General features: G+C 48.3%; 96 protein-coding genes and 2 tRNA genes (1 of these 98 running past the window's edge). 61 read left to right on the top strand and 37 right to left on the bottom strand.

Annotation, left to right across the window (positions count from 1 at the left end):
- The 14 genes from CRO74_RS28755 to CRO74_RS28695 form a co-directional block, all read right to left on the bottom strand.
- Positions 1 to 418 carry the 5' portion of an oxygenase MpaB family protein gene (locus CRO74_RS28755; protein ID WP_179830333.1) on the bottom strand. The gene continues 338 nt to the left of window position 1, outside the view, so only the first 418 of its 756 coding nucleotides appear in the window; the start codon lies at positions 416 to 418; its stop codon lies off the left edge, out of view.
- Complete coding sequence (locus tag CRO74_RS32275) at positions 402 to 536, bottom strand: hypothetical protein (protein WP_262508254.1); 135 nt, start codon at positions 534 to 536, stop codon at positions 402 to 404. Before CRO74_RS32275 ends, CRO74_RS28755 begins: the two co-directional genes overlap by 17 nt.
- Before the next feature lie 23 nt (positions 537 to 559).
- Positions 560 to 1285, bottom strand: coding sequence for an OmpA family protein (locus CRO74_RS28750; RefSeq protein ID WP_097131322.1), 726 nt, complete (start codon positions 1283 to 1285; stop codon positions 560 to 562).
- Between the two features lie 60 nt (positions 1286 to 1345).
- Entirely contained in the window at positions 1346 to 1903 is a 558-nt protein-coding gene (locus CRO74_RS28745) for a pyridoxamine 5'-phosphate oxidase family protein (RefSeq protein ID WP_097131320.1), read from the bottom strand.
- Between the two features lie 59 nt (positions 1904 to 1962).
- The gene (locus CRO74_RS28740; RefSeq protein WP_097131318.1) at positions 1963 to 3417 is read right to left on the bottom strand and encodes a phytoene desaturase family protein; all 1455 of its coding nucleotides are present in this window, start codon (positions 3415 to 3417) and stop codon (positions 1963 to 1965) included.
- The gene (soxC, locus tag CRO74_RS28735; RefSeq protein WP_097131317.1) at positions 3418 to 4665 is read right to left on the bottom strand and encodes a sulfite dehydrogenase; all 1248 of its coding nucleotides are present in this window, start codon (positions 4663 to 4665) and stop codon (positions 3418 to 3420) included.
- A 1-nt stretch (position 4666) separates the two neighbouring features.
- Complete coding sequence (locus tag CRO74_RS28730) at positions 4667 to 5269, bottom strand: c-type cytochrome (RefSeq protein ID WP_097131315.1); 603 nt, start codon at positions 5267 to 5269, stop codon at positions 4667 to 4669.
- A 347-nt stretch (positions 5270 to 5616) separates the two neighbouring features.
- Positions 5617 to 7329 (bottom strand): hypothetical protein, encoded by a 1713-nt coding sequence (locus CRO74_RS28725; protein ID WP_097131313.1) that lies wholly within the window; start codon positions 7327 to 7329, stop codon positions 5617 to 5619.
- A 7-nt stretch (positions 7330 to 7336) separates the two neighbouring features.
- Entirely contained in the window at positions 7337 to 8695 is a 1359-nt protein-coding gene (locus tag CRO74_RS28720; protein ID WP_097131311.1) for a hypothetical protein, read from the bottom strand.
- Between the two features lie 318 nt (positions 8696 to 9013).
- Complete coding sequence (locus CRO74_RS28715) at positions 9014 to 9901, bottom strand: cyanophycinase (protein ID WP_097131309.1); 888 nt, start codon at positions 9899 to 9901, stop codon at positions 9014 to 9016.
- 133 nt (positions 9902 to 10034) lie between these two features.
- Positions 10035 to 11378: a RagB/SusD family nutrient uptake outer membrane protein gene (locus tag CRO74_RS28710; protein WP_097131307.1), complete on the bottom strand. Its 1344-nt coding sequence runs from the start codon at positions 11376 to 11378 to the stop codon at positions 10035 to 10037.
- Positions 11379 to 11397: 19 nt separating this feature from the next.
- Entirely contained in the window at positions 11398 to 14397 is a 3000-nt protein-coding gene (locus CRO74_RS28705) for a SusC/RagA family TonB-linked outer membrane protein (protein ID WP_097131305.1), read from the bottom strand.
- A 142-nt stretch (positions 14398 to 14539) separates the two neighbouring features.
- Entirely contained in the window at positions 14540 to 14824 is a 285-nt protein-coding gene (locus CRO74_RS28700) for a hypothetical protein (RefSeq protein ID WP_097131303.1), read from the bottom strand.
- A gap of 515 nt (positions 14825 to 15339) precedes the next feature.
- Positions 15340 to 15933: a Crp/Fnr family transcriptional regulator gene (locus CRO74_RS28695; RefSeq protein ID WP_097131301.1), complete on the bottom strand. Its 594-nt coding sequence runs from the start codon at positions 15931 to 15933 to the stop codon at positions 15340 to 15342.
- Between the two features lie 120 nt (positions 15934 to 16053).
- Here CRO74_RS28695 and CRO74_RS28690 point away from each other — a divergent pair, with 120 nt between their 5' ends.
- Positions 16054 to 16470 (top strand): OsmC family peroxiredoxin, encoded by a 417-nt coding sequence (locus CRO74_RS28690; RefSeq protein WP_097131299.1) that lies wholly within the window; start codon positions 16054 to 16056, stop codon positions 16468 to 16470.
- A 157-nt stretch (positions 16471 to 16627) separates the two neighbouring features.
- Here CRO74_RS28690 and CRO74_RS28685 read toward each other — a convergent pair whose 3' ends face one another.
- Together CRO74_RS28685 and lepA are read right to left on the bottom strand one after the other, a co-directional pair.
- Positions 16628 to 17464 carry a hypothetical protein gene (locus tag CRO74_RS28685; protein ID WP_097131297.1) on the bottom strand — a complete coding sequence of 279 codons (837 nt, stop codon included), beginning with the start codon at positions 17462 to 17464 and terminating at the stop codon, positions 16628 to 16630.
- A gap of 99 nt (positions 17465 to 17563) precedes the next feature.
- Positions 17564 to 19351 carry a translation elongation factor 4 gene (gene lepA / locus CRO74_RS28680; protein WP_097131295.1) on the bottom strand — a complete coding sequence of 596 codons (1788 nt, stop codon included), beginning with the start codon at positions 19349 to 19351 and terminating at the stop codon, positions 17564 to 17566.
- Between the two features lie 489 nt (positions 19352 to 19840).
- Here lepA and CRO74_RS28675 point away from each other — a divergent pair, with 489 nt between their 5' ends.
- From CRO74_RS28675 to CRO74_RS28660, 4 genes are all read left to right on the top strand, one after another.
- Complete coding sequence (locus tag CRO74_RS28675) at positions 19841 to 20314, top strand: Lrp/AsnC ligand binding domain-containing protein (RefSeq protein ID WP_097131293.1); 474 nt, start codon at positions 19841 to 19843, stop codon at positions 20312 to 20314.
- 132 nt (positions 20315 to 20446) lie between these two features.
- On the top strand, positions 20447 to 20986 hold the full coding sequence (gene hslV / locus CRO74_RS28670) for an ATP-dependent protease subunit HslV (protein ID WP_097131291.1): 540 nt from the start codon (positions 20447 to 20449) through the stop codon (positions 20984 to 20986).
- 57 nt (positions 20987 to 21043) lie between these two features.
- Positions 21044 to 22516 (top strand): sensor histidine kinase, encoded by a 1473-nt coding sequence (locus CRO74_RS28665; RefSeq protein ID WP_245878013.1) that lies wholly within the window; start codon positions 21044 to 21046, stop codon positions 22514 to 22516.
- The gene (locus CRO74_RS28660) at positions 22473 to 22934 is read left to right on the top strand and encodes a response regulator (protein WP_097131289.1); all 462 of its coding nucleotides are present in this window, start codon (positions 22473 to 22475) and stop codon (positions 22932 to 22934) included. The genes CRO74_RS28665 and CRO74_RS28660 overlap by 44 nt, the downstream gene beginning before the upstream one ends.
- Positions 22935 to 22962: 28 nt before the next feature.
- Here the strand turns inward: CRO74_RS28660 and dacB are convergent, their stop codons facing one another.
- A complete protein-coding gene (gene dacB, locus CRO74_RS28655; RefSeq protein ID WP_097131287.1) occupies positions 22963 to 24507 on the bottom strand; it encodes a D-alanyl-D-alanine carboxypeptidase/D-alanyl-D-alanine endopeptidase in 1545 nt (514 codons plus the stop codon).
- Positions 24508 to 24641: 134 nt separating this feature from the next.
- Here dacB and CRO74_RS28650 point away from each other — a divergent pair, with 134 nt between their 5' ends.
- The 12 genes from CRO74_RS28650 to CRO74_RS28595 all read left to right on the top strand — a co-directional run bounded on the left by CRO74_RS28650 (position 24642) and on the right by CRO74_RS28595 (position 37572).
- Positions 24642 to 26072, top strand: a complete 1431-nt coding sequence (locus CRO74_RS28650) for an MBL fold metallo-hydrolase RNA specificity domain-containing protein (RefSeq protein WP_097131285.1) — start codon at positions 24642 to 24644, stop codon at positions 26070 to 26072.
- Positions 26073 to 26172: 100 nt separating this feature from the next.
- Positions 26173 to 27126, top strand: coding sequence for an acetyl-CoA carboxylase carboxyltransferase subunit alpha (locus CRO74_RS28645; RefSeq protein ID WP_097131283.1), 954 nt, complete (start codon positions 26173 to 26175; stop codon positions 27124 to 27126).
- Between the two features lie 234 nt (positions 27127 to 27360).
- A complete protein-coding gene (locus CRO74_RS28640; RefSeq protein WP_097131281.1) occupies positions 27361 to 27636 on the top strand; it encodes a hypothetical protein in 276 nt (91 codons plus the stop codon).
- Positions 27637 to 27641: 5 nt separating this feature from the next.
- Entirely contained in the window at positions 27642 to 28805 is a 1164-nt protein-coding gene (locus CRO74_RS28635; RefSeq protein WP_097131279.1) for a zinc metalloprotease, read from the top strand.
- A gap of 28 nt (positions 28806 to 28833) precedes the next feature.
- The gene (locus tag CRO74_RS28630; RefSeq protein ID WP_097131277.1) at positions 28834 to 29319 is read left to right on the top strand and encodes an RNA polymerase sigma factor; all 486 of its coding nucleotides are present in this window, start codon (positions 28834 to 28836) and stop codon (positions 29317 to 29319) included.
- A 3-nt stretch (positions 29320 to 29322) separates the two neighbouring features.
- Positions 29323 to 29967: a DUF8845 family protein gene (locus CRO74_RS28625; protein WP_097131275.1), complete on the top strand. Its 645-nt coding sequence runs from the start codon at positions 29323 to 29325 to the stop codon at positions 29965 to 29967.
- Positions 29968 to 30072: 105 nt separating this feature from the next.
- Positions 30073 to 30726 (top strand): HAD family hydrolase, encoded by a 654-nt coding sequence (locus tag CRO74_RS28620; RefSeq protein ID WP_097131272.1) that lies wholly within the window; start codon positions 30073 to 30075, stop codon positions 30724 to 30726.
- A 68-nt stretch (positions 30727 to 30794) separates the two neighbouring features.
- Positions 30795 to 31961, top strand: a complete 1167-nt coding sequence (locus CRO74_RS28615; protein ID WP_097131270.1) for a site-2 protease family protein — start codon at positions 30795 to 30797, stop codon at positions 31959 to 31961.
- A gap of 67 nt (positions 31962 to 32028) precedes the next feature.
- Positions 32029 to 32619 carry an RNA polymerase sigma factor gene (locus CRO74_RS28610; protein WP_097131268.1) on the top strand — a complete coding sequence of 197 codons (591 nt, stop codon included), beginning with the start codon at positions 32029 to 32031 and terminating at the stop codon, positions 32617 to 32619.
- A complete protein-coding gene (locus tag CRO74_RS28605) occupies positions 32616 to 33356 on the top strand; it encodes a hypothetical protein (protein WP_097131266.1) in 741 nt (246 codons plus the stop codon). Before CRO74_RS28610 ends, CRO74_RS28605 begins: the two co-directional genes overlap by 4 nt.
- A gap of 170 nt (positions 33357 to 33526) precedes the next feature.
- Entirely contained in the window at positions 33527 to 34768 is a 1242-nt protein-coding gene (locus CRO74_RS28600; protein ID WP_179830332.1) for a S8 family serine peptidase, read from the top strand.
- Between the two features lie 14 nt (positions 34769 to 34782).
- Positions 34783 to 37572, top strand: coding sequence for a CHAT domain-containing protein (locus tag CRO74_RS28595; RefSeq protein WP_097131262.1), 2790 nt, complete (start codon positions 34783 to 34785; stop codon positions 37570 to 37572).
- On the opposite strand, the gene CRO74_RS28590 is transcribed toward CRO74_RS28595, so the two are convergent.
- From CRO74_RS28590 to rpiB, 4 genes are all read right to left on the bottom strand, one after another.
- The gene (locus CRO74_RS28590) at positions 37538 to 38155 is read right to left on the bottom strand and encodes a 3'-5' exonuclease (protein ID WP_097131570.1); all 618 of its coding nucleotides are present in this window, start codon (positions 38153 to 38155) and stop codon (positions 37538 to 37540) included. The genes CRO74_RS28595 and CRO74_RS28590 overlap by 35 nt on opposite strands.
- A gap of 215 nt (positions 38156 to 38370) precedes the next feature.
- Positions 38371 to 40497, bottom strand: coding sequence for an FUSC family protein (locus CRO74_RS28585; protein ID WP_097131260.1), 2127 nt, complete (start codon positions 40495 to 40497; stop codon positions 38371 to 38373).
- 36 nt (positions 40498 to 40533) lie between these two features.
- Positions 40534 to 42300: an ABC transporter ATP-binding protein gene (locus CRO74_RS28580; RefSeq protein WP_097131259.1), complete on the bottom strand. Its 1767-nt coding sequence runs from the start codon at positions 42298 to 42300 to the stop codon at positions 40534 to 40536.
- A 165-nt stretch (positions 42301 to 42465) separates the two neighbouring features.
- Complete coding sequence (rpiB, locus tag CRO74_RS28575) at positions 42466 to 42897, bottom strand: ribose 5-phosphate isomerase B (protein WP_097131568.1); 432 nt, start codon at positions 42895 to 42897, stop codon at positions 42466 to 42468.
- Positions 42898 to 43024: 127 nt separating this feature from the next.
- On the opposite strand from rpiB, the gene zwf reads away from it, so the two are divergent.
- The 16 genes from zwf (at position 43025) to CRO74_RS28495 (ending at position 65439) form a co-directional block, all read left to right on the top strand.
- Complete coding sequence (zwf, locus tag CRO74_RS28570; RefSeq protein ID WP_097131257.1) at positions 43025 to 44524, top strand: glucose-6-phosphate dehydrogenase; 1500 nt, start codon at positions 43025 to 43027, stop codon at positions 44522 to 44524.
- Between the two features lie 9 nt (positions 44525 to 44533).
- Entirely contained in the window at positions 44534 to 44875 is a 342-nt protein-coding gene (locus CRO74_RS28565; RefSeq protein ID WP_097131255.1) for a cupin domain-containing protein, read from the top strand.
- Positions 44876 to 44923: 48 nt separating this feature from the next.
- On the top strand, positions 44924 to 45649 hold the full coding sequence (gene pgl, locus CRO74_RS28560; protein ID WP_097131253.1) for a 6-phosphogluconolactonase: 726 nt from the start codon (positions 44924 to 44926) through the stop codon (positions 45647 to 45649).
- 143 nt (positions 45650 to 45792) lie between these two features.
- Positions 45793 to 46029, top strand: coding sequence for a hypothetical protein (locus CRO74_RS28555; RefSeq protein ID WP_245878012.1), 237 nt, complete (start codon positions 45793 to 45795; stop codon positions 46027 to 46029).
- Between the two features lie 148 nt (positions 46030 to 46177).
- Positions 46178 to 47578, top strand: a complete 1401-nt coding sequence (gene fumC, locus CRO74_RS28550; protein WP_097131250.1) for a class II fumarate hydratase — start codon at positions 46178 to 46180, stop codon at positions 47576 to 47578.
- A complete protein-coding gene (locus CRO74_RS28545; protein WP_097131248.1) occupies positions 47539 to 48879 on the top strand; it encodes an ATP-binding protein in 1341 nt (446 codons plus the stop codon). Before fumC ends, CRO74_RS28545 begins: the two co-directional genes overlap by 40 nt.
- Complete coding sequence (locus CRO74_RS28540) at positions 48876 to 51638, top strand: ATP-binding protein (protein ID WP_097131246.1); 2763 nt, start codon at positions 48876 to 48878, stop codon at positions 51636 to 51638. The genes CRO74_RS28545 and CRO74_RS28540 overlap by 4 nt, the downstream gene beginning before the upstream one ends.
- Before the next feature lie 294 nt (positions 51639 to 51932).
- Positions 51933 to 52628 (top strand): RNA polymerase sigma-70 factor, encoded by a 696-nt coding sequence (locus CRO74_RS28535; protein WP_245878011.1) that lies wholly within the window; start codon positions 51933 to 51935, stop codon positions 52626 to 52628.
- Positions 52629 to 52685: 57 nt separating this feature from the next.
- On the top strand, positions 52686 to 53693 hold the full coding sequence (locus CRO74_RS28530) for a FecR family protein (RefSeq protein WP_097131244.1): 1008 nt from the start codon (positions 52686 to 52688) through the stop codon (positions 53691 to 53693).
- A gap of 23 nt (positions 53694 to 53716) precedes the next feature.
- Positions 53717 to 57313 (top strand): SusC/RagA family TonB-linked outer membrane protein, encoded by a 3597-nt coding sequence (locus tag CRO74_RS28525; protein ID WP_097131242.1) that lies wholly within the window; start codon positions 53717 to 53719, stop codon positions 57311 to 57313.
- Between the two features lie 13 nt (positions 57314 to 57326).
- A complete protein-coding gene (locus tag CRO74_RS28520; protein WP_097131240.1) occupies positions 57327 to 59078 on the top strand; it encodes a RagB/SusD family nutrient uptake outer membrane protein in 1752 nt (583 codons plus the stop codon).
- A 566-nt stretch (positions 59079 to 59644) separates the two neighbouring features.
- The gene (locus tag CRO74_RS28515; protein WP_097131238.1) at positions 59645 to 60070 is read left to right on the top strand and encodes a MarR family winged helix-turn-helix transcriptional regulator; all 426 of its coding nucleotides are present in this window, start codon (positions 59645 to 59647) and stop codon (positions 60068 to 60070) included.
- Position 60071: 1 nt separating this feature from the next.
- The gene (locus CRO74_RS28510) at positions 60072 to 61400 is read left to right on the top strand and encodes a TolC family protein (RefSeq protein ID WP_097131236.1); all 1329 of its coding nucleotides are present in this window, start codon (positions 60072 to 60074) and stop codon (positions 61398 to 61400) included.
- A gap of 31 nt (positions 61401 to 61431) precedes the next feature.
- Positions 61432 to 62541 (top strand): HlyD family secretion protein, encoded by a 1110-nt coding sequence (locus tag CRO74_RS28505; RefSeq protein WP_097131234.1) that lies wholly within the window; start codon positions 61432 to 61434, stop codon positions 62539 to 62541.
- Positions 62542 to 62671: 130 nt separating this feature from the next.
- Entirely contained in the window at positions 62672 to 64231 is a 1560-nt protein-coding gene (locus CRO74_RS28500) for a DHA2 family efflux MFS transporter permease subunit (protein ID WP_097131564.1), read from the top strand.
- Positions 64232 to 64371: 140 nt separating this feature from the next.
- Positions 64372 to 65439 carry a TolB family protein gene (locus CRO74_RS28495; protein ID WP_245878010.1) on the top strand — a complete coding sequence of 356 codons (1068 nt, stop codon included), beginning with the start codon at positions 64372 to 64374 and terminating at the stop codon, positions 65437 to 65439.
- Positions 65440 to 65448: 9 nt separating this feature from the next.
- Here CRO74_RS28495 and CRO74_RS28490 read toward each other — a convergent pair whose 3' ends face one another.
- Entirely contained in the window at positions 65449 to 66696 is a 1248-nt protein-coding gene (locus tag CRO74_RS28490) for a DUF819 family protein (protein ID WP_097131231.1), read from the bottom strand.
- Positions 66697 to 66768: 72 nt separating this feature from the next.
- On the bottom strand, positions 66769 to 68805 hold the full coding sequence (locus CRO74_RS28485) for a glycoside hydrolase family 3 protein (RefSeq protein ID WP_097131229.1): 2037 nt from the start codon (positions 68803 to 68805) through the stop codon (positions 66769 to 66771).
- A 389-nt stretch (positions 68806 to 69194) separates the two neighbouring features.
- On the opposite strand from CRO74_RS28485, the gene CRO74_RS28480 reads away from it, so the two are divergent.
- Positions 69195 to 70223 (top strand): LacI family DNA-binding transcriptional regulator, encoded by a 1029-nt coding sequence (locus CRO74_RS28480; RefSeq protein ID WP_097131227.1) that lies wholly within the window; start codon positions 69195 to 69197, stop codon positions 70221 to 70223.
- 13 nt (positions 70224 to 70236) lie between these two features.
- Here the strand turns inward: CRO74_RS28480 and CRO74_RS28475 are convergent, their stop codons facing one another.
- From CRO74_RS28475 to CRO74_RS28460, 4 genes are all read right to left on the bottom strand, one after another.
- Complete coding sequence (locus CRO74_RS28475) at positions 70237 to 71301, bottom strand: phosphatidylinositol-specific phospholipase C1-like protein (protein ID WP_097131225.1); 1065 nt, start codon at positions 71299 to 71301, stop codon at positions 70237 to 70239.
- A 103-nt stretch (positions 71302 to 71404) separates the two neighbouring features.
- Positions 71405 to 71710 carry a rhodanese-like domain-containing protein gene (locus CRO74_RS28470; protein ID WP_097131223.1) on the bottom strand — a complete coding sequence of 102 codons (306 nt, stop codon included), beginning with the start codon at positions 71708 to 71710 and terminating at the stop codon, positions 71405 to 71407.
- Positions 71711 to 71811: 101 nt separating this feature from the next.
- On the bottom strand, positions 71812 to 73509 hold the full coding sequence (gene ggt / locus CRO74_RS28465) for a gamma-glutamyltransferase (RefSeq protein ID WP_097131221.1): 1698 nt from the start codon (positions 73507 to 73509) through the stop codon (positions 71812 to 71814).
- Positions 73510 to 73698: 189 nt separating this feature from the next.
- Positions 73699 to 74280, bottom strand: coding sequence for a DUF4082 domain-containing protein (locus CRO74_RS28460; RefSeq protein ID WP_097131218.1), 582 nt, complete (start codon positions 74278 to 74280; stop codon positions 73699 to 73701).
- Positions 74281 to 74651: 371 nt separating this feature from the next.
- Here CRO74_RS28460 and CRO74_RS28455 point away from each other — a divergent pair, with 371 nt between their 5' ends.
- Positions 74652 to 75317 (top strand): hypothetical protein, encoded by a 666-nt coding sequence (locus CRO74_RS28455; RefSeq protein WP_218840246.1) that lies wholly within the window; start codon positions 74652 to 74654, stop codon positions 75315 to 75317.
- Positions 75318 to 75360: 43 nt separating this feature from the next.
- On the opposite strand, the gene CRO74_RS28450 is transcribed toward CRO74_RS28455, so the two are convergent.
- Both CRO74_RS28450 and CRO74_RS28445 read right to left on the bottom strand, forming a co-directional pair.
- On the bottom strand, positions 75361 to 79053 hold the full coding sequence (locus CRO74_RS28450) for a PA14 domain-containing protein (protein WP_245878009.1): 3693 nt from the start codon (positions 79051 to 79053) through the stop codon (positions 75361 to 75363).
- Between the two features lie 351 nt (positions 79054 to 79404).
- Positions 79405 to 80937 carry a malate:quinone oxidoreductase gene (locus CRO74_RS28445; protein WP_097131215.1) on the bottom strand — a complete coding sequence of 511 codons (1533 nt, stop codon included), beginning with the start codon at positions 80935 to 80937 and terminating at the stop codon, positions 79405 to 79407.
- A 267-nt stretch (positions 80938 to 81204) separates the two neighbouring features.
- Between CRO74_RS28445 and CRO74_RS28440 the strand changes: the two genes are divergently transcribed.
- Positions 81205 to 82149 carry a DUF2279 domain-containing protein gene (locus CRO74_RS28440; RefSeq protein ID WP_097131213.1) on the top strand — a complete coding sequence of 315 codons (945 nt, stop codon included), beginning with the start codon at positions 81205 to 81207 and terminating at the stop codon, positions 82147 to 82149.
- 89 nt (positions 82150 to 82238) lie between these two features.
- Here CRO74_RS28440 and CRO74_RS28435 read toward each other — a convergent pair whose 3' ends face one another.
- The gene (locus CRO74_RS28435) at positions 82239 to 82832 is read right to left on the bottom strand and encodes an outer membrane beta-barrel protein (RefSeq protein ID WP_097131559.1); all 594 of its coding nucleotides are present in this window, start codon (positions 82830 to 82832) and stop codon (positions 82239 to 82241) included.
- Positions 82833 to 83525: 693 nt separating this feature from the next.
- On the opposite strand from CRO74_RS28435, the gene CRO74_RS31755 reads away from it, so the two are divergent.
- Positions 83526 to 83702 carry a hypothetical protein gene (locus CRO74_RS31755; protein ID WP_179830330.1) on the top strand — a complete coding sequence of 59 codons (177 nt, stop codon included), beginning with the start codon at positions 83526 to 83528 and terminating at the stop codon, positions 83700 to 83702.
- A gap of 63 nt (positions 83703 to 83765) precedes the next feature.
- A complete protein-coding gene (locus CRO74_RS28430; RefSeq protein ID WP_097131211.1) occupies positions 83766 to 84173 on the top strand; it encodes a DUF4332 domain-containing protein in 408 nt (135 codons plus the stop codon).
- Between the two features lie 152 nt (positions 84174 to 84325).
- On the opposite strand, the gene cdaA is transcribed toward CRO74_RS28430, so the two are convergent.
- The 7 genes from cdaA to CRO74_RS28395 all read right to left on the bottom strand — a co-directional run bounded on the left by cdaA (position 84326) and on the right by CRO74_RS28395 (position 90623).
- Complete coding sequence (cdaA, locus tag CRO74_RS28425; protein ID WP_097131209.1) at positions 84326 to 85153, bottom strand: diadenylate cyclase CdaA; 828 nt, start codon at positions 85151 to 85153, stop codon at positions 84326 to 84328.
- A gap of 102 nt (positions 85154 to 85255) precedes the next feature.
- Complete coding sequence (locus CRO74_RS28420) at positions 85256 to 86218, bottom strand: ribonuclease Z (protein ID WP_097131557.1); 963 nt, start codon at positions 86216 to 86218, stop codon at positions 85256 to 85258.
- Entirely contained in the window at positions 86211 to 86627 is a 417-nt protein-coding gene (locus CRO74_RS28415; protein WP_097131207.1) for an STAS domain-containing protein, read from the bottom strand. Before CRO74_RS28415 ends, CRO74_RS28420 begins: the two co-directional genes overlap by 8 nt.
- Before the next feature lie 87 nt (positions 86628 to 86714).
- Positions 86715 to 87656, bottom strand: a complete 942-nt coding sequence (locus CRO74_RS28410; protein WP_097131205.1) for a phosphoribosylaminoimidazolesuccinocarboxamide synthase — start codon at positions 87654 to 87656, stop codon at positions 86715 to 86717.
- A 58-nt stretch (positions 87657 to 87714) separates the two neighbouring features.
- The gene (locus tag CRO74_RS28405) at positions 87715 to 88890 is read right to left on the bottom strand and encodes a thiolase family protein (protein ID WP_097131203.1); all 1176 of its coding nucleotides are present in this window, start codon (positions 88888 to 88890) and stop codon (positions 87715 to 87717) included.
- A 27-nt stretch (positions 88891 to 88917) separates the two neighbouring features.
- Positions 88918 to 89610 (bottom strand): tetratricopeptide repeat protein, encoded by a 693-nt coding sequence (locus CRO74_RS28400; protein ID WP_097131201.1) that lies wholly within the window; start codon positions 89608 to 89610, stop codon positions 88918 to 88920.
- A 50-nt stretch (positions 89611 to 89660) separates the two neighbouring features.
- Positions 89661 to 90623 (bottom strand): vWA domain-containing protein, encoded by a 963-nt coding sequence (locus tag CRO74_RS28395; RefSeq protein WP_097131199.1) that lies wholly within the window; start codon positions 90621 to 90623, stop codon positions 89661 to 89663.
- A 167-nt stretch (positions 90624 to 90790) separates the two neighbouring features.
- Between CRO74_RS28395 and CRO74_RS28390 the strand changes: the two genes are divergently transcribed.
- From CRO74_RS28390 to CRO74_RS28280, 23 genes are all read left to right on the top strand, one after another.
- A tRNA-Ser gene (locus CRO74_RS28390) sits at positions 90791 to 90877 on the top strand.
- Positions 90878 to 90898: 21 nt separating this feature from the next.
- Positions 90899 to 90972 (top strand) — tRNA-Pro (locus CRO74_RS28385).
- 1194 nt (positions 90973 to 92166) lie between these two features.
- Complete coding sequence (locus CRO74_RS28380; protein ID WP_097131197.1) at positions 92167 to 92979, top strand: response regulator transcription factor; 813 nt, start codon at positions 92167 to 92169, stop codon at positions 92977 to 92979.
- Positions 92980 to 93197: 218 nt separating this feature from the next.
- Positions 93198 to 94256 (top strand): hypothetical protein, encoded by a 1059-nt coding sequence (locus CRO74_RS28375; protein WP_097131195.1) that lies wholly within the window; start codon positions 93198 to 93200, stop codon positions 94254 to 94256.
- Between the two features lie 58 nt (positions 94257 to 94314).
- A complete protein-coding gene (locus tag CRO74_RS28370) occupies positions 94315 to 95022 on the top strand; it encodes a hypothetical protein (RefSeq protein WP_097131193.1) in 708 nt (235 codons plus the stop codon).
- A 189-nt stretch (positions 95023 to 95211) separates the two neighbouring features.
- The gene (locus tag CRO74_RS28365; RefSeq protein WP_097131191.1) at positions 95212 to 96048 is read left to right on the top strand and encodes a YjbH domain-containing protein; all 837 of its coding nucleotides are present in this window, start codon (positions 95212 to 95214) and stop codon (positions 96046 to 96048) included.
- Positions 96045 to 97193: a YjbH domain-containing protein gene (locus tag CRO74_RS28360; protein ID WP_245878008.1), complete on the top strand. Its 1149-nt coding sequence runs from the start codon at positions 96045 to 96047 to the stop codon at positions 97191 to 97193. The genes CRO74_RS28365 and CRO74_RS28360 overlap by 4 nt, the downstream gene beginning before the upstream one ends.
- A 16-nt stretch (positions 97194 to 97209) precedes the next feature.
- A complete protein-coding gene (locus tag CRO74_RS28355; RefSeq protein ID WP_097131189.1) occupies positions 97210 to 98019 on the top strand; it encodes a polysaccharide biosynthesis/export family protein in 810 nt (269 codons plus the stop codon).
- Positions 98020 to 98025: 6 nt separating this feature from the next.
- Positions 98026 to 100359 carry a GumC family protein gene (locus tag CRO74_RS28350; RefSeq protein ID WP_097131188.1) on the top strand — a complete coding sequence of 778 codons (2334 nt, stop codon included), beginning with the start codon at positions 98026 to 98028 and terminating at the stop codon, positions 100357 to 100359.
- 60 nt (positions 100360 to 100419) lie between these two features.
- Positions 100420 to 101085: a sugar transferase gene (locus tag CRO74_RS28345; protein WP_097131186.1), complete on the top strand. Its 666-nt coding sequence runs from the start codon at positions 100420 to 100422 to the stop codon at positions 101083 to 101085.
- A gap of 86 nt (positions 101086 to 101171) precedes the next feature.
- Positions 101172 to 102731 (top strand): MATE family efflux transporter, encoded by a 1560-nt coding sequence (locus tag CRO74_RS28340; RefSeq protein ID WP_097131184.1) that lies wholly within the window; start codon positions 101172 to 101174, stop codon positions 102729 to 102731.
- Positions 102732 to 102773: 42 nt separating this feature from the next.
- Positions 102774 to 104177, top strand: coding sequence for a Coenzyme F420 hydrogenase/dehydrogenase, beta subunit C-terminal domain (locus tag CRO74_RS28335; RefSeq protein ID WP_097131182.1), 1404 nt, complete (start codon positions 102774 to 102776; stop codon positions 104175 to 104177).
- Positions 104178 to 104195: 18 nt separating this feature from the next.
- Positions 104196 to 105344 (top strand): polysaccharide pyruvyl transferase family protein, encoded by a 1149-nt coding sequence (locus CRO74_RS28330; protein WP_097131180.1) that lies wholly within the window; start codon positions 104196 to 104198, stop codon positions 105342 to 105344.
- Positions 105341 to 106303, top strand: a complete 963-nt coding sequence (locus tag CRO74_RS28325; RefSeq protein WP_097131179.1) for a glycosyltransferase family 2 protein — start codon at positions 105341 to 105343, stop codon at positions 106301 to 106303. The genes CRO74_RS28330 and CRO74_RS28325 overlap by 4 nt, the downstream gene beginning before the upstream one ends.
- A gap of 49 nt (positions 106304 to 106352) precedes the next feature.
- Positions 106353 to 107402, top strand: coding sequence for a hypothetical protein (locus CRO74_RS28320; protein ID WP_218840245.1), 1050 nt, complete (start codon positions 106353 to 106355; stop codon positions 107400 to 107402).
- Positions 107365 to 108327, top strand: coding sequence for a hypothetical protein (locus tag CRO74_RS28315; protein WP_097131178.1), 963 nt, complete (start codon positions 107365 to 107367; stop codon positions 108325 to 108327). The genes CRO74_RS28320 and CRO74_RS28315 overlap by 38 nt, the downstream gene beginning before the upstream one ends.
- 12 nt (positions 108328 to 108339) lie before the next feature.
- Positions 108340 to 109035 carry a CatB-related O-acetyltransferase gene (locus tag CRO74_RS28310; protein WP_097131176.1) on the top strand — a complete coding sequence of 232 codons (696 nt, stop codon included), beginning with the start codon at positions 108340 to 108342 and terminating at the stop codon, positions 109033 to 109035.
- Between the two features lie 270 nt (positions 109036 to 109305).
- Positions 109306 to 110643 (top strand): hypothetical protein, encoded by a 1338-nt coding sequence (locus CRO74_RS28305; protein ID WP_097131174.1) that lies wholly within the window; start codon positions 109306 to 109308, stop codon positions 110641 to 110643.
- Between the two features lie 302 nt (positions 110644 to 110945).
- On the top strand, positions 110946 to 111554 hold the full coding sequence (locus tag CRO74_RS28300) for an acyltransferase (RefSeq protein WP_097131172.1): 609 nt from the start codon (positions 110946 to 110948) through the stop codon (positions 111552 to 111554).
- Between the two features lie 252 nt (positions 111555 to 111806).
- Positions 111807 to 112634 carry a glycosyltransferase family 2 protein gene (locus CRO74_RS28295; RefSeq protein WP_097131171.1) on the top strand — a complete coding sequence of 276 codons (828 nt, stop codon included), beginning with the start codon at positions 111807 to 111809 and terminating at the stop codon, positions 112632 to 112634.
- Positions 112622 to 113488, top strand: a complete 867-nt coding sequence (locus tag CRO74_RS28290; protein ID WP_097131169.1) for a hypothetical protein — start codon at positions 112622 to 112624, stop codon at positions 113486 to 113488. The genes CRO74_RS28295 and CRO74_RS28290 overlap by 13 nt, the downstream gene beginning before the upstream one ends.
- 47 nt (positions 113489 to 113535) lie before the next feature.
- Entirely contained in the window at positions 113536 to 114435 is a 900-nt protein-coding gene (locus tag CRO74_RS28285; protein WP_097131167.1) for a glycosyltransferase family protein, read from the top strand.
- Positions 114436 to 115343: glycosyltransferase (locus CRO74_RS28280; RefSeq protein WP_097131166.1), on the top strand; the 908-nt coding region annotated here is incomplete at its 3' end.

The following is a 115343-nucleotide window of genomic DNA, read 5'->3' as shown; positions in this document are numbered from 1 at the left end:
CCGCGCCCACCTCACGAAAGGTGCTGAACACTTCATCTTTTTCGGAATTCGTTAATGGGCGGTGCAGCGTTTCGAAGGCGCGCATGGAGTAGTCGATGAGCATGTACAGCACATCTCGATAAGCCCAGTCAGGGATCTGGTAGCCACGTTTCTGCTCAACCCCCCCGTGAATGGCACTCATGCGGGCAATGGCTTGACGGGCTTTATCCTCGGGCGCGAAGACAATCTCCTGGGCGTACCGAACGGTTGAGAATAAGCGAGCAATTGGGTCGGCGGGGAGCTTACCGGTAAAAAATAGCCAGTCTACCGCCCGATTCAGCGCGAACTCGGCCGCTGAACCGGCAAAAACCAGCAGGATCACATCGGCATCACCCCATATCTCGCGAACGATGGAGTCAGGTTTAACGAAATACGTCATTGGCATTTGTTGTGCTGGCGCGGGGTTGACCCCGTGCCTGTTCATAAGTCAGCATTCGCTGACGTGGTCCGGCCAGGCTTTCCAAGAGCCAGCGAATGCTGGCAGTATGTACAAGCACGAGGTCAACCCCGCGCCAGACGCCTACATGGCTAATACAACAAATTCAACGCGTCGGTTCTTTCGTTTATTTTCTTCTGTGTCGTTTGGCGCGGCAGGTTTGCTGCTCCCGTATCCGTTGTGTCGGAGTCGACTTTCGGAGATGCCGTTGGTGACGAGGTAATTGGTTATAATCTTGGCCCTGTTTTCAGAAAGGGCCTGATTGAGCCGTTTATCGCCCACGTTATCCGTATGCCCGGCAATTTCAATCACCAGTTTTGGTGTGGTCACCAGCGTTTTTATTAGCTTGTTCAGTTGGGGAAACGATTCGGGCCGGAGAACGTAGCTGCTTTGATCAAAGTAGACATTGTCGAGTCGGAAGGTCTGATTAATTTGCAAATCCCGAAACACACTATCGGCCTTTTCCTCTTTCTCCAGCCGGACTACATAGCCATACGTGGCGCAGGTATCGCAGGAAACGACCATTAGCTCTTCGGCTTCGTAATAACCGGGCGCACTGGCAATAACGTTCAGGGTATCGGTACGGGTTAAAATGAACTCAAATGGCTTGACAGGCGCGCTTTTGCCAATAAATTTCTTTTTAGCCTGCATGGCCTGTATCGTAAACTGCGCTGGTAATTCTGCCGATGTCTTATCATCAACCGCCGAAATACTGAACAGGGTTTTTTGTGTTTTAACGGGCAGTTTAACCTGTGCGAAAAGGGATGAAAACGAGAGCAGGCAAAAAAGAGGTAGTAGTACGGCGCGCATTATGGTACGATTTGTGAGTCACACCCTTGCCGTACTGCAAATAAAATGCCGGATATATGGCTACACCTGATGCAGACCTAAATTTGTTGGCAGTCCATCCAGACTGGTCAGGTTATTTTCCTGCACATACTCGACCAGGCCATCTTTCCCTTTTTTCCCGGCCCACTTGAAATGAACATCACGTTCGCCCACATAATCGAACAAAGGAACACCAAAACCGCAGGAGGTTTGGACGAGATTAATATCGGCAATGATCAGCTGACGGGTGCTGGGGTAAATCGTGAATTCGGGTGCATAGGTCTTCCACTCCTCGGTCTCGGGCAGTACAGTATGGCCCTTTCCGTACAGGCGGAGAATATTGGGTGTGCCTTCGAAAGAACAGAACATGAACGTAATCCGGCCGTTTTCCAGCGTGTGCGCCGAAGTTTCATTTCCGCTGCTGATCAGATCCATGTAACCTACCTTGTTGTCGCCCAGGACCCGGAAGCAGTCGAGCCCTTTGGGTGACAGGTTAATGTGACCGTCTGCACTCAGAGGGGCCGTACTTACGAAAAACAGGTGCTGTTCCTGGATGAAGTCTCTGTGTGCTGCTTTGATGGAATCGTGAAATTTGCCCATGTGTTGACAAGAAATAGTTGTCTGTTATACGTACAAAACTACCTATTTCTCAGACCATTTCAACTCGTTGCCAGCGTGATCGGCACGGGCAAGCCAAAGCCTTCCCGAAGGGCAACCCGAGCGGCATGGTAGCCGCACATGCCGTGTACGCCACCACCCGGCGGGGTTGATGACGAGCAGATAAACAGACCCGGTGCCGAGGTTTGGTAAGGCGAAAAGCTAATGACCGGACGCGTATACAACTGCATAATGTCGATAATCCCCCCGTTGATGTCGCCCCCGATGTAGTTCGGGTTGTAAGCTTCCATCTGTACCGTGTTCATCGTATGCCGAGCCAGAATCCGGTCGCGGAAGCCCGGTGCAAATCGCTCTACCTGCTGCTCAATAACGGTGGTTTGATCCACGGTCGAGCCGTTGGGGACGTGGCAATACGCCCAGGCGGTGTGCTTGCCTTCGGGGGCGCGGCTGGCGTCGAACAGACTTTGTTGCGCCAGCAGAATGTAAGGTTTGTCGGGGTGTTTTCCGTCGGAAGTTGCCTGTTCGGCATCGGCAATTTCCCCAAACGTGCCGCCTATATGCACCGTACCTGCCTGCCGACATTCGGGGGCCGTAAACGGAATGGGGCCGTCCAGCGCCCAGTCGATTTTGAAGACGCCCATGCCGTAGCGGTAGCGTTCCAACTGCGTGCGGTAAAGCGTAGAAAACCGCTCACCGGCAATGCTGAGCAGTTGTTTAGGCGTCACATCGAACAGGACCACCCGCGTTGAGGGAATGTCTTTAAGCGTAGTAACCCGCCGGTCGGTCTCGATTTGTCCGCCAATCGACCGGAAGTAGGACGCCAGCGCGTTGGCGATGGTTTGCGAGCCTCCTTTCGGAATAGGCCAGTTGTAGAGGTGCCCAGCGGTCATGAGCACCAGGGCAATCGCCGAGGTGGCTACGTTGCTCAACGGCTGTATCGAATGAGCGGCCATACCCCCAAATAGCCCCTGGGCTTCTTTGGTTTTGAATCGTTTGACCAGTTGCGTGATGGGCGGCAGCGCATTCAGTCCGAAACTGGCCATGTCGATGGGGTGCTTTGGGAAACGCAGTGGGCCAAGTATATCCGGGGCCATGCCGGGCCAGTGACGGACAATGGGCTCCAGCAGATTCCGGTAGGTCTGTTCATCGGCACCCAGCGATTGCGCCGTTTCCGTCAGTGATCGCCGGAGGGCAGCGGCCGTGCCATCGTCGAAGGGATGGGCAGCGGCAATGGGCGGTTCAATAAATTCCAGCCCGTGATCGGCGAGGGGGAGGGTTCTGAACAAAGGAGACCCAACGGCCAGCGGATGAATGGCGGAGCAAATGTCATGAACGAAACCCGGCTGGGTCAATTCGGCCGAGCGAAGGCCCCCGCCAATGGTGTCTTTGGCTTCCAGAACGAGCGTCGACAGCCCCGCCCGCTGCATGGTAATGGCGGCACTCAATCCGTTGGGGCCGGAGCCGATAATGACGGCATCATACTCTGTTTTAGCCATCTACGTGGTTTCGGGTTTAAATAAGACCGTTCCGTCGGACTTGATCTGCCAGGCGGTGATGGGGTTGAAATGATAACCCGATTCGTTCCCACGGGCATCGGTTAGTTGCTTTAACGTGGGCTGGCGATACCCGGTTTCGTCGGTTACGCGGCTCAGAATCTCCGTAGCCTCGCCGTGCCATTGCCACAAGTACCGGAAAGCCGTGTGGGCCTTGTCCAGCACGGGGTCCTGTAGGGTGGCGGGTGCCCAAGTCTTACCAGCATCGGTACTCACCTCGACCCGAACGACCTTGCCGCGCCCACTCCAGGCCAGCCCCCGAATCTCGATCCAGCCTTTCTCCACTGTCTTCGGGTAGGCCGGAAACGTAATAATCGAGCGAGCGTCAATATCGAAACTGAACTGCCGGAATTTTCCGTCTTTAATAGGCTCCGTGTATTTCGACGTTTCTTCGCGGGTCATGAAGGGCTGGTCGGATAACTCCAGTCGGCGGAGCCATTTGACGGATGTATTGCCCTCCCAACCCGGTAGAAACAGCCGGACGGGGTAACCCTGTTCGGGCCGGAGGGCTTCGCCATTTTGGGCGTAGGCAATGATGGCATCATCCCAACCTTTCCTGACCGGAATGCTGCGGGTCATGATGGCGGCATCGGAGCCCTCCGCCAGAAACCAGCTTGCCTTTGGCTGAACGCCAACTTCCCGAAACAGGGTCGAGAGTTTCACGCCCGTCCACTCGCTCTGGCTGGTCAGGCCGCAAACGTCCTGCGGTGTTAGTGTCTCTTTTCCCGTTCGAAAGTTGCCTGAACATTCCAGAAAGGCAATGCGCGAAACCGACGGAAACCGTTTTAGTTCGGCCACGGTGAAGGTCATGGGCTTGTCGACCATGCCGTGAATGAGTAGCGCATGTTTGGCGGGGTCGATGGCCGGAACACCGGCGTGGTGACGCTCGAAATGAAGATCGGAGGGGGTTATGATGCCGTAAAAATCCTGCAAGGGCGATCGGGAGGAGGTTTCCGATGGTTTCTTGACGAGCTTTTCAAAGGCAGAACGGGTGCCCACTTCGCCGGGCAGTGGCCCTACGCGTTTCGTGGGGTCGTCGGGCAGTAATTCGGTGGTCGAAACACCTTCCTGAATGGTTTTGCCCGAGGCCGTCTGGACAAGGACGACAGCCGCCGTAGCCGCCCCGCCGAGTAACGTCCGGCGGGAGATGTTGCCCGAAAGCTGGTCGATATGAATGATTTTCTTTTTCATATTACTTGATCTCCGGGCCTCCTTCCCGATCGTCGGGTACGAATAGTTTTTGGGCAGGCATCACTACGGTAGGCAACGTTTGCGCGTTGATAATCGTTTTCTCACCGATGATGCCATTGGCTGTCAGCAGGTAAGCTGTGAGGTTATAGACTTCCGCATTCGTCAGGGAACCCGGCTCACTGAACGGCATGGCCCGTCGGATGTAATCGAATACGGTGGTGGCGTACGGCCAGTAATTGCCAATGGTTTTCTCCCGCCGTTTCGTGGTCGTCTCGTTGGTCGATACCAGTGAACCATTCGGTCCACCGACGCCCCCCACGCCATGACAGGCCGCGCATTTTGTCGCGAAAATCACTTTTCCGACGGCCGCTGTACCCTCACCCGCCGGAAGTCCCTTGCCATCCGGACGAACATCAATATCGAGCCGGGTAATCTCCGCAGAAGTCGCTTTTCGTCCGAAACCGAAGCTGGTGGGCCAGGGAACCGTATCGGGTCTGGCAACGGATAGGCCGGTGAATTCTTTCCCGTTGGCGGGAAAACAACCATCCAGTGTAACGGCAACCAACGCGCCGACCAGACAGATGTAAAAGGGAGATTTTCTCATGTTTACGGTGGCTTACGTTAGAATTAGCTCCTGAAAAAAGCTGGGTAAGGGAAGCTCATTCGTAGGGAGTGGTTTTGTTGTATGAAGTGGTGAAGTTAAGACGAGCGTAAGTATGTACAAACAAATTGGAGGGATAGTAGCGCGGGTTTAGTTTACTACTGCCCTTCATGTTTACGTAGGTTTTGTCATGCTGACGAAGGAAGCATCTTCGGTAAGTGGATAAATAGCTTCAATCGAAGATGCTTCCATCGTCAGCATGACAAAAAAAACGGTCCTATTTTTTTTTCGTGAAATCAAATTCCGTTGTGTGAAGTCGGGTTTGAGAACCCGACTTCACGGAAAAAGCCTCAATATTCCCCCGCATTCAGCGTGCTTTTCGACAGAGCATACTTCCGGTTGACCCGGTCGAGCACCACGTAAATCGAGTCTTTGTTCTCGTTGATACCCGTCAGAATAACCCGCGAGCCGTCCGTTGTTTTGTACCACAAAATCATACGCTTCCGTTTGCCATCTTCCTGACGCGCTTCGGATTTTATCCCTTTCTGCCGACGAGTCGTACGGGCAATGGGCTCGATCTTTTCATATTCAGGACCAATGTTCGCCAGCGCTGGTTTGGGTATCCAGTTGTCGGCTGGTTTCTCGGTTCGGTTTGATTTCTTCGTTGCACTTTTGCCGGAAGCTTCACCGTCGCTCTCTCCACCTTCGCCCCGTCGGCCGGATGTTGGGCGGTATTTATCCTGCAAATACAGAACATGATTGACCGGATCGGCATCGTAGTAAAACACCCGCTGACCACCGGCAACCCCCGTTAGTTCGAACGTTCGGTTGAGGTCGCGCATGGGTGAGCCGCCCCCGTTCGAGAGGTCAAGCGGAACGGCTTTATTTACCTTAAAGGTAAACGTCGACCAGTTTTCGAAGGTGGCTTCCTGCCAGCGAACCGAATCCTGGGGTGAGTAGGGGATTTCCTTTCCATTTAGCCGAAAATCGGATACGGCATAATTGCCCCGTAGCTCCCGAACGCCTTTCTGGGCGGGTTGTTTGTAGGGATCGTATCGGAAGTTGACGTACTGAATCCAGAACAGAAGCACCAGGAAAATACCGATGGTTGCCGTTTTAAGACCGATACGGGCAAGTTTTTGCCAGGCTTTCGCAAACGACGGATAATAATGGGCAGGAATAGTAAGCTGTTCTTTGATAAGGAGGGTGTACAAATCCCGAACATAATAGACCAGCAAAAAGCCCGAAAGCAGCACGAAGTACGAGCTGTAACCATGCACACCGCCATCGTAGGCCAGATTTACGTAGACAATATCGGCCAGCGCCCCGAACAGGAGAACGGCCCCCCAAAAGGTCGTTGCCCGGAAGAATAACAACGCCCCGGCCAGCACTTCAACCACGCCCGTAAACACCTCATACCAGGGGACGATCCCAATGGAAAGCCAGTAGATTTTCTGGGCGGTCAGGTCGCCAAAGTTTGTGTTGAGCAAGCCCATTGACGGGTAAGGCAACTGCGTGGGGAGTAACTTAGTGAAGCCGAAGCCAATAATACCGATACCCGCCCGATACCGGACAACCACCCGAAGCCAGTAATACAACAGGTTATAATCGCGCGGTTCTGCCCGTCGAATCCTGACAACGGCAGTCCAGATCAGTCCAGCGACAGCCGAGACCAGGAATAGAAACACCCATTCGCCATAGCCCATCCAGGCGGGCCACCAGCTTACGCGGCCGAGGATGTTGGGCTGAAACCGCGCCACATCATATAAGTCGCGGTAGTGCAGATGGAGCCAGTCGAGCGAGAATACATTCTTGTACCAGCCCGGATTGGTGGGCAGCGACATGACGATGAAAAAAACAAAGGCGATGCGAAAGGCAATCTTTTCGCCCGGTGTCCAGATTGGGTAACGGTTGCTCTGCCGGACTTCGTCGGAAGTTTTTGGGCCGCTGGCTAATGACTTCGACGCCGACGATTCTGTATCAACTCGCCGGTTGTCGGTCAGTTCTTCGGGAGTGACCAGGCCTAGATCGAGTCGTTCGGGGTTTATGTTGGGGAGTGCCATAAGAAGGTTAGTAAAGAGTGAGCGTACCCCGACGACCGGCTTTGGCCGCTTCGTTCAGCAGGTATTTTTTGTTGACTTTGTTCAGGACGACGGAAATGGAATCCCGGCTTTCATTCAGTCCGGACAGGCTAATCTGGTTAGCGCCGGTTCGCTGGTAATGCAGCGTCAGCGTTTCGTTCGGGTAATTCGGGTTCCGGTTTTTCAGCGACAGCACCTGCCGGGTAGAGTCGATCTGGTAGCTGTAATAATGCCGCCCGGCTGAACCCGCCAGTTCATACGTCCGGTTGGCATCGTCGGTTTGAATCTGTTCAGTATTGGTTCGATCCAGAATAACCGGCCGGTTCGACTTGATGCTGATGGTGTTCCAGGTTTCAAAAACCACATCCTGCCAGCGTACGGAATCGGTCTTCGAGTGAGGCAGGGTTTCGCCCGCCAGGGTAAAGTTCTGAACTACATATAATCCAGCCGCACTGGGCAAACCGGTTGTTTTCGGGAATTGATACGGGCCACTTTTATAAGCCGCGTACGTTTTGTAGCCGTAAAGGAAAACGGCGAAGAAGATGAAACTGCCTTTCAGAGCCAGTCGGCCATACCGTTGCCAAGCTTCGGCGAAAACAGGTTTGAAGTGGTTAGGTAAGGTAGGCTGAGCGAGAGAAACCACCCGAAATAACCGGATTGCATCGAACGCAAACAACACCAGCGCGAACGTAATTAACAGGAAACTATACACAGACTCACCCCCTTCGTACGCCAGATTTGAGACAAAAACATTGCCCAGAAACGGAATGATAATCAGCGTACCAATGGCTGTTGTTTTCCGATTAAGCAGCAGTAGCCCGCCCAGAATTTCGACGAAGCCCAGGAAGGATTCATAGGAAGGGACAATGCCCAGACTGAGCGAAAACAATTTCCATGCCGTAAAATCACCATAGGGCGTGTTGAGGTTGCTGATGGATGGGAGCGGAGCCAGTAAGGGGAACAGCTTGACGAACCCATAGGCGAAGACGGCCACCGCCAGTCGATAACGGAGTATGACCCGCAGCCAGTAATACAAGGCGGTGTAGTCTCTCCGGTTCTGATCACGGTACGTCCAGATCAGGGTGCCTATACCCGCAATGACCGCCACCGCTGCCCAGTTGACAAACGACTCGGCCGGACCGAAAAAATGCGGGGCATAGCGCGCCAGATTGAACAGGTCGCGGTAGTAAAAGGCACCCCAGTCAATCGAAAGGAGGTCACGGTAGAACCGCCAGTCGAGCGGGAGGGCCTGAATGACGAAGTAGATAAAGACAAAGCGAAAGAGCGTCTTGTCCGTTCGCGTCCACGCCGGTTCGGATGGGGTAGGGTTATGGCTATGATTTTGCATAGTAATATATTCTATAGAATATATAGATTAATTATGTTTTGAATAGGTTGGAAAATTTAAACATAAGTCGTTCCGAATTGTAGGCAGGGCTGTTGGGCATAGTCTGTGACTATGTCCGAGTGTTATCCGGTCTCTGACCGGTCGGCTCGCCAGGACTGATACGCCGGTCAGAGACCGGATAACGCCAGGACAATAGTCACAGACTATGCCCAACGGCGCTTTCTTTTTGTCATTCCGAGGCACTAGGAATCTCAAGCTCTCCCAACAGGCAACTTTAAGATTCCTGGTGCCTCGGAATGACAAAAAGAAAAAACAGCTCTACTTCGCCGGTTCGTTCGCTCGCTGGGGTTGCGGGCTGATCACTTTACGCGCTTTCAGGTCAAACGTTTGCCCTTTGCTGATGAAGTAGAACGGGCCGCCGGTACTGTTCTGCCCCGATGGGTATTTGGCGCTGTTGGCAATATGGTTGGCTTCGTAAATACCCACATACGAGTTCCCGATGACCTCGAAGGTGTTCTGCTGCACCACAATGGCCGTTCCTTCGTCGATGGCAATGCCCAGTAATTCGGGCCGGGCTTTGATAACTTCGACCAGATCGAACTGACGATTCCGGCGCAGAAAGTGCTGGTCGATGGTGACGTTGTGGAGGAAGTCGAGCCCCTGCGTGTGGTCGCCGACCATGATCGAATTACCTTTGGTGTCGCCCCGAACCATGAACGAACCCTGGATGGTGGCACCGGCGGAGGTTCCGCCAATCACCCCACCCCGACTCAGCACGGCGTTGAACTCTTTATGGGCCAGCGTATTCAAATAAGAATCCGTCAGGCGCCAGTGTCGCCCACCCACAAACCATACACCGGTTGCCTTCCGAATGGGGGCCACAAACGTTTCCTGATTCGCCACTTTAGGGTCGCGGGTGTGCAGGATGGTGATGTTTTTGACACCCAGACTCGTCAGTTTTTCTTTTTCGCGCGGGGCACTGCTGGCCGATGAGTCTTCACCCGCCGTAGGGATAATCACGATGTTGGCGGCTGCCGGACCACCGGCCAGTTCGATGAATCGGTTCCAGAGATCGTTGCTCATGGCACCGCCCCCCACAATAACGAGGGCCCCTTTTTCGGGGCCAACCGTTTTGGATGATTGTGCCCTGAGCCCCCCGGCGAGCAGGGTCAGGATGAGAAGTGGTAAAACGAATTGCTTTTTCATGTCAGGAGTTTGGTTTCTTGTTATGAGGGAGTTAATACGCAATGGCCGAAGATAAGTTAATTCAAGTTGCTAGATGGGCGGTTTCGTACAACGGATTACCAATCCGTTGTACGAAACCGCCCATAAACTGATGTTAATACCCTTGATTCTGCGTCAACGCCTTATCCGCCAGAATTTCGCTGTTCGGAATAGGCAGCACGTATTTGGTGGCGTCGGTAATGCCCAGCACGGCGGCTGCTCGTCCGGTGCGGATCAGGTTGAACCAGCGGTCGGCTTCGAACGGGAACTCCACCTGTCGTTCGGTTTCGATGGCCAGCAACAGGGCGTCTTTGGTGGCAGCCTGTGAAGCGGGGACGCCCGCCCGGTCACGAACGGCGTTCAGGTCGGTGAGGGCAGCGGCTGGTTTGCCCAGTTGCGCCCGCGCTTCGGCCCGAATCAGGTACAGTTCGGCGATGCGGATAACATAAGCCGGGTCGGTGCCGAGCGGGATGCGGTAATAGAGTTTGCCGTACCACAAATTACCCGGAGGGCTGGTTTGCGCAATCAGGTCTTTCCGGTTGCCGCCTACGTTGGGGTCGTTGAGTAAAACAACCAGAGCCGCATTCGGTGCCCATTCCCGCCGACCGCTTAGTGCCGGGGGTAACCACCAGTTATAATGCCCGTTTTTGAATGAATTGGTATAAGCAATCTCAAAAACGGATTCGGGTGTTGCTGCCGCATTGTTCGCGAAAAAGGCACTATAGGGCTTGGCCAGTTTATAATTGGCGGCATCGTCGATGAGTTTGCTGGCATAGGTCTCGGCCTGTTCCCACTCCTGACGATAGAGGTGATACCGTGCCCGAATAGCCCAGACCGTTTTGCGGGTGATCTTGTTTCGGTTGGTCGTTTCGATTAATAATGGCTCGGCAGTTGTCAGGTCTTTCAGCACCTGTGCATACGATTCGTCAACGCTGCTGCGTGGAATGTTGGTGTTATCGGCCGGTGTTCGCGTTGCCTTCAAAATAAGTTGTACACCACCCCAGCCACGAATTAAATCGAAATAGGACAACGCCCGAATCGCATAAGCTTCGCCCAGAATCTGGTTTTTGCGGGTAGCCGTTAGCTGGGGATCGGTAATCGTCGGGACGGCTTCGAGCAGGTAATTGGCTTGCAGGATGGTTCGGTAAATGGCATTCCAGGCTGAACCTACATAGCCATTGTCGGCGGTGAGTTTACGGGCCGTAATCTCCTGCGGAGCCCCCTGCGAACCCGTCCATTGAACATCGCCACCCGATAGATACGCCAGTGCCTGAAAGTTTGAGCCGTAATACCCATCGCTTCCCAGGCGGTTGTACAGGCCGTTAACAGCGGCTTCGGCCGTACTGGCATTGGTGATGGCCTGCGATTGATCGACCTGCAAATCCGGCTGTACCGTTAAAAATTGCTGGCAACCCGTTAGCAGGAGGGTGCTCAGCAGTATGTTGACTATTTTTTTCATGAGGAGTAATGCTTGCTGATCAGAGAGTGAGGTTTAGGCCAAACTGAGCGGTTCGGGGTTGCGGGGGCGTGCCCAGATCGTAGCCCTGGGTGGTGGGATCGGCGGTGACGTTCACCTCCGGGTCAGGACCCTGGTAGTTGCTCAGCAGCCAGAGGTTAGAGCCGTTGTAATACACTCGTGCCGACGAGATGCCCACCTTACGCAATACGGCCTTTGGAATGGTGTAGCCAAATACGAGCGAGTTCAGCCGGAGAAACGACCCGTCTTCCACAAATCGGCTGGTCGGGCTGAGGTTGTAATTGTTGCCGATGGTCGTTACACGCGGCACATCCGTAATGTCGCCCTCTTTCTGCCAGCGCTTCAACTGATTTTTGTTGATGGCCCGCCGATCGTCCCGCGTCCCGCCCGACTCATGGAAGAAGCGGTTGTTGTTGAAGACCTTACTGCCGTAACTGAAATTGAAAAACACCGACAGGTCGAATCCTTTGTAGGCGAAAGTATTATTCAGTCCACCGAAGAATTTGGGTAGCGCACTGCCGTAAAACTGCCGGTCGGCCACGGTGATTTTGCCATCTTTGTTGACATCATCATAAACCGCATCGCCCGTTTTGGGGTCAACATATAATTGCCGGTAGACATAGAATGAGTGAAACGCCTGCCCCTGCGCCATGCGTTCGGCCGCGTAGCTGGCATCGACGGGAATGGATAGTTTTTCGATGCGGTTTACGTTCGCGGCAATGTTAAAGCTGGTAGTCCACTGGAAATTAGGCTTGTTGATGTTCTGGGTATTGATCCCGAATTCGAGCCCCCGGTTGCTGATTTCGCCATCGTTCCGGTAGATGCTGGAAAAACCCGAACTTTGCGCCAGCGGTACCTGAAGCGACAGGTCGTACGTGTATTTGGAATAGGCGTTGATCTCCAGGCCGATACGGTTGTTTAGCAAGCCGATATTCAAGCCAACGTTGGTTTGGCGGGTGGTTTCCCATTTCAGTTCCGGGTTGGCCAGTTGAACAGGTACGGTTCCCGGATTATCGAGGTAGTTGTTGCCCCCGCCCCATAAGCCGCGTGATGCATAGTTGCCGATGCCGTTCTGGTTGCCCGTCCAGCCAACACTGGCGCGGATTTTTAGATCGCTTACGACGTTAACATCCCGTAGAAAATTTTCCTGCTTGAGCTGCCAGGCCACCCCCGCCGACGGGAAATACCCCCAGCGATGCCCTTCGGCAAACTTGGACGATGCATCGGCCCGAAGGCTGGCTTCCAGGAAGTACTTTTTCGAGAAATTGTAATCGATCCGCCCGAAAAACGAGACCAGGTTGTACTGGTTGCGGTTGGAAGAGGAAGTCGTTACCGAAGCCGATGCGATCTGCTTGAAAGCATCCGACGGGAAATTGGTGCCCTGCGCCAGCGTCTGCGTCGACACGTTTCCCTGCAACGTATTGCCGGCCAGCGCCCCAAAGTTGTGCTGTATGCCGACCGATTTCCGGTACGACAATGTCTGTTCATTGATCCAGATTGTGTTTTTGCTGACGCTCGATGTGGCCAGCCCTTTGCTCGCGCTACCCCGGTTGGTCAGGGTATTCCAGTACTCGTATTCGTTGTAATCGTTGTAGTCGATGCTCCAGCTACTGCGGAGTTTCAAGCCGCTGGTAATGTCATATTCGCCATAAATGTTGCCGATGTAGCGGGTACTGGTGGAGTGCATATCGGTGTTGTTGATCAGCACATCGAGGTTGTCGAACCCTGCCCATTTGGCATAGGTGCCATCTGTATTGAATTTTGGCAGATAGGTCGGCGTGTGTAAAGCGGCCTGTAAAATGCCGCCCTGGGGTCCATCGCCAACGCGAGCATTGGTCCGGTTCGACTGAGAAAGGATGTTGCTGGTACCGATGCGAATTTTATCGGTAATATCCTGATCCAGATTCAGCTTGAAGCTCGCCCGCGAGAAGTCGTTGGTTCGTAGGGTTGCCTGCTGGCTCGTGTAGCCCCCTCCAATGTAAAAGCGGGTTTGTTTGGTGCCGCCCGAAACGGCCAGGTCGTAGTTTTGCAGCGCCCCCGTTCGGAAAATATCGTTTAGCCGGTCATAAGTGGGTTGGTCTTCCGGCAGGCCGCGACCGCCTTCCGAAACCGGCCGGAAGGGTCTTGTCGCTGGCGATTTTCCGTCGTTTGTCCAGGCTTCGTTAATGATGGTTGCGTGCTCGGGACCGGTGACCAGATCCCACAGCTTAGGTGCCCACGCCTGCCCAATGGATGCGTTCAGGCTAACCTTGGTTTTGCTGTTATAGGCCCCCCGTTTGGTCGTGATCAGTACCACGCCATTTGCGGCCCGTGCGCCATAAATAGCGGTGGCCTCGGCATCTTTCAGGATCGAAATCGACTCAATATCAGCGGGGTTAATGTCTGCCAGTGGATTGTTGGCCTGTCCCTGCGTCGTAATTTTCTGAAGTGACTGGTTGTTAACAAATACCCCATCGACCACATACAGCGGGTCGTTGCTCGCGTTGATGGACGTGGTGCCCCGGATGCGGAAGAAAATACCATCGCCCGGCACACCCGTATTGGCTGCCACCTGAACACCGGCCGCCCGACCCTGCAACTGCTGGTCGAAACTCGCTACGGGACGGTTTTTGATTTCGTCGGCGTTGACCTGCGTAATGGAGCCGACCAGATTTTTGCGATCCTGCGTCCCGTAGCCAACGACCACCACTTCGTTCAGTTGGGAAGCGGATTCTTTTAAAAAAATCTCAAGGGTATTTTTTGCACCAATTTTAACCTGAGTGCTCTGGTAGCCAATGGCCGAGATAATTAACTCGTCGCCCGTGCGGGCTTCCAGACTGAAAAGCCCTTCTGCGTCGGTTGTAGCGCCTTTTGTCTGATTCTTAATGACCACATTGGCACCGGGAAGGGGTTCGCCGTTATCGGTTCGAACGGTGCCCGATACACGCGTTGCGGTTGATTGTGCCAGCAATCCTCCGCAGGAGAGTAGCCACACTACTCCCGCAAATAAAAGTTTTTGCATTACTTTGTTCTGGTTATGTGAAAATGAGGCTTGTCAGAGCCTTGTTGTTAGCCAGCCGGAACGGTTGCCGCCGTTTCGGCTTTTTTATGCGCGGGCAACTCAGTTGCCGCTGACTTGCCCGCCGGTAATCGAATTTTACTTCTTATTGTACTTCCCGTACGCTCACCATACCCTGTATCGACTTCAGGCGATTCACCAGGAAGCCCTGCGCCCGCTGTTCTTCCCGCATCTGGACGGTGAGCAGGCCCGTTGCCTGTACCCCATCCCCTTCAAAATAGATGGCCCGAATGGTGTACGAACCATCCTGAGGTACGGTACTGGTAATGTCACTGACAAAATTCAATCGGTCGAAACCCGCAAGTTGATACGTCACGTGTGCAACGTGCCCTTGTGTATCGGGTAGGGAGGAGGTAAGAAAGGGGCGCATGGTTGGTTTGTGGTCGCTACTGAAAGCATTATATTGTTGATTAATTCTATTGATTTAGTAGGTGAATGTGTAGTTCACTGTAACTGACAAGGTAGTCTTGGGTGTGAATGATAGTGAGTGTTGGAAAGGTACATCGAGCCGGGGAGCCGGTCAATGGGGACTTAGCCGCAACAGCAGGGGTACATCGGCTGCCGACACATGCTCCGGTCTTCATTAAAGGAAGCCGTGATGGTTAGGGTCAGAATAGCCAATGGTTGTAGCGGGCTCATGGGTATTGAATGGGTCAATGACTGGTACTCTTTCTAATTGCTGGGCAAAGGTGAATAGTGGATTTTATTTTTCCAAAGAAAATGTAAAAAAATGATTATCAGATGATTACCTAATAGTCTATCGGGATTTAGGGTTATTCGCGTGTGCAAATAGTGACCATCAACAGGTAAACCGGCCTGAATACAATCGCTTAACTGCGTGTAAGTTTTAGACTTTGAGGGGATTACGGAGTTGCGTTGGCACATCTATTTATGGGCGAGTTGTGCCCGAATGCGGCTTAGCGAAGGACCTTTTACGCCTAAGTACGATGAGATATGCCCGAGCGAAACCCGATTCAACAGGTTAGGCTGGTTTGTGATTAAATCTATATAACGTTCTTCGGCTGTCTGCGTCAATAAGCTTTCCGACCGGAGTTGGTTCATCAAAAAGTATTGCTCCGCCAGGAGTCGGCCGAAGCGTTCCCAGCCGTGCGAACGCTCATATAGCTGTTGCAGATGGTCGTACTGCATCACAAACAACTCGGCGTCTTCCAGGGCTTCAATGATGTATGGGCAGGTTGTGCGGGTCAACAGACTTTTCAGCGACGTAATGAAGTTGTTTTCTGTCGCGAAATAGAGGTTGTGCTCCAGTTCGGTTTTAGGGTCGACGTAATAGACCCGAAATATACCTCTCACGATAAAGCCAATATGCCGACAGAGCGAATTGGGATTATTGAAAAAAGCGTGTCGGTTTACTGTTCTGGCTTGCCAGAACTCATGCCCGAGGGCAATGTCGGCGTCTGAAAGCTGGGCAAATTCGTGCAGTTGCTGGTGTAGGATTTGGTGTTGGGAGGAGGTCATGTTGTAGAGCTATTTTTCAAAAACGGCTATCACTTTTTAACATAGGTGAAAAATTGGCTAAACCAGACCTGCTACTTTTGGTTCATCAAACAAACACAAACATAGTCAACTCTTACTAGTATGAAAATTACCCGCAACGCACAGGCACATTGGGCAGGAACCGGCAAAGATGGACAAGGAACAGTAACCACCGCCAGTACTGTCCTGAATCAAACGCAGTATTCGTATAAAACCCGTTTTGAGGACGGCGTAGGCACCAACCCTGAAGAACTGGTAGCCGCTGCTCACGCTGGCTGTTTTGCTATGCAACTGGCCTTCAACATCCAGCAGGCTGGCTTTGCTGCCGATACGCTTGATGTGAATTGTGCTATTTCCCTCGAAGATGGCGCGATCTCCAGTTCCGTCCTGACATTAAAAGCCAGCATACCCGGCATCGACAAGGCAAAATTCGATGAGCTGGTCGATCATGCCGAACACAACTGCCCTATCTCGAAATTATTTAACACGATGATCACCGTTAACGCAACGTTGGCGTAATAAAAGTCTTGTTCATATAAAAGGCCAGCCCGTATCCGAGCTGGCCTTTTTTTAATATATCGTCAATACTGCTGCAAAATACGGTGAACTTCGCCAGGCAGGATGGAGGTTCGATTCATCTTTATGCCCTACAAAGCTCAATCTAACAAGCTTCCTTTCATAAACTGTTTTTCACTTTCAGAACGAAAGCCGTCGGTACTTCAACTATATCAGCAATTTGCTCAACGCTTAAGTTAGCTTTCTTCAACAAGTTACGAACGACTTCACGTTCTTTAGCTTCTTTAGCCTTACGCTGACCTCTGATATAAAGAACGTCTTTCTCTTCGCTAAAATAGTCGGCAATGCTATACATCGTTTTGTCGATTTGTGTTTGTAAGTTACGCAACTGTGCTAATATGCGCAATTGTTGAAAATACCGCTTCATTGCAAAATCGCCCTGCGCCGTTTGGTCTATCCGATCAATCACTTGCCTAACAACGGTTTCGGGGCTCTGCTGCTTAAAATCGGCCAGAATGGCCAGTACAACATCTTCTGGCTTTTCAGAGGTTAAAAATAATTGGTAATCAAGTTCAGCAAAGACTATGAGATTATAGTCGAAGGTTAGTTGCTCCTCTTGCAGTCGGGTTAGCATTCTAGGTTTCTCCGCGCCTACAAACAACACGTATTGCTGAACAGGAAGACCGAATTTCCTCCGAAGCATAACATAGTATTCGGCCATTCGATAGACCATTTCCGCTTCATCTGCCACCTGAAATTCAAGCTGCAAAATAAATGTCTCATTAGCCGAATTGGTGATTTTCTTGAGAACGTCAGGTTTGCGCTCTTTTGTATGTTGAATGTCATCCGGTACCTCCTCAGACACAACAACATTTATATGAAGGAGGTTGGTAATTATACCGGGAATAATTGCTTCTATATTCTCTTTGAATATTTTATCATACTGGCTAGCTGGCTTTTTATCTTTAGGCTGATTGGGCTTTCTTTGTTGCTTCATGTACCCAAAATAATAAAATAGTATAAAAAGATCTTATTTACTCATTGTTCAGAATGGGTTATAAAAAAAGGCCAGCCCGTTTCCGGGCTGGCCTTTCGTTTAATTGATCTTCAACACCGCCATAAATGCTTCCTGCGGTATTTCGACGTTGCCAACCTGGCGCATTCGTTTCTTTCCTTTCTTCTGCTTGTCGAGCAGTTTACGCTTTCGGGAAATATCACCACCATAACATTTGGCCAGTACGTCTTTACGCAGGGCACTTAATGTTTCGCGGGCAATGATCTTCTGGCCAATGGCCGCCTGAATCGCAATTTCAAACTGTTGGCGGGGAATTAACTCCCGGAGCTTTTCGCATAGTTTCTTTCCCCACTCGTACGATTTCGAGCGGTGAACAATGGCCGAGAGCGCATCGACTTTATCGCCGTTGAGCATCACGTCGAGCTTCACCATGTCCGATTCGCGGTTATCCATAAACTCGTAATCAAGCGAGGCATAGCCGCGCGAGATCGTCTTAAGTTTATCAAAAAAGTCGAATACTACTTCGGCCAGCGGCATCTCGAACTGAAGTTCAACACGGTCGGCGGTGAGGTAAACCTGGTTTTTAAGTAAACTCCGCTTATCCATACAGAGGCTCATAATCCCGCCCACATATTCTGACTTTGTAATGATCTGCGCCCGGATAAACGGTTCCTCGATATAGTCGATCAGGTTTGGTTCGGGCATTTCGGCCGGGGCCGATACTTGGAGCTCTTCGCCTTTGGTGGTCATCACTTCGAAACGCACGGAGGGCACCGTAGTAATTACGGTCATGTCGAATTCGCGTTCCAGACGTTCCTGCACAATCTCCATGTGCAGCATACCCAGGAAGCCGCAGCGGAAACCAAAGCCCAGAGCGGCCGATGTTTCGGGTTCCCACACAAGAGCGGCATCGTTAAGCTGTAGCTTTTCCATGGCATCGCGGAGGTCTTCGAACTCGCTGGTCTCTACCGGGTAAATACCGGCAAATACCATCGGCTTCACTTCCGAGAAACCCTGAATAGCCACACTGGCGGGGTTGTCGACCGTTGTAACGGTATCGCCAACTTTTACTTCTTTGGCCACTTTAATACCCGAAATCAGGTACCCAACGTCGCCACACTCGATCACATCTTTAGGAACCTGAACCAGGCCAAGGGTTCCTACTTCATCCGCAAAATATTCCTTGCCGGTGTTCATAAACTTAACCCGGTCGCCTTTGCGGATACGGCCGTTCTTAACCCGGAAAATAACCTCGATACCCCGGTAAGAGTTGAAGTGCGAATCGAAGATCAGTGCCTGCAACGGCCCGGCAGGTTCGCCTTTCGGAGCCGGAATACGCTCTACAATAGCGGCCAGAATTTCGGGAACGCCGATGCCTTCTTTGCCCGATGCCGGAATAATGTCGTCGCGCTCGCAGCCGAGCAGGTCCACCATTTCGTCTTTGATCTCTTCGGGCCGGGCACCCGGCAGGTCGATCTTGTTCAGAACGGGAATGATGACCAGGTCGTTGTTGAGGGCCAGATACAGATTGGAGATTGTCTGAGCTTCTGTTCCCTGCGACGCATCGACCAGCAGCAGTGCCCCTTCGCAGGCGGCAATGGAACGGGATACTTCGTAGCTAAAATCGACGTGACCCGGCGTATCGATCAGATTCAGGGTATAGGTTTCACCCTTATACACATAATCCATCTGGATGGCATGGCTCTTGATCGTGATACCACGTTCGCGCTCCAGATCCATATCGTCGAGCAGTTGGGCCTGCATGTCGCGGGAGCCAACGGTTTTCGTGAATTCAAGTAGTCGATCCGCCAGCGTACTCTTGCCGTGGTCAATGTGGGCGATAATGCAAAAATTACGGATGTGCTTCACGTTGTAATATAAGGTCGTCTAATCGACGGAGGAGTCTTTACTAATAAAAAGCAAAAATAGGCAAAAAAAACAAACGCCGGACTCATCGCGGAGCCGGCGTGTTCAATTACACTTCATCAACAAACTAAAATCTTTTTCCGCCGAAGCGGGAAAATTGCTGTAGGAGGGGGACTCGAACCGCCCACGGTGCAGTTAGCCACAGTACAACTCTGGTGGTCAACCCCAGTCGCCCTTGCGGGCGGCATTATGCTGCGTTTATCCTTTATCACCACCCCCGAGACAGGAGGGCACGTCTGCCAATTTCGACATCCTACAGTGTGAGAAAAGTTATCAAGAAGACCGGCGTGTGACCCCGCTCGATCAACTTGACAATACAAAGATAGTATAAAGTGAAGTTTCGTTGCAAATTCTCTATGAAAAAAAGCTAAAATTTACAAACGATTTAAAAAAAGGCTATTTTTGTTAGCACTCATCAAAAATAGCTTAAAAATGACCGAGAAAAATTTAGAAATTGATAATACAGATCTTAAAATATTGAGTTTGTTAATGCAGGACGCGAATATGGCCTATACCGAAATAGGCAAACGCATCTTTGTATCAGGCGGTACGGTACACGTCCGGATGAATAAATTAAAACAGATGGGTATTGTGCGTGGGTCGCAGTTGGTCATCGATCACGCCAAATTAGGTTGGGATATTAGTGCCTTTCTGGGCATCTATTTAGATAAAAGCTCTTTATACGAAGAAGTATCCAAACAACTGGAGAAAATCCCGGAGGTGGTCAATGTACATTACACTACGGGTATCTATAGTATTTTTGCCAAGATCGTATGTCGCGATACCCAGCACCTGCGCGAAGTCCTGCACGATAAAATTCAGAAAGTTAGCGGTATCCAGCGGACCGAAACGTTTATCTCCCTCGAAGAAAGCGTCAACCGCCCCATTCCCTTTGCGGAGGGGTAGGGGCTATGGGCATAGGGTATTAGGCATGGGGAAGATCATCAACTATTTTCCCTATGCCCGATACCCTATGCCCCCTGCTCATGAACCCTAAACCACCTTCCCGGTGTTATATCCATCAACAAATTATAATTCATGCAACCTAAAATTCATGCAACTACCGTAGTTGGCATTCGGCATAATGGGCATGTGTCTCTGGGTGCCGATGGTCAGGCTACGATGGGCAATACCGTTGCCAAAAGTAATGTTCGTAAAGTACGCGTCCTGATGGGTGGCAAAGTGCTGGCCGGTTTTGCCGGTTCAACGGCCGATGCCTTCACACTCATTGAACGCTTTGAGGAAAAACTCAATGCCTATGGCGGTAACCTCAAACGGGCCGCTATTGAACTGGCCAAAGACTGGCGAACAGACCGGTACCTCAGAAAATTGGAGGCCATGTTAATTGTCGCGTCTAAAGATGACCTGTTATTGGTTTCCGGTACGGGCGATGTCATTGAGCCGGATGCAGACGTAGCCGCCATTGGCTCGGGAGGTATGTATGCCCAATCGGCTGCTCTGGCGCTTAAGAAACACGCGACTGAACTATCCGCCGAAGAGATGGTTCGTGAGAGTCTTCATATTGCGGCCGACGTGTGCATTTATACAAACCATAATTTGGTAGTAGAAACGTTATAAGAGTAAGGAAGGCCTTATTTCGTTTTCTATATTTGTTGCGGATTGTTTACCTGCGTTATGCTAAAAGAAAACCAGACTGGCTACACCATGACCCGGCGCATTGCGTTCGGTTTTATTGTGGCTATGGTTCTCATCGCATCCGGTTTCGCCATATCATTCTATAGCTACTATCGATATGGAGGAGATATGCAGCGAGTACGTCATACATACGACGTAATCAGTGCCCTGGACAATGTGTTGTCATCGATAAAAGACGTAGAGACCGGTTCGCGGGGCTACGTTATTACCGGTGATTCAGCCTATCTCGAGCCGTATATTAAGGCGATGCAACTGCTTCCGGGCCAACTTGAGCATTTGCAAATACTGACGAACGATAATAAAGTACAGATCAAGCGTCGCCGTGTTCTGGAGCAACTGATCAAAGACAAACTAGCCATAACAGAAGCCCGTTTGGATATTTTGCCTTTCGACAGGCGTAGCAACGCAATAAGCGCGGAAAGTAAGCGCCGGATGGACCTGCTGCGTAAACACGTTGCGTTGATGATCGACACCGAGCGTGTTCTGATGGAAGCGCGAAACCGGCAGGCAGATAATTCATTCAGTAAAACCCTCAAAATTATCTTCGTCTTATCGCTGATGACTTTCCTGACCCTGTTCATTCTGTACCGACTGTTGGAGAAGGAATTGGCCCATCGGCAGCAAACAGCCGACAAGCTTTTGGCTTACGACTCGCAACTGCGCGGGCAGATTCGTCAGTTGGAAGCGTCAAACGAAGAACTGGAGCGGTTTGCTTTTGTAGCGAGCCATGACCTACAGGAACCACTACGTAAAATACAGTCCTTTTCTAACCTGATTACAGAGCGATATTCCAATCTATTCGATGCAGATAGTATGCTATTTATGAGTAAAATCTCAAACTCAGCGGAGCGCATGTCTAAACTCATCAAAGATTTGCTGAATTTTTCCCGTATTTCCAGCCATCAGGAGGAATTTAAAGTAGTGTCTCTTGGCGAAATTGTACAGCGTATTCTGGATGATCAGGAGCTTCGGATAAAAGGAAGGGATGTACAGCTGCAAATCGGTGACCTGCCGATTATTGAAGGTATTGGCAGCCAAATGGATCATTTATTTAATAATTTGATTTCCAATGCACTGAAGTTTCTTAGGCCGGATGTACGCCCACTCCTGCGTATTCAGTCTCGGGCAGTGGATAGCGAAACCTATCCGGACCTGATAGCCAATCGACGCTATTTTGAAATTTCTGTCGAAGACAATGGAATTGGGTTCGATGAAAAATATGTAGATCACATCTTTAAAGTTTTTCAGCGCTTACACGGCAAGAGTGCCTTCGAAGGAACCGGTATCGGCCTTGCCATTTGTAAACGCGTTGTTATGTACCACCACGGCTATATTACGGCGCGTAGTCAACCCAACCAGGGAGCTACGTTTGTAGTCGTATTACCCGAAAGCCAATCTCAACAACAATATGACCGACCAACTTCAGAAGCCTATTCATATCCTGCTAGTTGACGACGACGAAGACGATCGTTACCTAACACGGGAGGCATTTCATCAGCATTACCCAGCCAGCCGTATTTCTTTTGCTGAAGACGGTGAAGATTTGCTGGATTTTCTGCGGTACGAAGGTCGGTATAGCGGGGCGGCTCATTCGTTGCCCGAGCTGATTTTGCTTGACCTGAACATGCCCCGTAAAGATGGACGTGAGGCACTGCGTGAAATTAAAGCGAACGATGATTTTCGCCATATACCCATTGTTGTCCTGACAACCTCCGATGCAAAAGATGATATTGAAACGTCTTATTTTAACGGAGCCAATAGCTTTATCACCAAGCCCCCAACGTTTCAGCGGCTTAGCGAAGTTACCAAAGCGATTGGCCAATACTGGTTCAACGTGGTAACGGTTTGTGAACATTATGAAGAAGATTAACGTGGCGCAGGATTTTCCCTGCGCCACGTTACTTTCCGTTCAGCCCAACCAGCCCGACGAAAATCTTTTCCAATTCATTCGTCACAGTTCTATTTTGGCCGGGCGTAAATTTATTGACGAGTATACAAAAGCTCATGCGTTCGCCGTCCGCTGCCGTAAAGTAACCCGCATAAGCGCGAACGCCTTCAATGGACCCACTTTTGGCACGTATATTACCGGCAGCGGCCGTTCCGCGGGCCAGGCTCCGGACGGTTCCTGTCTGCCCAATAATGGGTATGGTTTCATAAAACTGGGGGAACGCTTTGTCCCGGCCCATAACGCTTAAGATGCCGGTCATGTTGTCGGCCGTTAGAGCTCCTACGGTCGACAAACCACTGCCATCCCGAATCCGAAATCCATCCGTCGAAACACCTTTGCTCTTCCAATAAGTTGTCAGAGCCTGAATGCTAGCCGCTGTGGATTTAACAGATTTATTTAGGGCAATGGCTGTTGTACGAAGCAGGGCTTCTGCGTACAGGTTGATACTCTGAAAGTTTGTTTGCTGAGCCAGGTCCGTCAATAAAGGAGATTTGTGCTGATTTAAAATGGTACGTTTTCCTGTTGAGTTAACCACCGTAGGCAGGCCACCGCCTAAAGATACCGGTGAGTTACTGACCGGTATGTTATCCTGAAGAAGTTGATTTTGTAAAGCAAACGCGGTAAAATAGGCGGGGTCTGGCAGGGAGCCTTTTACGCTGAATTCATTGGCCGGTTCGCCAAGTGGCACCTTACCCGTCAACCATTGCTGGTTCAGAAAGGGCGCTCCGTAGATATTTACCTGATCGCCGGTGTTGGCAGCATCGGTCGTAACGGTATTCCGGAAGTTCAGGTACGGTACGGGTGGATCGGTACGCAATACGCTGGTGGGCTGGCCAATAGATTTACCCGGACGGAAAAAGATACGGTACAGGTTCTCGTTGATATTCAGTGCACTTAGACTGGCTCCGTAGTAATTACCCAAGTCGCCAAATGGCCACGTATCGGGAGTTGTCAGGTCATCGTATAGGCTGGCGTCGCCCACAACCGTCCCCTGGATTCGGCGAATGCCCGCAGCCTTTACCGCTTCCGACCAACTTGCCAGGAGAGCTGGTAAGTCGTAATAGCCCGAAAATCGCCAGCTTCCCAGGGAAGGGTCGCCGGTGCCCCGGATGTATAAATTACCTGAAAGGGTACTGTCTTTGATCGTTCCATCGTATTCCAGCGTTGTTGTATAGCTGAAGTTGGGTCCCAGCACCGCAAAGGCTGTTGCCGTGGTGATAAGCTTTAAGGTGGAGGCCGACGGTAAACTTTGGCGGGCATTGTAGCCAATGAATTCCTGACTATCCCGTACCCGTCGAACAGACAAGGCAACCGTACCAAATCGAGCTGCCGGACTGGCCTGAAAAGCCTCGGCCTGCCTGAGCAGACGTTGAATAGTTAGGGTATCGGTGGGTACCAGTAGTTGCGAAAAGGCCTGTAAATGAGTGAGAAGAGTGAGTAAACAGGCTAGTGGGAAAACCAAAAAAGAAGTCAGGAAATTGGGGTTTAAGCGCATTTACGAACAGTTAGGCGATTCGAGGGGTATTTCGTACTTTTGCAAACTTACAAAATAGGCGCCACCCAACTTGGTCAAAAACCATCCGTCTTAAGATTTTGAATTAACGACACCGAATAGTTAAAGTTGCACGCATGAAATTATCATTTCTGGGGGCGGCCCGGCAAGTAACTGGCAGTATGTACTTGCTGGAACTGGAGGATGATTACCGCATCCTGATTGACTGTGGTTCCGATTTGGAGCGATCTAGTTCAAACGGTCAAACAACCCCCGCCGTTACTCATCCGGGATTTTTTCCGTTTGAGGCATCAAGCATAAATCTGGTCCTGCTGACGCACGCGCACGTAGACCACTCCGGCAATCTGCCCAATTTGTTTCGTGAAGGATACGAAGGGCAGATCCTCTGTACCGAACCTACCTTTGCGCTCACCAATGTGTTGCTGAAAGACGCGGCATCCCTGAATCAAAAGCGGATCAACGAACTGAACGCCAGTAAGAAACAGCGGGTAAAAGATCGACAGGTTCAGATGCAGAAAGATCTGTTTCTGGACAGGCAGGTTCGCGAAACCATGGAAAACGTTGTGCCCATCGGCTTTAACCGAAAGTTCAAGGTAGCCGACGGCGTCGATGTAACGTTTATTCCGGCGGGGCACCTGCTCGGGGCCGCTCACATCGTTATCAATGTCGTGGAGAACGGTGAACGGAAAAGTATCTGTTTCTCGGGCGATATTGGCCGCAAAAACTACCCGCTTCTGGTCGATCCCGCCACGGTGCCGCCAGTCGATTATCTGATTTGCGAAAGCACGTATGGCAATCGGCTCCATGAGCACCTGATGACGCCCGAAGATGCGCTGGCCGATATTATCCAGCGGACCTGCATCGACATTCCTGGTCGGCTCATTATCCCGTCCTTCAGTGTGGGCCGCACGCAGGCGTTGCTCTACACGCTCAACCGACTGTATACCGAACGGAATTTTCCGCCCATCAAGGTTTTTTCGGATAGCCCGATGGGTTTCGAAAGCACCAAAATCTACATGCAGCACATAAAAATGCTGAATGCAGAAGCCAGAGAGTTCTACAAGGAAAATGAAGCGCTGTTCGATTTTCAGAACTTTGAATTTCTGGAATCGGCAAAAGCCAGTAAAGCCGTATCCAACTACGGTGAACCTTGTATCATCATTTCCTCGTCGGGCATGGTTCAGGGCGGCCGGGTTGAATACCACGTTGCCGAGAACATCAGTAATCCCTATGCTACTATCCTGATTATCGGCTACTGTGCCGAAGGAACCCTGGGGTGGCGTTTGCTCAACGGGCAGCAAACCCTCAGCATCAAAGGCAAAGATCACCAGGTGCTGGCCAATGTTGAAAAGATCGACGTGTTCAGCGGTCACGGCGACCGAAATGACCTGATTAATTTTGTGAGCATGCAGTCACCCGAAACGCTCCGGAACATTTTCCTGGTTCACGGCGAGTACGAGAGCATGGAGTCGTTCAAAGCCACACTGGCTGAGGAAGGCTATCCGCAGGTGATTATTCCCAAAAAAGGCGAAAGCTTTGAGTTATAAGTAGCGGGGAGCGAGGAGTTAGGAGTGAGAATGGCTGACGCATTAATAGTAGCCGGACGGTACGCCTAACTCCTCGCTTCTCGCTCCCAACTACTACTTCATGAGAACATACCTCGATTTTGAAAAACCCATTGCCGACCTGGAGTCACGGCTGGAAGAGACCAAAAAGCTAGCTCAAACCAGTAATGTCGACGTTAGCGAAGCGGTCAATATTCTGGAACAGAGCATTGATAAACTGCGCCGGGAAATTTTTCAGAACCTTACCCGATGGCAGCGAGTTCAATTGTCCCGCCACCCGGACCGTCCCTACACCCTCGACTATATCTCGCTCATGTGCGATCAGTTCATCGAGCTGCATGGCGACCGTACCGTTCGTGATGACCCGGCCATGGTGGGTGGTTTCTGCGAACTGGGTGGGCAGACGGTGATGATGATCGGGCAGCAGAAAGGGCGTAACACCAAGCAGCGCCAATATCGGAATTTCGGGATGCCCAACCCTGAAGGTTACCGGAAAGCGCTCCGGCTTATGAAACTGGCCGAGAAGTTCAATAAGCCCATCGTGACGATGATCGATACGCCGGGAGCTTTTCCGGGTCTCGAAGCCGAAGAGCGCGGTCAGGGCGAAGCCATTGCCCGTAACCTGAAAGAGATGTTCATGCTTACGGTACCGGTCATTTGCATTGTCATTGGCGAGGGTGCGTCGGGTGGTGCGCTGGGGATTGCCATCGGCGATAAAGTGCTCATGCTCGAAAACACCTGGTATTCGGTTATCTCTCCTGAGAACTGCTCGACGATTCTTTGGCGGAGCTGGAACTTCAAAGAGCAGGCGGCCGAAGCTATGAAGCTGACTGCCCGCGATATGCAGTTGAATAAATTAGTCGATGAGATTGTCGAAGAGCCCGTTGGCGGTGCGCATAATGACCACCAGGCCATGGCGAACCATCTCAAAACGGTCATCCTCGACGCTATTGCCCAACTCAGTGCCCTCGATCCACAAGAGCGTATCAACCAGCGTATTGATAAATTCTGCGAAATGGGCGTCGTACTGGAGTAAGCCCTGAATCGCTATATCTTTATAAAATAAGCCGCTGGGAGAGTCTCAGCGGCTTATTTTATGATTGAATCTATTTCACCGGTTGCCAGCAAATCTCCATTATCTTCATATAGCTTACTTCCCCAAAGCAATGGCACTGCTTTGGGGAAGTAAGCTATGGCTATAAAAAATCTTCATCTCCCTGTAATATTTCGTGGACTTCGGCGACTAATAGGTTAAAAACCAGTCAATACGATGCGTACTGATAATTCGTCAACTCATAAAAATACCCGCTCCATCGAGATAAATCGTGCGATGTATGGAGGGTTCGTTCTGCTTTGTCTTTACTTCTTTCTAACCGGCTCCTATCAGGATGCTGCTGTCAATCTGGGCATTGGTTTAATCTTTGATCCTTTTGATCAGACAGTTCGCTGGGAAAATCGCCCACGCTGGCAGCGGGTTTGGCTTATTGTCCATTTGCTTGTGATGATAGGAATCGTTTTGCTGTACTGGAAAACATTTGGAGCCTAAGCGACATGAAAAAGAAGACTATTTTTCGCATGGTGCTAGCCACGCTTTTAGGGGCCGCTCTCGGCTATGGAAGCATCCGGGCGTTGCAAAACTCTTTCTCAACAGCAGTCCTGAAAAACATGGTGTATGCCAGCAGTGGTTGGGAAGACGCTATAAAACTGGTGAGTGTGCTGGTAGCCGCCTGGGCAGCGCTGCTGGTGCATGAGTTAGGACATCTGCTAACGGGTCTGGCGCTGAAATTTCGGTTTTACATCCTGGTTGTTGGGCCGTTGGGCATCCGTCGGAATCCCGATACCGACCGGGTGCAATGGTACCTCAATCGGGATGTCGGGTTGTATGGTGGGGTTGCCGGAACGGTTCCGCTCGAAACGGGCGATTCTCTTCGTTCCAAATTTGCCGCTATTGTTGCCGCCGGACCAATCGTTAGCCTCTTTACGGGTGCATTGGCTCTCTGGCTTGGCTACCTCGGGGCCAATGCACTTTCGGCTGACTCGTCGGCAGGGACACGTGTTGCCGTTTGTTTTAGTCTGGTATTTGGGGTGTTCTCGGGTATGTTTTTTCTGGCTACCACCATCCCCGGCCGATCGGGGCCATTTTTTACCGATCGCGCCCGGTTCTTTCGCTTGATGGGTGGCGGGCATCCGGCTGCGGTGGAACAGGCAACACTCGAATTGCTGGTGCATAGCCAGTCAGGACAACCGTATGCAACCATAAATCAGGAGCAGATTGCCTTGTTACTAAACGAGCCGGAGGCTTCGCTGAGGCTGTTTGCCAATATTATAGCTTACTATCGCCACCTTGATCGGCAGGAAATGATGAATGCGTTTGAGCACCTGAAGCAAGCCGAAGCCCTGCTCGATGACCAGCTGACCATGATGAAAATGGAGGTCTGGAAAGAACTGGCCTTTGCCTACGCCTATGTCGATCGGGATGTGAAACAGGCGTTAGCCAACTGGTCGAAGATCAAGCCTTCGCCCGATGAGTTTCCGACTGCCTATGGGTATCTGTTCTGGGCGGCACTGGCCCGTGCGCAGGGCGAATCGGTCGAGCGAATTGACGAGTGGGTAGCAAAGGGATTATCGGCGCTCCCAGCCACGCCCATTCGAAGCGAAGACCGGCTAAGATTCCAGTTGCTGACTAGCATGCGCAAGCAAAATGCCTTAATTTAAGCCACTTATCCCTTCGCTACCGCTCCCCATGTTGTCAGAGCAGGAGTTTGTTCGCCAGATTCGCCAGCATCAGAAAATCATTCATAAAGTTTGTCACCTCTACGCCGACAAACCGGAAGACCGTGAAGATCTGTTTCAGGAAATTCTGCTGAACGCCTGGAAAGCGAATCGTGCTTTCCGCCAGGAGGCTGCCTTTTCCACATGGCTTTATCAAATCGGGTTGAATACGGCCATTTCTCACTTTCGCCGGGAAAAACGAAAACCCGTTCAGGATGGTCTTGATGGCGCTTTACAACTGCCTGATTTTCAGGATGAGGTGGCCGAAGCACAATTTGCGGCACTTTATAAGGCCATTGGGCAATTGGATAAAATAGATAAAGCCCTTGTCTTACTCTATCTCGATGATTATGACTATGCCACCATTGGTCAGGTACTGGGTATCACCCCTAATTATGTCGGGGTTAAAATGAGTCGGATCAAGCAGCAGTTGAAGCAAACAGTACAACAGGATTAACGGATGGAACTCGACGAATTTAAAGCATTTTATCAGGCTCAATTTGAGCAGGTTCCGGAAAAGTCTGGACCTGATCTTGAGGCCATGCTTCAGCAGCGATTCCATTCGGCTATTGAGCGTATTATGCGAAACATGCTTTGGGAAGTAAGCAGTGCCTTGCTGATGATGCTGGTGCTGGCGGTTTTAATGGCGATCTGGTCATCCACTATTTTTCGTTGGGTGGGTCTGGGTTTGGTAGTTGTTAGTATTGTTCAGGTAGTTGCCTTTATCTGGCAATATCGCCAACTGGCCACCCGACTCGATCAGGCTACAGGATCGGTACGGAATTACCTACAGGAACTAGTTGACATCATTAGCCGATTTGTGAAGACCTACTATCGCTATTGCATGCGTTCGATTCCGGTAAGTGCCTTAGTAGGCGGAGCATTGGGCGTTTATATGGGTATTACCGATGATAGAACCGACCCGGCCGTTGCGGCTTTGCCAGCGCATCCGGGTATCCTCTTTCTGGTTATTTCTTTAGCGCTGGCTATCAGCACAATCATAGGTGTTTATTACCTTCTCAAATGGTACATAAACCACGCGTATGGCCGGTATCTGAACGAACTCAATCACTGTTTAAGTGAATTAGGCCATCCGGTTAATTGATTTGGTAATCGCTTGACTCAACTTTGCTATTCTCTTTGCTCATTTGTCTGCCAATCCGGGCTATCTTTGGCCCCGGTTCCTGTAAGGCCGGAACCGCAACTGCGAATGGAGTTTTTACCCAACAAATCAATACTCAAGAATCTTATTTTCGATCTCGGTGATGTAATCATCCCGATTGATCTGACCGCTCCCATCCGGAACTTCGCCATGCTGGCCAACCTGCCCGAAGACGATGTTCGTGCCCTCTGGATGGAACATAACCTCGTTGGGCAGTACGAAACCGGTGTAATCGACGACGAAGCCTTCCGGGCTCACGTCCGGAAAATGCTGAAAGAGCGTACCAACGAATCTGATGACTGGGCCGACGAAGTGATTGACACTGCCTGGAATACCATTCTGCTTGACTTACCAGTCGAGCGTATTGAGCGGATCAAAGAATTAGATTCAAACTACCGCTTGTTTCTGCTCAGTAACACCAGCCCCATTCATATCCGGCAGGTCAATAAAGTGCTTAAGGGAATGAACCAGCCAACGCTGGAAGAACTCTTCGAGCGGGTATTTTATTCCTATGAAGTCCAGTTGCTAAAACCTGCCCCCGAAATCTACCAGCATGTATTGAATGAGGCTGGATTAGTTGCCGAACAAACCGCTTTTTTTGACGATAACGCTGCGAACATCAAGGCGGCTGCTGAGTTAGGTATTCAAGCCGTACACATACAGCCACCGTTAACCATTCTTGACTATTTAAAGGATATTTGATTCTTTATGTATGATATAGGATGTATGGGTTTCCTGGCATACATCCTATATCATACATCTTTCTTTCTATGAATAAAAATACCCGTACCTACCTCCTGCATGGAGGTCTTTTTTTAATTACCCTGGTTACCACCACGATGGCAGGAGCCGAGTGGATGTATGGTAGCATATTTATTCCTCTTGAAGGGGTAAAACCCCTGGGGTGGTCTGAATTTGTCGCTGGATTTCAGTTTTCAATCCCTTTCCTCGCTATTCTCACCGTTCATGAGTTTGGACACTATTTCACGGCAAAGGCTAACCATGTGCGGGTAACGCTGCCCTATTATATCCCGCTTTGGCTGGGTATTGGGCAGAGTATTGGCACACTGGGGGCGTTTATCCGTATTCAGGATTTTATTAACAGCCGCCGTAAATACTTCGATATTGGCATTGCCGGTCCATTGGCTGGCTTTGCGCTGGCGCTGGTGGTGCTCTGGTATGGATTTTCCCATCTTCCCCCTGCCGAATATATCTTTAGCATCCACCCTGAATATAAGAAATGGGGTCTCGACTACGGGAAATATGCGTATCAAAAACTCCCGGAAGGCGGAGCCATTGCGCTGGGGGATAACTTGCTGTTTTCATTCTTCAAAACCTACATAGCCGACCCGGCCCGTTTGCCCCACCCGTATGAAATGATTCATTACCCGTACCTGCTGGCGGGTTATCTGGCGTTGTTTTTTACGTCCCTCAACCTTATTCCCATCGGGCAGTTAGATGGGGGGCACATCCTGTATGCCCTAATCGGGCGTAAGCGGTTTCAGTGGGTTTCTCCGGCCTTGTTTATCGGGTTTGTCTTTTATGCCGGGCTTGGCATGTATAAACCAACAGATTTTGCCGTGCCTACCAATGAAGCTTTCTTCTCACAATTAGGAAACTTTGGCTTGTACATAGGCTTCCTGTACCTGGCTTTTTCGCGTATTGCCGAGCGGGCCGAGAGTGGCTCCCGAATGACGGCGCTACTCGTTACCCTTAGTGTAGTAGCGGCACAACTAGTAGTTTCCTGGGCTCGTCCCGACATTGAAGGCTACTCGGGCTTCCTTGTTTTTTCCTTCGTGCTGGGCCGGTTTTTGGGTATTTACCACCCCGAAACGGAGCTTGAAGAACCACTAGACGCCAAGCGGCAAATACTGGGCTGGATTGCGCTCATTGTCTTTGTATTATGTTTTAGTCCACGACCCTTTTTGATTTCCTGAATTAAGTAAACCGATTTCCTAAATTTACTTATCTTACCGTCGCATATAGCTATGTCTCCTTTATCCTATGCGACTTTCTTCCCGACAGCTTTCCGATGCTGATATAATGACGGGTATCCGGGCTGGCGGTTCACAGCGTCGGCTCTACGAAAATAAGCTCTACGAAAAATATCAATATCTCATTACAGACGGCGTTCGCAAGCATCGGTTAACCGAAGACGAATGTGCCAGTGTGTATTCTGATACCGTCCTGGCGATGTTCGATAACATCGTCAGCGCCCGCTTTGAAGGCCGTTCGGAACTTAAAACCTACCTGTATCAAATATTTACGAATAAATGTGTTGACGAAATTCGTAAAAAGACGACTAAGCGTAGTAGCGTCCACGATGCCTTTTCGCTCGATGATTCACTCCTGCAATTGCCCGACGAAGCACGCTCGATTGTGCAGAAACTCATTGCGCAGAGTGATCTGGAAAAGCTCCATAAGCACCTGAACGAATTGGGTGATAAATGTCGATCCATGATTTTATCGTGGGGCGAAGGCTATTCCGACGATGAGATTGCACTGACTATGGGCTACAATACGGCCGCCGTGGCTAAAACCAGTCGCCTGCGTTGTTTGGATAAACTACGTGAACGTTTCCGCGATATACTATGAACACTGATCTGGAGACAATTGAAAATTATGTGACCGGCCAGCTCACCCCGGACGAGCGAGTACGTTTTGAGGCCGCTCTCCGTACCGATCCGGCCGTGGCCGAGGCTCTGGCTTTCTACATGTTAACGAAACAGGTGGCTGGGGAGCAGGCCCGCGAACAACGAAAAGCAGAACTGGATGCGCTCCGTAAACCCGCTTCGATGTGGAGTGTACCCATGCGCTGGGCCGCTGCCGCCAGCATTACTGTCCTGCTGGGGCTGGGCTGGTACTTTCTCCGCCCTACCAACTCCCCCGAGATGGCAACCCGCCTGGCCGACGATTATGTAGCCGAACACTTTATGGAGCTACCCACGACTATGGACGGTGGTTCGTCCGGGTCAACAACGGTCGATAGCCTGAAAACAGCTGTTGGGTTGGTCAATAGCGGTAAACTAGCCGAGGCCGACGCACTCTTTCTGGATATACTCAAGCGCCAGCCCACCAATGATCGTGCGTTAAAATACGCTGGTATTGTTTCCCTGCGCCAGGGAAATTACGACCAAGCGATTACCCTGTTTCACCGACTGAGCGAACGGACAGACCTCTATAGCAACCCCGGTTTATTCTACGAAAGTCTGGCACTGTTAAAGCGCGGACTACCGATGGATAAAGAGCAAGCCAAAAAGTTGCTTGACGAAGTGATTACCAGGAACTTGGACGGGAAAGCTGAGGCCGAAAAGCTAATAAAGTCATTTTAAACCCGCTCACCGCAATGTACCTGATCATCATCCTGCTAAATCGAACTAGCCGTTCCATTTTTGGTGGTTTACTCTTTTTAGTTCTTATAAACTCGCTAAGTAGCTGTAAATTTTTCTGCAAACAATGCTGTGAGAAGTCCGTCGAAAAACCTTGGTATTCGTCGGCGAATTTGCTTCTGCCAAATACGGTCAATGATACTACCATACGAAAAGCTATTCGCAAAGCGGCTGAAGAGGCAGGTGGATCGTTGGCAGATGATGACATTAGGATTCGTCGTTGCCCTTGTGACTCGCTGGTCAACCTGGAATTGCCCCCCGGCTGGATTATCGAAGGACATGATCCTGGTGGCGTTGCGGTTCGGTCTCCCGGTGGTGGGCAGTCGGGTGGAGTTGATTTACCGGGCAGCGGTTCTTTGACAGTGGGTTTAAACTTTCTAATCAACACATACGATCCAAGTCAGCAGACAGACAACCGGGAAGTTGCTGGAAGGGGCTATGCCGGTAAGGGTATTATACCGCCTGACAATCCGGCAACCTCGAAACAAATAAAGGTTGCTGTCTTTGATTCTGGTTTTTTGCCTGGTGCCAATTATTTGTCCGACAGTTACCTGTTATCAACCACTTCCTGTACCAACGATGCGCTTGATCCTGCCAAAACAAACGCCCTTGGCTGGAATTTTACAATAGAAGGCGACGAAAAAACGACTACAGACCTAACCCCGGTTCATCATGGATCGCGGGTAGCGAACCTGTTGGTCAGGCAGTTTAGTAACAGTAATATAGTGCCTAAAATTGTACCTATGAAAGTGCTGAACGGGCATAATCAGGGGGATCTGTATGGACTCATGTGTGCGATGAAGACGGCCCAGAAAAACGGAGTCAAAGTGTTCAATATGAGTTTAGGCTACTATGGAGGATTGGATAGCCTGTTCAGGAAGTACATCGCTGAAGCGCATAGGGCTGGTATCTGGATAATTGTTGCTGCCGGTAATCATCTGGTTGACTCGACGAGTCTAAACCGGGATCTGACCACCTTGAATCCCCAGTTCTACCCGGCAATGTTTGCCGCCGAGTTCGACCGGGTAGTTCCGGTAACAACCGTTTCAAGAGATGTCAACGGTCTGGTAGTCGCCTGTATACGGCAGAACTATGCTAAAGAATATGTAGTGGGTGCAATGGACAATTCGGTACCCTGTTATTTTCGAATGCATGACGGTCCTGGTAGCTCAGTCTTGGACATATATGGAACGTCTTACGCGTCACCGGTCGTAGCTGGGTGGATAGCCCGCAAACTGGTTGAGTCGCCGGGGGTGTTGAACAGCCGGGCTGACATTTCTGGTCAGATTTCGAATACTAACCAGGGAACCGGCAATCAGGTCATGGCAAATAAGTACATAAAGTCATTACCTTAACGGAGTGGAATAGTATGTGGCGTACGCTGGTTTTGGGGTTAGTCTTGTTGCCTGCGCTTGTTCGGGCGCAGTGCCCGACTATGGCTCAGCGGTATAGTCGTTTGGTTGACCTGTCTGGATTGCCAACACCTCGCCAGATCATATCGAAATCAGCTGAACTGGAAAGGCAATCCCGCAACTGTCGGACCACCAATGATTCAGTGTATGCTAAAACGCTTCACATACTGGGGCGTTCGTACTGGTATGCGGGTAGTCTGGATACTGCCATTGCGCTCACCCGGCGGGCTATTGCGGTTAACCAGATGAAGGGGCCTGCTGTACGGAGAGCCAATCTGGTTCATAGCTATTACAACCTGGGCCGTATCTATGGCGATAAAGCTGATTACAACCGGGCTATACAAGCCTTTACGACCGCTATTGCCATGGCCAGAAACTATCCGGAGAAGTGGGCTTCTGGTGCTAGCGCCTACGATGAGCTTTCGTACATATACTATAACATTGGCGACTACGAGAAAGCCGTCAACGTAGCTCAGGAGGGTATCCACCTGTCACAGAAGGCGAAAGACCCTAAGATGACGGCCAATACACTGGTTCAGCAGGCTCAGTCCCTTATAGTCCTTGATAATTTACCTGCTGCCATTGCTGCTCTTCAGAAAGCACTACGATTGGCCAAACAGATTAATGAACCGGGTATAACAGCCAATGTCTATTCGCTGTTGGCTGATGTGGCCAACAAACAACAACTGGCCGGTAGGGCTATTCAGTATTATCACAAAGCTATTTACCTGAATAAACAAGCTAATTTTCGACACGGGTGTTTCCAGTCACTCACAAGTCTTGGGCTGGTGTATGCCAGGAAGTTACGGCAATACGATAAAGCGTTGGCTAGTTACAAACAGGCACTTGAGTATTGCGACGATACGGGGGGGCGGTTGGTGCTTTTAAATTGTATTGGCAAAGCACAGCAGGATTTGACACACTATCAGGAAGCACTGGGCTATTATCAGGACGCATTCCGCCTGATAGATCCTTTGGTAGACAGCGTTAGTTTTACATCCAATCCTGACAGTCGATCTATCAAACTATCAGCCAATAAAGAATACTTATTGAGTCTTATTCGGGACAAGGCTGATACCTGGCTCGACTATGCCAAAGCAACAGGAAACGACCGGAAACTGCTAAAAGCGGCCCTCGATACATACAAAGTTGCCGACCAGATGATTGACTTTATGCGGTGGGAGCATACGGGTCAGCAATCGAAGTTGTTCTGGCGGCAGAAGACGCGGAGCATGTACGAACGCGCTATTGAAACCTGTTTTTTACTGGGCGATGTCGAACAGGCCTTTCGGTTTATGGAAAAGAGCCGGGCCGTTATGCTGACCGATAAGCTAAACGAACTCGGTGCCCGGCAGCAACTAACCGAGGTACAGATTGCACAGGAACAACAGTTGCGGCAGGCGGTCAATAATCAGCAAAATACATTGGCCAGCCTCCCGTCCGACAATGGACCGGCCTATAACGTAGCCCGGATGGCTCTTTTTGCTAAACAGGATAGCTTGACTACGTTTTTGAAGAACCTTGAAGCGTCGAATCCGGCTTATTATCAGTACAAATATGAAAACCAAACTATAGCACTCGCTGATTTAAAACAGTACCTGAAGAAACAATCCGGTTCGCTCGTTACGTATTTCGTTGGCGATAGTGCCCTGTACTTAATGGCGGTTACGAGCGATAAAGCTGTTTTGAAGAAGCAACCCATCAAGGCGTATGCAAAAGCTCTCCATCAGTTCGCTGAGTTGCTAGCTAACCCAGCAGCGATGAGCAGACGCGACGATGTAAATCGGTTTTTGGGACTCAGCAACGACTTGTATCGTCAGTTACTGGCTCCATTCGGCTTGCCAAACGGACGGGTTCTGGTATCGCCCGATGGCTTTTTCGTGCCGTTCGATGCCCTGAGCCGTTCGCCCGATAAAGCAGATTTTGCGGTCAATGACTATGCATTCAGTTATGTGTATTCCGTTGGCCTACTGTTGAAAAATGGAGGGAAACAGATTCGTGGAAAGGGTTTTCAATCGACCGATTTTCTCGGCGTAGCCCCGGTTGAGTTTGCTTCCGGCCTTAATCAGGTACTCTTGCCCCGCTCCGACGAAGCCCTGACTCCCATTGCCGGGCGGTTTACTACGTCGACATTACTCACGCATGGTAAGGCTACAAAAGCTTCTTTTCTGAGAAAAGCCGCCAATGCTCGCATCATTCACCTATTCACCCATGCTACCGCCGATAGCTCTGACCGGGAGCCGTCTCTCTATTTCGCCGACTCAACCTTGCAACTCTCCGACCTGCGTGATGGCGTATTGCCCAACGCGGAGCTGGTGGTGCTGGCGGCCTGTAAAACCGGTATTGGGGCCAACCAGCGGGGCGAAGGCGTGTTTAGTCTGGCGCGTGGATTTTCAGCGCTGGGCGTACCCAGTGTGCTGACAACCCTCTGGAGCGTTCAAAACGAAGCTACCTACCAGCTAACCGACCTCTTTTATGCCTATCTGGATCAGGGTTTACCCAAAGATGTAGCTCTGCAACGGGCCAAGCAGGATTGGCTCAGCACCGCTGAAGGAGAAGACCAACTGCCTAATTACTGGGCGGGTCTGATCATAGTCGGAGATTCAAGACCACTTGTTCATCTTTCGTACAGTCCCTGGGTCGGTATCTTATCTCTACTGGTTATGATTGGCCTGGGTGGAATCTGGTTCTGGCGGCAACGGGAGCGACGTGTTATGGCTGTATTTTCAACTGCTCACTCAGCTTAAATACTTCCTTCAGGCATTTTGCGGTGAGTACGGCATCTTCCAGTGCATTGTGAAACCCGTCTTCGCGGGCAAAGCCAAAGTAACTGGCAATGGCCGTCAGACTCAGGCGGTCGGGTACTTTGCGGCCGTTGGCTTTCAATACGCGGAAAGTAAAATAGGCCAAGGTGTGCAGATCGAGCAACACGCGTGAATAAGGCCACTTTTGCTTCTCATAGCGGTAGGCTTCCTTCAAAAAGTTGATATCATTGATCACACTCTGCCCGCAGACAATCAGGTCGCGCAGGTAAGGCGTTCGGTCCAGTTGCCCTTTGGGCACCCGCAAGCCAAGCTGGGTACAAATCCACTCTTCCATCTCGGGAAGTACGTCGTAGATCATGGGAGCGTCTTCCAGTTCTGCCAGCGACAGATTGTGGATTTTCTCAGAAGAGGACGAGAACGCATCTTTGTTTTCGGGATAAACATTGGTGAGGTACTGACCGCGCTCTATCCAATTGTCGTCAAAAAGTACCGCACCAATTTGAATAATCTCGTTATAATCCGGTTCGGGGCCGGTCATCTCCAGGTCAAGAACTAAAAAAGGCATGTTATCAGCTAAGGTTTCGTTGGCGTAAAGTTGAATGCAAAAATCCGCATTATTAACTGAAAAACTATCTGACAATTTTTCAAAGCTGGAATTATTCAGACTCGTTCGGGGTTTACCTGATAACTTCGACATTGAAACCCCGGTAGCTCGCTATCGGGGTTTATTATTTTACGGCGTACCAAAGGAGTACTTCGTTAAGTGACAAGGCTAAGGCTTTACGCCAATCGATCAACTAGTTTGCCAATGTCACTGCTTACCTGCTGAATAAAAGCTAACTGCTCGCCCAGCAATGGATCTGCCGGGGCAGAGTCAGGAACCGCCGGGCTCGTACCCGTAGATTCCTGAACCGGACTTTCTACGGATATGCCTAACTGGCGCAGGCTTTCGTTGAGGGCAAATAAAGCCCGCTTAATCGGGCGCAGGAATGGGGCCGGAAAAACTTTGTAGTCGGTCGTAAATTGGGCAGATGTAATTGTGGCGACATTAGCTGACAGAATGTGGTTCAGCACCACGAATTCATAAATGAGCTTTTCGTTCCGTTGTTTGTGTTTGGGCTCCGAGAGCATTCGATCGAAAGCCGCCGATAAATTGGCCGACGTGACATACACTTCCTTACGGGCCAGCTTATAATCGACCAGACTGATATTCTGACCGGACAGGCTGTCGAATAGCAATTGCAGGTAGCGGATATTGGCCTGTAAAATGGCCTTCATCGGTTTGGCTAACTGATCGGATTCCCACTGCGGAAAAACGAGATAGCCCGTTACCAGCGCTATGATACCCCCCAGCAGTGTATCGAAAAAACGCTCCTCGGCTACCCCTAAATAGCTGACCCCCAAAAAGCTAAACAGCAACAGGACGAACGGAGTCACGCAAATAACCATTACAATGTAATTGATGCGTTGCGCGCTGTAGGTGCCGAGCATAAACAGCACCATGAACCCAAATTGAACCTCCCGGTTCGGGATGAAGGTTAGAATCAGTACGCCAAGAATACCCCCGGCCAGCGTACCGCTGATGCGTTCGATGTTGCGCTGCTTGGTCAGGCTGAAGGCCGGTTTCAGAATCACCGAAATCGTGAGTAACACCCAATAGCTATGATGGCCGTAGGGAAGGAGTTTGGTGATGACGTACCCGAGCAGCATGGCCACCGCTACCCGCACCGAATGCCGGAATACCGATGAGTTGAGGCTCAGATTGTCGAGATAAGATTTCAGGTCGATTTCCTGATGCGTAACGAAACGCCCGTATTCCATCTCCTCGTTATTGATCGGATTAGCGGTTGGCGAAGCCAGATTTTTTTGAAGGGCCGTTACCCGCTGGCTGATGGTACGTAAGCTGACCAGCACTTTTTTGAGCACCAGCGTACTGCCGCCTTCATCGCCGAGTGCGTCTATACTGCGCTTTAATTTATCCAGCCGGGGGGTAATATCGACTGGTTTGTGGAACGGAACGGGTAACTGAATGGCCAGCCCGATATGGTCCAGCTCGACGGAGAGCCGTCGTATAGACCGGGAAATGTGTTCCAGCACGCCCGAGTTGCCGAACCGCTCCCGAATGTCGGAGTAGTCATAATACATGGCAATGATCTGCTCATACAAATCGACCACATCCACAAAGGTGAGCAGCAGCAAACGGCCCGTACGCGTTGTCTCGGTCACAATTCGCCGACTTTTGAACAAGACCTCCCGTACGGCATCCTGCTTTTCATTCACATCGACCTGCTGCGCAATCAGCCGACGGTAATTGTCATCCAGTGCCGTTGAGGGGTCATAAAAATCAGCTTTTATGGCCATGAGTTTTGCCATTTCGTGGATACACTGGCCCAGTGCCTGTTGAGCCAGCCGGTAGGGTTGCAGCCGGGAAGCCAGCAAACTAACCAGGCTATACCACACGCTTCCCGACAGCACCAGCGCACTTTCGTGAATAACACCACGGGCATCCATGGGCCGGTCGATCATCAGAATCATGATCAGCAAAGCCGCCGTACCTACCGATGTGGCCCGGCTTCCGTAGATGGCAAACATGGAAAAAAAGAACCCGAACAGCAGAATTTCAACGCCCAGGGTGTACTCGTTCATCCGGGCGAAGCCTGTAATAAACGTTACAAAGAAACTAATGACAGCACTAATAGCCATGCCGTTGCGCCGGTGCATGACCGGGCCGGGAGCATCGCTCAGGCTCACGTTCAGCGCTCCCAATGACATAGCCATACCCGCCTGTAACTGCCCGAACTGCGAGAGCAAAAGGGACGGCAACAGGATCGACAGCGTGATCCGCAGACCATCCGAAAAATACTGGCTCGACAGAAAATATCCGACTTGCCGACTACGCTTGTTCATACATGAATGGCCTTTCCTGAGAAATGCACGGAGCAATCAGGCGTCAAGGGGCTGCAAACCCGTTTTACGTTCACCGATCTGCTGCCGCCACATGGCGTAATATAGGCCCTTTTGGGCAACCAGTGCATCATGAGTACCCGTTTCGACAATTTTACCTTTCTCCAGCACAAATATAGTGTTGGCATGAAGGATGGTAGAAAGTCGGTGGGCGATCAGGATGGTGATCTGCTCGTTCAGGGCCGATACAGACCGAACGGTATCCGTAATTTCTTCTTCGGTAAGTGAATCCAGGGCCGACGTTGCTTCATCAAAAATCAACAGCCGTGGATGCCTGACCAGGGCGCGGGCAATGGAAAGCCGTTGTTTCTCTCCCCCCGACATTTTCAGCCCTCCTTCACCAATTTGGGTGTCCAAGCCGTTTTCGGAGCGGGCCAACAGGTGGTCGCAGGCGGCTTTATCAAGGGCGTCGAGCATTTCGGCTTCCGTGGCGTCGGGTTTTACGAACAGTAGGTTTTCACGGATGGTGCCCGCAAAGAGGTGCGTATCCTGCGTAACGAAGCCAATCTGACGGCGCATCGGGTTAAACCGAATATCTTTGGTTGAAATGTCATTGTAATATATTTCCCCATCGACAGGCCGGTAAAGCCCGACCAGCAATTTCACCATCGTCGATTTCCCGGATCCCGACGGGCCAACAAAGGCAATGGTGTCGCCCAGCCCGGCCTGAAAAGAAACCCCATCAATGGCGTTCTGACCGGCACCTTTATGTCGGAAAATTACCTCTTCGAAACGTAGGCGCTCCAACGGCCCCACTACCACCGGCGATTCCGGATTTCGTTCAATGGATTTTTCCATCAGCTTGCCGAAACTATGCAGTCCGGCTTCGGCTTCCCGGTAAGCCAGGATGATGTTGCCCAAATCCTGTAAAGGAGTGAAGATCGCCACTGAAATGAACTGCATGGAAATCAGTTCGCCGGTGCTTAGAATATTTCGGAAAATAAGCCAGAGCAACGTAAACAGAACAGACTGTTTAAGAATGTTCAGCGTGGTACTTTGCCAGAAGGAGAGGAGCCGTACCCGCTTTACCTTGAACATTTCGAGGTCGAAAATACGGCCGGTTTGTACCTTGAGTCGCCGGATTTCGGGGAATGTGAGTCCCAGGCTTTTGATGAGTTCGATGTTGCGTAGCGATTCGGTAATAACGCCCGACAGCAGGGCCGTTTCCCGGTTTATGGAGCGTTGCGTCGTTTTGATCTGGGTGCTCAACGTACCCGTCAGCCCGCCCAGCAGCAACACGCCGGTTAAAAAGACCGGCACGAGCGCCCAGTGTTTCGTTACGGCATACCAGATCAGAAAACCAATACCTACAAGCGAGGAAAACAGAACATTGACGAAGGAGTTGATGAACTTCTCGGTGTCGGTGCGGACTTTTTGCAGAATGGACAGGGTGGCACCGCTGCTTTGGTCGCCAAACTCCTGATAGGATAACCGAAGGGTTTGTTTAAGGCCGTCGTTGAAAATATCGGTGCCAAATTTCTGAACAACCAGACGGGTGAAATACTCCTGAAAGGCTTTGGTGATATTCGACAGGACGGCCACACCAACGGCGATAGCCAGCAGCCATAAAACGCCGTTTATTTTTTCTGAATCCGTTTTTTTGCCCGGATTGGTGGCGTATTCGTCGATCAGTTTCCCGAAGATAATGGGGTCGACAAGGGCTAAAATCTGGGCGATACCCGCCAGTACCAGCGCGAGTATGGCCAGCCAGCGATACGGTTTAAGGTACGTCCAGAGAATCGACATTAGGAGTGGTTATTTAGTTATTGGTTATTATTTATTGGTTAGTAGTCAATGAGTTATTTGGTAAAAATGCCTGAATTGGGTTCAGCCTTTATACCGGAATAACGATTAACCAATAACTTTATAACTAATAACCTCATAACCAATAACTAAATAACCACAAGTAGGTTATTGATCCAGTTGGTCAATACGGGCTTGGTGGCGACCGCCTTCAAAGGGTGTGTCGAGCCAGATCTGCACTAAACGGAGGGCCGTTTCTTCGCTCATCATGCGCTCACCGATCGACATTACGTTGGCGTCGTTATGCTGGCGGCACAGGCGGGCCGACTCTTCATTCCAGCACAAACCGCAGCGAACCCCTTTAATCCGGTTCGCCATGATGGCTTCTCCGTTGCCGGAACCACCCAGCACAATGCCCCGGTCAACATCGCCGGCGGCTACAGCTTCGGCCACTGGGCGGATATAAACAGGGTAATCGACAGAGGGTGTTTCGGCATACGTGCCTTTGTCAATAACCTCATGACCGAGGTTGGTGAGATATTGTCGGATGGCTTCTTTATAACGGAAACCAGCGTGGTCGGAGCCTATGGCAATTTTCATGATAAACGAAAGGATGAAAACAAGGGCCAAAAGTAGCAGAATACTGCGCCAAGATGAAACCTTAACGGACTAAACTTGTTCCAAAAACAGACTGGCGGTAATTTGCAGCCCGTCAAGACAACCGACTATGATTCCAGCTACCAATCAGCGTCCACCGGCTACCATCCTGTTTATCTTTGGGGGAAGCGGTGATTTGAACCTTCGCAAACTGACTCCGGCGCTCTACAATCTATACCTTGATAATTACCTGTCCGACCGTTTTACGGTGGTTGGGTTAGGACGAAGTGACTATACGGATGAGTCGTTTCGGGAGCGGTTACTCGAAGGGGTTCAATCGTTTTCGCGCCGTAAAAATGGCCCTGACGATATTTGGGCATCGTTTTCCAAGACGATCACGTATCTGCAAATGGACGCAGGTGATGCCGGAGCCTATACGAAACTGAGTAATTATGTGTCGGCGACAGAGGAGGAATGGGGCGTACAGGCCAACATCGTTTTCTACCTCGCCGTAGCGCCCCAACTGGTGCCGGGCATTGCCACTAACCTCGGCAAACTGCCTCTTTGCGGTGAAAAATCCAGGGTTCGAATTGTGGTCGAGAAACCGTTTGGTCACGACCTCAAAACGGCGCAGGAACTGAACGGTCTGTTGGGCGGCCTGTTTGCCGAAGAACAGATTTACCGCATCGACCACTATCTTGGAAAAGAAACTGTGCAGAATATTCTGGCCCTTCGTTTTGCCAATTCCCTGTTCGAGCCCATCTGGAATCGCCGGTATGTTGCCTATATACAGATAACCGCTTCCGAAACCGTTGGTCTGGAAGGAAGGGGCGGCTACTACGAAGGGTCGGGCGCACTGCGCGATATGATCCAGAACCACCTGCTTCAGGTGCTGTGCATGGTGGCTACCGAAGCGCCTATTTCTTTTGATGCCAATGAAGTGCGCAACAAAACCGTCGATGTACTGAACGCCATTCGCCGGATAAAGCCCGAGCAGGTGAACGACGTAGCCATTCGGGGGCAGTACGGCCCCGGCCAGAAGGATGGTAAAGCGATTCCGGGTTATCGCGAAGAAGAAGGCGTAAAGCCGGATTCCAAAACGGAGACCTTTGCCGCCGTGAAGCTGTTTGTCGATAACTGGCGTTGGGAAGATGTTCCGTTTTACCTGCGTACCGGCAAGTCATTGCCCGAAAAGGCCACCGTTATTACGATTCAGTTCAAACCTGCTCCGTATTACGCCTTCCCCGAGGAAGCAACGAACGGCTGGCAGTCCAACCGCCTGACCATCGGCATTCAACCCGGTATGGATATTCGGTTGCGGTTTCAGGCCAAACGGCCCGGTCAAACGCTCGCCATCGACCCCGTCGAGATGGTGTTCAGCTACAAGGATGCCTACGAAGGACAGGAGCCGGAAGCCTACGAAACGCTGCTGCTGGACGTCATGACCGGCGATGCGACGCTGTTCATGCGCGCCGATCAGGTCGAAGCCGCCTGGAAAGTCGTAACGCCCATTCTGGAAGCGTGGGAAGCCGAAACACCAGAATTTCCAAATTACGAACCCGGCTCGTGGGGCCCTGAGGCCGCTACGCAACTCGTTGAGAAAGACGGTTTCTCTTGGCTGATGAAATAACCAAAAAACATGACCAACCAACTCGCTGCCCTGTTCGTCGATGATAACAACCTGCCCTGGGAGCCGGTAGCCGACGGTGTAAAACGTAAAATCATGACCTACGATGACAATCTGATGATGGTCAAAGTGGCGTTTGAAACGGGCGGTATTGGCGCGGCTCATAGTCATTTCCATACCCAGATGAGTTACGTAGCCAGTGGGGCGTTTACCATCACGATTGGCGACGAAGTCCGGGTTGTTCGAGCGGGGGATGCTTATTATATTCCACCGAATGTATGGCATGGCGCCGTATGCGAAGAAGCGGGCGTGCTGGTCGATGTGTTTACCCCCATGCGTGAGGATTTTGTTTAACTAGTCATGCCTTATCTTAAAGATAGGATATGACTATTAAAATAGCATATGCAACTGATTATCAAGAAAAATCCGGCCGATCTGGCGAAGGCTGCGGCTGATTTTATCGTCAAACGCATCAAAGACACCCTGAAAAAACAGGATCGATTCACGATTGCGTTGTCGGGAGGAAGTACGCCGAAAGCCCTGCATGAGCTGCTGGCGAAGGCACCTTATGTGGACCAGATTCCGTGGCTGCAATTGCACGTTTTTTGGGGTGATGAACGCTACGTGCCCATCGACGATGAGCAGAACAATGCCGGTATGGCGTACGATACCTTGCTGGGGCATGTTTACACCCCGGAAGACCAAATCCACGTCTGGCGTACCGACCTCGAACCCGATGCCGCTGCAGCCGACTACGACCGGGTTCTGCACGCGTATTTTGGCGACAGCGGCTCTTCGTTCGACCTCGTGCTGCTTGGCATGGGCGACGATGGACACACGCTTTCGCTATTCCCCGGCACCGAGGTTGTTCATGAAGAAACGGCCTGGACCAAAGCCTTTTTTCTGACGCAGCAAAATATGTTTCGCCTGACGCTCACGGCCCCTATCACCAACCGGGCTGCCTGCATTGCGTTTCTGGTGGCCGGACCAAAAAAAGCAGAACCGTTGAAAGAAGTGCTCGAAGGTGAATACAACCCGGATAAATACCCGTCGCAGGTAATCAAGCCGGTGGCTGGTGAACTCGTCTGGCTTGTCGATGAAAAGGCGGCTGCCCTTCTGAAAAAGTAATACTTTTTGTTACCTCATACACCATAAAAAAGACCTTCAGGAATGAAGGTCTTTTTTATGCCGGTCTATTATTCGTTAATTTCCAACGCTGAATACTGGTAACGAATAACTCAATAACTTACTTAATCGAATCTCTTTTCGTCGTGTCGTTCGTCATCGTCGATGTTGAGTCACCAGTGGTCGACGAACTTGACATTGTCGATGTCGTGTCGCTCATCATTGTCGATGTAGAATCCGATACCGCTGTCGTTGATTCCGTTTTTGTGCTGGAACAAGCCGTTGCCAGTGCCATCATCGAGAGGATGAAAAATGCAGATTTTGCCATGTTGAGTTTGAAATTGAGGTTGTTAGTTTATTTCAATACTATTAATACAGAGTAAGTAGAAAAGTAACCCATGTCAATAATTGTTTTTTTATTAGAAGGTTTTTTTTGACAGGGTTCAAGTTTATCTGTGTCGTTGCGCCCTACCTTTGCCGCTGAATTAGCAGACAGCTTTTGTCTAACTACTTATATCCTTTCGTCTATTCATGGAATACCGCATCGAGAAAGACACGATGGGCCAGGTACAGGTACCGGCCAATGTTTATTGGGGCGCTCAGACCCAACGCTCCATCGAGAATTTTAAAATTGCTCAGGACATCAATAAAATGCCCCGCGAGATAATCCGGGCCTTTGCGTACCTCAAAAAAGCGGCTGCCTTAACCAACCTGGATGCGGGCGTATTATCGAAAGAAAAAAGTGACCTCATTGGTCAGGCCTGCGACGAAATTCTGGACGGCAAGCTGGACGATCAGTTCCCGCTGGTAGTCTGGCAAACAGGTTCGGGTACGCAGTCGAACATGAACGTCAATGAAGTGATCGCCTACCGCGGGCACGTATTACAGGGCGGTCAGTTGAGCGACGAAAAGAAATTTCTGCATCCGAATGATGATGTCAATAAGTCGCAGTCGTCGAACGATACGTTCCCGACGGCCATGCACATTGCCGCCTATAAAATTCTGCTCGACGTAACGATTCCGGGTATCACCAAACTGCGCGATACGCTGGCAGCCAAGTCGAAGCAGTTCATGAACGTCGTGAAAATTGGCCGGACGCACTTCATGGACGCCACGCCGTTGACGGTGGGGCAGGAGTTTTCGGGTTATGTATCGCAGCTCGACCACGGTTTGCGGGCCATCAACAACTCGCTGGCGCACCTGAGCGAACTGGCGCTGGGTGGAACGGCCGTAGGAACGGGCATCAACACGCCCCCCAACTATTCCGAAAATGTAGCGAAACACATTGCCACTGTTACGGGCCTGCCCTTTATTACCGCCGAAAACAAGTTTGAGGCTCTGGCGGCTCACGATGCCATTGTCGAAGCGCACGGTGCGCTGAAAACAGTAGCGGCCAGCCTGATGAAAATCGGTAACGATATCCGGATGCTGTCGAGTGGTCCGCGGGCGGGTATTGGCGAACTGCACATCCCCGACAACGAGCCTGGTTCGTCCATCATGCCGGGTAAAGTAAACCCAACCCAGTGTGAAGCGATGACTATGGTGGCGGCTCAGGTGATGGGCAACGACGTAGCAATCAATATCGGCGGTATGAGCGGTCATTTCGAACTGAACGTGTTCAAGCCGGTCATGATCTTCAACTTCCTGCATTCGGCTCGTCTCATCGGCGATGTGTGTGTGTCGTTCAACGACAAGTGTGCGGAAGGTATCGAACCCATTGCGGCCAACATCAAGAAGCACGTCGATTCGTCGCTGATGCTGGTTACCGCTCTGAACACAAAAATCGGCTACTACAAAGCCGCCGAGATTGCGCAGACCGCCCATAAAAACGGCTCTACGCTGAAAGAAACGGCGTTACAACTCGGTTACCTGACCGAAGAGGAGTTCAACGAATGGGTGAAGCCCGAAGATATGGTTGGCGAGTTAAAGTAAGCCAGTCTATTGACCTGCACGAAAAAGACCTCAGCTATGGGGTCTTTTTTATTTATACAGTTTTGTATATATACAAAACTGTATTTATTTTTGTTGGCAAAACTAATGAAATGACAATGACAAACAAAGTTGGGTCACCAGTCGAAGGAGACGATTTTTTTGATAGAAAGGCTGAATTAGCCGAAGCTTGGGATTTATTGCAGAATGGTAATCATTTGCTAATATCAGCACCTCGTCGGGTTGGAAAAACATCATTAGTCAGACGATTAGTAAGAGATGCTCAAGGGGCAAATTGGAAAGCGTTGTTTATAAATGTAGAAGGAGAAGAAAACGAAATTGGGTTTGTGCGCCTATTCGTTGAAGGGTTGAAAGAACAGAAAAACTGGTTTGAGAAAACGAAAGATAACACGTTTAAAACCTTGAGTAGCTTATTGCAGTCGCTTGAACTTGAAGTCAAAGCAGATGACGTGGGGAGTATGACGGTGAAATGGAATCAGGCAAAAACGGCAGACCTTAAAACTCAACTCCTAGATCTTCTACGTACAATGGAGGATGGACTAATTGTTATCGACGAACTCCCAATTTTGTTAAACCGCATTGCCAAAGCTGAAAATGGCAAACAACGAGCCGAATCGTTTTTACACTGGTTACGTTCATTCCGTCAATTACCTGGCCTGCGCATTCGGTGGGTGTTTTGCGGGTCAATCGGTCTGGATTCGTTCACTGAACGTATGGGTGTTGTAAAAACCATCAATGACTTGTATGGCTTTCCATTAGGCGCATTCACCCCTAAAGTTGCTGATCAATTTTTAGAGCGATTAGGGCAGGATAATAGTCTACCATTGTCACCCGCTGTCCGTCAGGAAATCGTTACTTTAACGGGATGGCCGTTACCCTACTACCTACAATTACTATTCTCAAAGCTAAAGTCTGCCCATCGAATCCAAGGGCTCAGTAGCGTAGTGACGGTTGAGGACGTAGCACCAGCTTTCTCGAAAGCGGCTGTTCATTCAAACTTGGGTACTTGGATGGAACGATTGGATGAGCAACTTACCGACGAAGATGCCCGGTTAGCCAAAGGAATTCTAGACTTGCTTTCCCGACAGCAAAAAGGCAGGAAGCGGTCTTTATTAGAACAGCATTTAGGAGCGTTGCGGGTTGCTCCCGAAAATATTAAAGATAAAGCCACACAGCTTCTTAAAATGCTGGAGCGCGACGGTTATCTTCTTTCTCAGGAAGGTACCTATGCATTTCGTTCTCCACTACTACGTACCTATTGGTTTACTACTCGACTTCAATGAAAAATTCCGAACCGCTTCAATTGCAACGCATTAGCGTATTTATGCCGCAACGATTGCGTGATGATGAGATCGAGCGTCTCTTTATCATGCGGCAGGATGTTTTTCATACACTTTTGGATTCGATCAAGTCCGAAAAAGCGGCTAGTATTCCACAGCATCACCTTATAATTGGGCAACGGGGAATGGGGAAAACAACGTTGTTGAAACGATTGGATGTCGAATTGCGCAAACAGCCTCTCAACAAAAAATTTGTACCATTTACATTCCCTGAAGAGCAATATAATATTGACCGGCTATCGAAATTCTGGCTCAATTGCCTGGATGCGTTAGCTGATACGTTACAGACAGAAGGTGATGAAAAAATGGCCTTTCACCTGGATCAGCAGATTGCCACACTTAGCAGCATTCGGAATGAGCAGGAATTGAGTCAGAAAGCCTACGAATTATTGCGTGATACAACGAAGTCATTGGGGCGAAGGCCTGTGTTTTTACTGGATAACTTAAACTTGATTTTTGATCGCTTAGGCGAGGTAGAGCAGTCAAAACTACGAAAACTGATTACAGAGCCAGGTGCCCCTATTTTCATAGGAGCTAGCCCTGAAGCGTTCGATAAAGACTTACAATATGACGCGCCATTTTATGATGCTTTTGCCGTCCACTTTCTCTACAAATTAGATTTTCAGCAAACGCTAACGATGCTCCGCCATCTGGGCGAAATTACAAACCAGACAATTCTATTATCCCAGCTCAATGCCGAAAATATGCCTCGGCTTGAAACGCTGCATGCGCTCACCGGGGGAAATGTACGGACGGTTGTCATCTTGTTCTCGCTGGTGGCCCAAGGCTTTTCGGCAGACATTTTTCAGGACCTTGAGGCCCTGATTGACCAAATGACACCGCTCTATAAATCACGTTTTGAAGAACTTTCTCCACAAGCGCAGGTTGTTGTCGATTCTGTAGCGCTTAATTGGGATCCCTGTAAGTTAGAGACAATACGTGAGCGGACATCGCTGGAAAATAACCAGGTATCGGTACAACTGGATCGACTGGCGAAAGCTGGATGGATAAGTAAGTTAGGCAAACGAAAGGCTGCCTATTATGAAATCAGTGAACGCTTTTTTAACGTCTGGTACCTGATGCGCCGATCATCCCGGCGGCAACGACGGGATTTACTCTGGCTCACGCGGTTTTTACAAGCCTGGTTTAGTCGGCAGGAGTTGGTACAACAGGCGAAAGTATTTATGCGCAATGTGCATGAGCGAGAAAAACAATATGAATTAGCTTATGGCTTGGCTTTAGCGCGGGCATTACCCAACCAGACAGGGGAGCAACTGAAAGAGAAAATTTATCAACGTTTGCTACAACTAGTTGATGGCGATGTAGTAAAGTTGGAGGAATTGGTAGGGGTGAATATGGAAGAAGTAAGTGATGAGATTATAGAAAAGTATAATGTTGATGAAAGTAAAAGGTTATGGATTCAAGGAGTATTGACGGAAAATCCAGAAGAAGCTAAAATTATTTATGAAAAAGCTATAGAAGCCAGCCCAAAAAATAAGCATGCATGGCATAGTTTAGGATCGGTTTTAGAAGATTTAGCTTATGAATCAGGTTTGAATTTTGAAATTGCTGAAAACGCATATAAGCAAGCGATAAATATTGATCCAGCTTATGATTCAGCGTGGTCATCCCTGGCGAATATTTGGGAGACTTTTCGCCCTGATCTTGGTGATGCGGAAGAAGCTTATAGAAAAGTAATAAAATTAAGGCCAACTTATTATGGAAGCTGGGCCGATTTAGGGGGCTTTATGTTCAGGAAGAAAGCTTATTCAGAAGCAAAGCATTGTTTTTTGACCTCATTAAGTTTTTTTTCAAAGAATAGTGATGTTCTTCTACAAATGGCTGAATTAGAGGATCATTTTGGAGATATTACTTTAGCAGAAAAATATTATCTAGACGCTATAGAAAGTAGCAAATCCGATTATTATCCTAGAGTGAAATATGGTTGGTTTCTTCAAGAGCAAGGACGAGTTAGCGAAGCAGAACAGGTAATAAAAAAAGCCACAAATTTGAAAAAATCAGATGCTATGGCTTTCTGGGTATTGGGGAATTTATTCATAACGGAAGGAAGATGGGAAGAGGCCGAACAAGCATATTCAAAGGGGCTTCAAATTGAAGACAAAAACTACTGGTGTAATGAAGGATTAGCAGAACTATATCGGGATAAGCTTCATCATTATAATAAAGCGAGAATCGCATATGAGAATGCAATAGAAAGCGCTTTAGACGATTTTAACATAAAAATTAGTTATATATACCTCTTACGTGATAAACTAAAACTAATAAACGAGTCAAAACTGATTTTTGATGAATTGAAGAAACGTAAACCACTGGCTGTTGAAGTACTTTTACATGAAGCGACTTTTGCTGAAATAGAAAAGGAGTTTGATTATGCTACAGAATGTTGGAAACGAGCCATATCTCTTTATGGTGACTTGCCTGAACATCAAGGCCATTTTTACAGATCTATGGGGTTAACTGTGCAGTACGGATTTGATCGTGAGATGTTAAAAATATTCAAAAATGAGGGCCATGACCGTATCTTCCGACCTTTCTATGAAGCTATCAAAGCCCTGACGCTTAATTCGGAAGAGTACTTAAAAAACGAAGTAGCTGCCGAAGTTCGGGAGATCGCCCTCCAAATTTTTAAATTCATGCAGAATTATAATGCTCCTGTCAACCTGGAAGTAACGAATGGGTGAAGCCCGAAGATATGGTGGGCGAGTTAAAGTAAGCCAATCTATTGACCTGCACAAAAGAGACCTCAGCAATGGGGTCTTTTTTTGCGCCTGAAAGTTGATGCTGCTGCGCAATTCGTGGGTAAATGAGTGCGCCACACACGTCAGTTTATACAATGAAGAAACAGGGTCTGCGTGACACCCTGATTTATTCGGTTAAAAAGTTAGATTTTTTTTAGAAGAAGACTACGTAGTTTCGGGCTAACCTTTGTCGTGATGGTATAGTACTACTGCTTTAGCACGGCTGGCCCGCTCTTTATGATGCAAGTTGTTTATTCCGGTTTACCTACTGATGGGCAGCCAGCCGTTGGCCCGGCCCTGGTGCCGCCAGCAGGAACTGAACACATCCCTGAACTGGTGGCTGATTCGGAATTTTTTGTCCGCGAAGCGTTTAAGGCCGACCCGCAACGGGGGTGCGAACTGCTGTTTCGGCTCTACTACCAGCCCCTGTGCACACACGCGGTTCGGTTTGTGTATGCCAAAGATGTAGCCGAAGATCTCGTGGCCGATGTGTTCTACACGTTCTGGAATACGCGGGCTTATCTATCTGTACAGCAGTCGTTCCGAGGGTATTTGTTTCGGTCGGTCCGCAACCGGGCTTACAACTATATTGCTCATGAACTTAAACACAGCGATTCGCTCGATTCGGTAGCCAACCAGCCCGTATCGACGGAAGAACCGGAGGCCATCATGCGCTTTGAGGAATTGCATCACAAAGTCGATGTACTCGTAGATGGTTTGCCACCCCAATGCCGCAAAGTGTTCATCCTGAATCGATTTGAAGGACGACGCGCTAAAGACATTGCCGCCGAACTCCAGATTTCGGTTAGAACGGTGGAGGTACACATTGCTAAGGCTTTGTCGGTACTTCGCAGCGGGCTGCGCGATCACTGGCTCCTCTGGGCGGTAATAATTGGCCTGGGCAAGAGTCTTACCCCGGTTTTTTTTGATTGACCACTACGTAGTTTTCCTTCCCTATTTGTCAATTAGATAACCCGCTCGCACAAAGCCATGAACGTTGTTGATAAAAATCTGCTCTTCGCGTATTTCGCCAACGCCACAACGCCCCTGCAAAAGCGGCTGATTGAGGAGTGGCTGCAAGTGCCCGACAATCAGGAGCAGTTTTATGCCTGGCTGGTGGAATGGGAATACCGGCACCCGTCGTACCAACCCGACGCAGAAACCCCACTCCGGCAGTTTGTCCAGCACATGGAAACTAGTTTGCCGGAAGCGTCTGATGAACAGGTAGTCGCCGATGAAAATGTCCCCGTTTCCAGTCCTTTTCAGATACAGTATGGATGGCTGGCGGCTGCTTCGGTAGCCGTGTTGCTGCTGGTTGGCTGGTTCAATCGGGATGCTGTTCGGTACCAGACATACCAAACGGCTTTTGGCGAAACCCGTACCGTGCAACTGGTCGATGGTAGTTTCGTGACCCTCAATGCCAACTCGGCTCTGCGGGTGCCCCGGTTTGGTTTTGGCAGCGGCTTACGGCAGGTGTGGCTAACGGGTGAAGCCTATTTCTCCGTCAGGCACCAGCTTGATAATCAGAGATTCGTCGTCCAGACGACCAGAGGCTTCGACGTGGTGGTTCACGGTACAGAATTTACCGTATCGACCTTTGCCCACCGGGCCAGGGTAATGCTCCGTACCGGCAAAGTGCAGGTCAACTACGCGGCAGGTGCGTCCCGGAAACAACTGATGCTTAGGCCCGGCGACCTTATTAAACTCGATCAGCCAGCGAAACCCCGCTTGCAGCATCATGTTGATCCACAGGCATTTGTGGCGTTTGCCAACCACCGCTTTTCGTTCGATAACATGACGCTGGCCGAATTTGGACAGCTCCTGACCGATACGTACGGACTGCGTGTGGAAATTCCCGACCCGGTAGTGGCCCGGCGAACGCTCGTGGGTACGTTTCGTGCCGACAGTGCCGACGAACTGCTGCTGATCGTCTCCGAACTCTTTGATCTTGACGTAGCCCGGCAGGGCAATACCGTGCGGCTTACTGAACGCGATTAATTAACCCTTAAACCAATAGGAATATGAATAAAACCTTACCCAATGTAAGGGTGGCACTGCTGTTACTGTTGCTCACGGCCATTGCCCCACCCAGCCCGGCCCAAACCTACGCGTCGGGGCGGCAGCTACCCGCCCGAACGGTGTCGGCACCCGGCGAGGCCCGTCGGTTGCGCGATGTACTACAGTCGCTGAAAGAACATTACCGGGTGGATATTTTGTTTGAAGGCGGGCTGGTGGATCAGCTCACCGTAGGGCCGCTGGATCTGGATTTCAGCCAGCCAGTTGAGCGCAATCTAAACCGGGTGCTACAGGCCACGAACCTGCGCTTTCGGCGGGTAAAAATGGGTACGTACCTGATTCTGGCCGAAACCCGGTCGCGCAAAAAAGACGTGTCACAGGTATTGCCTGCCGACGTTCCCCTCAGCCCGGAACCCGCTCAGCCCCAACCCATGCTGACCCGCCTGGGTATGTTCCCACCGGTAACCCAAACGGATAAAGTGGCTGATCAGACCATCACTGGCACCGTTAGCGACGAAACCGGGCAGGGCCTGCCTGGCGTAACGGTGGCTATCAAAGGTACGCAGCGCGGCACCGTGACCGATGCCAGGGGTACGTTCTCACTGGCGGTGGCCGATAAAGCCGCCGTACTCGTGTTCAGTTTCGTTGGCTACGAACCTCAGGAAGTTGCTGTAGGCGACCGTACCAGTCTGACGGTTTCGCTGAAGGCCGATGTAAAAGCCCTGAGTGAAGTGATTGTGGTGGGCTATGGCACCCAGAAGAAGGCCGACCTCACCGGCTCGGTAGCAACCGTCGATATTCAGCAGGTGCTGACCAAACCCGCTGCCGATGTGAGCAATATGCTTCAGGGGCGAGTGGCCGGGGTAGTGGCTTCCGGCTCTAACCAACCCGGTGGCGAGGGGTTTATCCGCATTCGGGGCATTAGCTCGTTTGGCAGCAACAACCCGCTCATTATCATCGACGGAGTGCAGACCGGCAGCACCAACTCGCTGAACCCCAACGATATCGAAAGCATGACTATCCTGAAAGATGCCTCGTCGGCGGCTATTTACGGGGCGCGGGGTGCGGGTGGCGTTATTATCATCACCACTAAACGGGGTAAGGCCAACACCACGCGCATCAGTTACGACGGCTTTTACGGCGTAGCGCAGGTTACGCGCTACCCAGACCTGCTCAACACGCCCGAACTGGGCGACCTGATCTGGAAGCAGCAACAAGGCGCGGGCCTTACGCCCTCGTCCACTCAATTTGGCCGGGGTACGTCGCCCGTTATTCCTGATTACGTGCTGGCGGGTAGCGCAGGGGGGCTGTTTGAAGGCAATGCCGCTGTTGATCCATCGCGCTACAATTATACCCAGAGCGGTTTCTACCAGATTGCGCGGGCCAACAAAGCAGGTACCGACTGGTTTCGCGAGATGACGCAGGCTGCCCCGGTGCAAAGCCATAACCTGAGCGCATCGGGTGGCACAGATAAATCGGTCTATAGCCTGAGTTTAGGTTACTACAGCGAAGCCGGTTTGCAGAAGTATACCCGGTTTGACCGGTACAGCCTGCGGGCAAACTCGGAATTTAAACTAGGCAGCCGCATCCGGTTTGGTGAGACTCTGTTCGGCTCGTTTCGCAAACGCAATGGCAGCACCGACAACGACGAAGCCGCTCCCTGGTCGATGGCTTACCGGATGCAGCCCATTGTGCCGGTTTACGACATTGCGGGCAATTTTGCCGGATCAAAAGCGCCGGGAACGGGCAATGGGCAAAACCCCGTGGCAATATTGTATCGCAACCGCAACAATGCCGAGAACGATATCCGGTTGCTGGGCAGCGTGTATGCCGAGGTTGATGTGCTGAAAGGCCTTCGTTTTCGGACCAATTTTGGTATCGACTACAATAACAGCTACCGAAACGTGTTCACTGATATCAACCCCGAACACTCGGAAGGCGGCTTCAACACCAGTCTGGCCCTGCGCAGCAATTACCAGTACCGCTGGACGTTCACCAACACGCTTAGCTACGACAAAACCATGGGACGGCACAGCCTGAAAGGGTTGGCGGGCATCGAGGCCGTCGATTACAAATTTGAGCAATTATCGGGCGACCGGGTCGGCTACTACCCCTTCACCGACGAATCGTTCCGGGTACTTGACCGGGGCAACACCGTGGGGCAGTCCAACAGTTCCCAGATCAGTGTCGAGTCGCTTTACTCCATATTCGGACGCGTCGACTACGCTTACGACGACAAATACCTGCTCAACGCTACCCTGCGTCGCGACGGGTCGAGTAAGTTTGCCCGTGACGTGCGCTACGGTAATTTTCCGTCGGTGAGCGTAGGCTGGCGGCTGTCGCAGGAGCCATTCATGCGCTCGCTCTCCTTCCTTACCGACCTGAAAGTCAGGGCGGGCTACGGAGTGGTGGGTAATGATCAGATCGATGCCAATAACCAGTTTACGTTCTATCGCTCGGACCCGCAGCGTTCGTTTTATGACCTCACCAGCGGCAACACCACCACCCAGCCCGGCTATGACCTCGACCGTAAAGGTAACTCCGGCTCCAAGTGGGAATCAACGGCCACGCTCAACCTCGGCCTCGACCTGGCCCTGTTTCGGAGTGCGCTGGTGCTCAACGTCGATGTGTATCAAAAGAAAACGTCGGACCTGCTGGTGCAGATTCCGCGCCCCGGTACAGAGGGTGATTTTAGCGCACCTTTCATCAACATCGGTAACACCGAAAACAACGGCGTCGACCTGATGCTGACCTATCGGGGCCGGGCGGGCAAACTTCAGTATGGCGTATCAGGGAATTTCTCGGCCTACCGCAACCGGGTGGTAAGTCCTGGGGTCGATTTCTTTACCAACACCGTTCGTTACGGGCAGGTGTCGCGCACGCTGTCAGGCGAGGCCATCGGGCAGTTTTATGGGTACGTGATCGACGGCTTCTTTAATACGGTTGCCGAGGTGCAGGCAGCACCCACGCAGGCCGGTGTAAACAAAACGACCGAGGCTACGGCCCGGCAGTCGGTGGGGCGGTGGCGCTACAAAGACATCGACGGCAACGGCATCATCAACGCCAACGACCGGGCGTTTATCGGGAGTCCGCACCCAAAATTTCAGATGGGGTATAACCTCGATGCCTCGTACCGCAATTTCGACTTGAACCTATTCTTCTTCTGGAACTACGGTAACCAGATCTATAACAATACCAAATGGTGGACCGATATGAACGGGGCATTCGCGGGCAACCGGTCGCGTAAGATGCTCTATGATAGCTGGACACCTGAAAACACCAACGCCAGTCTGCCCAAGCTTGATGTAAACGACAACATCACCAGCAGCGTACCCAACAGCTACTACGTGGAGTCGGGGTCGTATTTCCGGGCAAAAACGGCGCAGTTGGGTTACACTCTGCCCGAATCGTTGATTAAGTCATTGCACATCAGTCGCTGCCGGGTGTATGTGCAGGCGCAGAATCTGTTTACCATTACCAAGTACACCGGGCCTGATCCTGACCTGCTCGACGTGGGCCGGGGCGATATTGGCCTGGGTGTCGATCACGGCCGCGTACCCAATCCGCTGCAAGTGCTGGGCGGTCTGAACCTCACCTTTTAAGCAACTTATCGTCATGAACCAAGTTATAAATCGAGTTGCCAAACTGTTAACACTGTCGGTGCTGCTACTGGGCAGCCACGCCTGCAAAGACGATTTCCTGAACCGACAGCCCATCGGTGTGTTTAGCGAAGAGGCCCTGAAAACCCGCGCCGGAGTTAATGGTATTCTCACCGGAGCTTATGCCGGACTGAACGGAGCCATGTACGGAAACGGCTCCAGCGCGGGTGCCGATGTAAACTCATTCTCGAACTGGGTCTTCGGCGGCATCACCTCCGACGACGCCCAGAAAGGAGCCGACGTGGGCGGCAGTCGCTCCGACATTGAACGCTATGAAGTGACCCCAGCCAGTACCAAACTCGACGACCGCTGGCGGTTTTGTTACGACGGCATTGCCCGCTGCAACGACGTGCTCCGGCTTAGTCCGCTGGTGAGTGGGTTGAGCGAACTGGAGGTGAAAAACCTGACTGGCCAGGCGAAGGCTTTACGGGCTCTGTACTATTTCCACGGCACTATCGTTTTCGGTCGCCTGCCCTGGATCGACGAAACCACCACCGACTACCGCCAGCCCAACGAGCGGGTGCTCTGGAAAGAGATGGAAGCCGATCTGCAATACGCCTATGCCAATCTGCCCGAAACATTTACCGAAACGGGCCGGATTAACAAGTGGGCGGCCGGGGTGTTGCTGGCTAAAGTGTATGTATTCCAGAAGAAATGGACCGAGGCCAAACCTCTGCTTGACGCCATCATAACCACGGGAAAAACCACTAAAGGCTTGAAATACGCGCTGTTCGCCCGGTATCACGACAATTTCCGCATCGGTACGCAGGGCAGCGCCACCGATACCGAGGTGGTGCTGGATGCCAACTATTCGGCCAATGACAACAGCAAAGGCTTCAACGGGGGGCTTGGCGAGAACCTTAACTTTCCGCACGGCGGACTGAGTTCGCAACCCGCCGGTTGCTGCGGCTATTTCCAGCCTTCTCAGGATTTCGTCAACGCCCACCGCACGGACGCTAATGGGCTGCCGCTGCCCGATACCTACAATCAGTTTGAGGTGAAAAATGATCAGGGACTCGAAAGCAGCCAGCCCTTCACGCCCGACGCGGGCAACCTCGACCCCCGTTTAGACTGGTCGGTGGGTCGGCGGGGAATCCCGTATCTGGACTGGGGGCTGCATCCGGGCAAGACGTGGGTACGTGACCAGACCTATGCCGGGACGTTTTCGCCCAAGAAGAACGTGTACTATAAAACCGACGAAATGGCCGGTCTGGTTGATCCCGACCGTCGTACCTCGGCCAATAACTTCCGGATTCTGCGGTTTGCCGAAGTGCTGCTGATGGCCGCCGAGACCGAGATCGAGCTGAACAATCTGGAGAAGGGGCGTGAGTACGTGAATCAGGTACGTCGGCGGGTAGCTAATCCCGACGGTTTTGTAAAAGGCACCGACGGCAACCCTGCTGCCAACTACGTGATCTCGGAGTACAAAACCCCCTGGACTGACCGGGAATCCGCCCTGAAAGCGATGCGGTTTGAACGCCGTCTGGAACTGGGTATGGAAGGGCAGCGGTTCTTCGACCTGGTGCGCTGGGGTGTAGCAAAAGAGGTACTCAACAAGTACTTAGCCTACGAAGTTACCAAACGCTCGAACCTGCGCGGGGCTACCTTTAAGGATCAAAACGTCGTGTTTCCGGTGCCCCAACGTCAGATCGACGCCACCAAACGCCCCGACGGAACCCCCACGCTGACTCAAAACCAGGGATACTGATTTATTTGCTGTATCTATACAAGTAAAAAAGACTCGTCTATAGCTAACGGACGAGTCTTTTTTTTAGTGATTTCTTCAGACAAAAGTATCCGTAGTATACTGTCAAAACCCATTGATCAACTATCGAATCTGTTTAAGCTTTTATTTTCAAGATGAATTAGAGTTTTTTGTCATGGCACCGGCCACCCGGCCCGAGGCACGAGGGATCTTCGGTAGGAATAAAAAACAATCCAACTATCGAAGATCCCTCTTGCCTCGGGCCGGGTGGCCGGTGCCATGACAAAAAACACTTTTTGCCAGCTATTTATTAAGGTTTAAAAAGCTTCATTGTTAAAAATTGATTAAAAATACTGCTGCTAATACTGGCTGAAATATGCAATTGGGGAATAAGTGTATATGAAATCGAAATTGTATTATTCCTATAAATTGATTTTGTTGTACTTAGGGAAGTAAACGAACCAAATACCCGTTTATACCAGCTATTTATGCTTAATCTCAGTCGTTTAAACGAAATTTGTTTAAACAAATATTGGTTATACCTTTGACACGCCCTACCCGATACGAAAATGCAAGTTGTCAATGAATACCACCGACTAATCAAAAATCTGCATCAGACAGATGGGTACATCTTTAACTATTTTGGACAAAAGCTGGCACCCTTCGATTTGTCGGTTCAACAGTACATCACCTTACGCCGTCTTTCGGAGGTTTATCCTGATAGTTTGACAGCGGGTGAGTTAAAGGAAAAAATGACGGATATAAACTCCGATATGACCCGGCTCACCGACCGGCTGGTAGCCAAGAATCTGATCGTTCGTGAAATAGACCCAACTAATCGTCGGAAAGTCAACCTGAGGCTTACTGAAGAATCCTTTCGCTTCGTGGAAACCGTGGCGGTTGAGTTCAAGAATTTTGAATCCATCGTCAGCCATTTAACTGACGAGGAAGTACGCGTTATGAATACACTCCTGGAAAAAATTAGAAATCGGTAAAATGAAAAAGTACGTAATAGGGGCTGGCCTTTGGTTACTGACGCTGGGTGGTATTAACGCCCAGTCGACGCCATCGGTAATGCCGCTGAATCAGGCTATTCAACGGGCCTTACAAAATAACAAGGGTATTAAACTGGCCGACTCGCGCACGCTTGCGGCCGAAGCCCGCTCTCAGGAAGCCAGAGATCGGAGCCTGCCACAGGCAAATGCATCGCTGGCTTATTCGCGCTATAGTTTGACCGGTCCGGTCTCATTTGGAGAAGGGAGCGATGGAAAAGCGTTGCTGACGATTCCGGCAGGCGCCTTCAATGCGATGATTGGGGGGGCTACGATCAGCAAGGAGATTTTTGGCGGTTTTGCCGAAAAATCAGCCGAACTCTCCGCGAGTTTACTGGCAAAAGCCAGTCATCTGGATGCCGAGCGAAATCGGTCTGAACTGGTCTATACCGTTACAGACGCGTATTACAACATTGTCAAATTGATTCGGTCGACGAGCGTCATTGATCAGAATATCAAACAGTTCGACGAGCGCGAACGCGAGGCTCAGAATCTGCAAAAAGAAGGGGTTGTAACCGCCAACGAAGTGCTGAAAATTCAGTTACAGCGGAATAATCTTCAATTGAGCCGTCTGCAGGTTGAGAAGGCTCGCCAAACGGCGCTTTACAATTTCAACTTGTTGCTTGGCTTACCCGAAGATCAGGAAGTTACGATTGATACAACCCTGACCAATCCGGTGACGACTGCCGAGCCACTGAGCAATTTCCTGGGGCAGGCATTACAAAGCCGTCCTGAGGTTCAGGCGAATGCGCTGCGTGTGCAATCGGCCGAGGCAATGTTGCGCAATACCAAAAGTGTCATGTATCCGCATCTGGGTGCGTCGGTAGGGTATAATTACATAAACCCAACCGCTCGGATTATTCCCGAAGGCGGCTCCTTTGTCAGTGCCTGGAATGTGGGGCTGGGCCTGAGTTATAATATCGGCTCGCTGTACAACATGAAGGGTAAACTGAACACGGCCAAAACGGCTATCGATCAGGCCGATTTACAGGGTCAGCAACAAGCCGATCAGATTCGGAGCGAGGTTGTAACGGCCTATAACAACTACCAGTTGGCACTGGAACAGCAGAATGTTATCCGCACAGCTGTGGGGCAGGCGCAGGAAAACTACCGCCTGACAGAATCCCGTTTCCGCAACGGGCTGGTTGGTTCGACGGATTTTCTGGAAGCCAACAGCTTTCTGCTACAGGCCCAACTCAATGTGATCAACGCCACTGTGGATGCGCAGCTAGCCTATCAGCGTCTACTCAAAGCTACGGGCCATAATCTTTAATTAATCTCACGTTCTGACGAACGACATAATCATGAACAAGAAAACTTTATTCCGCGTAGGGGGCGTCATTGTCCTGGTCATTGCTCTCTTTTTTGGCTACAGCGAGTTTCGCTACCTGCAACGTCACGAAACAACCGACGATGCACAGATTGACGGTGACGTGAACCCGGTGATTCCCAAAGCCGGTGGGTATGTGAAGGCTATTCGCTTCAAGGACAACCAGTTTGTTAAAGAAGGCGATACGTTGGTCGTATTAGACGATGCCGATTATAAAATTCGGGTGGCACAGGCCGAAGCCGCGCTGCAAAGTGCTATGGCGGCAGCCGGGGTATCCCGCTCGCAGGTCAATGTAGCGGCTGCTACTATCCAAAGCTCAGAAGCCAGCGTGCTCACAGCCCGGAATCAGGTAGCCACGGCGCAAGCCAACGTAACGGCGGCTCAGGCCCGCGCCCGCAAAGCCAATCAGGATTTTGACCGCTATAGCCGCTTGCTGGCTGAAAAGACGGTTCCTCAACAGCAGTTCGACGCCGTACAGGCCGAACGAGATGCCGCTCAAGCACAAGTACAAGCCGCTCAGGCTCAACTCCAAACGGCTCAGGCGCAGGTAGCGGCTGCCGGTTCGCAAACGGGCGTGACGAGTTCACAGCGCCGGGCTACAGTAGGTCAGATTTCAGTAGCGCAGGCCGCTATCAAACAACGTCAGACGGATTTGGATCTGGCCAATCTGCAGCTCTCCTATACCATTGTGCGGGCTCCGGTTTCGGGCGTGGTGTCGAAGCGGGCGGTGCAAATTGGCCAACTGGTTCAACCGGGTCAGGCACTGTGCTCCATCGTGGGTAACACGAGCCTTTGGGTTACGGCTAACTTTAAAGAGACGCAATTGAAGCAAATGCTGGCTGGCCAAAAGGTCGAAATTGATGTTGACGCCTTTGAAGGCGATAAACTGGTCGGTCAGGTGGGTTCATTTGCTGGTGCGACGGGTGCCAAATTCACCCTGCTTCCTCCCGACAACGCCACGGGTAACTACGTAAAAGTGGTACAACGGGTGCCGGTTCGTATCGAGCTGGATAAAAACAGCCCACTTTACGCCAAGCTCCGCCCCGGTATGAGTGCAACGGTAGCCGTGGATTTGCAGAAATAATGTGAGTGGTATACCGTGGTGTCGGGTTCTGGATCGCCAGCCCGGTCAAACCCGGCACGCTCGCGTCAACAACGGTGTTGGGTTTGACCGGGCTGGCGATCCAGAACCCGACACCACTTCAATCAACTTCATGAAAAAGTTAGGTTTTGATAAATGGATCGTCGTCATAACGGTTACGACGGCCGCCCTGCTGCAAACCATCGACTCCTCGATTGTGAACGTGACGCTGAACCAGATGATGGGGAATCTGGGCGCTTCATTGGGCGATATTAGCTGGGTCGTTACAGGTTATGCTGCCGCCAGTGCCGTTATGATCACCATGTCGGGCTGGCTGACAGCCAAACTCGGTCGGCGGAATTACTTTGCCGCATCCATTATTTTATTTACGATAGCGTCCATCTTTTGTGGTACCTCGACCAACGTCTGGGAGCTTGTCTTCTTCCGTGTTGTGCAGGGTATCGGTGGGGGCGGTTTGCTCACCACGGCCCAGTCCATTCTGATTCAGACATTCCCGAAAGAGGATCTCGGTATTGCCAACGCCATTTTCGGCTTGGGTGTGATTATTGGCCCGTCCATTGGCCCTACGCTGGGTGGTTTCATTACCGACAATCTGTCGTGGAACTGGGTTTTTTACATCAATATTCCCTTCGGGATTCTGGCTACCTTCCTGACGTACACCTACATAAAGGAACCTGCCGAGAAAATGCTGGCCGGTAAGATGGACTGGCTGGCGCTTATTCTTCTGGTTATGGGTATTGGTGGTTTGCAGATCATCCTGGAAAAAGGAGAAGAAAAAGACTGGTTCGACTCCCGCTTTATCGTGGGTATGTCCCTTGCGGCTGGTGTGGGGTTGATCGGCTTTATCTGGCGCCAACTGGCCGTCAAAATACCCATTCTGGATTTGCGGTTGCTGCTCCAGCGCCGGTTTGCGGTGGGAACCCTGTTTAACTTCATCCTGGGTTTTGGTTTGTTTGCGTCGGTCTTTATCATTCCGGTTTTCTGTCAGACTATTTTGGGATTCACCGCCAGCCAGACGGGCTTGCTACTGATGCCGGGCTCCATTGCAACGGGTATGATGATGCCCGTGGTAGGTGGGTTGATGAGCAAAAACTACATCTCGCCGGTCTGGTATGCGGGCATTGGTTTTCTGCTGTTCTTCGGCTTCTGCTTCGACCTGTCGGCCATTAGTCTGGCTGCCGGTCCGGATTATTTCTTCTGGCCGCTCATTATTCGGGGTATTGGCATGGGGTTAATTTTCATTCCCCTTACCACCGTTACCCTGGCGGACCTAAAGAACATCGAAATTCCACAGGGATCGGCCCTGACGGGGATGATTCGTCAGTTGGGCGGTACCTTCGGAACGGCCATCATGACGACTTACATCTCAACGCGTACCATGTTCCATGCCTCGCGGTTGGGGGACAACGTGTCAATCTATAACCCGCTTTCCGTCGATCGGATTCGCCAGTATACCGGCTTGTTTCTGTCGAAAGGTGATGCACTGGCATCCGCGACCAGCAAAGCCTACGGGCTGATGCAGGGCACCATGATGCGGCAGGCGCTGGTGATGACCTACGCCGATGCCTTCCTGGTGATTGGTGGTTTTTTCCTAATCTGCGTGCCGCTGTTGTTGCTGTTCATTGGCAAGAAAATCGAAGCACCCGCCCATACCGAAATGGTGATGGAGTAACACTGTTTGATTTTGCGTGTTTTATTTTGTTTCTACACTTGTGTGTACCAAAAAGGCCGGAGGATTTTCTTTCGGCCTTTTTTCGTTTACAACCCTTTGTTGTAAACTTGACTCAATGTTGATATATAGACTACCGACGTATGAAATTCACGCTTTTACCGCTTATTGGATGTCTGTGCCTACTCGTCATGAGCTGTGAAAAACTACGGCCAATGCAATACAGCCAGGGCACCTTTCCCGATGTGGTTACGAATCTGGGCGACATAAACTCCGTCGACGATGATTACAATTCGGCGATTCCAGCGTTTGGCAGCGTTATGCCGCTGCTGTTTTCGTCGAAGCGGGGTGGCCGTTCCGATTTTAACTTCGTTAAGGAGTCGCTTGATTATTCATTTAGCCGTAGTAGCGGTGTTTTCTCATTCACCAACAAACCTTACTGGGGACTTGGTGTGCTAGAGGAGCAAACTCCAATCGGCTGGGCTGCGGATAAAGTGAATTCAATCGGCAACGAACTGGGACCGTATATTAAATCATACGAACGCGATTTGATTAAAGATGGCATGAGTCGCCATTATGCCGAATACCTGATGCTGTTTGCCTCCGACCGGACCGGTAATCTGGACATCTACCTGACCCATAATTATAAAGATAATCCGGCGAGTACATATACGGTAACAGGCAATACAAGTCCAATTTCCAACAAAACATTCGTTGACCCTATACCACTTGACTTTCTGAATTCAACGGCCGACGATGGCTACCCTACGTTCGATAAAAGTAACGGGTCGATTTACTTCACCTCCAATCGGGCCGGGACCTTCGATATATATAAAGCAACATTACCGACCATCGCGCCTACCGAATTACAGTCGAAATTGCCAGCTTTGAGCGATGTTGCTATCGAGAAAGTAGCTGAATTGTCGTCTACTGCCGATGATAAATGCCCGTTTATTCTGGACAATACGCTGGTTTTTACGTCGAACCGGCCGGGTGGGCTGGGTGGCTATGATTTATATTACAGTAAATGGGATGGCAGTCGTTGGTCGGCACCCGTAAACTTTGGCCCAACGGTCAATACAGCTTCGGATGAGTATCGCCCCATTCTGACAAGTCAGCCGGACTACACAAATCAGTTGATGTTGTTCTCGTCCAACCGGCCTGGTGGGAAAGGTGGGTTTGATTTGTACATGGTCGGTATTCAAAAGTAAGGCCGACTCTTACTCGACCAGCCGCATGAGCCAGGCGGTGAGCAGGCCTCCATACGTGCCCAAGACGTGACTGAGAACCGCCAGTAAAACGCCGACGGGGGCCAGCGCGGGGTGGAAGATCGACGCCACTGCCGGAGCCGTCGATACGCCCCCAATATTTGCTTGACTTCCCACAGCCACAAAAAAGTAAGGTGCCCGGATGATTCGGGCGGTGATGAGCATGACCGTAATGTGAATGAGCATCCAGATAACAGCCACCAGAAACAGACCCATATTGCCACCCAGATTAGAGAGGTCAAGGCGCATACCGATGGTCATGATCAGGAAATAGACGAATAGCGTAGCCAGATCCGTTGTGCCTAGTTTTTCCAGTTTGCGGAGTCGGGTAAACGAAAGCCCAATGCCTAAGGACGTTGATAAAATAACGACCCAGAGGAAATTGGATGTGAAGGGGTCCAGCCCATAAGTCGTCAGGGAGGCTTTGTAAGGCTGCAGCGTGCTCGAAATTAGATAGGCCAGCGCATGGGCCAGCGCACCTCCGCCAAAGCCAAGCGCCAGAATCGTACTTAAATCGAGGAGGTTGGCAGGTCGGTCCGGCTCCACTTTGTAAGCCAGTATGCGTTGTTTGACTTCTTCGATGGAAGTCGTGTCGGCGCGAAGCCAGCCATCGATCTTCTCGCGGTAAGCGGCTCCATAAATCAGGCAGGCCGTCCAGGTGGTCGATACAACGGCATCGACGACCAGAATAATGGCAAAAAGAGCTTCGTTGCACCCGTAAATTTCTTTGAGTGCCAACTGGCTGCTACTACCGCCAATCCAGCTCCCCGAAATAGTAACCAGTCCTTTCCAGTATTCGTTGGCGATAGCCTGCTCCCGAAAGCCGGGAATGAGCCACATGACCAGAAAAAATGCAATGGGCGCCCCAATAATAATGCCCACCGTGCCCGACATAAACGTGATCAGGGCTTTGGGGCCGAGCCGGAGAATAGCCCGCAAATCGGCAGTGGAGGTGAGTAAAACTAGAGCCGCTGGCAGCAAATAGGTGGTCGATACTTTATACAGGCTCGATTGTTCGCCCGAAATAATGCCGAGGCTGTTCATGCCCGCCGGGAAAATGTAGCACAGCAGAAGTGAGGGTACGTAGGTATACGCCCGTTTCCAGAAGGGGTGTTCCGACTGGGAGGTTCTGAAGATAATCGTTAGTAAGACCAGGAAGATGCCAAGGATAATGGCATCGTTCGTAATGAGTGGGTGCATCCGAAAACAAATTTGCTGCCACATCGCTTCTGTCGCGGTGTGGCAGCAAATTAGGTACAAAATAGCAGGACTCTATTTCTTCGGGTAACTCAACCCATCGCCAAAAGTGAACAGCGCGTAGCCTTTGGGCTTCATGTGGCCCGGCACGTCGGATTGATTGTTGAGCACAGCCTGCCGGGAAACGGGAGTGCTGAACGGCATTTTACCGGTTGGGTTGAACTTCCCGCTCAGCACGTCCAGAATAGCATCGGGCGTGGTGCCAAACGTAGCCAGTACCGTTTTGAGGTTCGGGTTGTCAATCTCGTCGATCACCCACGGACTCGTGTAATTGATGAGTACTACGGTTGGTTTCTGACTGGTCAGGTCATTGACATGCTTTACATCGATCTTGTTTTTAGACAGCTGCAATTCGATAGGTCCACCGTTAGAACTAAACAAGCTACCGCTGCTGGGTGTCAGCATGAGGACCACCACATCGGCTTCTTCTTTCGTGCCGACAAACTCCAGACCAGAGTTATTTGTCGTTGGTTTGATGACCGTAACGGGCTCTTTTGAACGGCCGTTGTCATAATAGGACTCGATAAATACTTTCGTCTTTGGTGCCAGCGGCAGCACATTCCCCGAATTGCGCAGCAGCACAATGGATTTTCGGAAAGCCAGATCGGCGCGTTGCTGGAACGCTGGTTTTCCAACGGTTTTCTGGGCAAGTTCCGGGTCGACGTACGGGTTTTCAAACAGACCCAGCACGAACTTCTCCCGCAATAGCCGAGCGATGGATTCGTTGATCCGTTTCTCGCTCACGAGGCCTTTCTTTACCGTCGACATCAGCAGCGACGGGTCGGCGGAACCGGAAAACAGGTCGACTCCGCACTCGATGGCCTTCTGGTACCGTTCTTCGATGCTTAACTTTTCAACGCCCCAGGGCATCATTTCGATGGGGCCGGTATCGGAGTTGATGATTCCCTGAAAGCCCATTTTGTCGCGCAGCAAATCCTTGATAATGGCTTTGTTGTAGGCAAAAGCTACTTCTTCGTATTTCGTGCCAATGGGTTTGGCATAGTAAGGCATAATGGCCGAAGTACCGGCGTCGATGGCGGCCTGAAACGGTTTGAGGTGGTAGTCGAACATGTTACCGGGGTAATGCTGATCTTTCCCCCAATCGAAGTGCGGGTCTTGCCCCTCCACCTGTGGCCCGCCACCGGGGAAGTGCTTGGTGGTAAGCCCCACCGAGTGAATGCCTAGTTTTGTCCCCTGGAAGCCGAGGACTATCTCGCGGGTCATGTTGGCGGCTAAATCGGCATCTTCGCCAAACGTGCCTTCAATACGCTGCCAGCGGGGTTCGGTCGCTAGATCGGCCATGTACTGATAGCCTTTCCGAAGCCCCACCGATGACCATTCCTGGCGGGCAATGTCGGCAAATTCGCGGGTGAGTTTTAAGTCCTGCATGGCCGCTAACCCCAGTTCGCCGGGCCATCTTGAGAAGACAGTCGTGCCAACACTGAGGCCAACGGACGCGTCGGTTGTAATGTGGTTTCGTGGGTTGGACGCCACAATAGCCGGGATGCCCAGACGGGAGTTTTCGCAAAGTGCCTGTAAGTTGTTGTGCCAGTCGGCCATTATTTTTGCCGATGTGTTGGCTCGTAGAATGAAATGGCGTAGCTGGTTCTGCGTCACGGCTTTGGTTGTTCCGGCGGCCATCATCATCGGGTAGGGGAGCGGCTTTCGGGTGAACATATTCATGCTTTGCACCTGATCTTCTTCATTGAACCCGCTCGTAATCTCGGTTTTTGGGGCACCCTGTTGAAAGGAAAAATCACCTGCCAAACGGGTCGTACTGATCAGCATGAAGCCTATTTTTTCGTCCAGCGTCATCTGGCTGATCAAATCCTGTACACGCTGTTCGGTGGGTAAACGCCAGTCTTCGTATTTGTCGAGCTTCCCGTTTTTGTTAAGGTCTTTGAATGAAAGGCCGCTAATCGTCAGCATTTTGACTGATCGGGAGCCTAAAGCAGGTTGCGTTGGTTTCTGGGCCAGCACAGCGGTAGTTGCTAATGCAAGCATGGAAATTGTCATGTATTGATACGGGAAGCACTTTTTAAAACGATGCATGGGTTAAAATAGGTTAAGGTAATCAGATACGTGAACGGGTGCGACGCTCCAAATTCACGGTAGTTAAAACGAGTAAATTCAGTCCGAAAAGAGAGCGAGCCGGAATAAGAGTGAATTTGTGAAAAACCAAGATTGGCTGAGCAGTCCAACGGACATAGTTCTGCCTATTCATACTTAAGTTTAACGCCCTAAAAGTCTTGATACAAGTATTTTCTCGGGAATAACAAGATTGTTTTACGCAAACGATTTCGGGAACGATTGCGCTGACTATATAGGATTTAATTTCTTCTTTAAAAAAGAGTAAAGCGCCTTTATTACCTTTATTCCGGCTAAATCGTTTCCGCATATCCTACGTTGAAGGGATATGTAATTATTCTAATTTTCTGTCCATGAAGAATATTACCATAAAGGATATTGCCCGTGAGCTGAATCTCTCTACATCGACCGTCTCCAGGGCGTTGCGAGATAGCACAGAGATTGGCGCAGAGACAAAGAAACGGGTACTGGAATTGGCGCATCGGCTCGATTATAATCCGAATCCGGTTGCGTTAAGTTTACTGAGCAGCCAGAGTAACGATATTGGCGTTATCGTGCCGGAAATCGCAAATCCGTTTTTTGCGATTGTTATTGCCGGTATTGAAGATGTGGCTTTTGCCCAGGGATACCATGTCGTTATTTACCAGAGTCATGAAGATTATGAGCGGGAAGTGCTGAATGTCAAACACATTTATAATCGGCGAAAGGATGGCTTACTGGTGTCGGTAGCCACAACAACGACAGATTATACGCACTTCAAAAACATCCACGAACGCGGTTTCCCCATCGTCTTTTTCGATCGTATCTGCGAAGAGATCGACACGCACTCGGTATCCGTCGATGATTTTGAGGGTGGGTACAAAGCGACCGAACATCTAATTCAGCAGGGGTGCCAGCGTATCGCTCACGTATCCGGTCCCGATCATTTGCTTATCAGTCGTCGGCGATTTCAGGGGTATCGGGCTGCTTTACTGGATTACGGCAGGCCTTTACTTGATGATCTGGTTATTTCTTCCCCTTACTCGCCAGCCAACGCGCTCGAAACTGTCCAGCTATTATTGACAATGCCCAATCGACCGGATGGTATTTTTGCTTCCAGCGACAACATTGCTATTGGCTGTCATGCGGCCATCATTGCAGCGGGCCTTCGGATGCCCGAAGACATTGCACTGGTTGGCTTCTCGGATCTACCCATTGCGGCCATGCTCAATCCACCACTAAGCTCCGTGGCGCAACCGGCCTTTGAGATGGGCCGTTCGGCGGCTGAGTTACTGATCAAGTTAATCCGAAATCCGGGCGAACACGGCACGTCAATCAATAATACGTTAAAGACTAAACTGATGGTCAGAAAATCGTCGATGAGGGTTTCTGAGTCAAATTAATTTATTAAAGAAATCAGTGCGTTAATGGGTTTTGGCGCAGGTAAGTGCCGTTCGCAAAGCTGATGATGTAGTCTGACGGGAAAAACTGGCTCTTCGCGTAGTAATCCGTCGTGATGATCTGGGCTCCCGACTGGCAGGCTGCCTCGAAATTACGTTTGTCGTTGGTGCGGGCTTGCCAGGTATCCGAGTCGGCGCGGGTACGGACCAGATACCCTTTTTTGACCATCGCCTTAATCTGGCCCTGCTGTTCTATTGAATTATTGAGGATCAGGAAAGCGGCTTCCGGCGTAGACGGTTCCGAATTTGTGAACAAAACACGGTTTTTTAGCGATGGATGCCCCGCTATATACGCCGACCGTTTAGCTCCGGTTTCGTCGAGAACGAACAGGAATTTCCCCTTCGATGCCTGGAGGGTGGGCCAGTTTCCAGCCAGCACCGCAGCTTCCAGTGTTGGCTTGTTGCCCCGCACATCATCGGGCATAATTAGTTTAGACCGGCCTAAACCGGCAAGAATCACACTATCCAATTGATTTAAGACCGACGCCGTAAACGGTTCAGGCAGGGTAAAACCCTCTTTCCTGATCGTGTCATCTTTGGCGTTCATCGTGATGAATACGGGGTAATGATCGGGATGGGCGTCTGACCAGCCTTTGAGTTCGGCCAGACAGCCTTTAAACGTCGGCGCATTACTTCTAAAGTCAATATCCTGGATGTGAAATACCTTGAAACCGGGTTCATTCATAACCCCGGTTGCATCGTAGGTCTGTTGGTTTTTGGCAAGTTGAAGGCCCATCGGATGGGCGTATTTCCCCCCTTTGGCATCGGCATAAATATCGATTTCAAGGTTTTGCAAGCCGAGGTTCAGCTGGTTGGTCAGGCTGGTGTGGCTGTACTCGATGGCTTTAAATCGTACAGAATCGGACTTTGTCAGCAGAGCGAACAAAGCGGGTTCAATGGCCTGTTTGTAGCTATTGTGGGAACCAATGCACTGAATCTGATTTAGTTTAAGGGAGTCAAGCCTGGGTGGTGTCAGCGCTGCAAGCGCCAATATGCAAACCAACAAGAGGGATATTTTCATGGGAAACAGCAAGGCCGATTTAGGCTCACAAGTTAAGGTGCCGGATATTACCAGCACGTTAATTTTGGCTTAAATCGACCTGCATACACTGTTTTTCAATCAATTACCTAATGTTCCGCCAACTGCCTGCGTCATGAACATCGGTAACACCATGTCCGGCCATCAGGCTTTTGGCTCGGGCACTTCGCATACCGGATGCACAGCAGACAACAATGGGTTTATTGTAGCTTTTGATTTGGGTAATCCTGGCATCAACCTGGTCCAGCGGAATATTTATAGCACCATTTGCATGACCGCTGGCAAATTCATTGCTAGAGCGTACATCAATTAGTATGGCTCCCTGACTGAGAATTTCCTTGATATTGGAACTGTCGGACGAGCCGAAGATGGACTTGAATAGACTTAGCATTGGTTTTATACGCGGGATATATTCCTGATTTAGTTTTGACCACAAAGCTATCGTTTGCCAACCCCGACTTCCGTGATAAATATCACGTACGATTTAAGTAGCTAAAATCCGGCAGCTTGTCCGTCTTTTCTGGATTCCGTAGCGCCGTGGTACACTTTGTTTTTGGCGTCGTACATAATGGCCTGATAGCCACCGTAACCGCCCAGTCCATAGCCAACTTTGTGCCCCTTACGCATCAGATCGCGGATGGTTTCGTAGGGATAGCCCGACTCCAGGGTTATCTGTCCCGAGTCGGTCATTCGTTCGCCCGTTGGTTCCGATGATCCCTGGTGGTCGATGCGGGGAGCGTCGCCTGCTTCCTGCGGATTCATCCCGAAGTCGATCATGTTCATGATAATCTGAACGTGCCCGAGGGGTTGAAAACTGCCGCCCATAACGCCGAAACTCATAAATGGCTGCCCATCTTTGGTCACAAAAGCGGGGATAATAGTCTGAAAAGGGCGTTTATGGGGTGCATAGGTGTTGTTCTGTCCGTCAATCAGGCTGTACAATTCTCCCCGGTCCTGAAGCATGAACCCCAGCCCGTCTGGAGCCATGCCGGAGCCAAATCCCCGGTAATTACTTTGAATGAGCGACACCATGTTTCCGTCTTCATCGGCTACGGTCAGGTAAATCGTATCGCCCTGTTTGAGGGCCGGGTTACCCGCATCGACCCGACTGGCGGCCCGGTTCAGGTCGATCAACTGCCGACGTTCGGCTGCGTACGATTTACTGACAAGTTCCTTTACGGGAATTTTGGCAAACGCCGGGTCGGCATAGTATTTGGCCCGGTCTTCAAAAGCCAGCTTTTTGGCTTCTACGAACCGATGAATATGCTCCGGGCTACCCCAGGGTGTTTGCGAGAAATCGTATCCTTCCAGCAAATTCAGCATCTGCAAAGCGGCAATACCCTGACTGTTGGGCGGTAACTCCCAAACGTCGTAACCCCGGTAGTTGGTCGAAACGGGTTCAACCCATTCGGAGGTATGATCGGCCAGATCTTTGGCGCTGAGGTAGCCGCCCATTTTTTTCATAAAGGCATCAATCGTTTGGGCGATATCGCCTTTGTAGAATGCATCCCGACCACCTTTGGCAATCTTTTCGAGCGTACTGGCCAGTGCCGGATTTTTAAAGAGTTCGCCCCGTTTGGGAGCCGCACCGGTGGGCGCGTAGATTTCTTTCACATTAGGATACTTACTGAACCGTGCAATCATTGATGGCCAGTAAAAAGCGGCTTCGTCATGAACGGGGTAGCCCTCGCGGGCGTAGCGGATGGCGTGGGCTAAAATGCTGGTCATGGGGGCTTTGCCAAACCGTTTGTGCAGTTCAAACCAGCCATCTACACAGCCGGGTACCGACACGGGCAGGGGGCCATCGGACGGAATGTGCTTGAGCCCCCGTTTTTGAAACTCCGCCAGCGAAAGCGTATAGGGCGACCGTCCCGAGGCATTGAGGCCATACAGCTTTTTGGTTTTGGCATCCCACACAATAGCGAACAGGTCACCGCCAATGCCGTTGACGTGCGGCTCCACCAACCCTTCCATGGCGTTGGCGGCAATAGCGGCATCAATGGCGTTGCCGCCCGACCGCAGCACATCAATAGCGGCCTGGGTAGAAAGCGGGTGCGATGTACAGGCCATGCCATGACGGGCCATAACGACTGCGCGGGTAGCAAATGGCTTGCCGCTGAGCCGATCCTGAGCCAGAACGGTGGTGACGAGTGAACTTAGAAAGAGGAGTGAGAGTATCGATTTTTTCATGAAGTGGTTGTTCAGGTTGCCGTAAATGAATTGTGCCCCGGTAGGGACACCGAGGCACAAGATAACGAAACGAGCGAATAGATTTGCTCATCCTTACCAGGCCAGGAGTGGAGCGTTAGCGAGCTTAATAATAGATTGATCTGTCAACCCTGGTCTGTGTAGCGAAAAATCCATCTGGCGGGTAGTGGCTCAGTCGGGGATAAATGTAAATTCGGGGACGCCGTTAAGTAAGCTAAACTGGTTCAGGGTGGTGGTAGGAAAGGTAGCTATGCTGCTACTGCTATAGCGGCTGCCATGCAGCGTGATGCTGCCTTTGGTGTCTGGCAAAATATTGCCTCCGCTTTTTTTAAAGGCTTGGGTGAACGCCCCCTGGGGGCGCACGCCCGATTTGTTGTTGATGCTGATCACGTATTTCTTATTGATCGTCAGCGGCATTACGTCGGTGTCGATAAGGGTTAGTTTGTCGGGCACCTCCTGCTCCACTGTTTTTTGTTGCAATAACTGTCCGCTATCAAAGTCCCAGATCGTGACTGCATAAATACCCGCGTCTGGCAGTTGGCTGCCTACCTGGGTAAGTTTACCGGCAACGGCACTGCTAAATACCACACCCATCTCCCGAAAGGAATTACCCCGAATCTGCACCAGCGTCAACGCCGGTGCCTGCTCACTCAGGAGGGTAGTGATGGGGTTCTCGGCGGGTTTGACCGCTTCGTTCTTAGTGCAACTCGTCAGGCTTGCCAGCAGCAGTCCACACGCCCATAGATTTTTCATGCTGATAGAAGTTTGTTCGTTTGACAATTGGGACCCATCCGTTGCAATCTGCCGGAATGGGCGCAGTACGGCTGGTGTATCAAAACTAGAAACTCTCATATGTCAGGCCCCACTTCGCTGAGTATTAGGCAGAAGTATTGATCTAACGGCTCATAAATCCATGAAGATGATTCTACTTTCACATCCCAATTCCTTCACCGGTACTGGTACCGGAGGGGCGAACGAAAATACAGCGATATTGGCTTTGACAGTGCCATCCCACCATCACGCTTGATAGTGGGATCGGCCAAGGGCGATTTTTTCGTATAAACTTTCTCTGGATAATACACGTGACAATGGGTTATCAACTGGCTGGTTACTATTTGATGAGATTGAATGAGCTACCCTTTCTGGCTGCCCCTCACCCGTTTTACTACACGGTCGACACCAGCTTTAATGATAATTTGCTCGATGAGTGGGCCTGGGAGAGACCCAACACCCAACAGCAACGACTTCCGGTGAAGGACAACCTGGGACTTACTGATGCTGGCCGGGCGCAACTCACCAGCTGGGTTTATCAACAATACCAGGCGGGTGAATTAGCCTGGGGCAATGTGTTTTCGGATCTGGCTCAAGCCAATGCGTACCGCAGCCGCTTCTTTCGTGAATTGCCTAATACGGTCGTTCTTTCGCTTTCATTTCAGGAAAAAGATATACAGCGAATTCGGGCCAGATGGCAGGCAAGCTTTACCAACTACAGCCAGGGCGGTTCATTAGAACCACCCTGGCTGCCATCCCTGCTTCGTAATTCCAACGCTCACCATCAGCGTATTGGTTATGATCTGATTGGTACCGAGCCGGGTATACTGGGTCTTACTTCCTTTCTGGTTCATGATATAGAGTTGGATCTATACCAACGGTTTGGAATCAGGCAAAACGCTTATGGTTTACTGGATACCGATACGCAGCAGGAAGCAGTCATGGCTTACATGCATGATCCTCAAAGTAGGGTAGAGCCATTAGATTGGTATTGGGCCGCCGTTGATTTATGGAGTTAACCAAACGTCGGCCAGTTACCATTATAAGCTCATCTTACGCTCCCTAGTCGATTAGAATTACTTTCCGGGTTTGCCGCTGCTGGTTTTGGGTCAGCATCAGGATGTAGCTCCCCCGGTTGAATTGATCGACCATGACTTTAATCAGATTTTCGCCTTGGGTAAGCTGATGGGTTGCCTGATGGACTGGTTGAGCCATCATATTAACGAGCTGAACCGTTGCTTCTCCGGCCGTTTCGGCGTAATACGCCACCCACATCACTTCTTTGGCTGGTACGGGATAGACGTTCATGCGTGATTCATGCGGGAATTCAGTGTTCGTCGTGCTGGCCAGGCGGGCACCACTGGCACCAATCAGGCGGGCACCGGCCCAGTCGCCGTGGTCGCACGAAGCATCATCGCCCCCGTTGGTGACAACAAGTTTGAGGGTCTGTTTACCCGATACATCCAAATCAATTGATTTCGTGGCCGTTGTTGGGTTCATTACACCACTGGTATAAACCAGTACACCATCCAGATAGACCTCGAAGCTCACTGTTCCGCAGGTGCTGACTTCATCGTCGAGACCGATGTCGGTCAGGAAGCGGCTGTACTGGCTGTTCAGGGTATAGGTAATCGTGGCGGAGCCGTGTACACCAAGTCCTTTGGCGTAGGTGATGCCGTTGAGAGTGATTGTCTTGCCATCGCCCGCGTTGTTTTCGCCATTACTCCTGTCTTTCTCAACCGGACCGTAGCCATTGGTAGCCGTTACCCAGTTGAGGTCAGACAAATAAATACCGGTACCGGTAGCCGAGGTGGGTGGGGTAGACGTTGGGGTCGTACTTGCCGAAGTTGGGTACAAATAATTTGGCGGAATAGTCTGCTGTGCCTGACCGGGGTAAGCCCATAGCAGTTTTGCTACCGCGCCCGCGCCACCATCGTAATACTCCATTTGAATCGTGTATCGTTGCCCGGCGGTCAGAGCTACAACTGAGCCGCTGTTCGTGGTTGGCGCATGAACAGTCCAGTTGTTGACAGCCTGCGTACCATTAACCCAAAGACGAACGCCATCATCCGATGTTGTGCTGAAGGTGTAATTACCCGTAACGGGCGCTTCAACCTGTCCGGTCCAGCGAACCGAAAAATTATCGGTATTGATGGTTCCGGGAGCGGGGGAGCCGGTACCCCAGTCGAAGTTGACGGTGGCATCAGTTCGGGTCAGCGAAGCCGGAGCCGTCAGGTTAGTATTGTTAAAATAGATGCCGGTCAAGCCGGTGCCACTCGCTGATCCACCCGAAGTTGTGGGTACCCGATAGAGCACGGTTGCCGGAATAGCCTGTTTGCCAATGCCCGGCCCTTCGTAACTGATGGTCAACGCCTGACCTCCGCTCCCCTGAAAATAAAGAATTGTGAGGGCGTGTTTGCCTGCTTTTAAACCGATGGTGCCTGCTTTTTCAATGGCCGCGTGTACGCCGTCGTTATTGACCACTTCGGTCGTGCCGATGAGTAGTTTGCTGCCATCGTCAGAGCTGGTGTAAAAAGTATAGACTCCATCGGTAGGTATGTTGATGAAACCCTTGAATCGAATCCCGAAATTGTCGGTGCGGTTACGAACGGATAAGTCGGGGGTGGTAACGGTGCCCGCCTTACTCGTCGTTAGCGAGTTGAAATCGGGCATTGTACTCCAACTACCCTCAACATACTGGTAATCAAGCCCGGCAACCGTTGCGGCCGGGTTTTCCGGGTCACGTAACGAGACAACGGGGGTATTATCCTTGAAAAGAACGACCGACGAATAGGCGGGAACAGTCACCTGATTGGTACAGATCGTATTTCGCGCATCGCGGTAGGTACCACTGATCGAAACCTGAACTGGGTTAGCGGTTGGGTTAGTCAACAGTTTCAAATAATCATCCGGGTTGCCGGACGAATAGGTGACAGGGCTATTTTTCGAGCTGAGGTCTTTGCCATACTGACTTTGCCACTGCGCCATCGATAGGCTGGCACCGATGTTACGGTTATAGACCGTTAGAATTTTATACACATCATCAAAAGGCCGGGCATACACGTTGTTCGCAAACTCTCCGTAACTACCCAGATCGTTCTGATTCGATTCATATTTAACCAGAAACTGGCTGGCTAATCGACTGACCAAGATATTGTTCTGAATGACGTTGTTCCGGGGTTGGCAGCCGTTGGCACTCATGATGGCCAGTTGCCCCTCGTTGTTGTTGAAGGAGGTGTTTCCGGTCAGGGTGATGTTGGATGAACCATGCAGGAAAATACCGAGGCCCTTGCAATGACCAACGGTATTGCCACTTACTTCGATATTCGTGGTACAATCGTCGAGGTAGATGCCATTGGCTCCTGACGAACTACCCACCGGGCTTCCTTCCGGAGCACCAATGCCATTTGTTACCGTATTAGCGATCAGTCGGATATTGGCCATGGGTTGTTGGTTGCCGTTCCAGATGTACAAGCCGCTGCCATCGCTTTTCGTCAGGCAGAAATTACTGATCTGATTACGCTGAATGGTCGTGTTGGCCGAGAAGTTCAGTGCATTATAGCCAATGTTATCGAGCGTATTATCCTCAATGAGCGTGTTGGCTGTTGTTGCCGAGTGGAAGCCTACATAAGTACCATCGCCACTTTTGCCGCGGCCCGGTATAAGCCCGATACGCCGGATGATGTTGCGCCTGAACGTAACATTCTGGTACGTCTCGATGTCAACGCCGTTGTTATTCGCATCTTCAATGAGGTTATTTTCAATCAGCAGTTGCTGACCGCTTCCTTTTATGAGCAGGGCATCTTCGCCGGATTTTGTCAGGTCATTCCCGCTGATGACCAGGTTGGAGCAATTTGTTGCCGTCAGGTTAGAGGCCAATGCCTGCGTAAGCTGAAGGTTACGAATCGTGATGAACGACACCCCCGACAAGCTTACAACGTCTGAAGAGGCCGTAGCCGTAATCTTCTGGGTATTGGGATTGGTTTGGCTATCGTATAACTGAATCGTTTTTGTAGTCGGATTATAGTACCATTCGCCGGTTTGGTCGAGCGTGTTAGGGTGGTTCTGGATAAAAAATCCCCAGTTATCACTAATGTCATAGTTGCCGGAGCCCATCAGTGTCAGGCTGTTGCCGGTTTGGCCGGTAATGGTAGCGCGATTTAAAATCCATTGCACCGGCCGATAGACGACCTCGCCCCCCAGCCAGTTTTTGAGCAACGACTGCTGACTGGTTAGCTGGGTTTTACCCGTGTGCGATTGCACCGTCAGGTAGCCTTTATTCGTTGCGTCCAGGTTCGGGTATCGGCCCAGGGGCAAACTTGCGTTGTTACGGTAAAGACCCGTTACCCGACTCCCGCACGCTGGACATAGCGCCTGCCAGGTGTTGTTGCCAAGGTTCGTCCAGGCCGTAACGCCCACCGATCCTGCCAGGACTGGCTTGTTGCCGGAGCCATATGCATCGACCAGTATTGGTTTGTCGCTCGTACCGGACTGTTTGACTTGCAGACTGCCGACAAATGTGTCGTCGCGCCGAAACAAAACCTGATCGCCCGGTTGCAGAGAAAGGCTGTTGATTTTGTTGATCGTTTGGAAGGGAGCATCGCTCGACCGACCTGAATTCGAATCGTTGCCCGTGTTGGCAACATAATACGTAGTTTGTCCGAGAGCTGTGGATGGCTTTCCACAAAGCAGCAACAGACAAGCTGGCATATAGCACAACAGTGCCATAGCCGGGAAGTTTAATGTATTTTTCAAGTTACGGAGGGCTTCGTCACTCTACTTATGGTATATAGAGTAACATATAGTTAACGAAATATATTAAATGTTAACTAATGATACAAGCGGTGTAGGGTATTTTATTTAATTGTATTTATATAGTTATGTAAATTAATAAAATAATTATAATATTAACTTTTAAGGGACGTATTTCTACTAAGCTTTATATCTATTCTAGGATGCTATGTTGCAACTTGAATGAGTTCCCTATTCAAAATATTGTGATGTGTATACTTTTGAAAGGCTGAGTCTGAATAAAAATGCGCTACCCCGTATCCTCTTTCTAATTGAGGATACGGGGTAGCGCCTTATAAATGAATGCAGAAACTGTTAGTTACTATCGGTTGACGTGTATTCGTAAACTCCTAAACCAAGCGTTTCGCTGGTATACTTACGGAGTTCCTTCCCCAACTCCGGGTTGTTCGCCAAAACCTGCCCATAGCTTGGAATCATGTCACGAAGTTTTGTCTGCCAGGCCTCAGTGGCCAGTTGCTCGGGGAAGCATCGTTTCAGCAAATCGAGCATGATCGAAACGGCAGTTGACGCACCCGGCGACGCGCCCAACAGAGCCGCAATGCTGCCATCGGCGGCACTCACTACTTCGGTACCGAACTCCAGCACACCCCCTTCTTCTTCATCCTTTTTAATGACCTGTACCCGCTGACCGGCGATTTCCAGCTCCCAGTCGTCCATCTGCGCATTGGGATAATATTCCCGCAGGGCGTTCAACCGGTCTTCGGGCGATTGAAGCACCTGCTGAATTAGGTATTTAGTTAGCGAAACGTTGTGCAGACCCGCCATGAGCATAGGTGCCATATTGCTCAACTGAATGGATTTTGGTAGATCCATGTACGACCCACTCTTCAGAAATTTAGTCGAAAAACCGGCGTATGGGCCAAAAAGGAGCTCCCGCTTGCCTTCAATCATGCGCGTATCGAGGTGAGGAACCGACATGGGTGGCGCACCTACAGAGGCTTTTCCATATACTTTTGCCTGATGACGCTCAATTATATCGGGGTTGACGCATTTGAGCCATTGACCACTCACGGGGAATCCACCGAAACCCCGGCTTTCGGGAATATCGGATTTTTCGAGCAGACGCAGAGAGCCGCCCCCGGCACCAATAAAAATGAACTCAGTCTGCACATCCCGAACCTGGCTGGTCGTTACGTTTTCTACCCGGATTTTCCACCCGCCGAGGGATTTTGACCGCCACAAATCCCGGACATCGTGGGCAAAGTATAAATGAACGCCGGGCATATCATACAACCGACGGAACATGGCCCGCGTCAGGGCACCGAAGTTTACATCGGTACCAATATCCATGCGGGTAGCGGCTACCGGTTGTGCCGGATCGCGGTCCTGCATAACCAGAGGCATCCATTCCGCTAACTGACCCATGTCTTCGGAGTAGTGCATACCGTGAAAGAGGTAATTCTGCTGAAGTGCCTCAAACCGTTTGCGCAGGTAGGCTACGTTCTCATCGCCCCACACGAAGCTCATGTGAGGGATAGACCGGATAAAATTGGGGGCATCGTGCAGAAAACCTTTCTGGATCAGGAAAGACCAGAACTGCTTCGACTGTTCGAACGACTCCGCAATTTTGATCGCTTTTGACGGGTCAATGGTTCCGTCTTCTTTTTCGGGTGTGTAGTTGAGTTCGCAGAAAGCCGAGTGGCCGGTTCCGGCATTGTTCCAGGCATCTGAGCTTTCGGCAGCCGCGCTGTCCAGCCGTTCGTAGATGTCGATGGTAATGTCAGGTTGTAACTCCTTTAGCAACACTCCCAGCGTGGCACTCATAATTCCGGCCCCGATCAACACCACATCGGGACCTTTCTGTACTGATTTATTGCGTTTCGCCATGATTTAGATAGGCAGGTATGTATTCCTATATAGCTACAAAATTGGTGCGTCGGATGTTCCGGAATAATGTACTAACCTACCTTTTGTTTGTTTTTCTTATCGTTGGGTCGGTTAACTTTAAGCAATAGTAAGTAAACGGTTGCCGATGGATGGTCTTCTTTTTTATCGTACCTCAGAATAATTATTCTATTCCATCACATTATACAAATGAGCTTTTCTGCCTGATCGTGACAGCTACATTGCTTTATTTTTAGATATTTTTAGCCCATGATTTATCGAATTCGGGCTGTTGTTCTGGTTTGCCTTTGCTGGCTACTGCTCAGCCAGTCTGTGCGGGCGCAACCTGCACCAATACCAATGGCCATGCCTGAGCCAACGGGAATAAACCAGGGACGTTTTATTGGCGTGCTGGTTGGTACGGCGGCTTTTTACACCATCACGTTGCTCATGCTACGCAAACAATGGTACAAGAAGAAAGTCCCTTTTCACTCGTTTAATGACAATGCCGAGTGGCTCCAGATGGATAAAGTCGGGCATAGTGCTACGGCTTATTGTATGAGCAGGGGCGGGTACGAGCTGATGCGCTGGAGTGGTGTCAATGAGCGGGCCAGCATTCTGACCGGCGGTTTACTGGCTCTGCTGTTCCAGACAACCCTCGAAGTATACGATGGACATTCGGAAGGCTGGGGGTTTTCGAAAGGGGATATGCTGGCCAATGTGGCGGGAACGGCTTTGTTTGTGGGGCAGCAGTACGGTGCCGGGCAGCAGGTTCTGAGTATGAAATATGGCTTTCGAAAAACGATCTTCCCGCCGTTCAGACCTAATGTGCTGGGTAAAACGACGGGCGTTCAAATGCTGAAAGATTACAACGGACAACAATACTGGCTATCGGTCAATTTAGCTTCGGTTTTGCCGGTGGGACCTGCTTTTCCGCGCTGGCTAAATCTGGACGTTGGGTACAGTGGCAGTGGTATGATTGGAGGGCACGAGAACCCGCCAATTGTTGACAAAGACGGAAAAATGGTCAAATTTGAACGGTATCGTCAGTTTTTCATTTCGCCCGATGCTGACTTTTCGCGGGTTGGTACCTTTTCTCCCGCCCTGCAACGCTTCATTGGTACGGCTCAGTTTTTTAAAATACCGGCTCCATCATTGGAGTTCAACCGCGTTAACGGGCTTCGGTTTCATCCATTAATTTTACCGAAAGAATAACGTAGTTTTCAAATCGGCGAGCCCCAAATTGCACCGAGAATGTAAACTTCTGTGCAATTTGGGGCTCGTTGCTTTAGAACAAGTTCGTACTATAATCGGCCGCCACCGATGTCGAATCCGACTTTAATGCCTAAATACGCGTTTTTACTGTCGATCGTCGTGTTCGACAGCTTAAGTGCTGTTGTGGGTACAGCGTTGTATTCAACACCCGCAACGAAATGCCCGGTTTTGATACCGGCTCTAATCATTCCGCCAAATTTGGTGTCGGAAGTAAACGCCACATTTTCGGGCGGGTTTTGGCCTTCTGTTACGGTGAATGTTTCCGAGGAACCAATCGAATAAATCCCCGCTCCCAGACCAACAAAGGGCCGGATCTTTCCATTACCAATCAGGTAAGTACCCGTTAACAAGCCAGAGCCAAATGAACCCGCATTGCCCGTGTAGGTATTGCCGTTCGTGACTGTAACGCCACGAGCAATGAACGCCGTTTCCAGCCGTACCCCTAAATCGAAATTGTCACTCAGACCGTATTTGGGTTCTACGCTGAACAAAAATCCGCCCGACAAGCCTTCACCCAGCGCTTTGGCATACCCCAGTGAAACATTGACTTTAAACGGTTTATACTCCTGTGCCGTGGCCGAGAGTGAACAAACCGTTAGTAAGACGAAAAGAATGCGTTTCATAAAATTGTTGTGTAAATGGTAAAACATGTATTTTCTTCGCTGATAGACAAACGAGCTAAAGAGACCATAGAATCGGCATCCGTGAGTCGCTCCAGACCCTATCTTTACAGCTAGTTACACAAACGCCTTTACGTTGCTTTTGTTACTATATTACACTACTTTCTTAACTCGTCAGGGGTAACAAAAATCGTTATTGTTGTCCTGTGAGTTGACCAGAGGACTGCCCGAATTACCGGAGTTAAGAGCTACATCTATCCATAAGGATTCCCAACGGTAGTGGCGCTCTGACCAACCTGTAAGTGCTTGGAGCCGACAAAGCGAATGGCTTTTAGGTGGGTATTGACTGGGTCGGGCTTTGGGTAACCTTGATCTACACAACCGAAGGGCTGAGTTTTTTGGCTACATTTACAACCGTATTGGAGTAAGCGTTGAATCGGGTAGCGTCTCCTGCCCTGGCTGCAAAGCGTTATTGGAACGTATGACAAATTGCCTGTTCATCCGTAAGAGTTGATAGGTTGTGATGGCGGCAGGCTTCACGATTTATTCCAGCGTATGTTTTCGTCTGAGTGAGCCATGGTTTTCCGCCAGTTCGTTAGCGTTTGGTTTGGATGGAGCAGACGTTGGCTGACAACGCGGGGAAAAGCGGCTGAACTGATAGAAACTAAATTGACATTTTAGTAGTATTAAATAAACATGGACTTTGAAACGTATTTATTACAAAAGAAGATCGATGTCGAACAGTTTCAGCGAGTTGAGCCTGTTCGTTTTCAGGAATGGCAGCGGGAGTTTGGGTTTATGCACCCGGAAAGCTTTACCGCACAAAAGAAATTTCTTTTGAATGATACCCGAAGAAAGTACCTTGTTCGTTAAAAAAGTAGTATACGGCTTGAAGGTCAGGCCGAATTTTGCGTTGTACACTCAACTTTATTATTCATGAGCCTAACGTTAGGAGAACTACGCGGCATTACAGACGCCGTACTCAATGCCTTAAAAGGGCAAGGCATCAGTGACAGTGACTCACTGCTCGAAGCCACAAAATCACCATCAGATCGAAAAGCGCTTGCCTCAGCCAGCGGAGTCGATGCAAACACCATTCTGGAGTTAGCTAACCGGGCCGATTTAGCCCGGATCAAAGGAATAGGACGTGTTTACAGCGATTTAATGGAGGAAGCTGGTGTGGATACCGTAAAAGAATTGGCTCAGCGGGCTCCTCAAAGTTTACACGCTAAATTGATTCAGATAAATAGTGTTCGGCAGTTTACCCAACGGCCACCATCCGTTGAGCAAATCGGCGACTTTGTGGAGCAGGCAAAAGCATTGCCCAGGATGCTTGACTATTAGTTGTTAGTTAGTGGTTAATAGGTATTTGTTAATAAGTAAATAACGCTGAGGTCGGACTATTTTACAAATAGCAATAACCAAAGCAGGCCTGCCGTATTCTACACGGCAGGCCTGTTATTTTTTTAACTGTCTGGCTGACAAACGATAAATTGCTATAGGTTTTTTGATCGTACCTGGTGGCCGTTTGGTTCATTCAGATATTGTTCAAGACGGGCTTCTAACTCCAGCTGACTCAAATTAGTGAACAATTGCCCGTTCAGTGCCAGCGAAATACGACCACTCTCTTCCGAAACGGCAATGACTGCCGCATCCGTTGCATCACTCATGCCCAGGGCGGCTCTATGGCGAAAACCCAGGGAAGAAGGTAGCTCATCATCGTCCGAAACGGGCAAAATGCAGCGGGCGGCACGAATTCGCCCGCCACTAATGATCACAGCGCCATCGTGTAAAGGACTGTATTGACTAAAAATAGCCAGTAACAAAGGCTTTGATAAGTCGGCGTCGATTATCTCGCCCGACTGAGCAAATTTTTCCAGATCATCATTCCGCTGAAGCACTAACAACCCACCGGAAAACTCAGTCCCCAGTGCTTTACAGGCATCAAGAATTGGTTTTAGCGGCATCTGGCTATCGGTAGATTCAAAATCGCGGAGTAGCCAGCGCCGAAGCCAGCGATTATTCGTCAGGTTTGTCGATTTGCCAATGAGCAACAGAAACCGCCGTATTTCGTGTTGAAAGATGATGATCAATGCCAACGCGCCAACACTAATGAAGTACTCAAGAATAGTAGTCATTAGGTTGAGGGCCAGTGCCTTCACTACAAGGTAGGCCAGATAAACCAGCAAATAGCCAACAAACACCCGGCTAGCTACGCTTCCCCGAACCAAGTTGTAAATCTGATAAATAAGTAGGGTCACCAGGCCAATGTCGAGCAGATCGAGCCAGCCAATGTCTAAAAATCCCAGGCGAAAAGCCAGCATGAATAAATTGGTAAGGTTTGGGTCTTAAAGATAGAAAGAAACCATTCTATAAGTCTACTCCTATACTCCTATACAGAAAGGCTACTTTACCGCTCAACTTCATTAAATAGAGGTCGTTTGCCCTTCAATGGCTAAATACGTTTCCGGAAAAACAGACCTGGCTTCTTCCAGAAACAAGTCGAACTGTTTGTAACGCGACGAAAAATGACCGATCAACAATCGTTCCGCCCCGGCCTTGGCGGCAATAGTGGCCGCTTGCTTAGCCGTCGAGTGGTACACTTCGGTTGCCCGCTGGGCATTATCCTCCATAAAGGTTGCCTCGTGATACAGTAGATTGACACCCTGGAGCTGAGGCACCAATTCCTCGACATATCTGGTGTCGGAGCAATACGCATAGGAGCGGGCCGGTGGGCCGGGCTCAGTGTACTCGGCACTGGCGAAGAGAATTTCGCCAGTAGGGCCAAGAATATCCTCGCCGTTTTTCAACTGCTTCAGGTAATGCACGGGAACATCGTCCGGGAGTTTTTCCCGCAAAAGGTGTGGTTTGTGGGGTTTCTCCCGAAAGAGGTAGCCCGAGCAGTCGATCCGATGTTGAAGCGGGATCGATTCCACCGTCATCAGCGGATGATCGAGCAGGAGCGTAGGGGTACCCGGTTCAACAACCTGAAAATGCAGCCGGAAACCCAGTCTGGAATCAGAAACGCGAAAAATAGTGGTCAACACCTCATCCAGACCACGCGGCCCGAACAGAAATAAATCTTCCGTTCGTCCGCCTAAGTTTAGGCTCGATAGCAGCGGAGGTAGCCCGAAATAGTGATCCCCGTGAAGATGGCTGATAAAAATATAGCGCAACCGGCCTGGTCGAATGCGCTGTTCAATCAGACGTAATTGCGTCCCTTCTCCACAATCAATGAGCACATGATCGCTGCCAATGGTCAGCAACTGTGCCGTTTGATGGAGTTTAAGGGTAGGCGTAGCCGAACCGGCCCCCAAAATAGTGAGGGAAAACGGCGAGTTTGCCAGTCGGTTAGGCTCCGTGTCCTGATTTAGTTTTGCGTTAGGCATCAGCATTGCCGACGCTTCCCCCGATGTCGTACTCATCGTCCTCTTCGCTTCGAAAGTCGTTTTCCAGTTCATTCATAAAGACCGCATCGATCGCTTCTTCCACGGTTGGGAGAATGGTAAGGTCACTGATATTTGCTCCGTCCAGAACATTGATCAGGTCGTCATTCTTTGTAACCAAAATCAACAAGCCAACTTCATTGATGCACTGGCGGTTTATCTTTCGAATCGTCATTAACCCGGATTGGTCGACGGATTGTACTGGTTCTACGTCGATGATAATATTGCTGTACCCTTCCCGAAAGAGGCTGCGGCTCAGTGTTTCAAACGTACCGGACACTTCTTCCCCAAACTGACTTTCAGCTAATCGGATCAGGGCATACTGTTCGTTTTTTTCGATTGTGTAATTCATGTATGTTCAATTTTGAGAGATTGGCTGAACAGATTGGCATAAAGCAGCTATGCCTTCATGCGGGTAATGTATCAGTCAAGGAGTCACTCACTCTACTGTAATTGCGCGTAAAATGTTTGTTTCAATTCGGGCAACCGGGTCGGTTGCCTCGGCGGGTTGAAACGATTGCCCGGTCACTTTCTCGAAGAGTTCGATATAGCGGGTCGTGATCTGATTCACCCATTCGTCAGACATAGTCGGAATTGTTTGTCCAGTTTTTCCCTGAAACCCATTCGCAATTAGCCATTCTCTAACGAATTCCTTCGACAATTGTTTTTGTGGCTGTTCGGCTTCCTGATTGGCCTGATACGTATCGGCGTAGAAATAGCGCGACGAGTCAGGGGTGTGCACTTCATCGATCAGGTATACTTTGCCGTCCAGATTGCCGAACTCATACTTGGTATCGACCAGAATAAGCCCCTGTTGGGCTGCCATCTCGGTACCACGCGCAAAGAGGGCCAGGGCATACTGTTCGAGTTGTACATAGTCGTCCTGCGAAACGATGTCCCGGCTCAAAATTTCTTCCCGGCTAATGTCCTCGTCGTGCCCTTCGTGTGCTTTGGTAGAGGGGGTGATGATAGGCGTTGGAAGGCGGTCGTTTTCGCGAAGGCCATCCGGAAGGGGAACCCCGCAAAGAATCCGGTGCCCATCCCGATATTGCCGCCAGGCATGACCAGCCAGATAACCTCGTACCACCATCTCAACAGCATAAGGCTCGCATTTAAGGCCGATACTCACGTTCGGGTCCGGCACAGTAAGCAACCAGTTCGGAACAATATCGGCGGTAGCCTTCAGAAAGTAAGACGCTGTTTGATTCAGGACTTGTCCTTTAAACGGTATTGGCCGGGGCAAAACTACATCGAAAGCCGAAATCCGGTCTGATGCGATCATGACCAATTTGTCGGGGAAAGAATACACATCCCGGACTTTACCGCGATAAAAGGCCGTTTGGCCGGGGAATTGGAAGTTGGTTTCCTGAATAGCGTTCATTTATTTTAGGATTGATGGCGCAAGGCTGAAACCAACGTGGCCCGGCCCTGCGCTATCGTTACAATTTTTCAATAACAATGGCCGATGCGCCACCTCCTCCGTTGCAAATACCGACCGCCCCATAGCGCCCGCCGTTCTGTTGTAAAACGTTGGTAAGCGTGGTGACGATGCGAGCCCCGGATGCGCCCAGCGGATGCCCGATTGATACGGCACCGCCAAAGACATTTAACTTCTCCTGAGGCACTTCAAGTACTTTACTAAAGGTCAGGGGAACAACGGCAAACGCTTCATTGATCTCAAAATAATCAATGTCGCTTGTTGTCAGGCCGGCTCGCTCAATAGCCAGAGGCACCGCTTTGGTAGGAGCGGTGGTGAACCACTGGGGTTCCTGCTCGGCATCGGCATAGGCTACAATCCGGGCAAGGGGTGTCAGGCCTAATTCATCAGCTTTCCGGCGACTCATGATCACCAGTGCGGAAGCCCCATCGCTGATGGGAGACGAGCTGGCGGGTGTAACCGTGCCATTAGGCGTGAAAGCTGCTTTTAGCGTGGGGATTTTATCGTAAATAACGTTTTTGTACTCTTCGTCTTCGCTCACGCTAACGGTCCCTTTTCGGCTGCTGACCTCCACGGGAACGATCTCCCCGGAAAAACGCCCGCTTTGGGTGCTGGACTCCGAACGGCGGTACGATTGTACCGTAAAGGCATCCTGCTCTTCCCGGCTGATTCCATAGGTACTGGCCGTTTGATCGGCAAAGACGCCCATAGCACATTGGTCATACGCATCGACCAGGCCATCACGTGCGAGTCCATCCACCAATTCAGCATTCCCATATTTATACCCAAAACGAGCTTTGGGAACGTAATAGGGCGTATTGGACATACTCTCCATACCACCGGCCACGACGACATCGGCTTGCCCAAGCTGAATGACCTGAGCGGCCAGCATAATTGCTTTCGTACCGGACGCGCATACTTTATTGATGGTAGTACAGGGAACGGTAGGAGGGAGACCCGCTTTTAAAGCAGCCTGTTTGGCAGGGGCCTGGCCAACATTGGCTGATACGACATTTCCCATGTATACTTCCTGTACCAATTCTGGCTGAATACCCGCCCGGCTCAACGCCCCCCGAATAGCCGCAGCACCTAAGTCTACGGCGGTTAAGGTTGACAGGACGCCCCCGAAGCTACCAATTGGTGTTCGAACAGCAGAAATAATGACGACTTCATTCATACTAGTTTTGTTGTCTCTGTGTGTACCCTACCAGCGATTTCCTCTGGCTTTTGATTTGCCCGCTTGCCGCGCCGACAGTGCCAGCGCGTAAGGCAGGTCATCTTCCTGCATGGCATTGAGGAGTAGCAGCGCTTGCTCTTCGCTCAGATTAAGGCGTTGAAAACGGCGCAGTAAATCGTCCTGCCGGTCTGAACGTTCAACCTGTTGACCACCTGCCGGACGAGGTTTATTTTCGGTCTCTGGTTTATGTTCAGTGGAATCCTGCTTTTGTTTTTTCTCCTGAGATTTTCCGGAGTAATACTTCTTTATAACTTCAAAATTATACCGGGCAGGTTCATTATTGGCATCTTCGAGCAAAGCCTGTTCAAATAAAGCCAGTGCAGTTGTACTATCTCCCTGCAAGCACGCCATAACACCAAGTTGCGTAGCGGCTACCGTCCGTAAATCGGGCCGGTCCGACTGAAGCAGTGTTTCGTATTGTGGTTTGGCTCTGGTGTATTGTTTCAACTGAAAATAGGTATGTCCGAGATTCAGCCGAACGGCCGGATCAATGGTAGTTGTCCGGCGGCTCAACTGAACGTATAAAGGCAATGCTTTGGCATACTGACCCGCCTGGTAAGCTGCCTGAGCGTCCTGGCGCATCTGGTTATTCTGTGAAATAGGACTTACCGGCAGTAATTCGCTCCACCAAATCCAGAGAGTAATCAACAAGTAAATCATGCTACCTTAAGGATGCCGGGTCAAAAATAAGATAAACTCACCAGACCAACTCAAAGGCGGAAGGTTCGAATTGTTACAATCAAGTCGAGTGCCAATAAACCAAGAGCCGCCAATAAAAAATAATAATACTTATTTGTTGATACAGCCACCCTATGCTGATCAATTGCCCGTCCTTTCAACAAACGAAGAATTGTTGCCAATTCGTTAACATAACGTCCATTAGCATCCGCTTCAATATACTGTCCGCGGCTGTCGCGGGCTAACTCCTGCAAAAAGGGGCGGTTCAGCCGGGTGCTAACAATCTGGTCATTGTCATCCCGCACAAAGTCATTTCCTTTTCGTATGGATGCGCCTGCTTCAGTACCTACACCAACCGTAATAAGGGGCAAACCAAACGACCGAAGACGAGCGAGTTCGGTTTGTTCGCAGGAGCTAAAATTTTCCCCATCGCTAAAAAGAACAATAGCCCGGACACTTTGATGGGTCGATGAGTCGTCGACCAGTTTTTGGCGGGCCATCGCAATAGCGTTGCATAAATCGGTCTCCCCGGTGGGCGATATACTTGTGTGGACTTCGCGGATGAACTGCTTCAGTGCATCATGGTCGGCCGTTAGGGGCGATAGCAGGATTGATTCTGGTGCGGCTAAAATAAGTCCGAATCGGTCGGCGGGCAACGTATCGCACAATTGCTGGATGTCATACTTGGTTCTTTCCAGCCGGGTGGGAACAATATCTCCGGCATCCATTGATCTTGAAACATCCACCAGTAGGAAGGTATCGTGACTGGTGGTGACTAAATCTCCCTCAGCTTCGCCAAAGGAAGGGCCGAGAAGCGCGATAATCAGGAGTGTAAGGTAGCTGCCTCGAAGAAAAAACTTCGGCACCACCCCCCATGCCGCTGTATTGAGCTGGCGAGCCAGGCGAAAAGTTCGCCAAACATAGAGCGAATACAGGGCTATAAAGATGCCGATAAAAAAAAATTCAGTGCTGGTAAGGGGATAAAGCCAATTCATTTAGTGCGAGTATCAGCCTGACGATGAGCTAAATCGCTCATTTATGATGAAATCAGGAAGGGCGAAATTAATAATTTAAAAAAGATTTTTTGCGAATACCCTTGCTGAAACGCGATAATTGCCCTACCTTTGTGTCCCAATCAATCAGGAAGATATTGGTTGGCTTCGGAGAGATGCCTGAGTGGCCGAAAGGAACAGTTTGCTAAACTGTCGTACTGGTAACGGTACCGAGGGTTCGAATCCCTCTCTCTCCGCTGAGTGAAGTAAGTATCTTTCGGGGTGTAGCGTAGCCCGGTATCGCGCCTGCTTTGGGAGCAGGAGGTCGTAGGTTCGAATCCTGCCACCCCGACATCTAAAGTTCCAATTAATCAAGCACTTATCAGCAATGGTAAGTGCTTTTTTATTGTCTTGTACTTTTCTGCAAACACATTTCCGGGCACATCAGAGTCCGACGGCGGGGCGTTATCAAAACCGGGAAAGTAGCCCGACTTCCTATAATAAGCCAGAAGCAGGCGAAAAGCCAAAACCCGCGCCTGAGTATATCCACTTATTGAGTGGTGGAAATGACTATGCTTGAGGTAAGTTAACCATCGACTCAAAAGATGTTTTCTTGGTTAGTTCGTGGATCAATATTGTTAGCTTATAGATTAAATAATATTATCAAATGGTCTGTCGAAGGTCAATACTTATCCTACGGTGCTTACAGGTGGCATTGAAGGTCCAAATCATACAAAGGGTAGGGGGATTTATATAATTCCTAGAAACAGCGGTTTTTCGGGCTGATTAGTGATTTATACTCATGGCTGTTATTAGCCCATATTTTTTAACTTATAGTCCATTCTAGAAACTAAAGAAGCAATTTGTTGTAAAATTGTATTCAATATTTATGAATCGTAAATATTAAGATAATGGCTTAGGCAAAATGTTCATCTAATTACTTATTGGAATAGTTACATTTTATTTGACAAAGAAGGTCTTAAGTTAAGGCTTTGCGGATAGGAAATAGCTGTCGTTTAGTAGATAGGTTAGATGAGGGAGATGTCTGCTGGCTTAACAGTTCGAGTAAGGAGCTGACGTAAAATAATTCATCAGTATGATCATAAGCTTAGACTTATCGTCATGAAAATTCAGAAGGGTAGCAGGACACGCTGGTGGGACTTGAATAGCGGAGCTATATAAATTCGACAGAAAATAGATTGCCTGATCAGTAACTTACAGTAAAACCCAACAAGATATGAACCTTAATAGGTTAAAACTTGTCCAACAACCTAAGGAAACTCTCTTTAAACTTTTCCATAAGTTGAAAATAAGGCCGATTGGTAACTTAATGGGAGTCAGAAGATAGCTTAAGTGGTTGAGGGGGTATATGAACCTTTCAACGGAGGTCTTGCTATCGTTTTGTTAGCCTATCAGTGTAAAATTACTACTCAACACATCAACGGTTTATTTGAGTATCAGACTAACGTCTTATTACCTGACACTTTTTGGTACTATCGCTTGAAATCTATGTAGTATAAGTTCTTTTTGAGAAATCCACGCTGGAATGGCAACTATCTTACTTATTCACAATGATCTTACTCTTCAGATTGAACTTAAAACGTTATTAGAATTCCAGGGGCATAAATTAGTATCGGTGAATAGCGGAAAGGAAGCACTTAACCTATTGCGTTATGCTAATTTAGACCTGATGATTTGTGATATAGATATTCCTGAAATAGGGGGATTTGACTTCTTGAAAAAAATCAAGAAAAAACTTCTCCATAAACAGGCTCCTGTTATGTTGCTGACTTCAACTAACGACCATGAGGTTCGCTTAAAAGGCTTTGAGTTAGGGGTAATAGGTTATCTGGCAAAGCCAGTGGATATTAATGAAATCCAGTACCAGATAAATAATTTATTCACGTATAGGAACACCATTATCGATCATACACTCTACGGGTCACACGAAAATCAAAATACTGATTTTCAATTTGTTAAAGACTTTTATGATCTGTTGGCGCTTAATTTCGGTTCACCAGACTTTAGTCTTAATAAGGCTGCAGAGGCCTTATCCATGAGTGTATCTACGCTCAAAAGAAGGTTGACTATTTATCTGGATACGACCTTTAGCGACGCGGTTAAAGAATATAGGTTTAGAAAGGCGAGTGATCTTTTAAAGAAGAGTTCGCTATCCATAGAAGAGATTTCTATTGCATGTGGCTTCAGAAGCTTGTCTTATTTTTCCAGAAGTTTTAAAGCTAATTATTTCCTCTCTCCCGTTCAGTATAAAAATGATGCGAACGACAGCAGGTTAGTGGCGTTTACCAGCAAAGAAAAGTTAGCCTACAACGAGGAAGAATACACAGATATAAGTTAATGCCAGACTGGCATCCCAGGATCGGCTGGCACTTCCTGGTTTTCGAAGACGTATTCTCCTGAATGGGTCTACCAATTTATTTAAAACAAAAGATTCATACTACAGAAAGACAATCTGCAGAGCATGCACCTGGCTCGCTGATTAGCTTGTTTTATGAAGAACGCTTTACATTCTTCATTCTTAATTATTAGTATCATAATACCTTAAACAATCCCTGTATGAAAAAAACGTATCGTTATAGTAAACTGTTTATGGCCGGGCTCTTGTTGGCCTCCGTCATGTATAACTGTAAAACGAAAGACGTCGAGTCACTGACGCCCTTTACGTATACGTTTACGAAATTCAATGATGTAAAATTGCCCACCATCTCCCCTACAACTCCTGCGGTTGTTACGGTAGTGGATGCCAGTGTGACGAACACCTCTGCATATGGGATTCTTACGCCGGATGTCCTTCAAGTTCCTGTTACCGGGGTAGTCCTTCCAGTAATTAAACAGGCAGCTGTTGATGTTAACAAGGCTATTTCTACAACTGCAGCTGCGGCACTCTCGGATAAGTTCACCCCAGAAGTTATTGATGCTATGGTAACGACTGGTTTTATACCGGCAAACTTAGCTGCAGAGTTAACACTTTTAAGCAATAGTCCATCCTTATTGGCATACATGCCTATTCTAAAACTACCAACGATCGATGGAAAAGAAGTTGGTGGACGTGTTGGTGCAGTAACGGGAACGAACATTGCAGAAACGGTATCCGTTGCAAAGGCTACCCTGGATGATGACGCTTGCAAAGACGCAGCACAAAAGGCCTATGACCTGGCTTTGCCTAATCTGACGTCTGCAAGAGACATTCAGCTAAAGGCAGTAAACGACCTATATATATTAGCTCAGACAACCCAAAATTCGTCAGTAAAGGATTGTAGAACCGGTGCATCTGCTAAATTCGCGGCCTTGAATAACACCGCCAGAGGATCATTAAGTGGCGTAGAAAAGGCACTAAAGGACGGAAGGGCAATTCTGGGCGAGGAAACCTATACTTTTCTTCGCTTGTTGTACCTGACTCAATTCAAAAATTTCCAGGATGACCTCAAAGCGGCAGAAAAAGCTCAAACAGAGTCCTGCGATTTATCCGCAGATGCCCGGCTTGCCGCAGCTAAAGTTGCTCTGGAGAAAGATCTTGAAAAAGTTAATGACAACTTCAAGGCAGCCAAAAAAGAACTGGATGGTGTACTTTCGGCAGCTGTTACCGCCTGCCACAATCAGGGTAACGGGGGTTAATTAGCACCTGGTTACTTAGTAAGGACATCGTTTGATACACATCCCATAAAACTGACATATGAAACCAAATTATATCATTTTATCAATGACTGCCTTGCTGTTTGGCTTACTGGCCACGAAAACGCAGGCGCAGGTTAACCTGAAGAGTATCAGCGCAGGTGCCAGTTACTGGAAGCCATCGCTCGATTACTGGAACAACAAATCAATGTTGCTTGATTACAACTTAGGCGAAGGCGCTAAGTTTTCCAGCGCGATCATGCCTACAGCAGCCGTAGAAATTGGCCTGACCAAAGGGCTTTCAATTGGTGGCCGGGTTGGGGTCTGGAAAGATGAAGTGTCGGGTCCGGTGAAAATTGGTGATGTGACGCGCAACGAAAAGCTGATTTTGTCCATCATTCCGGTTTCTCTGGATGTCAAATACACCTTTGCCAAGGCCGATGCCGGTACAGATACTAAGACTCCGTTTCTGACCCCTTATCTGGGCCTCAGTGTCAGCCGTTACTTTATCAACAATGACTTTTCGCGTGTGACTCCCGGGAGTAGTTCATTGAGTGAAAGCCAGACGGGTAATAACTATGGCGTACAGGCGCTCGTTGGTGCCGAGAGAAAACTCGTTAAGAAGTTATACCTCGCTCTGGATGTGCGCTATCATCTGGGCAGCTACAATCAGGTGATCAAAACATCAACGACCGATGCCGGTATCAAAGAGAAAGTGAGCCTGAACGGCCTGGAAGCCGGACTTTCGCTGAAGGTTAAGTTCAAGTAAGCAAACACGGTGTATCCATGGGCCGGTCGGCCCGCCATCTTCGTCTATAGATACAAGTATAGTTAGTACGGACTAAAGGCTCATGGATACAATCTTAATTCTTACTGAGCAAAATCATTGAATAAGACAGGTTTTTTTATTGTCTATTTACGAAACGTATAGTATAGACCGTTCGAGACGTTATTGCAAATGAGGGCCATTCGAGAAATTTTTTTAGTGGTCATTGGGCTGGTCACCGGACTGTCGACTCCGCTTTGGGGGCAGATAAATATATCCGGCAAGTCAGGGTTAATGTACATTCCTTCTGCCGATGTTCAGGAGGAGGGTACGTTTACCGTCGGATACGCTTATAGTCCATCAAGATATGCTATTAAGTACAACAGGACGAACTCTGAGAGTATTTACTTTATAAGTCTGGTAGTGTTGTCTCGACTTGAAATAAATGTAAATCTACTTCGACCAAATGGAATGGCCCCGCGTAGCTCGGTTGGCTTCGCAGCAGAAGGCATTGGTGATCGTCAGATCGATCTGAAATATGTTTTCATGACTGAAAAAACCAGATGGCCATCCGTTGCACTCATTCTTTCGGCCCCATTTGGTATCGACAATTCGCTCATCACCAACGCGCTTGTTGCAACAAAGCATGTGAAGCTCAGCAAAATTATCGACGCCGGGTTCACGGTCGGTATGGGTAGTCCTTACTCGCTGTACCGGTCAGGCGTAAAAAATGAGGAGAACTCAGATATTTTCACCGGTTATACCCTGAAAGATAAACGGGACAAACCCTACTACTACCTCGCAGGGCCTTTTGGTGGTGTAAATCTGAGTGTCGCAAATAAAGCGGGGCTCATGTTCGAGTGGGATTCACAGCATGTGAATATTGGTCTCTACGCGCGTCTGGTCAGGCACTGGACCCTGCAGGCCGGTTTAGTGAATGGCGATCAGCTAACCTTCGGGACATCCTATAGCCTGAACCTGCTACAGTTGCCAAAACGGCTTTCAGCTAAACATTCGCCAGCAAAGTGAGGAAGCGTATACGGACTAGTGTATTGAACGAGCCGCTGGTTCAGGGTTTGTTTCTGCTGGTAGGACTGCTGGTCTGGTCAACGGGTGAATCGCGTTCTCAGTCAGTCAACAAACTTCTGAATTTCGAAAACCTAACGGTCGACACCGCCCGACATCAAATTTATTACGAGCAGCGGCTATACCGGAATCCGCTCATTGGATTGCTGGAGCTAGCTGAAGAGGTCGTGCCCCAGGGCATTACCACCTTCGTTCCGCTGTTTCAGGGCGTGCCGATCGCTGGCTATCAGCTCGGTTCGGGCCTTCGTACAACCACGCTATCGGGCAATGACCGGCAACGGTTTAACCGGGAGCATCCCTTTGACGGACGAGCCTACAAGTTTGACTTCAGGCTACAGCCCGAGTTCATAGCGCAGTTTGGCTTTCGTGAACAGATCGTAGAAAGTAAAACGAACCTGCTTTTGCAGAGTCAGCTCTACATCAGTCGCGGATTAATTCTAAACTGGGGCGTGTTATTCCCGATCATCAATCGGCTGGACAATCAGGCTCTGAATGTACGACCCGCACCAACGTTTCTGAATCAGTTCCTGGCGCTGAATGGCACCAATTTTATGAGCCTGTCGGCGGGGCTGTTTTATAACGACCAGTATGGGGTTAACGTACAATACCGCCATGCTGACCTGACAAAACGATGGTCGTATGGTATGGAGTCGGGCCTGACGGGATTTTACTTCTTTCCGCCCAACGGTTTCTACTACGAAACGATGAAAAACGTGCTGTTGCTGGCCGATGTTGCCTACCGCATTCCCGGCCGCGATGTTACCCTCAAGCTATCGGGTGGGCAGTATTTATACCAGGATCGTGGGGTACGCTTTGACTTTATCCGGCAATTGGGTAGTGTAGAAGTCGGCTTTTATGTATCGAAAACAGGCAACGGCGGCAGCGGTGGGTTCAACTTCGCCATCCCGATTGCACCCGGCCGAATTTTTCAGACCCGGCGCTTGCGCTTACGAACAACCGAAGAGTTTCGCTGGGAGTATGCCTACAGTCGGGGATATAACATGGCTACCCGATACAAAGTGAGCTACCAGCTCGATGCGCTGCTCAGACAATACCACACTAGCTATTTACAAAATCAATACCGTTAGTTAACTAAGTAACTCTATGAGAATACGCCAAATGCAGACCTGGACTGGCTACTGGGTCGTGGGTGTGTGCATAAGCCTGTCGAGCTGTATTTCCAGCAAAGAATTAGCTCTATATCAAAAAGGCGAAAGTGGCAGGGATAGTACCCTGACGCTGGCTGCCCGGTTTATTCCTACCATAAAAGCAGGCGATCTACTATCCGTACAGGTCAGTAGCCTAAGTCCCGAAGCAACCGCTTTTTTCAACCCTTACGCGGTAATAACGGCTATGTCAGGGAATTCTGGCTCACAAACCAACCCAACCACGCCTATGCAATATACCCCCGGCTATCTGGTAGGTGAAGACGGGAAAATTGAGCTTCCGCTTATGGGCCAGATCAACGTGACAGGTTTGACAAACAGTCAGGCTGCTACTCAGATAAAACAGAAATTGCTCGACTACCTGAAGGAACCGACGGTCAATGTACGAAACCTGAACTTTCAGATCTCCGTTTCGGGTGAAGTGGCCCGGCCAGCCGTCTTTTCAATACCCAGTGAACAGATCACCCTGCCGGCAGCGTTGGGATTGGCCGGTGACATCACGATTTACGGGCAACGGACCAACGTTCTGGTTATTCGCGAAGAAAATGGCCAGCGGACTTTCAATCATATTGACCTCACGAAACGCGAGGTGTTTACGTCTCCATTTTACTACCTGCATCCAAACGACATTGTTTACATTGAGCCCGGTAAAGCACGTATAGCCACTGCCGATCGAACCAACCAATTGCTCCCCCTGGGCCTAAGTACACTCTCCCTTATTGCTGTAATCCTCAGTCGTTTTAAGTAAACTATCATGGCCAATACATATAACTCCTACCAGGACTACGAACTCGAAACGCCTATAAACGTAAGGGCTTTAGTAACACGCTACCTCCGCAACTGGCCCTGGTTCATTCTGTCGATTCTGATGATGCTGGCGGCTGCCTATGTCTACCTGCTGTATCAGGCCCCCATTTTCAACATAAAAGCAAGTTTGCTGATCAAAGACGAAAAGAAGGGGATGAACCAGGAGAGTATGATGAAGGAACTGGACCTGTTCACCACCAGCAAAGTGGTGGAAAACGAAATAGAGATACTTAAATCATTCACCATTATGGATCGGGTCGTTACGAGGCTGGGCCTGGACGTTCGTTACTACACCCCAACCAAAACAATTGACCGGGAGATCTATAAACAAGCTCCCATACGGCTACTCGTTGAAAAACCAGCCGATACCAAACCGGAAGAGCCTCTGGAAATTACATTTGCAGATAGTAAAACCGCAAAGATCAATGGTAAACCTTACCCGCTTAATCAGAGTATAAGAACTCCCTACGGCCAGGTCCGGATTTTAACGCTAAAGCCCGTATCGGCACAGGATGGGCCAATACGTGTTATGACAGCTGACCATAACCAAACCGTGGAACGCTATCTGGGTCATCTGACGGTAGAGCCAACGTCTAAACAGGCTACGGTGCTGCTAATGAGCCTACAGGATGCCGTTCCTGACAAGGGCATAGCTATCCTGAACCAGATTATCAATGAATACAATAAAGAAGCAGTCATCGATAAAAACAAGGAAGCAAGCAATACGCTGAGTTTCATTGAAGAGCGACTGATGTTGATTTCGGGCGAGCTATCTACTGTTGAGAAAGAAGTCGAAACATATAAATCGACAGAGGGTATTACAGATTTAGGCTTACAGTCGCAAACCTTCCTGGCAACCGTTAAGGAGAACGATATGCAGCTCAATGAAGTGGACATTCGCCTGAGTGGACTGGCTGAAATTGAGCGCTATGTTCGTAAACAGGGACCCGAAAAAAGCTTCGCCCCGGCTACCCTGGGGCTGAGTGATCCAATTCTTCTCGGCTTACTCACAAAAGTTTCTGAGCTTGAGTTAAAACGGGACGAAGTATCCCGAACCATGTCAGGTAATAGCCCGGTGCTGCTGGCTCTCGACAGCCAGATAAAAACGATAAAGGAACGGATCAACGAAAATATTCAAACCATTCGGCAGCAACTGACCAGCAACCGTACCCAACTGGTGGCTAAAGGAAATCGAATGGAGAAAATGATCCGGACCGTACCGGGTAAAGAACGGGCACTGCTCAACATTACCCGGCAACAGGGCATCAAAAACGGGTTATACACTTACCTGCTTCAGAAAAGGGAGGAGACAGCCCTATCTGCCGCTTCGGCTATTCCGGACAGCCGTACCGTCGATGCTGCGCGGGCAGGGAGCGGGCCGGTCAAGCCGGTTAAAATGAATATTTTTGCCATTTTTTGTTTGATAGGCCTGTTAGTACCCGTCGGGTTTATTACCGCTAAAGACTCCCTGAACAATCGAGTTATGCACCGGACCGACGTAGAAGACGTTACGCAGGTACCTATTTTGGGCGAAGTAGTCAGAAGCCAGGAAGTTCTGGCAGATAGTGTGGTTTTTAAACCCCGACTGCAATCCGTCATTGGCGAACAGATCCGCATACTGCGCACCAATCTTCACTTTTTACGAAGTGATCCTGCCAACCCGCAGGTTGTGCTGTTCACGTCCAGCATCAGTGGCGAAGGGAAATCGTTTCTCTCTCTCAACCTGGGCGCTAGCCTGGCAATGGTCGATAACAAAACGGTAATCCTGGAAATGGACTTGCGAAAGCCCAAGCTACACAACAGCTTGAAGATGGAAAACCAGACAGGTTTGAGCAATTACCTGATTGGCGAAGCTACTATCGATGAGCTGTTGCGACCCATAGCTGGCATAGACAACTATTTTATTATCACAGCCGGTCCAATTCCGCCAAACCCGGCCGAACTGCTAAGCTCCCCCCGACTGGGTAAGTTGTTTGAGGAATTGAAGGAACGGTTCGATTATATACTGGTCGATTCCCCCCCCATTGGTTTGGTTACCGATTCGCAATTGATTGCGCCCTATGCCGATGCCACGTTGTTTCTTGTTCGGCACGATCATACGCCGAAGAACGCCATCAAGATGGTGGAGATCCTGTTCAAGGAGCATCGATTCCAGCGCCTGAATATTATTCTGAACGGCGTTGGTGAAGGCGAATCCTATTATTACAACTACAGCTACAACTACGGTCATTATTACGACGGAGGCACTAAGAAGAACTGGCTGGGCCAGAGCAAAGCCTAAGGCCAATAAGCTATAAATACACAACTACACCTTTATTCACACACTGTAACTTCATCCACTATGCTTAGCCTTGACACGCACTACAAACCGCTGTATGTGTACACTGAGCCAAAAACACGGTCCGGTTTCAATTATCAGAGCATTGGTAAACGAGGGTTCGACATATGCTTCTCCTTGCTCGTAAGCCTGTTTATATTGTCCTGGATGATTCCAATACTGGGTATTCTCATCAAACTGGATTCGCCTGGTCCCATACTCTTTGTTCAGAAGCGGACAGGGTACAAGGGAAGCTGGTTCTATTGTCTGAAATTCCGGACAATGACCTACAACCCAAGTGCCAAATTCATACAGGCAAAAAAACAGGATAACCGGGTAACAAGACTAGGACAATTCTTACGGAAGACGAATCTGGACGAAATGCCTCAATTCCTGAATGTACTGATGGGTCAAATGAGTGTGATCGGGCCACGCCCCCATGCGGTGCAGCATGATGCGCAATTCTGGCAAGTACTACCCAAGTATGGTAGCCGATACCGCGCAAAGCCCGGCATCACCGGCCTTGCACAAGCCAGAGGTTGCCGGGGCGAAACCGATGAGTTAATAAAGATGGTACATCGGGTAAGGTTAGATCGGTTTTACAATAGAAAAAAATCGCTTTGGCTTGATCTTAAAATTTGCTGGTGGACCGTCCAGGGCATGATTCTGGGGGACATAAATGCGCATTGAAAGACGCCTAAACTAACACTATAGTAAGTTAAGCTTACAAATACATACTACTTACATAGCAGCAGAGACGCTCTGTTGAACGCATAATGCAAGCAGCCAATCGAGTAGCCAAAAACACGGGTCTATTATATGCCCGTATGGCAGTCACTATATTCATTTCACTGTATGCTACACGGGTGTTGCTGGGTGCATTAGGCACTAAAGATTTTGGTATCTACAACCTCGTTGGTGGTGCAGTGGCCATGCTTACATTCCTGAACACAGCCATGGCCGCTGCTACACAACGATTTATGTCGTTTGCACATGGAGCAGGTGATCTGTATAAACTAAAGAAAATATTTAACGTAAGCGTAATCCTTCATCTACTAATCGCAATACTTGTTCTTATACTTCTGGAAATCGTAGGATACTTTTTGTTTAATGGTATCCTGAACATACCGGAAACAAGAGTAGCAGCAACAAAGATTATTTATCAGGCAACCATAGTGAGTACATTGTTTACCATACTTTCAGTGCCCTATGACGCCACCATAAACTCAAGGGAGAATATGGCTTTTTTTGCTGTTACAAGTACAATAGAATCGGTCTGTAAACTCAGTATCGCCTTATACATTAAGGAAACGTTATTTGATAAACTTATAGCCTATAGCTTTTTGTCAGCTTCATTGACAATAGTAATTCTAATCATAAACAGAGTCTATTGCCACCGAAAGTACGCGGAATGTAAACTTCAATTGAGAAAAGACTTTGATAAAAACCTGTTTAAGGAAATGGCCAGCTTTGGGGGATGGTCGTTTTTAGGCTCGATGGTCGCGATGCTCAATAATTATGGACAAGGTATTGTTGTTAATCGATTTTTTGGTACTACTGTCAATGCTGCCCAGGGTATTTCCAATCAGATTACCGGGCAACTGGGGGCCTTCTCAAGCGTTATGCTGAAGGCGTTAAACCCAATTATCGTAAAGAGTGCAGGCGGAGGAAATAAGGGGCAAATGATTAGTTCGATCATGACTGGCAGCAAGCTTTCCTACTTTCTACTTTCATTCTTTGCTATACCGGTAATCATTGAAATGCCTACCATACTTGATCTGTGGCTGGGAAAAACGCCAGAGTATGCTGTTATTTTTTGCCGTTTATTGCTAATTAGAAACTTAATAGAACAACTGTTCGTAACACTACCCGTTTCCATAGCAGCCGTTGGAAGAATAAAGTACTACCAATTAAGTATTTCATTCCTGGCAATATTCCCGTTATTGATCTCCTGGTTATTATTTACGATTAACTTCCCTCCTTACTACTTATATATAGTATTTATTGTTCAGGTAACAATTCGCTCATTTGGCATCGTATTATATTTTGCCAAAAAAGAATGTGGTTTATCCATAATCCTCTATATAAAAGATGTCATCATAAGATGCCTGTCAACAAGCTTAATTGTTATAATCTTCTCAACGATTACTGTCTATATGATCCCGCCAGGTATTATGAGGTTGTTAATCATATTCTCCTTGAATATAATTTTAATGATCGTAACCGTTAGCTGGTTTGGATTAATTAAAACTGAAAAAGAGAAAATAATTGCTTTAGTAAATAACCTTACAGGTAAGCTTACAAAACACAACCTGTACATAAAATACAAAGCATAGATACTAGTAAGCGATAATTAAGCTACGCAAGATCAAAAAATCATGACTGATTCCAGAACATTATATGAAACAGTGATAAAGGGCGGCTACTGTATAGGATGTGGAGCCTGTGCAACAAAGCAAGACTCAGCCTTTAACATGAAAATGGATGAGTTTGGTACTTATGTTGCAGTACCAAAAAGCGATATCGATACAAATAATCACAACGTTTTAAGCGTGTGCCCTTTTTCAGGGAAATCCAAAAATGAAGATGAGTTAGCCGACATATTTTTCCCTAAACTGGAAAATAGAGACAAGAAAATTGGGAAATATATAGCCAATTATGCCGGTCACGTAGAAAAGGGTGCATTCAGAGAAAGAGGAAGCTCGGGTGGACTGGGTAAATGGATTGGGTATAAACTACTGGAAAAGAATAAGATTGACTACTTTATACAATTAGTCCCTAACGAAACGTCAGACACCGGTAACCCTTTATTTGACTACGGCTTCTTCTCCGATAAAAATGAAGTCCTGAAAGGCTCCAAATCATCTTATTATCCGGTAACACTCGATAAAGTAGTTGCCCGAATCAAAGAACAGGAAGGGCGATATGCCATTACCGGCGTTCCTTGCTTTATAAAAACACTCCGACTACTCGCTAATGAAGATGCTGTACTGAAAGAACGAATAGCGTTTACCGTAGGGATAGTATGTGGTGGTATGAAAAGCGCTAACCAGGCTAAAATGATTGGTTGGGAACTAGGCGTAAAACCGGAAAACCTGATTGGTATTGACTTTAGAAGAAAATACGCCGATAGACCCGCCAGCCAGAAAATATACCAGGTATGGTCAAACGCAGATACCATCGAACGATACAAAAACGCCGGAGAAATATACGGCACCGATTACGGGTCTGGTTTCTTTAAACCAATGGCGTGTGACTATTGTGACGATGTAGTTGGGGAAACGGCTGACATTAGCCTTGGTGATGCCTGGCTGCCACAATTCACTAAAGATCCAAAGGGAACCTCCCTAATCATAGTAAGAAATCAGGAAATTCAAAACTTACTGAATGAAGCACAAATCAGCGGTGAATTGGAATTAAGCGAATTAACAGCGGAGGAAGTAGCCCGATCACAAGACGGAGGTTTCAGACATCGTAGAGAAGCATTGTCTGGCCGTATTGCGAAAAAAGAACTAAAGCAGGAATGGTTTCCCGAAAAACGGGTAAGTGCCGGTGAGTTTGTGATATCACCCCAACGAAAGGAAATCTACGAACTAAGGGAAAAAATAGCGCAGAAAAGCCATCTCGCGTTTCTGGACGCCTTACAGAATGGAGACTTGGCTAGTTTCAAAGCGGACATGGCCCCCCTGGTGAAGAGATATTACACAGCAAACCATGGGAACTTATCCATCCGGATAAAAAAGAAAATAAGCAGACTGTTAAAACGAATTTTTGTTCTGTAAATACAAAATATTAATAGAATGAGTACTAAAAGAGAAACTTTTGAAGAGAAGGAAATAAGAGTTGGCATAGTAACTTTTCACACACCGATCAACTATGGAGCTGTTTTGCAGGTATATGCTTTACAAACATATTTAAAAATCCAATTTCCTGATTATAATGTAAAGGTTATTGATTTTTATACCGATAAGCATGATAAAAAGTACAGTGTATTTCCGTTGTTTCGAAAGAATATACTTATTTATTTGTTTCAATTAATTTGTACGCTTATCCGATATTCAAAGCTAAAAAATCGAAAGAATAAATTTAAAAGCTTTGTAGCAACACACTTATCCCTGACAAAGAGATACAAAACCCAGGAAGAATTCCTGAAAAATGTACCTGACATGGATATATACATAACCGGAAGCGACCAGGTCTTTCATCCAAAAGCAGAATACAAAAAGGTATATTTCCTGGGATTTGAGAAATGGAACGGGTTAAAGATAGCGTATGCACCCAGCTTTGGTATGTCAAATTTTACAGAAGAAATAGCGAACGAATTGAAGCCATACTTACTCGATTTCGATTCGCTAAGTTGTAGAGAAGAAGATGGTGCCGCTTTTATTTCCACCGTTACGGGCCGAACTGTTCAATCAGTACTAGACCCAACCTTTCTACTATCAAAAAATCAATGGTCAGAAATGGCCATTGGACCGGATGAGAAAAGAAAATACATTTTCATTTACGACCTGAATGGAGCAGAGAATCTAGTTGAAATAGCAAAAAAAATAAAAGAAAAAACAGGATACATAATCATTTGCCAAACTCAAAAAGCACACAAGTTCTATGATGTGGATATACAGCTTTTTGATACGGGACCAGAAGAGTTTGCAGGATACATAAATGATGCTGAATATGTAGTTACAGACTCGTTTCATGGGGTTGCCTTTTCCGTCTTTCTGCATAAAAGATTTTACACCTATATAGCCATGCCCAAAGCTTCTACCAGAGTGCGGTCAATGCTTCGTAAACTTGATTTACAGGATAGGATAATTGAAAATGAAAAGGCTCATGAATTTGAGTTTTCCGGGCCTGAAATTAAAGATTATAAAAGTACACTGAATGCACAGATACTAGCGTCTAAAAGCTATCTAACGGAGTCTTTAACTTTCCTGCAAAAAATATGATAACCGTAGTTATTCCTCTCTACAATAAAGCCCATACTATTGTAGAGACATTAGGTTCAGTTCTGAAACAAAGCTTTACAGAATTTGAAGTTATCCTGGTTAATGATGGTTCAACAGATAATTCTACTGAAGTCATCACGAAAAAATTTTCTGATGGTAGAATAAAAGTCATTAACCAAACTAATCAGGGCGTAAGCGTTGCAAGAAATGTAGGTGTAGCAAATGCTAGATATGAATATATAGCATTTTTAGATGGCGATGATTTGTGGCTGCCAGGATATTTAGCCACAATGGCAAAAGCAATTAAACTCTATCCAAAAGCAGGTATGTTTTGTTGCGCAGGGATTGTAAGAAATTCAGATAAAGTAGAAATCCTGAGAACTACAAGGAAATATATGAAGAAGATAGTGGAAATTAATTTTTTTGAAAACCCACATGTTTTTCTCCATACGAGTGCTACAATCGTTTCAAGAATAGAATTTAACAAAACGAAAGGCTTTCCTTTAGGAATGAAAAGAAATCAGGACTTTGCTTTATTCTTTTCTTTGGCTCTCATAACACAAGTTGTATATTGTGGTTTTCCATTAAGTGTATATGTAGGGGGGGTAGAAGGACAAACCACATCGAATTTCAATTCAAGTGTTTTGCTTCATAAAGCAAATAGGTATAATTACGTATATGATAATTGGATTAGTTCAGGAGCTAATAATAAGGATTTTATAATATTTATGAAATATGAATTGAGACATGGATTGTATAGTTTAATAAAAAAAAATGGTTACAAGGATATTAATTTATTTTTAGATAACCTTTCTAAAGGGGTTATTAGTCAATTCTTGCCAATGGAGTTAGCATTATATAAAGATAAATATTTAAAATTCTTCGCAATATCATTTATAGTAAGCACGAAAATTAGATGGAAAATGAGAGGTTATCCAGTTGTAGGTGAAGCTAACTAACCTTATATCTATATATTAACGAAAAAGAAAAAGAAGATTTATTTAGACCATGGTTCGTGAAAATATTTTCGCTATGTTGAGTAAAATCAAGTCTCGCTTGTGGAGTAAAATTGTTGTTAAGTTTCGCTACACATCTTTCTATCCATTTTTATATAATAGCTATTGGCATTATAAATTAAATAAAAACAACGTTTTTAACTTAACTGACAGTAATTATTACTCCGCTATTCCGAACAGAGGTGCCGGTGTTGGGCATCAATTAGCAAACTGGAATGCTGGATATTGGTATGCGCACTATTTTGGGTTGAAATTTTCCCATACACCTTTTTCAACTAAGTCGTGGGAGGATTTTTTAGGCTTTGGGGAGGATGAAGTACAGACTGAGTTATTATTGAATACTAAAGGCTACACGGCAGTTCGATTACCCTTATTCGACGAAAATAAAAGGGAAGAAATAGAGCTGACCAAACGGATCATTCACTCTTATAAAAACAAAAAAGTCGTTTTTATTGCTGAACAGGATCAATTCTACAAAGAGCAATTTGGTGTTTGTGATGCGATTAAAAAGAAATTTTATGCCGCATTAGCAAGAGAGAAGAATCAGCTAGTTTATGATGAAAACGTATATAACGTAGCCATTCATATTAGACGAGGTGATATAACTATCGGTCAAAAAAAAGGTAATACGAACCATATAATGAGATGGCAGGACAACAATTATTTCGAACATGTCTTAAATAACGTTTTAAAACATATAAACACTGATAAAGAAGTTAAGATCTACCTATTTTCGCAGGGAAATTTGAACGATTTTAAAAGTTTTATCGGCTATAAAAATCTGACTTTCTGCCTGGATATGAGCGGACAGGATTCATTTTTGCATATGGTTTATGCAGATTTACTAATCACAAGCAAAAGCTCTTTTTCTTACAAACCTGCGTTATTGAACAATGGAATAAAGGTTTGTCCAAGAGATTTCTGGCATAGTTACCCAAGCGAGAAAGATTGGATAATAGCAGAGGAAGATGGGACATTTAATTCTGAACAAATCAAAAAGCTCGATGAATATTATACTGGAAAACACACTCAAAAGCTTTAGTAAGTTATACGGTATAGCGAAGCCGGGCTCTATAGCAACCGGACGTAATTGGAAAATGTTTTCGAATAAAAACTATGCAAATGATCTTATTTATAGCTATTTAGTGAACGATGAGCCTTGCATGATCGCAAGATTTGGATCAACTGAAATGTCATGTCTGATCAACTATATTGGCGTAAAACAGAATAATTCAAACTGGTTAAGTTACATTCAAGGGAAATCCTTGCCATGGTGGTGGAGTAAAAGTATAATAAACCAAATGCAGAAATGGAGCGGTTTTTTTCCCGCAGAAGTAACTAAGATTGAAAAATTTTGTGAATTGATGCTTCGTGAAATTCCTAATGTTGATATTTTAGGTGCATGGTTGCATGAAGAAAAATACTTCTCTAAGGAGCTAGTTAGAGTGAAACGTGTGGTTCTGGAAGACCTGGAGCCTTTCTTTTCAACCCGTCCCTGGACACGCGCCTTAAAAGGTAAAAAAGTGTTAGTCGTCCATCCGTTCGCTGAGACTATAGAACAACAGTATGAAAAAAGGCATTTGCTTTTTGACATAGAAATACTGCCCGATTTTGAACTTAAAACAATTAAAGCTGTACAAAGTGTAGCTGGTACCGATACAAATTTTCAGGACTGGTTTGAAGCCTTGGAGCACATGAAAGCTCAGATAGACAATACCGACTATGATATCTGTATTATTGGTTGCGGTGCTTATGGCTTCCCACTGGCTGCTCACGTGAAACGTATGGGCAAAAAGTCCGTTCATCTAGCCGGAGCTACTCAATTGTTATTTGGCATTAAGGGTAAACGATGGGAAAATTTTATAGTCTGGCCGTATACTAATTTATTTAATGAGCATTGGGTAAGACCAGGCCAACAGGAAAAGCCGATTAATGCCTCTGTAGTAGAAAATGCCTGTTACTGGTAACTTTAGATAGTAATGAAAAAAATCTTATCACGACTCATATGGGTGCCTTATGGATTGATATTATCCATATTAGAATTAGTGAACGCTAAATCGAGAGATTTAGAAAATAAACGTCGCTACTCAAAGGCAATAATCGATTCTGGATGCACCTTTTCCAAGGAAACATTAATTGGATTTAACTCTCATATATTTAAAAACACGACAATCAACTTTAGCCAAATAGGATTTTTTACCTATGTAGGCAGAAATTCTTTTGTACAGTTTGCAAAGATTGGTAATTATTGTTCAATCTCTAAAGATGTAATGATTGGTCTAGGGGCGCACCCTTTGAACATGTTTTCCACATCGCCATTATTTTATAAAGCCAACAATGCTTTAAAAATTCAATTGGTAGAAAGAAATCTAGACTTTAAAGAGCATAGTTTAATAAATATTGGCAGTGATGTGTGGATTGGTACGAAATCAATCATAATGGACGGAGTAACAATAGGCCATGGCGCTGTTGTAGCAGCAGGTGCTATAGTAACAAAAGATATTCCTCCATATGCAATAGTTGCCGGGGTGCCAGCAAAAATTATTAAATATCGATTTTCTGATAGTATTCAAAACAGATTATTAGAATCAAAATGGTGGGAAAATGAGCCATCAGAGATCTTTAATAATAAAAAGAATTTGGAAGCTATAATTAATCAATCTCCAATGTTTTAGGTGATAAGTAGTAAAAGTTGTTCAAATTGATGCGAAGTGACTCGAATTATTTTCCGCAGTTATAAGAGGATAAATCAATATTAATTGTATAAGAAATGGACAAATTCAGGTAAGTTGAAAAGCAAAGTTTCTATAGTATGCATACTAATATCTTAACAGAAGTGAATATGCGTGAAAGATCTGAGTATGAACCTAATTAGTCGTAAGCAAAAAGAGTTTTTTTATTAGGAAAGCAGATAAAGGTTTAGTAACAGTATAAAAAACGACAATATGAAAATTGCATTAACGTATTCAAAAATTATTCCATTTACTGTACTTTTAATTACTATATCATCTATAAATCATTGGAGTAAACTACCTATTGGAAATACATATGTATGGTGGGCCGTTTATGCAACAATATTATTCACATTTCTAAAGGCAAAGCCTATTTACTTCAATTTAAATAATAAAAAGAATATACAATCAATATTGATATTATTGACTTGGAACATCATATGTATTTTTAGAGGATTTTTTGTTGCCGAAAATTACTGGGAGTGGAAGAATTTAGTAGGGACAAGTATGGTGTTACTTTTGCCACTATCAATATATATAACTACAAATAAAGTTTTATTGCAGAAAATTTTTAGTGCTTGGATAAAATATGCCTTGCCAAGTTTCTTCTTTTTTGTAATCTTCTTTACACATCCAAATGCTAGTGGGAGATATTTAACTCCCATAAGCTTTCTACTACTATTTTTTTCAGTAATTAAATTGAAATGGAGATTAATAATACTATTTTTTTGCTTATTTGTGTTTATTGGAAATCTGGATGCTAGAAGTAATGTAATAAAGTTTACGGTCTCTTTTTTGCTGAGTTTCATATATTATCTACGTCTCTTTCCCATAAATAATATACTACGAATAGCACGGCTTACCTTTCTAATTCTTCCATTTCTTCTTTTTACACTAGGTGTAACAGGTGTCTTTAATATATTTAAGATGGATGAATATATAGAGGGGAATTATACGACTAATACAATTAGAGAGGGGAAAAGCGTAGAAAGTAGTTTGATGGCAGATACGCGCACCGGAATATATAGTCAAGTATTGAACTCTTCAGTTAAATATGGTTATATTGTTTTGGGTAGATCTCCTGCTCGCGGAAACGAATCTGAAACATTTGGTCTATATGCATTGGAGGTATTGAAAACGGGGAAAATGGAACGTTTCAGTAACGAAGTATCTATTTTGAATGTATTTACGTGGACTGGAATTATTGGCGTAGTGCTTTACTTCTTTGTCTTTTTTAAAGCATCACAATTAGCCATCTACTATTCAAACAACATTTTCATAAAAATAATAGGCTTAAATGTAGTCTTTCGATGGGACTACGCTTGGGTTGAAGACTTTAGTAAATTTGATTTATCTATTTTCATGCTTTGGGTAATGATCGGTATGTGTTTCTCTAAAGAGTTCAGAGGCATGACTAACCAGGAAATGAAATATTGGGTATTAGGCATATTTGACAGGAAATACACACGACCATTACATAATAGTCGACCGACTTTATCTACACAAGCTGAATACTCTGAAAATAGTAGTCAGAATACTCACTTATCCTAATCATTCTCGTAACAACGAAAAAGGACTTTGTTTAAAAGCTAATTCACGGATTAATAAAGGTTAGGAGTGGCATCTTGAAAGGAAATTACGATTAATAATAAAAGCTTAATTTTTTGTATTTGACCTATGTACCATATTAACTCACTTTCCGGGTATATCATAAAATACTATGACATACATGCCATCTTCAGTTAATTGGACGTATTCAGTCACATTGATGTTCTTCACTAAGCTTGGCTTTACGAATCCTTTTTAAGGAAAGACCTAAGTTTCTAACTTATTCCCTGGTTGAAAAAAAATTTATGAAATCTATACTCCTCTATCTATATCGTGCATCGCGTTATATATTAAGACGCTTCTTTGGTGCATTAGATACATACACAACTAAATATTTGTTTTATATTTTAAATATATCTTATAAAAAAGGCTTTAGAACCGTGGGTAAACCTGTTATTGATATTACATCAGGTTGTAAAATGAATATTGGATATAATTTTCGAATCAACAATGTAAGGTCCGGTCAGTATCAGCCTTGTTTTTTTATAATGAACTATAATAGTCAACTTACCATTGGCGATAATGTTGGTTTAAGCTATACAGTAATTACATGCCATCATAAGATTACAATCGGCAATAATGTCAGAATAGGAGCACAAACAATCATTTATGACACAGACTTTCATAGTTTAAGCAGCTATGACAGACGGCAGATTCCTGAGGATCGAAGTTTGGTGTTAAGAAAACCGGTTAGTATTGGAAATGACGTTTTTATTGGTGCTGGCTCTATTATTTTAAAAGGAGTCACTATTGGGGATAATTCAATAATTGCTGCTCGTTCAGTCGTTTCGAAGGATATTCCTGCCAATCAAATTTGGGGGGGTAATCCGGCCAAATTTATTAGAAATATTTAACTATATAACAATAACCTTTACAACGATGCTTCATGTACAACGCTTATAGAGGCTAAGGCTATTATAGTGTATTTTGAGCAAAAAATATTTCACCTAAGTGAGAGAAGAGAGAGTTTAAAGGCGTTAGCTTAAACTAATATTGATAGCGGATCATTTAGATAATGACTAATTGGGTATTGTTTATATTTGAGAAGAACTAGATAAAGTTCATAAGCAGTCTGTAGCCGTTTCTATCCTCACAAAACAAAGTTCATGAAAACTATAGCGGTATTACTCACCTGCCATAATCGAAAAACGTTTACGCTTAACTGCCTAGATGCACTTTATAAATGTCAATTACCAGACAATATTGCTATACAAGTTTTTCTGGTAGATGATGGTTGCACAGATGGTACAAGTGAAGCTGTGCACGAGGCTTATGAAAAGGTGAACGTTATTCAGGGAACAGGCTCGCTTTACTGGAATAGAGGTATGCATTTAGCTTGGGCAACAGCCCGAGTGGCCCATGATTTTGATTATTATCTATGGTTAAATGATGACACTTTATTATCAAACGAAGGAATTATAGAACTGTTATCAGTTGAGTCGTATGCAAATGAAGCTGTTCTAGTATGTGGTGCTGTTAACTCTTCAAAGACAGGAGAATTCACTTATGGAGGAAGATCCTTGTCTGACGCAGAAGTTGTACCTAATGGACAACTACAATATTGTGCTAAGATTAACGGAAATGTCGTATTAGTCAGTAAGCAGATAAGCAACGCCATTGGACTGTTGGACCCAATATTTCCTCATGCAATAGGTGATTATGACTACGGTTTACGCGCTATGACTTACGGGTACAAGATTATAACAACACGAAAATATATTGGTGTTTGCGAAAGAAATTGTTCCTTGCCGAAATGGTGCTACTCGAAAATTCCATTTATAAAAAGAGTTAAAGCTTTATACTCACCTCTTGGTAATAGTCACCCGAAGTATTTTTTTATATTCGAAAATCGTCATTATGGCCTTTCGATTGCACTTAAACATTTCTTGTCAATTCACTTACGCGTTTTATTTCCCTGGCTATGGAAGTTTTAAAATCTGGTATATTTCAAACTGATTCAGAATTGGTTATTGATGAATATAACAATAATTTAAACTATACTATCGAGTATAACCACAAAGTTCGTAAAGAATACTGCATTTTATATTTCAGTAGTAACAATATTTATTATCCTAATAATGAAGCGGAGTTCATAAAGTCTATAATTGAAAATAATAAATTTGAGCTATACAAGAACCGTATTGCCAAAGGTCATAAACACATATTTTTTAGAGATATAAAAAAACAATGGTATTTAACAGGAATCAACAATGATATAAACGATCCTATAAAATTATTGGAGTTTATTCGAAATGAGACCCTTGGTTATAAAAATATCTTTGTTGGTAGCTCTGCGGGTGGATTTATCTCAGTAATACTTGGTCAACAACTGAACGCTGAAAGGATATATAGTTTCAATGGGCAATTTGAAATTATGACCTTAGCGAAGAAAATTAATGCTCCCTATAAAAATCCAATACTTAGTGAAAGCCTAACTAATTTTAAGTTATTACCTTTTTATGATACGAAAAACTTTATTACTAATCCAGAGACTATCTATTATTTTCATTCATCAAAAAGTAGTTGGGATATCGAACAGTATAAACACATTAGTAATTTGAAAATTAATCTAATATCTTTCAAGACGTCAAATCACGGCATTCCGTTTCTTAAAAATAATTTAAATGTGATAATTAATTTGACTCCCAATAAACTTAAAAATTTAGTGGGTAGGGATTTTCATCCGCTTCTTTTTTCATTGCGGGTCGTTGGTCTTAAAAAGACTATGCAAGCTCTTATAGCAGTGTTAAAGGTCTTGCTGCGGAAATTCAAATTTTTCTCCGTATAAAGGTTTTTTTATTTAAATACTATGTAGCCTTTTTTTAATTCGAAAAAATGAGTCTTGCTCCAATTCTATTATTTACTTACAAGCGTTTAGGAACTCTACAACAAACAGTGTCTAGTTTACAGAAAAATCAATTATCCAGTCAGAGCGACTTATTTGTTTTTTCTGACGCTGCAAAAAGTGAAAAAGATATTGATTCAGTAGGTGAAGTTCGATCCTATTTAAAAACCATCACCGATTTTAAGACAATCACCATACACGAATCGCCAACTAACAAAGGCCTGGCAACTTCAATTATATCGGGGGTCACGCAAATTATTAATGATTATGGTAAAATCATTGTACTTGAAGATGATTTAGAAACCAGCCCTAATTTCCTGTCTTTCATGAACCAGGCGCTGGACTATTATGAACACCATGCCAGTGTTTTCTCTATTTCAGGGTTTACAATGCCTATGAAAGGGCTACGGCCCGATGAGGTTTATTTTACTCAACGAGCTTCATCCTGGGGTTGGGCAACCTGGAAGGATAGATGGACACCCATTGACTGGCAAGTGAAAGACTACGCATCCTTTCGATGCAATGACACCCAGCGGAAATTATTCAATAGAATGGGTTCGGATATGTCTGACATGCTGGATCGACAAATGCGTGGTGATATTAATTCCTGGGCAATAAGATGGTGTTATCATCAATACAAGAAAGGGTTATATACTGTATTTCCGGCAGAATCTAAAGTGCAGAATATCGGTTTGGAAAATCCTGCGTCAACGCACACAAATGAACGCTTCAACCGATTCAAAACTAAAATTGACCAAAGGCATATCCGTCAATTTCGCTTTTCGGACACAATAGAACTAGATAAATACCTTCTCAATCAGTTTACCCGTCCCTATTCCATACCCGAGCGGGTTAAGTATAAGCTTCTTAATCTACTTTTTGCACGATAAATGAAAATACTTTTAATTCATACGCATTACCAGTTTAGAGGGGGGGAAGATGCCGTCTTTGAACAGGAGCAATCCCTATTGCAAGAAGGAAATCAGGTCGAAACACTAGTGTTTCATAACAAAAACGGGTGGCGTGGTGCTTTGCAGTTTTTTTTCTCTGTCTGGAATTTATCAGCCATCATTAAGGTAAGAAGGAAGATTCAGGTATTTAAACCAGATGTTGTCCATATTCACAACTGGCATTATGCGAGTGGCCCGGCTATTATCCGTACTGCCAAACGGTTTGGCGTTCCGGTTTTGCTGACCTTACATAACTATCGCCTGCTTTGTCCTTCGGGGTCTTTAATGAATGGTAATACAATTTTTACGGATAGCATGTACGCTGATTTTCCCTGGAAAGCTGTACAACTTAAAGTATTCCGGGACTCAGTTGTACAAACATTCTGGCTGGCGTTTGTTGTCTGGTTTCACAAGAAGATAGGTACCTGGCACTTAGTAGATCGCTATTTGGTTTTGACTGATTTTGCCCGGAATCTGTACAGGTCATCGCAATTAGGTATTGATCCGGCCAAACTGCTCATCAAACCTAATTTTGTTCAAAGGCCTGAGCAACTACGTCAGATCAGAGCCGGGCATTTCCTGTACATTGGCCGGTTAAGCGACGAAAAAGGGGTAAATATTTTGTTATCGACATTTCAGAATTCAGCCTATAAACTGTCTATCGCCGGGGATGGGCCCCTTGCTGATCTGGTCGAGCGTGCAAGTTCTGTTTCGTCCAACATCCATTACCTGGGAACCCTTGACAGGTATGGTGTGCAACAGGGGATGCAAACCTGTACAGCCCTACTTTTTCCGTCAATCTGGTATGAAGGTATGCCAATGACCATTCTGGAAGCCTTTTCTCTGGA

It is taken from the genome of Spirosoma fluviale (genome assembly GCF_900230225.1).
Taxonomy (GTDB): Bacteria; Bacteroidota; Bacteroidia; order Cytophagales; family Spirosomataceae; genus Spirosoma; species Spirosoma fluviale.
This window is presented reverse-complemented; position numbering and strand designations above follow the sequence as displayed.

What these genes read in the sequence shown, in the direction of transcription:
- CRO74_RS28750 (WP_097131322.1), bottom strand. Translation starts at nt 1,285, where the DNA reads ATGCGCGCCGTACTACTACCTCTTTTTTGCCTGCTCTCGTTTTCATCC.
- CRO74_RS28745 (WP_097131320.1), bottom strand. Translation starts at nt 1,903, where the DNA reads ATGGGCAAATTTCACGATTCCATCAAAGCAGCACACAGAGACTTCATC.
- CRO74_RS28740 (WP_097131318.1), bottom strand. Translation starts at nt 3,417, where the DNA reads ATGGCTAAAACAGAGTATGATGCCGTCATTATCGGCTCCGGCCCCAAC.
- soxC (WP_097131317.1), bottom strand. Translation starts at nt 4,665, where the DNA reads ATGAAAAAGAAAATCATTCATATCGACCAGCTTTCGGGCAACATCTCC.
- CRO74_RS28730 (WP_097131315.1), bottom strand. Translation starts at nt 5,269, where the DNA reads ATGAGAAAATCTCCCTTTTACATCTGTCTGGTCGGCGCGTTGGTTGCC.
- CRO74_RS28725 (WP_097131313.1), bottom strand. Translation starts at nt 7,329, where the DNA reads ATGGCACTCCCCAACATAAACCCCGAACGACTCGATCTAGGCCTGGTC.
- CRO74_RS28720 (WP_097131311.1), bottom strand. Translation starts at nt 8,695, where the DNA reads ATGCAAAATCATAGCCATAACCCTACCCCATCCGAACCGGCGTGGACG.
- CRO74_RS28715 (WP_097131309.1), bottom strand. Translation starts at nt 9,901, where the DNA reads ATGAAAAAGCAATTCGTTTTACCACTTCTCATCCTGACCCTGCTCGCC.
- CRO74_RS28710 (WP_097131307.1), bottom strand. Translation starts at nt 11,378, where the DNA reads ATGAAAAAAATAGTCAACATACTGCTGAGCACCCTCCTGCTAACGGGT.
- CRO74_RS28705 (WP_097131305.1), bottom strand. Translation starts at nt 14,397, where the DNA reads ATGCAAAAACTTTTATTTGCGGGAGTAGTGTGGCTACTCTCCTGCGGA.
- CRO74_RS28700 (WP_097131303.1), bottom strand. Translation starts at nt 14,824, where the DNA reads ATGCGCCCCTTTCTTACCTCCTCCCTACCCGATACACAAGGGCACGTT.
- CRO74_RS28695 (WP_097131301.1), bottom strand. Translation starts at nt 15,933, where the DNA reads ATGACCTCCTCCCAACACCAAATCCTACACCAGCAACTGCACGAATTT.
- CRO74_RS28690 (WP_097131299.1), top strand. Translation starts at nt 16,054, where the DNA reads ATGAAAATTACCCGCAACGCACAGGCACATTGGGCAGGAACCGGCAAA.
- CRO74_RS28685 (WP_097131297.1), bottom strand. Translation starts at nt 17,464, where the DNA reads ATGAAGCAACAAAGAAAGCCCAATCAGCCTAAAGATAAAAAGCCAGCT.
- CRO74_RS28675 (WP_097131293.1), top strand. Translation starts at nt 19,841, where the DNA reads ATGACCGAGAAAAATTTAGAAATTGATAATACAGATCTTAAAATATTG.
- hslV (WP_097131291.1), top strand. Translation starts at nt 20,447, where the DNA reads ATGCAACCTAAAATTCATGCAACTACCGTAGTTGGCATTCGGCATAAT.
- CRO74_RS28665 (WP_245878013.1), top strand. Translation starts at nt 21,044, where the DNA reads ATGCTAAAAGAAAACCAGACTGGCTACACCATGACCCGGCGCATTGCG.
- CRO74_RS28660 (WP_097131289.1), top strand. Translation starts at nt 22,473, where the DNA reads ATGACCGACCAACTTCAGAAGCCTATTCATATCCTGCTAGTTGACGAC.
- dacB (WP_097131287.1), bottom strand. Translation starts at nt 24,507, where the DNA reads ATGCGCTTAAACCCCAATTTCCTGACTTCTTTTTTGGTTTTCCCACTA.
- CRO74_RS28650 (WP_097131285.1), top strand. Translation starts at nt 24,642, where the DNA reads ATGAAATTATCATTTCTGGGGGCGGCCCGGCAAGTAACTGGCAGTATG.
- CRO74_RS28645 (WP_097131283.1), top strand. Translation starts at nt 26,173, where the DNA reads ATGAGAACATACCTCGATTTTGAAAAACCCATTGCCGACCTGGAGTCA.
- CRO74_RS28640 (WP_097131281.1), top strand. Translation starts at nt 27,361, where the DNA reads ATGCGTACTGATAATTCGTCAACTCATAAAAATACCCGCTCCATCGAG.
- CRO74_RS28635 (WP_097131279.1), top strand. Translation starts at nt 27,642, where the DNA reads ATGAAAAAGAAGACTATTTTTCGCATGGTGCTAGCCACGCTTTTAGGG.
- CRO74_RS28630 (WP_097131277.1), top strand. Translation starts at nt 28,834, where the DNA reads ATGTTGTCAGAGCAGGAGTTTGTTCGCCAGATTCGCCAGCATCAGAAA.
- CRO74_RS28625 (WP_097131275.1), top strand. Translation starts at nt 29,323, where the DNA reads ATGGAACTCGACGAATTTAAAGCATTTTATCAGGCTCAATTTGAGCAG.
- CRO74_RS28620 (WP_097131272.1), top strand. Translation starts at nt 30,073, where the DNA reads ATGGAGTTTTTACCCAACAAATCAATACTCAAGAATCTTATTTTCGAT.
- CRO74_RS28615 (WP_097131270.1), top strand. Translation starts at nt 30,795, where the DNA reads ATGAATAAAAATACCCGTACCTACCTCCTGCATGGAGGTCTTTTTTTA.
- CRO74_RS28610 (WP_097131268.1), top strand. Translation starts at nt 32,029, where the DNA reads ATGCGACTTTCTTCCCGACAGCTTTCCGATGCTGATATAATGACGGGT.
- CRO74_RS28605 (WP_097131266.1), top strand. Translation starts at nt 32,616, where the DNA reads ATGAACACTGATCTGGAGACAATTGAAAATTATGTGACCGGCCAGCTC.
- CRO74_RS28595 (WP_097131262.1), top strand. Translation starts at nt 34,783, where the DNA reads ATGTGGCGTACGCTGGTTTTGGGGTTAGTCTTGTTGCCTGCGCTTGTT.
- CRO74_RS28590 (WP_097131570.1), bottom strand. Translation starts at nt 38,155, where the DNA reads ATGCCTTTTTTAGTTCTTGACCTGGAGATGACCGGCCCCGAACCGGAT.
- CRO74_RS28585 (WP_097131260.1), bottom strand. Translation starts at nt 40,497, where the DNA reads ATGAACAAGCGTAGTCGGCAAGTCGGATATTTTCTGTCGAGCCAGTAT.
- CRO74_RS28580 (WP_097131259.1), bottom strand. Translation starts at nt 42,300, where the DNA reads ATGTCGATTCTCTGGACGTACCTTAAACCGTATCGCTGGCTGGCCATA.
- rpiB (WP_097131568.1), bottom strand. Translation starts at nt 42,897, where the DNA reads ATGAAAATTGCCATAGGCTCCGACCACGCTGGTTTCCGTTATAAAGAA.
- zwf (WP_097131257.1), top strand. Translation starts at nt 43,025, where the DNA reads ATGATTCCAGCTACCAATCAGCGTCCACCGGCTACCATCCTGTTTATC.
- CRO74_RS28565 (WP_097131255.1), top strand. Translation starts at nt 44,534, where the DNA reads ATGACCAACCAACTCGCTGCCCTGTTCGTCGATGATAACAACCTGCCC.
- pgl (WP_097131253.1), top strand. Translation starts at nt 44,924, where the DNA reads ATGCAACTGATTATCAAGAAAAATCCGGCCGATCTGGCGAAGGCTGCG.
- fumC (WP_097131250.1), top strand. Translation starts at nt 46,178, where the DNA reads ATGGAATACCGCATCGAGAAAGACACGATGGGCCAGGTACAGGTACCG.
- CRO74_RS28545 (WP_097131248.1), top strand. Translation starts at nt 47,539, where the DNA reads ATGGGTGAAGCCCGAAGATATGGTTGGCGAGTTAAAGTAAGCCAGTCT.
- CRO74_RS28540 (WP_097131246.1), top strand. Translation starts at nt 48,876, where the DNA reads ATGAAAAATTCCGAACCGCTTCAATTGCAACGCATTAGCGTATTTATG.
- CRO74_RS28535 (WP_245878011.1), top strand. Translation starts at nt 51,933, where the DNA reads ATGATGCAAGTTGTTTATTCCGGTTTACCTACTGATGGGCAGCCAGCC.
- CRO74_RS28530 (WP_097131244.1), top strand. Translation starts at nt 52,686, where the DNA reads ATGAACGTTGTTGATAAAAATCTGCTCTTCGCGTATTTCGCCAACGCC.
- CRO74_RS28525 (WP_097131242.1), top strand. Translation starts at nt 53,717, where the DNA reads ATGAATAAAACCTTACCCAATGTAAGGGTGGCACTGCTGTTACTGTTG.
- CRO74_RS28520 (WP_097131240.1), top strand. Translation starts at nt 57,327, where the DNA reads ATGAACCAAGTTATAAATCGAGTTGCCAAACTGTTAACACTGTCGGTG.
- CRO74_RS28515 (WP_097131238.1), top strand. Translation starts at nt 59,645, where the DNA reads ATGCAAGTTGTCAATGAATACCACCGACTAATCAAAAATCTGCATCAG.
- CRO74_RS28510 (WP_097131236.1), top strand. Translation starts at nt 60,072, where the DNA reads ATGAAAAAGTACGTAATAGGGGCTGGCCTTTGGTTACTGACGCTGGGT.
- CRO74_RS28505 (WP_097131234.1), top strand. Translation starts at nt 61,432, where the DNA reads ATGAACAAGAAAACTTTATTCCGCGTAGGGGGCGTCATTGTCCTGGTC.
- CRO74_RS28500 (WP_097131564.1), top strand. Translation starts at nt 62,672, where the DNA reads ATGAAAAAGTTAGGTTTTGATAAATGGATCGTCGTCATAACGGTTACG.
- CRO74_RS28495 (WP_245878010.1), top strand. Translation starts at nt 64,372, where the DNA reads ATGAAATTCACGCTTTTACCGCTTATTGGATGTCTGTGCCTACTCGTC.
- CRO74_RS28490 (WP_097131231.1), bottom strand. Translation starts at nt 66,696, where the DNA reads ATGCACCCACTCATTACGAACGATGCCATTATCCTTGGCATCTTCCTG.
- CRO74_RS28485 (WP_097131229.1), bottom strand. Translation starts at nt 68,805, where the DNA reads ATGCATCGTTTTAAAAAGTGCTTCCCGTATCAATACATGACAATTTCC.
- CRO74_RS28480 (WP_097131227.1), top strand. Translation starts at nt 69,195, where the DNA reads ATGAAGAATATTACCATAAAGGATATTGCCCGTGAGCTGAATCTCTCT.
- CRO74_RS28475 (WP_097131225.1), bottom strand. Translation starts at nt 71,301, where the DNA reads ATGAAAATATCCCTCTTGTTGGTTTGCATATTGGCGCTTGCAGCGCTG.
- CRO74_RS28470 (WP_097131223.1), bottom strand. Translation starts at nt 71,710, where the DNA reads ATGCTAAGTCTATTCAAGTCCATCTTCGGCTCGTCCGACAGTTCCAAT.
- ggt (WP_097131221.1), bottom strand. Translation starts at nt 73,509, where the DNA reads ATGAAAAAATCGATACTCTCACTCCTCTTTCTAAGTTCACTCGTCACC.
- CRO74_RS28460 (WP_097131218.1), bottom strand. Translation starts at nt 74,280, where the DNA reads ATGAAAAATCTATGGGCGTGTGGACTGCTGCTGGCAAGCCTGACGAGT.
- CRO74_RS28445 (WP_097131215.1), bottom strand. Translation starts at nt 80,937, where the DNA reads ATGGCGAAACGCAATAAATCAGTACAGAAAGGTCCCGATGTGGTGTTG.
- CRO74_RS28440 (WP_097131213.1), top strand. Translation starts at nt 81,205, where the DNA reads ATGATTTATCGAATTCGGGCTGTTGTTCTGGTTTGCCTTTGCTGGCTA.
- CRO74_RS28435 (WP_097131559.1), bottom strand. Translation starts at nt 82,832, where the DNA reads ATGAAACGCATTCTTTTCGTCTTACTAACGGTTTGTTCACTCTCGGCC.
- CRO74_RS31755 (WP_179830330.1), top strand. Translation starts at nt 83,526, where the DNA reads ATGGACTTTGAAACGTATTTATTACAAAAGAAGATCGATGTCGAACAG.
- CRO74_RS28430 (WP_097131211.1), top strand. Translation starts at nt 83,766, where the DNA reads ATGAGCCTAACGTTAGGAGAACTACGCGGCATTACAGACGCCGTACTC.
- cdaA (WP_097131209.1), bottom strand. Translation starts at nt 85,153, where the DNA reads ATGCTGGCTTTTCGCCTGGGATTTTTAGACATTGGCTGGCTCGATCTG.
- CRO74_RS28420 (WP_097131557.1), bottom strand. Translation starts at nt 86,218, where the DNA reads ATGCCTAACGCAAAACTAAATCAGGACACGGAGCCTAACCGACTGGCA.
- CRO74_RS28415 (WP_097131207.1), bottom strand. Translation starts at nt 86,627, where the DNA reads ATGAATTACACAATCGAAAAAAACGAACAGTATGCCCTGATCCGATTA.
- CRO74_RS28410 (WP_097131205.1), bottom strand. Translation starts at nt 87,656, where the DNA reads ATGAACGCTATTCAGGAAACCAACTTCCAATTCCCCGGCCAAACGGCC.
- CRO74_RS28405 (WP_097131203.1), bottom strand. Translation starts at nt 88,890, where the DNA reads ATGAATGAAGTCGTCATTATTTCTGCTGTTCGAACACCAATTGGTAGC.
- CRO74_RS28400 (WP_097131201.1), bottom strand. Translation starts at nt 89,610, where the DNA reads ATGATTTACTTGTTGATTACTCTCTGGATTTGGTGGAGCGAATTACTG.
- CRO74_RS28395 (WP_097131199.1), bottom strand. Translation starts at nt 90,623, where the DNA reads ATGAATTGGCTTTATCCCCTTACCAGCACTGAATTTTTTTTTATCGGC.
- CRO74_RS28380 (WP_097131197.1), top strand. Translation starts at nt 92,167, where the DNA reads ATGGCAACTATCTTACTTATTCACAATGATCTTACTCTTCAGATTGAA.
- CRO74_RS28375 (WP_097131195.1), top strand. Translation starts at nt 93,198, where the DNA reads ATGAAAAAAACGTATCGTTATAGTAAACTGTTTATGGCCGGGCTCTTG.
- CRO74_RS28370 (WP_097131193.1), top strand. Translation starts at nt 94,315, where the DNA reads ATGAAACCAAATTATATCATTTTATCAATGACTGCCTTGCTGTTTGGC.
- CRO74_RS28365 (WP_097131191.1), top strand. Translation starts at nt 95,212, where the DNA reads ATGAGGGCCATTCGAGAAATTTTTTTAGTGGTCATTGGGCTGGTCACC.
- CRO74_RS28355 (WP_097131189.1), top strand. Translation starts at nt 97,210, where the DNA reads ATGAGAATACGCCAAATGCAGACCTGGACTGGCTACTGGGTCGTGGGT.
- CRO74_RS28350 (WP_097131188.1), top strand. Translation starts at nt 98,026, where the DNA reads ATGGCCAATACATATAACTCCTACCAGGACTACGAACTCGAAACGCCT.
- CRO74_RS28345 (WP_097131186.1), top strand. Translation starts at nt 100,420, where the DNA reads ATGCTTAGCCTTGACACGCACTACAAACCGCTGTATGTGTACACTGAG.
- CRO74_RS28340 (WP_097131184.1), top strand. Translation starts at nt 101,172, where the DNA reads ATGCAAGCAGCCAATCGAGTAGCCAAAAACACGGGTCTATTATATGCC.
- CRO74_RS28335 (WP_097131182.1), top strand. Translation starts at nt 102,774, where the DNA reads ATGACTGATTCCAGAACATTATATGAAACAGTGATAAAGGGCGGCTAC.
- CRO74_RS28330 (WP_097131180.1), top strand. Translation starts at nt 104,196, where the DNA reads ATGAGTACTAAAAGAGAAACTTTTGAAGAGAAGGAAATAAGAGTTGGC.
- CRO74_RS28325 (WP_097131179.1), top strand. Translation starts at nt 105,341, where the DNA reads ATGATAACCGTAGTTATTCCTCTCTACAATAAAGCCCATACTATTGTA.
- CRO74_RS28320 (WP_218840245.1), top strand. Translation starts at nt 106,353, where the DNA reads ATGGTTCGTGAAAATATTTTCGCTATGTTGAGTAAAATCAAGTCTCGC.
- CRO74_RS28315 (WP_097131178.1), top strand. Translation starts at nt 107,365, where the DNA reads ATGAATATTATACTGGAAAACACACTCAAAAGCTTTAGTAAGTTATAC.
- CRO74_RS28310 (WP_097131176.1), top strand. Translation starts at nt 108,340, where the DNA reads ATGAAAAAAATCTTATCACGACTCATATGGGTGCCTTATGGATTGATA.
- CRO74_RS28305 (WP_097131174.1), top strand. Translation starts at nt 109,306, where the DNA reads ATGAAAATTGCATTAACGTATTCAAAAATTATTCCATTTACTGTACTT.
- CRO74_RS28300 (WP_097131172.1), top strand. Translation starts at nt 110,946, where the DNA reads ATGAAATCTATACTCCTCTATCTATATCGTGCATCGCGTTATATATTA.
- CRO74_RS28295 (WP_097131171.1), top strand. Translation starts at nt 111,807, where the DNA reads ATGAAAACTATAGCGGTATTACTCACCTGCCATAATCGAAAAACGTTT.
- CRO74_RS28290 (WP_097131169.1), top strand. Translation starts at nt 112,622, where the DNA reads ATGGAAGTTTTAAAATCTGGTATATTTCAAACTGATTCAGAATTGGTT.
- CRO74_RS28285 (WP_097131167.1), top strand. Translation starts at nt 113,536, where the DNA reads ATGAGTCTTGCTCCAATTCTATTATTTACTTACAAGCGTTTAGGAACT.